We start from the raw sequence: 115343 nt of genomic DNA, 5'->3' as shown, positions 1-115343 counted from the left end.
ACTTCTGTGGTACATAGTCGTTCTTCAACCAAAGGAAGAATGCCTTGAACCATTCCTTGTCGAACTTCCTCAGAGTGATGTGAGGTCTGCGCTTGTTGGCAAGGAACTCGCTCATTAGGTATTTCAGATACTTTGATTGGTCAACAATAGCCTTGGAGTAGTCTGTGTTGTCGCTCATCCAGTCGATGTAAGTCTGGATCCAGTCCAAGACTTCTGGAGACTCGTCATTGGGGATTTCCTTCACAATCATCAAGTGACCTACCTCTGGGATGGTCTCTGGATGAAGAATACGCTCTGCCCTTATCTGGTGAGCACGTTGCAATGTTTCTTCGTTCCTTGCTTTGGTCTCTGCATCAACCTCCGGCAACAAATACAGGGAAAGAAATTCAAACTTGCGCTTGCCACCATCGTAGATGTCAAGATACAAGCTTATGTTGTCGTTGGCAAGTGCCTTTTGTCTGATAGTTATTGTCATGTCTCTATATATTTTCGTTGTCAATGATTTATGTGAACATACCGTCAATAAGGTTGATGGCTTCCTCCTTCTTCTTATCCACGATTTTAGCATAGATTTCCGTGGTCTGAATGTTGGAATGTCCCATCAGCTTGCTTGTGGTAAAAAGGTCAGCACCGAGCGTGAGCATCATCGTTCCGAACGTGTGCCGTGAGCAATGGAATGAGATATGCTTCTCTATCCCTGCCGCTTCCGCCCATTTGCGGAGAGCCCTGCCTATAACGGTCTGTGTGGTTGGAATGTCAAAGAAAGGAATATCATTACCTCTTTGCTTTGGCAACCACCGCTTTGCCTCTTCTGAGAGAGGTATTATAACTGGCTTCTCCGTCTTTTGCATTTCCATATCTATGTATTCGCCCTTTCCGTCAGCGGTCTTGAAGATGTGCATCGGAGCAAGACGGTACATGTCACTTAATCGCAATCCGGTAAAACAGGCGAAGATGAAAGCCTCCTTGACCTCTGGACGGTAACTGTCCGTAGCCATGAGGGTGCGAAGTTCCTCAATGGTCAGATACTCTTTCTTGCCATCCTTGGGTTGGATGCGCTCACGTGCATCAAGTTCCTTCATAGGGTTGTTGCGGATAATGCCTTGTCGCACAGCGTTGTTGAGTACGGTAGAGAACATTCCGAGGTATCGGCTTGCCGTATTCTCGCTGATAGGTCTTGGCTCGCCATACTTGATATGGGAGTTTGGGAAGTTACGCAAGAACTTCACATAACCACGGCAGAACTCCGCATTGACCTCTTCAAGCGAAATGAAGCCTTTGTTTGTCTCGTCAAGATACTTCTCTATGGTGTGCAGCATTTCCACACGACAATGGAGCGTTGACTTCTTGATGCCGACACCACCTTCACAATACTTCTTTATCCAAGTAGTGAGAAGCATCGAGCCTTGTTTTACTGTCTCCCAGTCCTGTATGCCATGACCTTGCAGGGCTTTGATACGCTCTGCCTTGATGCGTTCTGCAACCGCCATAGTCTGCTTATTCTGTTCCTTGCAGACAGGGTTGATTTCGGGGACGAGGTAGAGTTTGAGGTATTCATACTTCCTCACTCCCTTATAGTAGATGTCAAGATAGATACTCTTGTTGCCATCTGCGAGCGACTTTAACCGAATTTTAATCGGTTCTTTCAGCTTTACTTGTTTCTTTGGTCTTGCCATGATGTATGAAGTGTTATTTTGTTTTTGTATTCTGCTACATTGGAGGGTCTTTCTCCCTCTTGTTGAAAGTTCATGTCAGATATGGTTTCCAATGCTGACATTTGCTTTTCTTTCTCTTCCCTTACTTCGGAAAACTGATGTAAAGATAAGAAAACAAACCGAGAAACGAGAAACAAAACGGAAACAAGAAACAGTCTTTTATGTCTTTTTAAGAGTGAGTTCCGCAAACATCGGAAAATTCAAATTATCGCTTAAAGCATTGATACTTAGTGCATTTGCTTTCATTTGCTTTCTTGTCTTTTCAAACGCATTTCGGAGGACTAAGATATTCTTGACATCCTGCTCCTCATTGTTCATAGCGATGTAAACGCTGATGGCACCCACTACGGCTACTACACCTGCAATGGCATAACAGAGCTTGACCACAATAGGCACGTATTTGGCTATTTCCTCTGTCACTGTTGTCAGGGCAGTGGTTCCTGCAGTGTAGTCACCTGCCGAGTTTTGCGCCATGGCAATGCCACCGCCCACAAGGAGCATCAATGCCAATGTCTTCAAGCGTCCTGAAGAGAGAACGCTCTTGGCGGTCTTCTTCAAATAGTTGGTCGTTTTCTTAAACATTCTTTCTTGTTTTACTTGTTAATGATTTCTCTTCGCAGTTCATTCTCACCTTTATCCCCAGTCTTATTCCACGCTTTTGGCGTCTTTCCTTTCTGGCATACGGCTCGATGGTACTGCTTTCTCACTTTGATATATACTCTTCTGCAGTTGAGTCTTAAATCTGGTAGCCAAAGAATGCAGGGAACAGGATGGATGCTCCTATCATAAACAGACAGGCACCTATCAGAGTCACTATCGATTTGGTCACACCTTCTTCTCCTGTATTCATCTTGATGTATATCTGCAATGCAGAGATTATCACCATCACTGCAGCGACGGCGTATGTCAGATACAGCACATACAGCATCATCGTCACCACATAGTCGTGCATCCCTGTCAGTGCGTCAGCTCCCCAGCTATAGTCCACATTGCCACATTTGGCTGATGCAGACAGGGGGAGCAGCGCAAAGACAATGATTGCAACTACATTCTTTATGATATGGCTAAATTTCATCCTTGACTGGTATTGTTTTGATGTTTGGTTGTCCTGGCTTTGTCTCGCCTTGTTTCAATAGGCTCTCCGTGAAGTCGTCCTGCCATAGTCCGTCTATCCATATGGGAGAAGTGGACTCCATCTGCCCATCCATCTTTTCCTGCAACGACTCGGCTGTGTTCTTCGGCTTCTGTTGGTTGACATCATTTTCTTCGTCTTCATCAACATCATCTTCTCTGCCGGAAGAATCCGTTTCTGGAGAATAACCACTCATTCCGTTGTTCTCTGTTCCCATACCATAGCCCTCATCGTATGATGTGCCGTCTTGGAAACTTGTGTCGTATTGCTTGTCGGCAACGCTAAAGCCACCATCGCTTTCATTGACGGCTACTGCGGCTTCCTCTTCCGTTATGTTGCTGATGTCAAACACTTCCTCGTTGCTCTTGGCTTCTTCCTTCTTACCATACAGGTCTCTGGTTATCATCACCGCATAGTAGATGGCGTATGCAATGGTAAGGCTGATGGCGAATATCAAAAATGGACTCATATAATACTTTGTTTTATTGATGATTTATACTCTATGCAGTGGCAAAAGTGCCAGTTGCGAGTGCAAAGTAAAGAGTAAAATCCGACATAAAAGAATTTTGTAAAGTATGGCCATCAAAGTTTAAGATATATTCAAATTATAATTATATTTCATACTCTCAATCATACTTTAATCAGCTTTTTCTGTTAGTTTTCGCATGTTTGGGAAAAGGGCATAAAAAAAGCCCTCCGAATGGGAGAGCTTGATAAGGTATATCGTAATACCTTTATTTTTCCATGTATTGTTTCAGTTCCTGTGTGATATATGTCCAAACTTCTTGGAAGGTTAGTGGCTCCTTGAATTTGATTTTCTTCAAATAACTATTCCACATAATATTTCGTTTGGCATCTGTCGCAAAAGAATCCTCGAAAAGGCTATATTCCGTAGAGATGGCGGTGCCTCTATTCTCAAACGTGGCTGTGATGGCTTCTTGCAATGTGTTCAAGTCAATATTTCCTGCTTTTAGTATTCTGTACACATCAAAGAAGTCTTTCATGCGGCTGTTCTCTGTCGCATGGTCTATCATTGCCTGATACTTTTCTGCCACCACGGTTTCTAAAGAGTAAGCCAAGATGTCAACTTCTGGTAATGTGTCCAGCAACACCGGATAAGAAAGGTCAACGGGTGCAGGAGTTATGATGTCGCCAAAGCCTACATCCATGGAAATAACTTGGCTTGCCGTGTCAAGTCCTACCTTGACATGTACTCGCACACCATTATATTCTTTTTTGAGAGTGATTTCTTCTACGCTAATGCTGTCCTTTTCAAAGACAACTCCGTCTTCCAGACATTCTATGTCGCATAAATTTCTGAATGTTTCCTTGATATTGTCCAACTCACGGCTAATCTGTTGACCAAGGAAATCTATGTCCAATGTTGGTCTTGCTTTCAAATGCTCATGGGCATACAGTAATGCACCTCCTTTCAATATAAAGCGTTCTTTGTATGGACTTACCGACAGACGGTACAACAGACGCTCCTGAAAGTATCGTGTCAATATCGATTGGTAGAAGACATTCTCTTCTTTCGATATATTAAGCAGTTTCGCTCTTACCGAGCGAGCATAATTCTTCGTTGTCATATTTATTATTTTATAGTTCCATTTGTAGATATGTTCCCAATGTTTTGGCAACTCTCAGTTGTGAGGCATATTTCATCAGTTTGCTGACATTACGATCTCTGCGTTTCAGATATTCCTTTATAATCTCCGTACAGACATCTATGCCGATTTTGTTTCTATACTTTACTGCATCACAGACACATTTCTCCACGTCATATATCCTCACCTTGAAACCCTCAATCTCTGTATTCGTAATTCCAAGGTTAAAGGCGGTATCACTCCAATGGTATAGTGTAATTGGGGGATAATCTGGAAGGGTGATTTTTCGGCCTCTTTTTATTGCAAGACAATATTCTTGTGGTACCTGTGTAGTCAACTGATAATGTGACCAAGCGGAATACAGACACAACACACCACCAGGAACAACCTTTTCCACATCAAGCATTTGACTTGCCAAATGGTCATCGGTTGCATACACACCTCTTTTTATTCTGGTGAGTTCGCCATTCTTGGCGGCTTGCAATACTTTATAGTATGCAGCTCTTCCTGCCATATCTTTTGCAGAGATATAGCCTTCAGATTTTGGATTTGTCATACGCTTTTCCATAATTTGCATCTTTAATTCTGTACAAAGTTACTACATATTTTCAAAAGTGTAGTATGTTTGTACGGAAATCTACGCAAAAATCACGCAAAATATAATTTTCTACGGAGAATATTGACTTTCTCCGTAGAAAATTATCGTTTTATACATCCTCTTTATGCGGAATAATGGATTTTCTGCCGATAAGATAATCATTGACATCCTTGTATTCTGCATATCTTATGGATTCGTTGATTGCCCTGTTTTGATAACAGTCCATGATTGTATAAGCAGCCACCGTTCCTGCTTGGTCATTATCAAGATAACAATGGATAGTAGTGTAACACGCCAATCGTTCCATGCATTTCCCAAGGCTACTGATGGAGTTCAGTACAATATAATCACATGGCTCTTGTATGCAAATCACATTGTCGCCTCGCTTTTCCAAAGTCTTGTACGAAAGAAAGTCCATAAACCCCTCGAAGATGCAGCATCTGTCCTGCACTCCAACTTGCTGTGAATGTATCAAGGATATGTCTTTCTCGCCCAAACAACCTTTATAATATGGGTTACGCAGCTCATAACCATCCCTGTTATTTGGAAAGGCTATACCAAAATACCGCTTGCCCTTAAACGTGTACCAGATCTCCTTACAATAGCGTTTACCTATGTCCGCATCCACATGGCGTGAACGCAGATACGACATAAGCACAGGGTAGGACAATTCTTGGATATGTACCTTGTCCATCTTGTCTGTCTCTACTTGTGTCGGTATGGGAGGTTTTGCCTTTGTGGACTTTGGGTTGTTCATGTCCGCTGCTATATGCTGCAATGCAGCACCCACATCATCCGTATTGTAGAGAAGTTGGGCAAGAGCAATGATGTTGCCACCCTTGCCAAGAGCAAAGTCATACCATTGGTTTCGGCTGAAGTTCACCTTGAACGATGGCTTTGTCTCCGCATGCAATGGCGACAGATAATAAGATGTGGACTTGCTGCATCGTTTGGGCTGATGTCCCAATGCGCTCAGATAGTCCGTGAGTTTGATTTCCTTTGCTTGTTGTATGTTCATCTTTCTTTCTTTTTTTTGTTCATTCGTGCGCTTATTATATATACACCAGAGTGAATGAACGGTTTTGTGAAGTCATTTTGTCGTATGTCCATGTAGTTAAATATGATGCCCCTTCACAAAATCCGTCCGTTCTACTATTATATATACACCGAGGTGAATGAAGTGGTTTTTGAAGTGATTTTCGCTTCATCCTCACTTCTTCACCTCCTGCTCTTCAAGCAGCGGAAACGAAGGATAATCCTTCATTCTGCAATACTCGTTGTTGCCACACTTCGCCACCAGTTTGCTCTTCAATAGGAAGGTCAGCAACTTTGACATCACTGTTCTACCTCTGGCAAAACCAATAGTTGTATATCCTTTCGTCAATGCGTTTATCACATTCTCATAACCTGACACCACTTTCTTGCCAAAAGCCATTCCAAGTGCCTTGTCGTGCTGCTCATCGGTAATGTCGGCTATTGTCATCTTCGGCTGTCTGGCTGTGGTGGAGTCAACCACATAGTCCTTGGCAATCTCTGGAAGTCCCTCCTTGTTTATTTGGAACGCAAAGGGCGCAAAGTCCTTGTCTCGGATGTTGAGCGGTTTCACTTCACTCACATTCGCCATCGAATTGCTCTTGCTTATCACCAGTACCGTCTCAGCCTTGTTGCTGAGTTCCGTTCCTATGTGACCTCTTACATTGTCATCACCCTTGTTCAAGTGTAGGACACAATGTATATGCAGGTCATAGCGGCTTGACCACTGCATCAGTTTGTTGATGATATGGACAGACTCGCTCGGATTGTTGATGTCGAGCATCAAGTCCCTTATGCCGTCAATGATGACCAAGCCAAACCCCTTTTGTGTCTGCAAGGCATATTCTATCAGTCGCAGTCTGAGGTTGGGACTGTACTCTCGCAGTCCGAAGAACACAAGGTTCTCACTGTTCATGTTGTCGGGCAATCCTGCAAGCCGGAGGATGCGCTGCATCACGCTGTGACAGTGGAAACGGCTCTGCTCCGTATCAACGTAGAGTATCTTACGCTTGTCATCGGGTAGTTTTGCCGTATATTGCAGCACCTTTCCGTTAGCAAGCGAGGCAGCAACCAAAGCGGATACGTTGAACGTCTTTCGGCTCTTCGCCTTGCCTGTGGAGGCACTGAAGTTGCCAAGCGTGGCTATGGTCGAGTTGTCCACCCATATTATCTGTGGCGGTGTCTGGTAGGTCTCGTCCGCATGGATAAGCGATGCCTTCAGCAACTTTTCCAACAAATCAGCATTGTCCGCTGCGCCTTCAAAGAGGCTCATGTCGTTCATTTCTTCCATCGTCATCTGCTCTTCAAGGGTTTGTTCATCACATAGCGTATGGCATCCTGCTCATACACCTCTTTTGTTTTCACAGGGTGCTTCTTGATCCATTCCACCAGTTCTTCCTTGCTGAAATAGATGGTCTTGCCGTTTGGCTTGTAATGGGGAATGGCAAAGGTACGTGTCAGTTTGTAAAGCTGACTCTTTGAAGCGTCAAGGAATACGCTTGCCTCGTCAAGGGTGAGCACGTCTTTTCCTGCAAAGAGCCATTTCTCCAAGCACTTGATGCGGTTCAGCACATCCTCCACTGGTCCAAGCAGCTTGAATGCTTCTTCCATTTGTTGAATACGCTCGGCAAGTCTCATTGGTGTCATATCTGCCAGTTCTTGTTCTGTCAACTCGTGTTTATCCACGTCTATCGTTGGCGGTAGGATAGTGCCATCCTTTGGTGGATTGTTTGCCTGATTTGTTGTCTGTCCAATCATTGTCGTAATTTTATTTATCGTTACACATAACGAAGTCGCCCTCCATAACCAGGTTTCTGATTACGGAGGGCAAAGGTAAGGGCATTTCTGCCCAATCGGATGGAAGTGCGCTTGACTGTCAACCGACTATCAAGCCAACTGTCAAGGTTTTCATCTGTCAGATGGTATCCTTGCTGTCATTTTTACCGCAATCTGCTATTTCTTGCACTTTCTTGCGGATAGTCTCATAGATGCTGGCGTTGGTACTTTTGGCATCACTGGTTGCTGAGGACAGCTTGGTTGTTGTAAGTGGCTTGTCTGTTGATGAAGACAGGATGAGTTTATGCTTGGCAATGACCGATTGCCATTGCTTGCAAATCAAGTTCTTGCTGCAGAGCATGTCAAAGAAGAATGCCACACGTCTGTTGCTTCTCGCCTTTAGCTGCTTGCAGACTTGGCACGAGAAGAGTTTTCGCATATCCTCTTCCGACACATCGGTTGAGAACAAATGAACCTCATTGGCATGGCGCGCAATGAGGTTCAACTGAGTAGAATCAAAGTAACATTGAAAGTCCTGTTTCGGTTTGGTGTCTTGTGCTGTTTGTAATATTGACGGTGGTTTACCATGGAGATACTGACCGTTTGGAGGCGGCTCCGTGGTGTTGAACTTGTGATGAAGAGCCTTATAGTCATGATACTCGAAATCCACTTTGGTAAAGAATATAACTACTAAGTCCTCACGTTCTTCAAGAAACTCCTCCATGATGTAGAAGTTCTTCTTGTGCTCGTTCTTTCCTGCCGCATACTGGCAGTCCGTATAGGAATGGCTGTTGAGAAAGTCCTTTTTATAGCGGTGATACAGTTTACCGCATCCTATTACTTCCGTCTGATAGCACTCATGGGCTTCCTTGAAGAACAGCCACAATTTGTTGGTACCACAAATGCCACCTACACCGTTAGCGAAGGTGCATTCATTGCATTGGGGTAAAAAGAGAGAACGAGGAGTCGTCTCGTCCTTGGTTGTTTGATGTATTATTATGTTCCATTTTTATTCTTCGAACGCACTGTCCAATAGGGAAACAGCCTCGTCCTTTTTCTTATTGATGATTTTTGCGTAAATTTGTGTCGTACGCACCTCCGTATGACCGAGAAGTTTGCTTGTAGTGTATAGGTCTGCGCCCATGGTCAGCTCCATCGTGGCGAACGTGTGGCGGGAGACATGGTAGGTCACATGTTTGCTGATACCTGCCGCACGGCTCCATTCCGGGATGCAGTCGTAGTTCTTGCTTGGCAGTGTTGGAAACACCTTGTCCTCGTCACTCGCAGATCCACGCTCAGGCATCCAACGAAGGGCTTGCTTGTTGAGAGGAAGATAGAGAGGCTGCTTGGTCTTGTACTGTAATATCTCAACTCGTGTCTTGTCACCCTCGGTGATGATGTTTTTCCACTTCAAACTCTTCACGTCACTGATACGGAGTCCGCAGAAGCATGAAAACAGGAACGCCGCCTTGATATCCTCACGCTTGCAAGGGGTGTCAATCAGTCTCTTCACCTCGTCAACGGTCAGATACTCTCGCTTGGTACCGCCACCTTTCAGAACATCCATGCGAAGACGCAATACGGGATTGTCGTCCATTATCTCTTCCTCAATAGCCATGTTGAAGGCTGCTTTGAGGCATTTGAGATAGTTCATCACCGTGGACTTGGACGGATGGGTGTGCTTGTAGGTGATATAGTCGTTCAACAAGAACACCATGAAACCATTGCAGTATTCCTTGGTCATCTCTGCGAGTGTCACGTTTGGCGAGTGTTCTCTCACTGCATTCAGCACGCTGTTCACCCAGTTTCGGGCAGATTGTCTTCCTCGCTCCACTTGTGCGTCACGGAATATCTCCAACCAATCCACAAGTCGCATTTTGATTCTTGACTTGTCTTTGAGTCCTGCGATGCCGTTAGTGATGCTCATGATGCGTTGTGCTTTGATGGCATACACCGCTTGCATCGTCTGCTTGTTCTGCTCCTTGGCAGCTGCATCAACCTCTGGAATGAGATAGAGACGCAGATAGTCGTAGGTTCGGCGACCATTGACATTGATGGATAGATAGACCGACTTGTTGCCGTTGGCAAGTTCCTTGAAGCGGATTCTCACAGGCTCCTTGGTCTTGGAATTTCTCTTGCGCTCAGTCTCTGCAACGGTAATCTCTGTCTTCACTTTCTTGGTGGCAAGATACTCCTTGTATTTGTCCACGTTGGCATCGGGGTCTTCTCCATGCGGCTTGTAGCCTCTTCTGCCGACACGCTTCTCAAAGGTTCCGTCCTTCAATGCCTTCATGCGTTCCTTGGCCTTTTTCTCAGCTTCTTTCCAGATTTCCTTGTGTTTCTCCTCGCTGTCATCCTTACGAAGGTAAAGACCAACTGACTCATAGGCACGTTGTCCCTTACCATAATATATATCAAGGAAGAGAGAACGGTCTCCATTGCGCATCTTGCGACTACGGACTATCACAGAACTGGTGTATTCCTCAACTTTCTCCACTTGGTTCAGCTCGTCAGAAGAATCCGTGAAAGTCTCTCCATTGACAACCTCTCGCGTCTTGCGTTCTTTCAGACGCTCTGCGGTTTCCATGACCAAGGCATTATTCTGCTTGTCAGCCTCGGTAATCTCTGGATTGATATAGAGCTTCAGAAACTCGTACTTGCGCTCACCATTATAATATATGTCGAAGTAGAGCGACTTGCTGCCGTTGGCAAGGTTCTTGAAACGAAGAGTGACAGCTTCACGCTTGTTGGGTCTGCCTCTATGTTTTTTGATTGTTCCATCTATGGCTCTGTCCTCACCGTCATCGTCAATAAACTTCCATTGGTGTCCTTCTCTGCCAGAAACGGCTCCGACGAATTCGTTTACCTCACGTTCCTTTCCTTGGGTACTTTTGCCAGTTTTAGCAGTATTGCCATTCTCCTTCTTGCTTACTCGTGCAGTCTTCTTGCTTGTAGTAGTTGTAGAAGCCGGATGTTCCAAAGAAGCCTTCACTATTTCCAACTTTCCCGATAGGATTTCTTGCACTCGCTGGTTCTTGATAACTTCTGCCTTCTGCAAGGTCTCGGCATTGACAGCCTTAGCCTTGTCATCGTCCTCAGGAAGCAGATAAAGCTTCAAGAACTCATACGACCTCTTTCCACTTTTGTAAGTGTCGAGATAAATCGACTTTGTGCCATTCGCCAAATCCTTGTAGCGTATGCGCACAGGTTCATTGTTACTTCTCATGTTACTTTGTTATTTATTCTACTTATTGTCATTTTGCGAGATTTGTTACTCACGGTGCAAAGATACGAAAAATAATCGGATTTGTTACCCAAAACAAGAACCAATTACGAACCATTAACTATGATAAATTATAAAATCAAATGGTAAAGTAACATATAAATAACAAAAAATATATCATGTCAAACACCTGCTATATGCTGTATATATTAGCATTTACGCGCAATTTCTTATCATTTTGAATGTTGCATGATATTTGACGTTGTATTGGCGTTGCTCGTTTCGACTTGTCGGGCAATGCGAGAGCCTTTATAGCGTGGAACGAGTGACAGAACAGGCTCCGCGCTTTTTCGTATGTATTCAAAACATTAATCAGTCAAACAACACAGAGTGGAGCTGCTGTTCTAATGGAAATGGCATGAGATTAGAAAAGTGGTTTATATCAAACTTAGATGATTCTCAAAGAAAAATCATCGTTCAAAGTATAGACGAAGATATCATAGTACAAGGTGCTGCAGGTAGTGGAAAAACTAATCTTGCTATCCATCGTGCACTACAGGCAAAGAACAAAGGAAGTTACGCCATAGTTATTTTTACTGTGGCTTTGAAAAGAATGATAGCTTATGGAATGCAGGCTCTCGGTTTAGACAAAGAGCGCATTGCATACGAATGGGCTTGGACTCATCGTGGCTTTGACCTGACAGGAGATGTATTTTGGGAAAAAGGCAATAGGAATACCCTCTATCTGGTAAATGACTTAAATGTCAGAAAGTTTGAACGTACCGAAAAGGACAAAACGGCTTATGGAATAGATTTTGCAGATTGGGTGGATTACAAATTTTACTCAGCCTTTGGACGCAGGGTTAGTTGGTTTAAAGAAGTTCCATATCTATCAGGGTTTAGTGTGACTAATACTAATAAGTTCGAGTTGATTCCAAGTGGAACAATTTATAAGCAATCAGAAGATAAAATTGATTATCTTATTATAGATGAGGCTCAAGATTTTAACATCTCAGACTATCAAGGAAGGATAATACCTCATAAGGGGAAGAGTCTTTCTTTATTTGGAGATTCTGTACAACAAATGAATTTTAAAGGAAGTTCAATAGATGAGATTGCTAACACTTTAGTCTACAAACGTCTCTCTTTGGATTACAATTATCGTCTACCAAAGACAATTGCTAAAGTTGCTCAGCAAATTCAAGATGTCAAGGTGGACTTGTTGACAAATAACATGAAAGATGGTGGCAATAGCGACTATCCTAATTATCCAAAACCGATTGTCACGAAATACTCATCTAGAGAGAAAGAATTGGAAGGCATATTAAATCGAATAAAAATGGAAGATTTAGATGATGTCGCAATTCTTGTTCCTGACGAGAGTGATGTACGTGAAGTAAATGATTTTCTGAATCAAAGAGGAGTAAATACACAAGTTCATTATCGAACTGGAAATGTAGTTCCGTTTAGAACTGTCAACACATTGGACTTTTCAAACAATGACCTACCATGCATCCTGACATACTATGCAGCAAAAGGGTCTGAATTTGATAATGTCTTTGTGCCTTTTGCTAATGAGGCGAACACTTGTAAAAGAAATGCTTTTTATGTGGCATGCACTCGTTCTTCACGCAATCTGTATATCTCCTACACAGGAAAGCGAACATCCTTTTTGAAAGATGTTTCAAAGGAAAATATAGTTGAAATTGAAAATAATTAGACCTATGTTTTATTATATAAGTACAAACTCATGGAACTTACTGGAATCTTTCGTTTCAGAAAGTATATCACCATTCTCTTTCTACCAAGTCAGAGGATATGGGAATAATTTGAGCCGTTATTTAGATGGAACAAATGAAAGGGCTAATTATCTAATTTTGTCAACAAAGGAAATTAATGGTGATTATGTCTTGAGAGTCAATGATGAAATTCTAGACAAATCAAATATAGCTCCTGTCAAAAATAGTAAGACTCTATTTACATACAATAAGACAATCTACTACAAAAAGGGAGCTGTTGCTTTTCAGTTCTCTTCAAGAGATTTACTGGAATCTCTTGTTGCAGAATCGCAAATATTGTTTGAAGTAAAATGTATTGAAAAGTACAAGTCTGAATTTATCGTAAAGACGAGCAATGCGTTGCCTATATCCACAGGAAAAATAGCAAACGCCATATCTTTTCAACTTCAAGAATATGTTGCACAAGACTGTATTTATGACAGATTAAAGGGAATGATTGTTGCCTTTACTCGTGCAATGGCGTTTGCAAAAAATCCCCAAGAACAAAAACTAATGTGTATATTGCGTGATTTAAAAAATTCATTTGCTGGATTAAATACACAAGTTATGGTTTCTGAAATCGCTGTTTCAAATGAGAGTAAATATATTTCTCTAATCCAAACAGCTAAAGGGATATATAATGGTACTGTTAAGACAAGGACAAACTTGTTTGATATTCTTATGCAACATTTCTCTGAAATTGTCAAATTGGCAAAGGCTCGTGCAGAAGAAATATCTCAGAATAAACAAGCAAATAGTACAGTCAAAAGAGATTTCTTAATAACACAAAAGGATGCGCTAGAAAGCAAACTTTACAGCATGGAATGTCACGATGGTATTTCTGATTGGATAGAAGAACTTAATTCTATAAAAAAGAAAGAACGTGATAATGGTATCAAAATGGGGAAAAAACGTGAATATTTCAAAAAGGGAACTTGGGAATATGAGCGTAAGAAGTATCTCAAACAAGAAATCAAAAAATACGAAGATGAAAATTACGAATTTAAGTCCATAAAGCAGCAGATCGCAGATATAAAACAACAGATAACGAACATAGAATCAGGTTCATCTATGTATGATACGACTTTAGGAGCTTTGTTTGTCCGTGTTAGTGATATTATGAATGATCTTATCGGTAAAGCAAAAGTATCTGGTGAGGCAAACGGAAACATTGATTACTCTCGTTTCTCGCTAAAGAACTTAACTATAAGCATTGATGTACTGAATTCTGATGAAGAAAAAGTATTTCTTGATATCATAATGAATGAAGCTCTTATGTGCAAACAAAGAGGTTTGTCTGACGAAGTTGTATTGAACCTTATTGTTGAATCAGCCAACAAATATAAGTGCTTAGAATGCTCTAACACAGAAAAAGGTAAGCAAATACTTAGCACTCTTCGGGAATTTTGGTCATACAAGCACAACCAATGCTCATCATTTAGCATTCCCGTCAACTTGGTTGTATTGAAATCCTTGATGGCTTTCTTTATCAAACCTTTTGGTTTTGACCAAATTGACCGATATGCCCAAAATAGAGGCATTGATAGTAAAGAGTATGGATATATGCTCCGAGGGGCATTAATCGGTTATACAGCCTTTCCAAAGACTTTTACCGATGCACTTTATACCAACACGGATATATACATTCCTATGGATGAATATTTAACAGCGATACACAAGCAAGTCGAAACGCAACACCCCTGCGATTGACTTGTACACAACAAAAGGGGTTAAAAGAAATATTTATGGGAGTTTTAAAACTGTCTGTTATAGAAGAGCAGAACAAACAACTCAAAAATAGATTAAGAGTTGTTGGACAAAAAGGACATATTGTTCGCATTAGCAACTGTTATTGTCCTTGTGAGTGTTTCATCAGAGAAGGCGAAGTTACAATGTGCGACGATGTTGCCTCTGCTGGAAGTTGGAACATTGATTAAAGAATCACTAATTAAGGGAGAGCCATTGTTTAACACTTTGGCTTTCCTTATTTTATGCATATGGAAGCTATAGTATTTCAAACTCAAAACGAAAATTATTATTTGTATAGTCCTTTGAAAAAGGCAATATTGCCATTATCAAAGAATATGTACGATATAATTTCAAACGACAGAAATGAAGGAGACGAAACCTTTCGTCAGTTAAAGCAATATGGATATCTTGACAAATATACTTCATCATTTGATAGTTATATAACAGGGAATACTATACAAGGAGTATTGGTAAAACTATCACAAATCATATTTGAGACAACAACACTCTGTAATCTTAGATGCGAATATTGTTGCTATAGCGAAGGATATGATACATTTGATAGCCGAAGAGGTATGTTGGGGAATCTGAAATTTGAAACAGCCAAAGGCATAATTGATTATTTGGCAATTCTTTTTCAGAAAGAACCTCTATCAAATGCACCTAAAGAACCTTTTGCCATTAGTTTCTATGGAGGTGAGCCATTGATGAATTTCGCTGTAGTGCGCCAAATTGTAGAATATGCAGAACGTATAGAATTTCGCAACCGTTCATTGTTTTTTACAATGACAACAAATGCAATGCTTCTATCAAAATATGCAGATTTTTTGTCACGTCACAAATTCAAAATGCTAATTAGTCTTGATGGCAACAAGGAAAACGACTCTTATAGAGTAACTCCTAAAGGGAATCCTTCGTTTGACATCGTAATGATGAACTTGAAGTGTGTTGAGAATTTATATTCAGAATGGTTCGCAACATTTCGCTATAATGCGGTTTTCACAAATAAAAGTGATGTAAGGGAAATTGTTGATTGGTTTAAGATGCAATTTAACACAACGCCGAATTTTAGCCCCCTTCATGTTCCTACAGAGGATGCAAAAGATGGAAACAGAATTCTATCTATGCTTAAAACTTTTGAAATTCCAGAGGATATAGAGTTGGTTCCAAGTTTAATCACTCAAAATCCGCTCTTTAATCGAATTTTGGTTTTTACTACAAGGCTGTTGAACAATTCAGTTAACAAAGAGAGTGAGCTACTCGTAGATGAAAGTATAGAGAATAGCACCTTGCCAACTGGTACATGTATTCCATTTTCAAAACGACTTTTCGTAAGCTATAATGGGAAAATACATCCATGTGAAAAAGTCAATAGGGATTCACCGTTAGGATATATTGATAATAGTGGCTGTGTTCATATTGATTGCAATGAGGTAGCAAATGGATTTATGAAAAGAATCACAGAAGTTTCATCTTTATGCAAGAAATGCTACATGCAATTTTGTTGCACTAAATGTTCTTTTTGTTATAGCAATGGTAAATGTGATGAGTTTACTTCAAAAAGTAAATTCGCAAAACTATTGTCAGATGCTGTATCATACATAGAATCCCATCCTGACATAATAGAAGTGGTTGAAGAAAACATTATAATAAAATGAACAGACTGTACATAATTTTTCCACATTGCTATATCAAGGCAACATCAAAAGAATTGCTCATATATGATACAATAAAGTTTAGTAGCATATATATGAGGAATATTGTCGTCCCATATAAAGCCGTCAATACATTAAATCAGTTCGGTTATATAGATGATTGCGATGACAACAAGACTATTTTGCAAAAAATCGCCAACAACGGAGTCGGATATTTCATACAGCCAAACAAGTCAATGCCTTATTTCCCCAAACGAGGATTACAAATAATGACCTCCTTAAATAAAGAAAACAAAGCTTTAGGGCACAACTTGGCATCATATACAAATATGATGTTGAAATCTATCACTTTTTTACTTAATAATACATTGTCTATAAATCTCAATTCATTTGCTTACAAGCAATTAGAGTATCCAAACGTTAATCATACAGAGATTGACATAGACACAATATTACTGCAACTTATTTCTTTTGACCTGGAAAGAATTGTCTTGTCTGGAGAAATTTCATGTGATAAGTTGGAAAGAATTTTAAATCTTGCCCAAACAAGAAACATACTTGTTGTTTTTAGAGTCCATTACTTGGCTTATCCTATTCAACATATACAAGATATGTTACGCAAGTATAGAACAATAATGGTAGAATTGCTTATCGATTCAGCTACCCCCTTAGATATTATAAACCTAAGAGAAGAAAGGTTAATCCTAAAATATATTGTAACAAATAATTCTGATTTAGACAAGCTTACGGGTGCAAAAGAAAATATAGTATTATGCCCTATATTCTTGGATGAAAAGAATATTACCCTACAGCCACAAATGGTTATAACCAAAGACGAGGTTCTTAAAATCAATCAAAATCTAAAAGACTGTTATTTGAAAGATTACATAAATACATCATACTTTGGTCATATAACAATCAATTATGACGGGATGGTCTATTGTGTAAATCAGCAAATTGAGTCTTTACAAAATCGAGACCTTGCTTGTATTATTAATAATTGGGTTGGTTCACAAGACTGCTATTGGTATTTCACACGAAATAAGAAATTGGAATGTAAGGATTGTGCACTTCAGGTTCTATGCCCTTCCATTTCAATTTATGAGCAACTAAAAATATACAAATGTCCTTGTAGGGTTTAGACTTCACTTTATTATACATGAAGCCTTGTTTTAGCAAAAAACGAGGCTTCATGTATTGTTTAGTCCAAATTCTCAGACGTAATATCTATCGTGTTTTTGGTATATAACTTATCCATACAAACAGAATCCTTTATCTTGATTGAGATTTCTTCTTTTCTTTATAGAATATACCCAATCCTAATTTTTGTGTTCCGTCCCAATTCGTAAGTTGGTCGGCGCAGCCATTGGAGCCACCAAGCGAAACGTATGTATCTGCACTACATGACATATGGTCAACAAAAGCGAGAAAGTTGTCAATGGCTTTATCTGTGAATTGAACTTCATTCGTGGCGAAGAGTTTTGTCCAACTGGTGACACATTCTTGCTTGAAGTCTGTAAAACCTTTCCACGACATACCAGATAAGAAACTTTTTGCTGCCGAATCTATACAGGCTTTAGAGTCCAATCCAATATTATGCTTTACAGCAGATGCCATAATGCCATAGTATATGGAAGCCGATTCTTTCTCGTTGAAGTTGACTCTATCTGTTTTTGCAAAGGATGATAAAGCTTCATGTCCCTCATGGATGAACTTGTCAAGCACTCCTATGTATCGATTTTGCCGAGCCATGCTTTCACGTTTGGCTTCGGCTTCTTGCCGAGCCTTTTCTTTTGCTTCTTTCTCCTTACGTGCTTCCACTCGTCTCCATGCGTCTGTCATTTCAGGCTCTTGCCAAATGGCATTCCAACGAGCCTTCAAATCATTGTACATTTCCATAAGTGTAGTATTATAACTTTTGGCACTGGCGAGTTCTTCCTTCGCACAGACAAGTTGAGTAATCACTCGCTCCACAGCCTTCTCGTCAAGTTGAGAGATGCGTTGTTTGACTTTGTTGTTTTCTGTCTTTAGCGCATCATTCTCGGCACGAAGCAACTTGTTCTCCTCTATCTGCTTATTGAGATTCTGCATATAGTAAGTGTATGTCTTGTTGACAGACTTGCGTACATCTTCATTCTGCTTGTCACGTTCTGCATTAATGGCTGCTACAAGAGCCTTGATTGCAGCGTAGATATTAGCCACACGCTCCTCACGCCATGTCTTTTGTCCTATAAGCGTAGGAATCGGAATGGCAAGTTCTTTCTTTACGGCATTCATCGCTTCTTGAACTGGAGCCTTGATGTTGAGTAAAGGAATGGTCAGTTCCTTCTTGTCGATTGTGGCGAGCACTGCATATTTCTCCACTTTGTCAAGAGCGACTTTCGCCTGACGTTCCGCTTCAAGCACCACCTTGTTCTTATGCTTGCGTCCTCGCTTCTCTTCCTCTGAAAGTTCATCATAGGAGAAGCCTCTTGCCAAGCCATACTTATGCCCTACCTTGTTGTAATAGTCAGTATGCAGTTGGGAAAGGTATTGTGATTTGTCCTTTGCTCGCTCTCCCCACACTTTGGCATAAGAGACCCTTTCAACAACCCCCTTTGCCGCTTCCGATTTTGTGTAGTTGTCACGTTCTTCTTTTGGAAGTGCTCTCCATTCCTTGGTAGAGAGAATCTTTTCTGGATTATCCTTGTGAATGTACTTGCTTCCGATGCGCCCACGTTTCCTTACTTGTTCAACAGGCACGGTCTGCACATGGGCATGGATGCTTGTCTCGTCACAATGCACATCAAAGCCGATGACATTCTCTTCTCCCCATTTCTCACATGCAAAGCGGTATGTGTCCAATGCCCAGTCATAAATGCCTTTTTGCAATACAACCTTGCTGTGGTCAGCATTTGGATCTGACGTATTGAGTTTCTTTTCACCAAAGGCAAGCCTGTTAAGCACATCATGGTCACCACTGAAGATGATGCCGACAGTGCAGTTCGGACTGTTCCTTGAAACTTGGTCGGGACGCTTGGCATCCATATACGGCTTGAAGCCAAGTTCATCAAGTCTCTGCTGCAAGCGTTCATGCAACGGCACTGACTGGAAACCAAGAGGCACTATCTTTCCACCCTTGACTATCTCAAAGTTGAGTCTCTTGCGTGAGTAGTTATAATGGTTGTTCTTGTCTATGTCTGCGTTTTTTAGTTGGTAACGCTTCTCGTCCCAACCTCTGCGTTCCGCCTCGTTGCCCACTTGGGACGAGAACGATTTCTTGTCTGTGCCTACATGAATGGCGGCACGTGGTATGTTTCTTTCCATAAGAATTTCATTTGAGTTTGTAACATTGTTATAGTATGACTGGTGACAGGTCTCGGGCGGAGCCTGAGCATAATAGAAGGACTTTTTAAGTGAACAGCGTTAGCAAGTGAATCTAAAAGTCCCTATTATGTTTAGGACTTTTGTGAAAGTCCGTCACGCAAGCGTGCTCGCAGATCCCTACCCACTCTGCTATGACTCTTCCACCAACACCAACCCAAGGCTGTCTATTAGATGTTGGAGTGGTGGATGTTGCTTTATCAGCCTTTGTAGCGCCATCTGCGGTGTTTCCGCCATCAGTAGGAAGTCTGCAATGTCAAGACCTTTGGTCTTTTGTTCATCGGTGGCATTGTTTTCCAAGATGTTGCTTATGACAACCCTTTTGCAAACAGATTGCAGCAATGGAATTTTTGATTTCCATTTGTCCGTTGCTCCAAGGTCAGGGAATAGAATGATGTCCCGACCTCCCAATACCTTGACAGCGATTTGGTTGAGACAGCCATGCATACCTCCAGTTGCCAGCCAGATGAAATTGGGGATGAAATGGGATGCGATTATGGCGGTTTTTTCACTCTCGACAATAGCGACCGACATTGTGGGATGCTGTGCCAGCAAATGCTCACCAAAGAAACATTGGCACAAGTTGAAATCTGGAAGATGAAGAAAAGCATGCGCCCATCCAACATAAGAACGTGGCTCTTTCACACGATGTCCGTCTTTGGGATTATATAGCATGACCTTGCCAGTCCTCACCTTATCATCCTTGTCAATTTGCCAATAAATGGTTGAGCCTCCCCACTTATAGGATGTTCCGACATGATACATCTTCATCAGCCTTTCTGTCTCTTGTTCACCAAAGACCTTGGAAAGGTACTGGTATAACGGATTGATTCCGTAATGAGACAAGGAACGCTCCATAATAGCGTTGGCGATATAGGAAATAGGCTTTTCTACGACTTTCGGTTGGATATTCCTTCTTGTCGGATATGGCAATTTGTCTTTAGATAGAAAGTCTGGATGCTCACGGAAATAGTTTTTAGGAGTATAGTGATACCCACAACTATGCTCATGGTCGCATTTGCCTACATTGTCAGGGAAGAACACTTCCCCCTCATCATCTATGTATCTTGTGAAACAACGCTTGCGCTCACAATTCGGGCATGTGTAACGATTGCCCAATCTGTATTTCTCCAAGTGAAATCTATACTCGTTCATCATCGTAACTGAAATGAATTATTGGTGAATTTCAGCTTTCAGTTCTTTCATGTTTTCAGTTACGCACTTGTCAACTGAAAAACTGAAACAAATGAATACTGAAAACAGGTCGGTTTATGTTTCAGTTGCCTGTCCTGTTTCGAACTTTACTTTTTCGTAAAATCCTTTCTTTGACTTTGTGATTAGTCCAGACTTCATAAGCTCCTTTATATAGTTCATCACAGTACGGTCTGTAACATGCAGATTCTCCATTCCTGTTTTTATGGCTGTTTTTGTGTCAAAACAGTCTTCCAACAGATACAGCAACTCCTTGGACATAGAATCACAGGTGTCTTCAGCAACAAAGGCTCGGCAGCGTTGATAGCAATTCTCACAGTATTCATTGAGTCGTAATGCTCCTTCTATGGAATCCACATCTATACTTTGCAGATGGCTCTCGCCACAGGCGTATCTTAGAGCTTGGAGCAATAAGGCAATGCGTGCGACGTGGGTATTGTGCTTCATCACCCTCGTTTCAACATCTTCATCGTCCTCTATGGCATTGATGGCATCCACATTTCTGTTCCACCAACCAAAGAAAAGGGAATGTGCGTCCTTGTCCATATAAAGGATATTTGGACAACATTCATTTGTGTCATTACACCTTGCATAGTCAAGTCCAAAGATTTTCCCGATGATGTCAGCCCATTTTCTTGAAGCCTCGCTCTGGCGCACATGGCTGTCTTCCTCATCCAGCCAGTGTGGAACTTTCTTGGATTTGGGATATACAACCAGAATACGGTCAAGAAAACCTGTATCCATGAATTTGGAAGCCATCAGTTCCTTCATTCGTTTGGTCTGTGTTGTACCGATGATGTTGACACATGGCTCTTCTACACGTTGTGGGCGGTCATTCTTGACACGTGTGTTCTCCAAGTGGCATCCGCTCCATATGGAAAGTAGGCGTTCAAGCATGGGATTTTTCCCATACCTGTCAGTATTGGCAAGCAGTCCGAGAATTTCATCATAGTTGATGGCTATGCCACGCAAGTTGTTGTAATGCTCCAATACCAGAGCCTCCAATGTAAAGTCATCCAATGTGACCCTTTTCAGAATAGGCTTCTTCATTTCCTTGCTTCCGCTTTCCTTTGTTGCACATGCAGCCTCATATAGGTCAAGTTCATAGCAAAACTTGTCAAACAGCTTTCGTTCATACTCCCGAATTGGCTTGTATGCAAGCTGTAATGGTGGAGTTTTGCCCATGCCAGGTCTGCCAACCAATATGATATAAAGGGCGGCATTCGTGTCCCAATCCTGCTTAACGTGAATACGATAGGTATTGCCAAGAGCCGCTGATGCTGCCGACAGCATGGACATGGCGACATAATCCACCTTGAAATTGCCGTGCACCACCATGTCTATGATGATGGACTGCATTTTTTGTGGAAATACCTCAAGAGGGAAGCCTGAGTCCGCTAAAGACTCGGCTTCCATGTTGATTTTGTTACAGAGTTCAAGCGCATCCATGACATTACCAGTTTAAGGGTTTCGGCTTGCGCTTGTTTCCTGCAAGAATGGCTGCGTTCTCCTCCTCTGCCGTGAGAGGTACAGGATTCTTGCGGTTAGTCTCCAGCCACTTGTCAAGTTCATCTTGATAAAGGCAGTAACGCTTGCCCGGCTTGGTGGCAGGAATGCTGCCGTTACCAAGTTTCATGTAGAGAGTTGCCATCGGCATTTTCAGGTATGCCGATGCTTCCTCCACACTCATAGGTATGTGCGTGTTCGCCTTGTGTGGCTTGTTCTGTGATTGCAGACCGATGATCATCTGCTTCATGCCCACCACTTCATCCCGAAGCTGGGCAACGACCATTGGAAGGTCGTTGAAAGTTAATTCCTTTGTCATATACAAGTTGTTCTAAAAAACTGGGACAAAGGAACAGAATGATGCTTCCGTTACTGAGGTTCGTGACAGTCATTTGTCATTCACGAAGGAATAACTCTAACAATGGGGATTATTCGGGATTTACCTCCGTCACATTATGGAAATCATATCTACCATTGTCTGGCTCATCAATAGGAATGACATCATTGGAGCATGGTGCTTTCAGGTTCTTCAATGTGCTGTAGTCCAAACCTTCAAACGGTTTGGGAAACAAAGCCTTGATAAAGGCTATTCGCATTGCCATTGTGTAATCACGTTTACCCAAACGTTCTGCGATATTCCACACGAAGTGCCTTAAAGGGATATTCTCAACCGTCTCCTTGAAACGGTTTATTGCTGTCGGGGTATATTTGGTGTCGTTGCTCCATTCCTTGACAGCCTCAATTACCTTGTACAAATCTTACTCATAAAGAAAACGTGACATTGTACGATGCACATAGTCAAGTACGGCTCTCGTTCGCTTTTCCTTTTCCTCCTGCGCTTCTTTTTCTTGTACCTCTACACACTTGGCATAGTCTTCATGGCTGTATTTTACTGGCTCTGTTTGTGGTAAGGTATGCATTGGCTGTTCTGTTACCGACTCTGCTTCTACCACGTTTTTCTTTGTCTTGCCGTTGCTACCAATAGTCATCAATTCATAGGGACAATTCACCATGGAAATGAATATCGCCCAAAGTAGGATGTTGCTTCCAACAAAGATGATTGACTCGACAAACAGACTTTGGTGAAAGTCATTGCCTACATACATCGCCACGACAAGAGAGATGGCGAGAATTGCTGTACCAACAAAAGCGTAGATGGTACAATCTGAAGTTGTCTTGTTTTCTATCATTATCGTATTCGTTTTATTGTTATTCGTTCAAAAACTTCCACAAAGTTAGACGCAGAAGCATGTAAAAACCGCATTTACGTTCTCTGGCACTCTTACTTTTACGCTTTATTAGCGTTCTAATATGATATCATACTCTGAATAATACTTTAAACTGCTCGTTAGTGCCAGTTGCTGCTTATTACTGGCTACAAAGGTAAGGGCAAAGAAAAGGGAAATTTGCAGTTCCTCTTCAATATCAGCAGAAATTGGAATGAATTTGTCGGATTGGTTCTATTCACGACTACAAATAGAACCAACAAAATGAGAAAAGGACTATTGGAACACTATCATTCCAACAGTCCTTTTCTGCGTGTTATTGTCAAATGGTTACTTCTTCAAGGTGATACAGCCAACCGAAGCACGTTTCTGTGCATCGGAAATCTTGGCATACACCTCTGTTGTTGCCACATTCTTGTGACCGAGATAACGCTGCACAACCGCAATACTTGTTCCTGCGTCCAACTGGAGACAGGCAAAGCTGTGGCGTGAGCAATGATAGGAGATATGCTTGGTAATCCCTGCATCTTTCAGCCAGTTCTTCAATGGTGCCTGCGTCATGGAGTCTTTGAAATCGGGGAACACCTTGCCTCGTTTATCCGGTGAATAGCCTATAAGTTCCAAGGCTTCCTCACTGATTGGGTTATGCACGATGTCTTTTGTCTTCTGCATTCGTGTGGTGACATACATCACACCATCGCTGCCGTATGGCTGTATCTCCTCCCAAGTGAGTTTCTTGATGTCGCTCTTTCTCAATGCCGTAAGACAAGAGAACAGGAAGGCTCGCTTCAAGGCAGGAGCAGAGCATGGTGTGGATGCCAAGCGGATAACCTCGTCTTGTGAAAGATGCTCCTTGTCAGTCGGGATTGTCTCGATACGCTCCAAGAAACCGTTCGGGTTCTCCTTTATCTTGCGGTCACGATAGGCAGTGTGGATTGAAGCACGGAAAGTTGACCAGTAGTTGGCAGCTGAGTTGATATGTAGTTTTCTGTTCTTATGCAGTCCCTGTGGTGCTGTCAGCAGATACTCACGAAACCTGTTGCACAAGTCCACGTTTATCTCACCGAAGGTACACTTGCCTTGCGTGAATGTACGAAAGTGCATATAGACGTGCTGCCACTTGGAGTTCTTCTTGTCCGCCAGTTTCTTGAAGTAGGCAAGGAAATCTCCCTTCATTTTCTCCTTGTCGAAGAAGTCGTAACGCTCGTTGACGATAGCCTCGAAGCGACGGCAGCGTATCGCCTCGGCTCTTGCCGTAAGGTTGAGGTTGTACTTCTGTTCCATCTGGTTCTTCGGTTTGGCATAGATGTAGATGCCAAGTGACTCATGGCGGATGACTTTCATCGTGCTCTCGTCACGATAGCCTGGATAATAGTCAAGATAATAGGACAGCATGTGTCCGTCCTTGATTTTGCGTGTACGCAATGATACGGTCTTGCAAATGTTGCTCATAACTGATATGTATTATTGATGATTATTCGTGGTGAAGTGTATCTTCACGGCTACAAAATAACTGAATGATACTTCCGTGACTCCAATTATTTGTAGTCATTGATGGATAATGCTGAAATCATTTGAAATCACAGTCCTTTTGCTGCTCTTTCCGCCATTGCTCGCTCCACATCCGTCTTCAAAAGCAGGTTCTTTACACCCACTTTTACCTTGCTGATATGATGCACTCTTACAATATGGCAGATGTTGGCACTTGTCAGACCATACAATTGCTGCACTTGTTCAGTGGTATAATAGTTGTCATCGCTCATGAGGTCAGTCCTGCGCAATTCTTCAAGATGTTCCTTGGAATAATAGGTACGACCATACTCACGTTTGGTCGGTATCTTATGACGATAGGCGTATGCCCGAAGTGCTGACTTGCTCATGCTAAAGGCTTCCTCTACATCATCAGCGGTCACCCAGTCCGTGATGCTGTTGATGTCAACGGCAGTACCGAAGAACTCATCAATATGCCGTTTGCTGTAATAGTTCTTGCCAGCGATACGGCACATCGGTATCTGGTTGCGCTTGGCAGAGGTGTAGAGCCAAGACTTCTTGACCTTATAAAGGGACATCACTTCCTCACCAGAATAATAGTCAAGCACCTCATTCTCCTCTTTCCCTTTTGTTTGATTCTGTTTTTGTGTTGGCTTTTCTGTTTTTGCCTTCTTACGGGGTTTGCTCTTGCTGGCAGGAATCACACGCTTGTAGGGATTACCCTCAAACATCTTCTCTATATCAGTCTTTCTGACGAATGCCATTCGGCTGCTCAATCTTGATGCCTTCAACTTGCCGTTAGCCACAAGTTTGTAGATATACTGTCGGGTGCATCCCATCAGAATGGCAGCTTTGGAGAAGGTAAGATACTCCTGATGTTGCAGATCCATGATTGGCTCAATACCGTTAATCAAGTCCTGCTGTCTTTTCTTCCTTAGACGTTTTGCCTCTGCCTGACATTCCTCGGAACAGTATTTCTGCATACCGCTTCTTGGCACGAATTTCTTGCCACAAAATTCACATTTTCTTGTCGGTCTCATACTCTTTGATATTGCTATGTTCTACATACTTTGAGTATTCCACCTATGGAATAAACGGAAGTGAACCATTGACAACCTTTGTCAACCCTGTGCACGATATAACGCTTTTTTCCTATCAGCTTCAAATCTGTCCTTCATCGTAACCACTCGTAAACCCTTGTCAACTACGTTCACGATATGACAAAATAAAAGCTCCGCAAATTCTCCACGGTAGAAATACGCTGCAAAAATATGTGGAAAATCGGGAACTGCCAAAAAGCACTCAGAAAGTGTTAAAAATCAAAGAGTATTGAAAATCAATGCTTTATGGTTGGTTAGTCATAGTAAGTTATGGTTAGTTATAAGGCTCTAAATACAACCGGAGAACACCTCTGAACCAATGCTTGTAACACTCTCTGGCATTACCACCTCGGTCAGATTATTACAACCGTAAAATGCGCCAGATTCTATTGTTTCAAGACCGTTGGGCAGATTAAGTTCGGTAATTCCCTCACATCTGCACAAAGCCGAACTGCCTATCGACTTCAGCTGAGGTCCAAACGATACCTTGCGCAACTTTTGGCAAGAATAAAACGCACCATTCGGTACATCAGTAATAAGCGGTAGCGATATCTCACCATTCCACATTTTGCACTCATAAAACGCCTTGTCACCAAGGGTGGTGAGTGAGTTAGGGAGGTTCATGCTCTCTATCGCCTTACAACCATAGAACGCGTTGTTGCCAATGGTGGTGAGGCCCTCTGGCAAACGGAGTGCCTTCAGGTTGTAGCAGCCATTAAAAGCATACTCTTCTATCATCTTGAGGTCGCTCGGAAGGTTATTTACTGCTTCCAGCTTGATACACTTCTCAAACGTATATTTGTCAATCTTTTCAAGCGAGGTGCCAGGAGCAAAGTTTACTTCTTTCACATAAGCTTCGCGGAACGCGCTGGAACCCATCTCCTTAAGCGATTTAGGCAGGTTATAGATTTGCGTATTGCTGTTCAAAAATGCACTATGCTCAATACTGGTGATGCCCTCAGAAAGGGTGAGCGACTTAAAACCAGAAACTCGGAAGATAGAATTGGGCAACATGTCCCAGAGGTGAGGTACAGTGTAGTCGCAGTCGAGGCTTCTACAATTATAAAAGACGCTATGACCTATGCTCTTAAGGTTGGGGGTCTTCATCTCGCCCTCATATTTCCATGCTTCACATCCGCTGAAGGCACTATTGCCAATGGTTTCAATAGACAACGGCATATTCATGGTTGTAAGATAGGCACAATTGTCAAAAGCACTAACACCAATAGAGGTGACATTGTCTGACATCTGCACCGTCTGCAGTCGCCTACAATTATAAAAAGCTTCCCTTGGTATCTCTGTGAGGCTGTTTGGCAGCACTACGTTTACCAGTTTGCTATTTTTAAAACACCTTTCTCCTAACGAGTTGAACCCTTCAGGAAGGGTTAATGTTTCAAGGCCCGCATACTCAAAAGCGGCATCACCTATCTTCTTCATTGTCGAAGGCCAAACGATGGTTTTCAATGCCGAACAGCTTGAAAACCACAGAGATGGAATTTCGGCACACCCCTCTAAAAAGGTTACCTTTTCTAATGCGGTGCAATTGATAAAACCATCCCACAAAAGCGTCTTAGGCAATGTTGCTTCTTTTATCGTTTTGCAGTTTTTCAGATAAATGTTTGCAATCGTATTGGCACCTAAATACTCAATGCTTTCAATAGGCGAATTGCGTTCATAAGAAATAAACGTTTTTGTGAGTCCTGAGTGAAAAATCACCTTTTTCGTTTTTTCCTTAAGGATAATGCTCACCTCCCTTATTGCATACGACTTTTTATCGTTTTCATAAACAAGTCTGGTTGGAAACTCAAGTACTTCAGGAAAATCGTCATTAGCTGAAGTAGCGCAACCCACTTCCCAATAATAAGTCTTGGCGCTCGCATCGTAGCGAAGATATTTAGTGGTTAAATATTTGTCGGGCACTACTGTAGCATGAACACTTAATGCCACAAACAAAAGAACACAAAGAATGGCTAATGCCTTCACTGGTTTGCACCCAGGCAAAGGGTGTAAACGGGAAATGTTGATAGATGGTTGTTTCATAATAGAGTTTAACTAATTGGTTTATAATTTCGTTAAATAACGTTATTCTAATTCGTCGAACTCACGTTATTTTAGTAACACAGGCATGCTTATCGTCAAGACAAGCAGCACCATGAGCCATCTGCAAACCTTGCAGAAAGGAGGAGTAGACTTCTGTTTCGTCACAGGCCGAAGTGACGGGATTCGTGCCTGCACAGCACCGCTATGCGACCGAAGGACTGATGTAAAATTCTTCATATTGTTTCGGTTTTTATTGGTTTATATTGTGATGGAAAATCTCTGTCAGTATCAGGCTGAAACACACAGGTGTCTTCGGTTGCAAATTTACTAAAAAATCACTAAACGTATATAACACTAAAAAGGCTTTGAATAGCACAAAAGAGGCTTTCTGTATAGTACAAAACGTGCATAGGGTGTCGCATTCCCCATGAATGAGGCAATGCGACACCCTATGTGTTGATGTAAACTGAATTTCAGAAAATGATGAACGGCTTACTTGTTGAAAGCATAGTAGAAGCCATCGTTCATTGCCATGCGGAGCTGGTACAAGCCATTCTCGTCGGCAGTGACATTCATCTTTGCGCCACTTGGCAGACAGGCCTGGATGCTGCCGTCCTCATTGAAGCTGAACAGCTCGTGGATGTCGCCGTCCTTGCTGTAAGACCAGCTCTTGTTCTTCTTGTTGAATACGAAGTAAGACTTCTCGCCGTCGGGGTCGGTTATCTCGTAACCATTCTTCAAAGTCTTGACAGCATACATGCGACCGTCCTTGCCCATCACGTCCTTGGTGGTTCCCACCTGTCCGATCACCTTCTCGCCTGTCCAGAACTCGATGGAGTTGAGCACGAAGAGGTCGGCTACAGAGCATACAGCATAGGCTGGAGAGATGAGGATAAAGATAAGCTCATTGACAAACTTGTTGTCTGTAGCTCGCTTGTTCCAGCTGAGAACTGAGTTGGTAAGGCCGAAAGAGCCGATGCATGAACTGAGAGTCAAGGCACCCACTGTGACTGCGATGACTGATTTGGTGAATGTTTTCTTCATCTTGTTAAAAAATTAATGTATGTTGATAATTGATTATAGTGTTTCCGGTTCTTGAAAAACCCTAAAACTTGAAATGCCGTTTCAGCCAGCGGCTCATCATCTCGTAGGCACTCTCTTCCTCCTGATGCTGAGGCTCGGCAAAGGTGAGATGCTCGCCAGAGGCATCACCATGCTGGTCGGGGAAGATAATCATCAGATTGGTGCCGGAGAAGAAACGGGTCAACTCTTCGGGCAGACGCTCAAGGGCAGCCTTGTGAGAGACGGTTCCCTTGCGGGCTGTTACCACCACAAACATGTGGTCGGGAGCTATCTGCGAGGCTATCTGGGGCATCTCGTTCCAATGGGTCATGAGCGTATAGTCGGAACGGACCTCGGGATAGCGGTTCTTGATAAACTCGTTGATGAGCGAAAGAGCCTCCATACGGCCATGGAATTGTATGCGGCAGTCGAGGTTGCGTGCCATGCGCGACAGACGTTCTACCCAGCGGTAGAAGCCTGGCTCAAACTCTGCTCTCGAAGGAACAGCCACCTGTATGCGGCGTATGGTGTTGAGCGGCTGGCGGATGCGTGCCATGATGATCTGGCGGCTGAGTCCATTGAACAGACTCTGATGGAACTCGCCCCAGAACTTAGGTGAGCGCTCCGGATGCATGTGCATGCCGATGATGATCTCGGAACACTGAAACTCGTTGAAGGCGTGCTTGATGCCATTGGCGATGTTGGCAGCTATTCTGACCTGGGTCTGCGTGAGCACATCGGTGGCTGCTGCTATCTGGCTGCAATGTTCGAGCAGTCGCTTGCCTTGCTCCTGGTTGTAGCGCATGTCTTTGTCCTCATACACCACATTGAGACAAACCAAACCGCGGTTCAGCTTCTGGTTTCTCACCAAGAAGGCGAGGCTCATCAGGTTGTCGGCATATTCGGGATAGCGCACGGGGATGAGTATCTTCTCGTCGTTGGCGCTCTTCTCGTCTTCAGCCTCCGGCAGCTCCTTGTCTCTTAGTACTATCATGCGCGAAGACCAGTCGGTAAGCAGCGAGGAGATGATACAGGTGCACAGTATCATGATCACCACACCGTTGAGCATGTCGTCGTCGACAAGATAGGTGTTTTTGCCTATAAGAATGTTCATTCCCACCATCACCATGGCGATACTGCCGGCAGCATGGGCTGAGGTAAGACCGAACATCATGTGACCCGAAGACAGGGGCAGGCGGAAGCCAAAGCAGGCAGCATAGGCGGCAATGGCCTTGCCCAGGGTGCCAAAGAACACGATGCACAGCACCACCCAGAGAATATGACCGCCCTGGAAGAGCAGTCCCACATTGATCAGCATGCCCACTCCTATCAGGAAGTAGGGAATGAAGAGGGCGTTGCCGATAAACTCGAGCCGGTTCATCAGTGGCGACACATGAGGTATATACCTATTTAATATAAGGCCCGCAAAAAAGGCACCAAAGACTCCCTCGATGCCTACCATCTGCGAGAGGGCGGCACTCATGAAGAGCATGGCCATGACAAAGATAAACTGCATCACGGCATCGCTGTATCGGCGAAGAAACCATCGGGTGAGACGGGGTATGAGGAATATCATCACACTGCAATAGGCGGCAAACTTGGCTGCAAAGAGTACCCAGAAGAGTACGCCGTCGTGTTCGGTGAACGAAGCCACCAGACCCGCCAGCATCACTAAGGCGATGAGCAGGGAGATCATGCTCGACCCCACACTCAGCGTGACGCTCGGCTTCTGTTGCAGTCCGTAACGCGACACGATGGGGTAGGCGATGAGCGTATTCGAGGCCATGATACAGCTCAGCAGGAATGAGGCTTTGGTGGAATAGTCCAAGAGTGTGACGCTCATCCAATAGGTGAGTCCGAAAGGAATAAAGCACGTCAGCAGACCATAAGTGAGCAGTCTCGACTTCGTCTTCTTCATACCCTCCATGTCCATCTCGAGGGCAGCCAGAAACATGATGTAGTACAGACCAACCTTGCCAAACAACTCAAAGGAAGAGTCGCGCTCCAGGATGTTGAGCCCGTATTTGCCTATGAGCACTCCTGCCAATACCATACCGATGATGTGTGGAATGCGGAGCTTACCCATGATGATAGGCGCAAAGAGGATGATGATCATCACGACGAAGAAGATCAGCGTAGGGTCGGTTATCGGGAAATATTGTGCAATGTTCAGCATAGGCATTCTGTTTTTCGGGAGAGTTCTCAAGCATCAGCTGCATCACTCTTCCTATAATATGGGTGCAAAAATAATAATAAATCTTGAAAAAGCAAAGTCTTTTGCCTCCTTATCAATTATATGTGCAAAGATTTTTGTAAATTTGCACCCGGAAAGTAAACTTAAGATAGAAAGATAAGCCCTCTGCCTGCTGATGTTTCATCGTAAATATGAGTAGCGGCGATGGATGAATGAATGATATTTTATGCAAAATAATGCAGAAATGTTAGCAAAAGTAATAAAAATGCAACAAAAAGCAATAATTTATGGGAATTTTTGCTTGATATTATAGAAAAAGTCTTACCTTTGCAGCGGATTTGAGAGGATAAGCGTTAGAAGACAACCAAAGATGAGAAATCATCATGCTGGAAAGGAGCATTCTTTTCTTTTCCAAAAGATTCACTTTAAACAACTTTTAAAAAGATTCGATTATGAAAGTAGCAATTGTTGGTGCAAGCGGTGCAGTAGGTCAGGAATTCCTGCGTATCCTTGCTGAGAGAAATTTCCCAATGGATGATTTGGTGTTGTTTGGTTCTGAGCGTTCGGCTGGACGAAAATACAACTATAAGGGAAAGGACTATGAGGTGAAACTCTTGCAGCATAACGATGATTTTAAAGATGTCGATATCGCATTCACATCTGCTGGCGGTGGAACTTCTGAGGAGTTTGCCGATACTATCACCAAGTATGGTGCTGTGATGATTGACAACTCAAGCGCTTTCCGTATGTGCGACGATGTGCCATTGGTAGTACCAGAGGTAAACGCCGAGGATGCGCTCAACCGTCCACGCAACATCATCGCCAATCCTAACTGCACCACCATCATGATGGTAGTGGTATTGAAGCCTATCGACGACCTGAGCCATATCAAGAAGATTCATATTTCTTCTTACCAGAGTGCTTCGGGTGCTGGTGCTGCAGCCATGGCTGAGCTTGAGCAGCAGTATAAGGACATCATCGAGACTGGCAAGACAGACCATATCAACAAGTTCCCACATCAGTTGGCATACAATGTCATTCCCCAGATAGACAAGATGACTCCTAACGACTATACCAAGGAGGAGATGAAGATGTACAACGAGACTCGTAAAATCATGCACTCTGATGTTCGCACCAGTGCCACTTGTGTACGTGTTTCCTCACTTCGTTCTCACTCAGAGAGCGTATGGTTCGAGACTGAGAAGCCATTGGCTGTAGAGGACATCCGTAAGGCTTTGGAGGCTGCTCCTGGCGTAACCGTAAAGGACGATGCACAGAACTACGTTTACCCTATGCCTTTGGAGAGTGCTGGTAAGGACGATGTCTATGTAGGCCGTATCCGTAAGGATCTCGCCGATGACAACAGCAATACATTGTGGCTCACAGGCGACCAGATTCGCAAGGGCGCAGCGCTCAATGCCGTTCAGATCGCTGAGTATTTGATCAAAGTAGGAAATATAAAATAATTATCCTAAAATTTTTGATATATGAATTGTAAAATAAAAGTTTTGGGGTTGGCCCTTTGTTTGATGTTGGGACATCTTGCAACTTATGGGCAAGTTTTTAAATCTGGTTTTGAAATACAGAAAAATTCAGATGGACAATTATGTATAACAAAAACTGTATACGAGACAACTCCGTCTTATAATAATAGTAAGCTACGTTTGGTTAGACGTTTTTGGACGGATGGGCAATATAATCTTGTTCACGATGTTGTCTATGATATAGATTTTGTGGGAAATGCTTATGATGCAAATAAAACTTTATTTACAATTCGTATGTTGAAAGATACGAGATTTATCAAGGATAATAAGTACGATATAGGTATAGCTGATTGGTTTTATCTTATAGCTCAAGGAATGTTGGGCGGTAAAGACTATCCTAATGCAACAATTAAGCATGCGCTCTTTTTGGATAAAGATTTTATAAAAAAAACAAAAATAGAATGTTATTCTATAGAAGGTGTTTATGCAAAATTATGTTTTGAGAATATTTATGCCGATCAATCTTTTGTGGTCGTTAAAACTGATGAGTTAATGAAATTTGCGAAAATACTAAATGAAGCAAATTTGTTTAACAAGGCCATTTTTCAAAAAGAACTTAAAGATAAACTAAAAAAATAATCTTTAAGGAATTTGTAATTGAATACATGAAAGAAAGATTCAAACTCTTGCTTCGGGATATGAACCGGGGCATTTATGAGAAAAAAACAGAAATATCGCTCTCGCTCCTTGCCGCTCTGGCAGGCGAGAGCGTTATTCTTTTAGGTCCACCGGGTGTGGCCAAGAGTATGGTGGCGCGACAGCTGAAGTGTGCCTTCCGTGGAGCACGCAATTTCGAGTATCTCATGTCGCGCTTCTCTACGCCCGATGAGATCTTCGGTCCTGTGAGCATACAGAAACTGAAGACCTCCGATACCTATGAGCGTGCTGTGGAAGGCTATCTTCCTACAGCCGATGTCGTGTTCCTCGATGAGATATGGAAGGCGGGTCCTGCCATACAGAACACCCTGCTCACGGTCATCAACGAGAAACTGTTCCGCAACGGCATACGCGAAATAGAGTTGCCGCTGAAACTCCTCGTGGCTGCCAGCAATGAGTTGCCAGCCAAGGGCGAGGGACTGGAGGCGCTGTGGGACCGCTTCGTCATCCGCATAGAGAGCCGTCCCATCCGGCAGGAGAAGAACTTCCGAGAGATGCTGTTGGAGGTGAAGAGTGATGAACGAAGCGTGAAGAAACAAGGTTCGGCGGCCGAAGGGAAAGCCAATTCAAATGCGATTACTTCCGAGGAGTATGCGGAATGGTCGAAGGCCATCGATCGTATAGGAGTGAAGGAGGAGGTACTCGATGCCATTTCTGCTATCCGCAAATCCCTGAGAGCCGTGAATGTGGATGAGGCTGCTGAGCGCCGTCATGTGTATGTGAGCGACCGTCGTTGGAAGAACATCATGCGCCTGCTTCGTACCTCTGCCTTTATGCAGGATCGGGCGGAAGTGGCGGTATGCGATCTTCTTCCCATCTACCATTGCCTGTGGCAGGAGCCGGAGGAGAGGGATGCCATCCGTGCGCTCGTCATCAAAGCACTCTTTGCTCCTCATGCCGACAAGTTGGTAGAGATGAAGAATGCCCTTGCCGAGGACATCAAATATCATCGCATCCGCCGCAGTCCTGATGAGGGCAGGGATTACGAGGGCGAGATAGAGAGTCTCTCAGATGCCCTGACTTCCCTGGAACGCCAGTTAGGCGACAACCTCTTCGTTTCTTCCGACGACAAGACCGAACTCTCTGCCTATCTTCGCGATTTCTACAGAGAGCTGGCCTTTACCCGTCAGGACACGATGAAACTGTATGCGGAGTAGCGCATCCGCGTGATACTTATTTCTCCACCAGTACGTCCTTTTCTTCATAACTGTCGAAGCCGATGCTCATGTCGGCACCGTGCTCCCGGAAGATGGAGATAAGGTGTTGCTGCATGTCGGGGTCAATGGCTATCTCGCCATTCTTCGCCTTATAAAACCTGCGCCTGGCATAAGGCGTACGGGAATAGAAATAATGGGTTCTTCCCGCCGGGATGGTACTGTAGATGCGCTGGAATCCCCTTGCCCATACTTGCTTTTCTGACACAAGATGATAGGGGCACTTCTCGCCCTCACACTGCAGGTGCTTCACATTGAGCACCTCAAAGGTATCGGCACAGGTAAGTGCCTTGACATACTGCGCATAACGGGCGCAAGTGTTGCTGCGTGTGCAGGATGCCATGGGGCAAACTACACTCAATGAAATTTTCTTCATATTTTCTTTTTTTTAAAAGTTACTGAAGTTTTGCAAGTTCTGAAGTTATAGAAGTTAAAGAAGTTATCACTCCCTTCGGTCGTTAGAAGTTATAGCCAACAGCCTTTTTGGTTGAAGATCTGTCTGTAAAGCATATGGCTTTAACTTCTCTAACTTCCTTAACTCCTTTAACTTCCTGATATGCGAAAGTTGAGTAATTCATAGAATGGTAAGGCTTATACAGGGATGCTGGAACTCGGTGATAGGATGCTGGAACTCGGAGATAGCTTTTTATCTTACCAGAGCACATTTGTGCCCTTAGTCAGGGCACAAAAGTGCTTTAGGCAGACAAAATATTAAGTCTAAGTTCCAGTGATCAGGAAAGCTGTCATACCAATTTCTCAGATAGCAGGAATACCAGAATTTTGAAATCCGATACGATGTTTTGCCTTCATCCTTCATGTATTCGCCCGGAATGCCGATAAACACAGGGGGTGAGGGAGAAGGGTGAATTCGAGTAATTTGCCTCGTAACATCCTGTTCTATAGTTGCTTATGTGTAAGCAATGAAGGATGAAGGGTTTTTACCACATCGCAGTACTATTTTTTTTAGACAATGCAAAGATACAAAGCGGAAGCCCTCTTTTGCAAGTTTTCCCTGCCATATAGAAACACATCAGGGAAAAACAGGGAAAAAATAATGGGCAGCAGGGAAAACAGCAGGGAAAAATAAAAATTCCTGATACATTCATTGGTATTCTCATTCTTTTTCTTTAACTTTGCGTCACTTTCATTTTCATTCAAATTCTGCAAGTAAATACCTGCACAAAACAGGTAACGGCAGACGACTCATATAACAATGACAGAAAAAGAAGAACAACAATCTCAGTTCAGCTATGAAGTTTTCGACCGACAACTGAACACCTTTTATATGATGTGTCAGGTTTTCATTCAAGGCTGGGAAGACTACAGCACCCAGGAGATGAACTGTGACATACGCTCTCTGTGCACCAAGGCTTCAAGGCTCTGCTATATGGCAGACCAGGATCTCGCCTTGCAGCACAACGACCTGACACACCAGCGCAAGTTCATCAATCAGTCCCATCTCGGTACTATCAGCCAGATAGTCATCAATGAGATGAGCCCTTTCTTAAAAAAAGTAATAGACAGATATAAGACCACCAAAAATCTGGAAGGTCATAAGAGCGGCATGTTTTCAGCTCAGATGAGCATGCTGTTCCCAAAACTGCACGAACTGCTCATAGAGGATGGCATGGCGGAAGACTCCATTGCCAATTTAGGAGCCGACATCAATATTGTGGAAAGAGCTTTCCTCAAGAAGATCAAGTGTGCTAAATATCCTGGAGTGAGATCCGAAGAAAGATTCTGGACCATCTTCCAGCTATATGGCTACTCATGCTATCTGGTGTATCATTTCCGACAGGTAAACGATGTCTGCGGAAGATATAATACAGACGAGGAGGCTGGGCGACTCACCGAAATGGCAGTACAGAAATATTCTACAGACCCGGGAGGCAAGAAAGACATCGACCTGTATTTCTCTACTCTGGAATACAATAACGACCATAAGACGCTCAACATTGATCAGATGCGCAGCGAACAGCGAAAACTGCAAAACGAAGTTCCGGAAAGTCTGCTCCTGCCGTTCCTGCACCATGTAAACGATGCCTACGAGATGGGAAAGGAAGTAAACCAGCAGACATTTACTGCAGAAGAATACATCAGTCTGCTCTCTGCTACTGCAAAATGGCAACTTCTGGAACAGCAGATTTTCGAATGTCAGCATCCGAATGAAATAAAGCCGCAGTACGACAATGAGGTTTTCGTAACGGTACACAACGGCAGACCGGTGAAAATGGACGAATTGCGCAAAACGATTTCCCTGATGGTGAAGCTGGTAAACAAGAAGAACCAGTGGTTTTGCGTATGGAGTGTGCTGAGGCATCACAATCTTTTGGCCAACTATTCGCATGAGGCTTTTGCCCGCCAGATGATGAGCAGCTACTGGTTTGGCGACATCGAAGGCTACAAGCGTTTCTCAGGCGACACCTTGCGAGAATACAAACGTTACTTCTCCGACTACGACTACATGCAATGGGACAATGATGCTTTCCTGGAGCAGAAGCAGCTGTTCGGTATGACCAAATGGTCGAACTCGCTATGCCAGAAGTTTCAGTCGCTATGTCAGAAGATGGAGCAAGCCATCGTCGGCTGGAGCTACCTCTGATCTCTTATTGACAGACTTTCGCATGTACGGAAGTTGAGTGAAAATATAAAAACATTATCATATAATGAACAACGAACATCAAACGTATCCTGCGGACAATGAGCAGAACGACATCATCATTTATCGCTCTAAAGACGGTAAGGTAAATGTCGCTCTGATGACCCGTGAAGGCAAGGTTTGGCTTAACCAAATGCAAATCGCCAAACTTTTTGGGACCTCTAAGCAAAGTATTAGTCATAATATAGCTGGAGTCCTGAAAGACAATGAGTTAGATAAAGATGCAGTTGTCAAATATTATTTGACAACTGCATCGGATGGACGCAACTATAAGGTGCTTTATTATTCTTTGGAGATGATTCTCGCTATAGGCTATCGTGTTCGTGGTGTTCGTGGCGTTCAGTTCCGTCAATGGGCAACGCAGCATCTCTCAGAGTATCTTGTAAAAGGATTTACAATGGATGACGAGCGGTTGAAAAATCCTGACGGCCGCCCAGACTATTTCGATGAGTTGCTGCAACGTATCCGCGATATCAGAGCTTCGGAAAAGCGATTTTATCAAAAGTTGCGTGACTTGTTTAAGTTGAGCAGTGACTATGAGGCAAGAGAAAAAGCTACCCAGATGTTCTTTGCCGAGGCACAGAACAAGTTGCTTTATGCGGTAACTGGCAATACTGCGGCAGAGATTGTGATGCGACGTGCTGACGAGACTTTGCCCAATATGGGACTTATGACATGGAAGGGAAGTGTTGTAAGAAAAGGTGATGTCATTATTGCCAAGAATTACTTGGTGAAAGATGAGATAGACAAACTCAATCGTCTTGTTATGCTCTTCTTGGAGTCTGCAGAACTTCGTGTGAAAGAGCGCAAAGACCTTACTTTAGATTATTGGAGAAGCAATGTGGATGCTTTGCTTACTTTCCAGGGACAAGCTGTATTAAAAGGCAATGGTCAAGTGTCCAATGGTGAAATGGAGGCGTACGCCAAGGAAGTTTATTGCCGTTTTGATGAAAGGCGTAAAAAAATGGATGCCCAGAATGCTGATGAGGAGGACTTGCGCTTCTTGGAGAATCTGGAGAATGAAATAAAAAATAAGAAATAGGAGTCTATGGATTTATCTCGCCATCTCATTCTTTTGAATGGTCAGCTGAAGACAATGCAAATCGACATAATCAAGAAAAAAATGTCGAATGGCTATCTTGTGCGCTTTAAGAATAATCCTAAAAGTTATAATTATAGTTGTAATAATGTGGTATGGCTTAGTAATCCAAGGTGGATAGACCCTTTGTTTGCCAAGGTTTTTGTGTCGGGTAAGGAGGAAAAAGAAGTAAGGGAAATATGGGAGTTTATGTCTGGCAGTCTTATTTATTGGCGGATTGTTTTCAAGAATGGATATGTTATAGAAGGCTGTCAAGAAAAAATATCTATTGTAACATCATGTTTGACGGAGGAAAAAGCCATAGATGTTTTTACTTACCTAAAAAATGTTGCAGCCATCAATCCGCTTGGCAAGGAAGAGGAGAAAAATGGAATCTTGTCGCAGATATACGAAAGTATAAATTTTGTGGATTCCGGTAGTGCTGCTTCTTGCTATCTCAATCCCGAAACGCATCCTTTGCTTCAACTTAACCATGGTGATCTGATTTATCCCTTTGGTTGTAATGTCAGTCAAAAGAAAGCAGTGAAGAATGCTTTTGAATCTCAGATGAGTGTTGTTCAAGGTCCTCCAGGAACGGGAAAAACACAAACCATCTTGAATATTATTGCAAATATTGTGTGCCAAGGCAAAACGGTACTGGTGGTTTCTAATAATAATTCTGCAACTGCAAATATACAAGAAAAGTTGGAAAAATATGGCCTTTCCTTTATCGTTGCACCGCTTGGAAGCAAGGCAAACAAAGAAGCTTTCATAGAGCATCAATCTGTAGTGCCTGATGAATGTGCAACTTGGAGTATCGGCATGACGGACAAAATGCACATGCGGAAACAACTACATGCAGTCTTGGACCAACTTGACAGAGTGTATGTCTTGCAGAATGAAAAGGCTAAATTATTGCAAGAGCAACAGGCTGTCATTCTGGAATGGAAACACTTTTGTATGATTACAGGAGTGGTTGAACAACAATCTTTTAAGCGTTTTCCTTCCTCCCGTATAATCAAACTATGGTTGGATTATCAAGAAATGGTTAAAGAAGAAAGTTCCATGCCAAAATCTTGGTTTGTGAAATTTAAAGAACGCCTAAAAAAATGGAGGTTAAAATGGATTTGCAAGCATCGTTTAGATATTATCGGAATTTTTGAAGATATGTCTAAGACAGCTTTACATATCAAGGAGTTTCATACATTGTACTATCTTAATCGAAAGGAAGAAATTGCATGTCGCATTATTGAGATAGAACGTGAGTTGGAGCAATATGATTCTAAGGTTATGACGGAAAAGATGGTTGAGTTGTCAATGGGTTTGTTCAAGGCATCCTTGTGTGAGAGATATCATAAGCAGGTGCGTCCTGTATTCACCGATACAATTGACTTGAAGAGGAATAGAGAGAAGTTTGCCAAGCAATACCCTGTTGTTCTCAGCACGACATTCTCAGCACGTTCTTGTATGATAGCCGATAAACTATTTGACTATGTTATTATGGATGAGGCTTCACAGGTGTCGATAGATACAGGCGCCTTGGCTTTGACTTGTGCATACAATGCCGTTGTTGTGGGAGATGTTTTACAACTTCCCAATGTGATAACAGATGAGGATAAGACGAAACTGGAAGCTATTATGAGTCAATATCATATTGCGGAAGGCTATGATTGTGGAAAGAATAGCTTCTTGCAATCGGTATTGGATGTGATGAAGGGCGTACCAGAAACCTTGCTTCGTGAACATTACCGCTGTCATCCTCGAATCATCAACTTCTGTAACCAAAAGTTTTATGGTGGAAAATTGTTGATTATGACAGAGGATAAAGAAGAAGATAATGTGCTTTGCGCAATCCGAACAGTAAAAGGCAATCATGCCATCAATCAGTATAATCAACGAGAAATAGATGTTGTAAGGGATGAGGTGCTGCCTATTTTGAAAAAGTATGATAGTATCGGAATTATTACTCCATACAATAATCAAGTGAATGCTTTCAAAAAGCAGTTGGAGGGTGTGGAGGTTGCTACGATACATAAGTATCAAGGACGTGAGAAAGATGCCATTATTATGAGTGTGGTTGACAACCAAATTACACCATTTGCAGATGATGCCAATATGCTGAATGTGGCAGTGTCAAGAGCAAAGAAAAAATTCTGTTTGGTAGTAACAGGAAATGAACAGGAACAACATGGTAATGTGATGGACTTAATCGACTATATAGCTTACAACAACTGTATGGTAACGGAAAGTAAGTTGGCTTCCATTTTTGATTACCTCTATGAGCAATATACAGAGCAACGCATGGCATTTCTTGCTAATCACCCACAAGTCTCTGAATATGTATCAGAAACCTTGACTTATAGCTTGTTGCAAGAGACGCTGGCAAGTGATAGGCGATTCTGTAATTTGAAAGTTCTTTGTCATATCCCATTAAGGCAAGTGGTTAAAGAAACATCATTTATGACTATTGAGGAACGGAAATTTGCTTCCAACTATAGTACGCATCTCGATTTTCTTATTATCAATGCCGTGAGTAAGCAATCTGTCTTGGCGATAGAAACTGACGGCTATTCATATCATAATGAGAAATCAGAACAGTATCAGCGAGATTTGATGAAAAATCATATTCTGTCTACTTATGGCTTGCCTCTGTTGAGACTTTCTACTAAGGGAAGTAATGAGAAGGAAAAAGTGTTGGATAAATTGAATGAGATTGTCGTGAAGACGAAGTCATGAAAAACGAGGATGTACCAAGGCAATTGTTCTTTGGTGCATCCTTAAATGAACTTCTTCTTAATTTTTGTTTTATAAATCTTCTAAGCCTCGATTTTGATGCTTCTCATTGTTGATGGCATCGTAATAGTCAATGTGCAAGTTATAGTTAAACGGATAGCTAAGGAATGTTTCATCCATGGCAATAAAAAGGTCAATATTTCCCTTGAAACCATTTACAGATAGAGGCAGACTCGTTAAGTCCATATTTGGGTTCAATTCATTTCCTTCGACAAGTATAGAAAATGATTCTTTCCCAGTTTGTTCACCATAATGACTATATGTCATACCATACTTTTGTAGAAGCATGTTTTTGATTTGATTGTATTTTTGGTCAACAATACTTTCTGATATGTTGGCAATTAAGGTTTTGACGCGATAGACTATCTTTGTACTCTCGTCATAATAGACAAAAATTGATACTTTGTTGTCAATGAAATGTCCTTTAAAAGCACGACATCCCACTCCTAAAGAATTACTAGTTAATTTATCATGGACACATCCTTTGGCTATCAACTTTGCTTGAAACTGCGTGATGGTTCCATTAATAGGAATTCCCATGTAATTTAGGTGCTTTGTTGTATTTTGTGCCAAACCCACAGTAGAGATAATGGCGAAAAGCCAAAGCATAATTAATTTCTTCATAAATAATTGTCTTTTAAGATTAATAAATTAGCGTGCGACTATTCTTTGTATTGTCTTTTCTATGGTTACTACCAAGTTACCATACATTCATCAAGTAGAGAGTTGTTAAAACTCCGTAAGGATACTGCAAAGATAGGGATTTTTTTGTGAACATAAATTATTTAATGCCATAAATTTCATATTTTCCTTGATTTTTGTGATTACCTGCCTTTTGTACATCATTAACGATAGGCGTCAACCTCTTGCAAAGTTATGCTATCGTTAATGATGTACAAATCATAGCTTTTAATGGTACTTTTGCTGTTGGATTGAAAGAATTGTCACGGAGGTGGTGGCGTTTTGGAATAAAAGAATTATCTTTGCAACATATTAAGATAAGAAGATATGAATGAACAAAAGAAATTGACTCCCGAATTGGAGAAGCGTGTGCAGCAGGCGGTGGAGAATTTCATGCAGGGGTATGGCTGTTGCCAATCGGTAGTGGCTGCTTTTGCCGACCTGTATGGTCTTGATGAAAAGATGGCGAAGCGCATCGGTGCTGGCTTCGGAGGTGGAGTAGGAAGGATGCGGATGATGTGCGGTGCCGTGTCGGGAATAGTTGTCCTTGTAGGACTTGATTGCGGACAGACCGAAGGCGATGACCGCGAAGGAAAGTCGGCATGCTATAAGGTGGTGCAGCAACTGCTCGCCCAGTCGAAAGAGCAGAATGGCAGCATCATCTGTGCCGAGATCTTAGGACTGAAAGGCCATGAGAAAGCCCAGTCGAGCTATGTCGCCTCTGCCCGTACAGCCGAATACTATAAGTCGCGCCCATGCGCTGCCAAAGTGGAGAGTGCAGCCAGAATCTTTGCCGAATACTTGATGGCGAAAGAGTAAAAAATGAACTACCAAACGAATAAGGACTTTGCCGAGGCCCAGTATTACCTCAAGATGCTGGACGACTTCTGTAAGACAGGTCGGGTGATCATGCCCGAACTGCCGGCACAGGTCATGCCCTGGAATACGAAGGAAGATCCGCTGAAAGACTATCTCGTTCATCTCTTCAACCTGAAGATAACCATCGCAACAGGTGAGGAGGTGCAGAAGTTCATGCGCCAGGTGGTGAACAGTAAGATCAAGGCAAAGGTGTTCTACGACTGCGTGGGCAAGTTTGTGGTGGAGTGTGTGCATCACATCCGTTTTCAGCGCCAGCGTGCCTGGACTGCCTATCATCGTGCCGAAGATGTGCTGTCCTGGACCAGCTTCAGGCGTATGGACAGGCAGGTGTGGCATCCCTTGCTCAATCAGTTGGAGCAGGATTATGGTGCCGACGGTTTCGACAAGCCTTTCTTCGTGCGGCTGTTTCAAGGCGAGGGCGCTTCGAAGAGCGAGAACTGGGAACGCCTGGTGAGAGACTGGAAAGACTGTATCGAAAGGCAGACTCTTGGCAAACTGAAGAACTTCATCGCCATCAGACAGAACAATTTCGAGAGCGGACTCATCAAGATGATGGATCAGGTGACCCGAAACATCAAGGCCAAGGGAATACCCGAGAGCAGAGCCGTACAGGCTTGGGAACTGATGTCGGGCGGATGGACCGAGACAGAGTTTGAACGCAGGCTGAACCAGATGAAGATACAGGACCGCTATCCCGAAATCAAGGAGATAGTGGCAAAGATGGGTCGTGTGGCAGACGCCAATGGCAAGGACCGGCTCACTATAGCCTCGGGCGTAGACATGAAGATGGAGCATTCGGCAGGCAGCGACATTGAGGGCATCACCGTGGGCGACGACCTCAACTCCTTGCTGCCTCTCGAACTTGCACAGTATAGCGATGAGGACATGGAAGGACTCTTTATCTATAAGTATCGTACGCGCAGGCTGCAGACTTTCCGCTATAAGAGCGAGATGGCAAAGCCTTCACGCAAGTTGGGCTTCACCCATGCCTCGCGCAAGGGTCCCATGATTGTGTGTCTCGACACTTCGGCAAGTATGTATGGCACCCCTGAGCGAGTAGCCTCCACACTAATCTCCCTGCTCGAAGAGACTGCCGAGGACCTGGAACGTGACTGTTATCTCATAGACTTTTCGGTCAATATCCATGCCGTCGACCTGATGGAGAAACGCCGGCTCAACCGCATGCGCAAGTTGGGTTTGCAGATACCTCAGTCTTCGGATGAGTCTGATGCTGAGAAGCCGCAGCGCCAGTCAGGCGCTTCTCATCTTCCCTTCATCGGTGGTGGCACGAATGCACGCAAGATGATGGACGAGATGTTCTCTCTGCTCGATAACGACGGCTTGCGTTATGTCAATGCCGACGTGCTGTGGATCACTGACTTTATGATTCCGGAGCCTCCTTGTTTGCTGATCGATAAGTTCAAGGAATACCGCGACACGGGCACCCGCTTCTATGGCATCTGTATCGTACACGAGCAAGACAAGGCCGAGAATAATTCCTGGGAGCCTTACTTCCATCACATCTATACCATCACCTATCGACCCGTGAGGAGGTATTAGACGATTCTGTATTGGTAATTGAACTTTCTCAAGTTCAGAAGTCATAGAAGTGATTACTCCCTTCGGTCGTTAGAGGTTATAGCCAACAGCACAAAGGAAATGGGGAAGGGGCAAGTCCACTAAAGCATATGGCTTTAACTTCTCTAACTTCTTTAACTTCCCCATTTGCGAAAGTTGAGTAAGATGTTTCTTTTATTTCTTTTTCAGCATCATCATACGCGACTTTTCCTTTGCCAGAGCCTGCATGTCCACGGCAACATCGTCTTCGTCAACGATTTCCACGCCTGTCATCGTCTCTATCACATCTTCCATGGAAACCACGCCACGAAGGCAGCCGTATTCATCAATGATGATGGAGATGTGCTCTCGTTTTTCCAGCATCTTTTCCCATATCTGATACAAGGATTCGTCCTCCTTGAAAGAGAGAATCGGGCGTACCAGTTCGGATAATTTGGTTTGGAACTTGTCGTCCGAAACCTCCTTGAGCACCATGTCTTTCAGAACATATCCTACGATATAGTCCTTATTGTTGTCATAAACGGGGATGCGGGAGAATTTCCACTCTTTCTGCTCGTAAAACTCCTTGATGGTCTGATTGATGTTAGCCGATTCCACTACGATGGATGGTGTCATAACCTCTTTGGCTTTTACTCCAGCCAGACGGATGCAGCTTTTGATAATCTTGCTTTCTGATTCACGGAAGATACCTTCTGTGGTACCTACATCCACCATGGCAGAAACTTCTTCGCGACTCATGGAAGCCTGATGGTTCTTCGGTGTAAATACCTTTGTGATAAGCTCAGAGAGCAGTACCAGAGGATAGGTGATGAAAATGAGCACCCTGATGATCTTGGTAGATGTCATCGCCAGAGAGCGCCAATAGGAGGCACCAATCGTTTTCGGGATGATTTCTGAAAGCACCAGAATCAACAGAGTAAGAATGGCAGAAATGATTCCGAAGTATTCTTCACCAAAGAGTTTCATAGATTCAGCACCTACACCGGCAGAACCGATGGTGTGGGCGATGGTGTTGAGCGAAAGAATGGCACCTACCGGGCGATCTACGTTGTTCTTATACTGTTTCATCAACGAGGCAGTCTTGTTGCCTTGATTCTCCTTCATCGAGATAAACGACATCGGAGTAGATAATAGCACCGCCTCCAGGACGGAGCATAAAAAGGATAGTGACAGCGCACCTAAAAAATATAATATGATTAAACCCATGTAAATTTCAATTCGTTAATAATATGTTATCTGTAATGAGATAGATATTATTTTCGAATGTTGCAATGAAGGATATAATGGGCTACATTACATCTGTGATGTTTATTCAATATGGATATTGATGCAAATGACATTGTTGTTATGTTTCAATCTGTTGCAAAAATAAGCAGAAAAACATGATTTCAATACAATCTTTTCGTAAATTATATAGTTTTAATATGTTTTTAGTAAAAGTATGTTAGTATCTTAGTTTTATCAATGTCCCCATAGGGCACACAAACCGGCAGTAAGGGCGTGTGATCACAAAGGATAATGCGATGAACAGAAGGGCTGTCGCAATGACAATCCATGAGGCAGAACGGAAGATGAATGCCGAAAAAGGCTCATAGTCAGTCCATTCGCTCCATACTCCTCCCCATATACATATCATCAACAGTGCCCATATCAGTTTGCGCACCTTGTCAAGCCGCTTGATTGCCAAGGGACTCATTCTTATCTTGTATTTCATCCCTCTGCCTGCTATCTGCTGCAGTGAGCCGTATGGACAGACGTGGGTACAATAGTGCGACTTCTTGCCAAAGAGCGGATAAATGAAAGCCGTTATCAGCATGACTGTCGCAATGATGTTGCCCGAAATCTCCATGCCATGGGCTGCGAAACCCAGCAGGGAAGAATAAGAAAGGCAGGTTCCGCACCAGAATCCAAGCACAATGACATTCAGTATCAGTTGACAGAAATGATACCTTCTGTTCTTGACAAAAAGCGGTAGGATGGCAGCCATCAGCACCACGCATATACCTGTGATGTTTCTTAGGGAGAACAGAGAAGAGCCGCTGTTATCAGAAGAAACCCAACTGCTGTTGCCTTTTCCCGATTCCTCGGTCTGCAGGTTGTTCTTGGCATACAGAAGTCCCCGTTGCATGTTTCCTATAATGGCTTTGGATGAGAATGTGGCTCCTGTTACGGCGTCCACCTTCATGTTCATCGCCTCGTCTATCGTTCTGCCTTTCCATTTTTCAAACAGGGCAGAGGCATTGTCAAAGAATTCCTTTGTCTCGTCGTTCTTTAGCGCCACAATGTTCTCTACGACACCATTCTTGATGACGATGTTGAGTGGCACCTTTCCTCCATATCCTGTAATGTCTGATGCCAGCGCAGAAGTGTTGATGACGGCAGTTCCGTTTCCGAGTATGCGCAGGGTGTCATTGTTTGCAACCTGTGGCTTCTGCTCCGATCGGAAAGAGTGTCCCAACAGTTCGCCATGCTTTACGATAGCCAGCGAAGAAACAATGACCAGACAGATGAAAAGACTTAATAACTGTTTTGTTCTGAAAAATGATTTCATGTCTCAGTCAGTTTTCCTATTTTCCTTTTTTATGTATTAGATAATACGAGATGCCCCGCTTTACGTTTTCCTTTACAGCATTGCTGGAGTAGGTGGCACCTGTGACACCATCGATTTGGGCAGTATGCGCCTTTTTTACTTTCATGCCGTTCCATTTGTTGAGCAGACCCTGTTTTACCTTGTTGAAGAATTTGGGAGTCTCCTGATTGGCAAGTGCTTTGATTTCTACAATTTTCCCTTTCTTGATGTAGATAGCAAGTGGTGTGTTGCCGCGAAATCCCTTGATGTCTTTCCCCAGCGTTGTGGTATTGACGATGTAGGTTCCGTCTGCCTTCTTGGTCATGACCTCAGAGTGGGAACTTTTGGCTGTTGCTATTATACTGCTGACCATTCCTATGCACAGTATTGCCGCAAAAATGAATATTCTTTTCTTCATAATTGTTTTTTTTGTTATATAACTTTCGCTGAGTTCTCCACCCGGCGAGAGTTGAGTTTTATCCTAATTTTATTGTGTGCAAAATTACACAATAATTCTGTAATAAGCAATGCTGGTATTCAAAAATCATTATTTTTAGGTATTGCTTTACATATCCTCCATCGACAATCCTTGGTATCCGATAGTGAATTTCTTTCTCTTCCTTTCTGTCCCACCAGGAAGCTATCTCCTTTCTGGGCAGTATGCATATTGTATTTCATCTTCAATTTCATCTACCCTCTTCATTTTTCCTCCTCCTATGTCAGCTTTTGTCGTAACAGGATTGTATTTTTGCCGCAGAATTGACAATAACTCTATATAATTAAGGTATGAATGCAGAAAGAAGGAGGGAGTGGAGTCCCTGAAATGTGAAATATAAGAGGAATCCATAAGATTTCTTGTTAAAAATTTGGTGGCTCATCAGATTTTTAATACATTTGCCATTGGTTAGTGACAGGGCAGGTGAAAGTCCTCGCTTGAAGTTGCTATGATGCAGAGAAACAAGATAATCTTGTGGACACGAGCAAACTATTCAGTTCTGTAGGTTGAAATCTGGTAAATTGAAACGTAGAAAGAACGCGAATTTGTTTGAGCGAGTCTGCGCCATCATATGGTGTGGATTCCTCTTTCGCATTTTCTTTTCTACGGGTTTTACCAGAGCCTAACTTACAAGGAAGTGAAGAAAGTAGGGGTTCGCACCATCTTTTTTCACTTATGAACCATTATGAACTTGTTTGGTTCCCAGATATTTCCTACCTTTGCAACTTGATACACTTGCATTTGGGCAATTTGAAAGCAGCTTTCATTGCGCTCGTTTGCATGAACCATATACGATAACTTAAAAACTGAATGCTTATGAGTAAGGTATTCCAAGTAAAGCCTAAGCGCATCAAGCGCTCTAACGGTACAGTTCTCACTCCCGAAATGGTAGTGACAGTAACAACCATGCAGCACACCGCCACCCCTTTTTATAATGGAGCCAAGGAGGTGCAAGAGGCCTACATGCGCCTCTATGCTTTCGACTATAAGAAAGCATGCTGCAACCAGAATGATTTTGAATTTAAAAAATTGGACTAAATATATAATATATGGAGTTGACAAGTTTAGAAAAAACATATTATGACGAGTTTTCCAAATCTTTTGGAAAATATGGAAATGGTATTCCGAGTGAAGAATGGGATCGCTTGAGTAAAGTTCGAAAAGGCTTGGATATCACATTAAAGCGCTCAAAAGAAATAATAGAGGCAGTACAAAACCATGTACGTATAACAGAAAGCGAGTCTGCGAATGATGTTAATATGTTATCAATCTTTAAGCGTGGAGTGATGTCATTGCTTCGCCATCATAATAACAATGACTGTTTGATATTGAATATTTCTGATTCAGATAAGAGTGCTATTAGAAATAATTTTGGATTAGGATTAGATGAGCAAATTCTTTGGGTACGTGATACTTCTTTTTGGAGTAACAAGAATCAGGGACTTGTAATAACTGATAAGCAAATAATCTTTATACATGACAATGATACCCCAAATGATAAAACTTATATTGAATTTAATGATATTCATCATGTAGAATATCGTGAAATGTCTCTGTTTGTTTGGAATTATCAAGAGGAATATGTACAATTTTATTTAGGCTTATTCTTCAAGGACTCTACTGAATCGAATGAACTCATTGAGGATGCAAAACAATTGGCTAAAGTTCTAACGGAAATGGCAAAATCTGTTGGACATGTTGAGACAGAAACGGTTTTTGATCACATGTCTAATTTGCTAAATGAGGAAAATTATGATGAAGTTATAGATTGTGCAAAGCAAGTAGTTTCTGATAGTGGCTATGATAATGATTCTAAATGTGTAGCTTACATGTTCCTTTCTGAGGCTTTGTCCAAAAAGGGAGCATTGGATTCACACAAGGGAATGAACTCTTACATGCGAGATGCAATAGAAGCATGCGACCTAGCTCTGGAACTTTGCGAGGATGAAGATCCTTACAGATACACTATATTCAAACAGAAAGGAGATATAGAACAGGTGGCTGATGATGTGCGTTCTGCTCGTAATTGCTTTATAGCAGCTATGGATTCTGAGGATTTTGACCTTAAAAAGAATGCAAAAAATTCGTATGAGTTGTTGACGCGAGAGATAAGCAGCGATAAAAGCTCGTTTTTGAATGATGATTATAATAAACGTAAGTTCTTGTTTACAGTAAGCAATGACAAGCAGATTCCAGGTTGCTATGACAAGGAGGATAATGTGCAATGGATTTTCTCTCTTGGGCTGATTCCTGACTATATTAATTTTCCAGTAGGTCATCCGCAGCCTAATACGCTTTATATTGGACATCCATTGAAGCCAGGAGTTTATATTCCTTTTGAAAACGCAACAGAGCAGTTGTTCATGGAAAAGGTACGTGAGTTATGTTATCTAGCTCAATGCTTAGGAGCTGTTGAAATCAAGTTCAAGAGAATTAAAGGCCTTGATGTTTCCAACTCTGAGTCTTCATGTTTAGAACGCTCTGGAGAAGCAGGACGCAAATTCTTAAATGTAGGAGGTAGCCTCGGTGTTTCTGGTTCAGAAAGCAACACCTATTCGTCTAAAGATGGTGTGGAACTTGTTCAGCGCTATTCTCCTATTAAAAAACCGTTTTGTCCAGAAGGAATGGTTTGGTATGATTCAGATCCTACATGGCAGACATTGGTGAAACAGAGATTAAATGGTAATATATTGTCTTATGTTGAACATGTTTCTTCTACTGAAACAACAACTGTTTCATCCAATCAATTAATGTCCTTAAAAGGTTCTTTTGAATATCTCTTTGCTAAGGCAAGTGGGTCTTATGATGCTAAAACGGATAAGACTTTTAGCAAGACAGAAGAAATAGAATGGGAGATTGATATGAAATTCAAGCCTTTGCAGGATTTTGACAATGCTTATTTCACTAATAGTCAAGCTACCGATTCAATTGACCAAAGTCTGAATTCTGAATTGTCAGAGGACGAGATTGCATATAAGGAAGAAGTAGAGTTCTGTTTGGAAGATGCCTCTGAAATAGATGCTCTTTCTCGTAAATTCTTGGAACGTAAACGTCAGAAACTCGGATTGTCAGAGACGAGAGCGCAAGAGATTGAGGACATGGTAAAGGCTTCTTTGGTATCTTTTACCGATGAAGAAAAAGAGTACATGGAAGCTCTTGATGATGTTATTGAAGATGGAGTAATTCCTGATAATGTCCGTAGATTATTGGAGCGTGAAAGAAAATCATTGGGAATCTCTGAGGAACGCGCCAAAGAATTGGAAGAAATAAAATGTAAAGCATAATTCTGATAACTCAATTAGTTGTGATAAGATTTTCACAACTAATTGGGTTTCATATAATAAAATAGACTATGAGTAAAAATTTAAAGCGAGAAACTCTGTTGGAGTCGCAAGCTGAACTCGAACAGGAAAACGAGGAAACAGAAGAGGGATGTCTCTATTCTGCGGCAGTTGAGATATTGCAGGAAAAGACATTTGAGACTCTTGATAATGAAGGATTAGATGAAGCTCTTAGTGAGTTGGACAAATTCTATACGCAGTATGAGGTCGTGAAAGGCTTTCAATACAATTCATTAAAGGCAAGTCTTATATTGAAAGGCTTGAATGCGATGAATAGTATTGGGGAGTTAAGTTCGATTGATGCAAACGCAGCGCAAGCTGATATAACCGAGCTCATTTCCCTGATAGAGAATGAAGAGGATGTTGATGCTGATTATCTTTCCTCTTTACTTGAAACTTACAAGGATGAACTTGAACAACTGAAAGCAAAATTCGCATTTGTACATGATTTCAATGAAGTGGATGAGAAGATACAAGAGTTACGTACACCAGAGAAGATTATTACCGACTCGAAGGTGAATGATGCAAAGAAAGCTTTGGCTCTTTGGGATGATTTCTATAAGAGAAATGAAAGGGACATAGATGATGCTTATTTTGAAAAAGCTGCAAGCATCTACAATGCTTTTTTCTATGCTTTGACCATCCATAAGAATGAGTTGGAAAGTCTTTCCGAGTCTCAGCTCTCTCATTACTCCTATGCTGCCAAGAGTTGTATCGCAAATGCAATTAAGTATTGTGAGCATGAGGATAGTAAGGATGAATGGCTTGCTTTGCAAGAACGTATTAGTGAGCAGGTTGAGGAGTTAAAGAAATTGCATGAGGAAAAATAAATGTATAACTTAAAATAGAATTTAAAATAGAAAAGAAAACAAAAACAAAAGTTTGTAATGGCATCAAAGAGGGTGTACATTTCGTAGGTGCTGTAGCTGGCGCAATAGTTGCTGTTGCAGGTGCTGCAAGTGCTTTAAAAGGTAGAAAAAAATAATCTTTAAATTTTATAATTATGGATATTGAATATTATGTAGAAGCCTCTCAGGCTAAAGAACAGAAAATTGTTGCATGGGGTTGTTTTGCTAGATGCTATTTCAATTGGGCAACAATTTCAAAAGGTAGTGCTGCTGCTTGAAAGATGTAGTAGTTGTAAAATTAAGGATAGGCGAGTTTGTCTCGTCTATCTTAAAACTTATATTCTTATGGAGCAAGAAGTTAAAACTGTTGTAAGAAAAAGTATCCCTCTAGACAAAATATTTGCTTTACCTTCAAAAATGGTAAATATCAGGTATGCTAATAAGATATTAGTGGTTTCACCAGAAACTGCGAATTGGATTGTTTTACAAAATGAAGAACAATTGTCATTCCTTAATCTTTTGCATAATAACCAGCTAGGTGAAGCTTTACAGCATTTTTCTGGGTCTCATCAAAATGCTCAAGCTGTAGTTACTCAAATTATCGCAAGAAAATTTGAAAATAAAAAAGTACATTTTAAGCATGAATCAGGAACAATGCAGTTTTATCTAACAAATGGATGTAATATGCGTTGTCCTCATTGCTATATGTTTGCTGGTATTAAGAAAAACAATGAACTTTCTACCGATGAGGTTTGTTTAGTTTTAGAGAAGTTTTACAATTCTGGTGGTAAGGTTATTGTTTTTTCTGGTGGTGAAATAGCTTTGAGGAAAGATTTGTTGCAAATTATAGAGCATTCATACAATTTAGGAATTAAAAATGAGATACTAACAAATGGTACACTTTGGACAGAAGAGACTATAAGCAAAATAGCTCCAATGCTTTCGCGTGTTCAGATTAGTATTGATGGATATTCGGAAGAGACGAATTCGAAAGTCCGAGGAAAAGGTAATTTTTCTAAGGCCCTTCAAACTGTAGAGTCTTTTTTGAAATATCATGTATATACAGAAATATCTGTAACTCCGTATCTTGATAAGAACTTGGAAGTTGATTATCCTAAATATGTTGAGTTTGCTAAGAACTTATATCAAAAATATGGAGATATAAATTTTCTAGTAAAGTTTACCTTTGATATTTTGGAAGGGAGGAACATTGTTGTTACTAATGAACAGAAAAAAAAATATCAAGCTATTGTAACTGAAATTTATGATGGCATTTATGGAGATTTTATGGATAAGCCTTTTATAAATTTCCATAAGAATGGTGGATTGGAAGACAATTGTGATTATGGAAATTTAGCAATTTCTGCTGATGGAAATGTCGTATTATGTCCAATTTTACAACAAATGAAATCTATAGGAAATGTTCGGAGCGATGATTTTACATCAATATTAACTGTGGCAAAAAAAGCCCGTGAACTAGCCAATGTCAATAATTTGATGCCTTGTAAAGAATGTGAACTTAAGTATATTTGTGGAGGTGACTGCCGAGTCAAGTATTTCGACGGCTTTAAAGAATGTAATTTAAAAATGATGGAGAATGCCAATAGGAAATGTAGTCTAGGAAATAAAGAATATTTTTATGATATGATGATACGTTTGAATGAAAAAATGTTTCAATAAGTTCGATCATTTGATGAAACAGTAGCTTAAGGAAAGTATTTTTTACTTCTATATAATTAATAACTAATAAAAATCAAACATCATGGTAACAGTCAGAACCAAACAAGAGTTAGAGGTGGCATTAAAGAATAAAGCAACTTCAATACGAATAGAAGGTCCGTATGCTAAGGAATTTGCAAATACTATTCGTTCAAGAAAAAGGAAAGCAAAATCTGCTAAGAAGATAGCAATGGGGGTAGGGGCTTTAGCCTTGATAGGTGGTATAGCTGCCGCTCCATTTACTGGTGGAGTTTCTTTAGCAGGAAGTGTTGCGGGGGCAACAGCAATGGGACTTACTGTAGGTACAATAACCATAAGTACAGCAGAATTGGCAATGATTCTTGGTTTTGCGGCTTATGCAATCAACAAGAAATATAAAATAAAGATTGGTAAAGAGGATGAGTATATAGAAATGACTCCTCCGAATTAAAAATCAAAACTTATTTTTTTCGAGCCTCTGCCACCATTTGACATATCTATATAGTTATTTCGCAGCCGAAATCAAATGTATAACTATATAAGGTAATGTAACAATGGCAAAGAACATCAGGAAAAGAGTATGTAGGTTGGCTGCGGTATTGAGTGCCGGGCTGGTAGTATTATTTGGCTATTGGTTATTCTTGAACCCTCATGGCTATTGGCAAAAGAAGGAGGAGGCTTTGAAGAATGAATATATGGATAGGAGGATGCTTTGGCGGAAGTCGGAGAAAATGACCATGCAACAGATGTTGTCGGACATGACGCTAATGGCTAAGGGGGATTCGGTTCTGGTTTGTTGGCTAACTGGTCTCTCGCTTCCCGTTTATCGTGACTTCATTCATGGTACTGCACAACCTACAAGGAATGCTTGGGCTGAGACGAGATATTGGTATATGTCTTCTCTCGCTAAAGGCAGAGAATGGATGGAGGAACGTGCCAAGACGAGGATTCACAAGAGCCTGATCTTTGTGGAAACGAGTAGATTTCAGGTGCAGAAGGATTCCTTGAAGGATTATCGTAAAGAGAAACTTACTCCAACTGAGATTAGAAACAACAAGATGTATCTAAAAGATAATTGTCTGTATAGATGAAATCATAGCATAAATAAAGTGTAACGAAAAATGAATAAAATTATAGGGTTTCTTGTAATGGTTTTCATGTTCCTACCCTGGCGACCAATCGTTGCAATAGTGGCAGCAGTATTGTTTGTCAACATCAATGGTACGGAATTGTATGGATGGCAAGCTGGTTTGGCGCATGGATTGTTCTTCCTGCCTAATCTGGTGAGGCATCTCTTTGACGGCGATGTCCTTTTCAAGGCTACCAATTGTACTACAGGTTATCATGTTGCCTGGTGGATAGCTACAGTCGGTTCGTGCATCGGTTGGCTCGTTGATGCAACCTTCTCTTTTATGAAGGCATCGGCATTTGTAGGTAGTGATAAAGAATAAATAAATATAAATACGATGAACAGTATGGCTGATAATCAAAAAGTATATCAGGCAATCAAGACGATTGCTGATGAACTCTGCAAGGAGAACAAGACGTATCTTCGTGCAGATTTGGCTTTTGAACTGAAGAAGTATGGTATAGCTTCCGATTCCTCGGAAGTGAGTAAGCTGGTATTTGATGCTTACAGATATTTCCATGATAATGGCAATATCGCCATTGCTTTTGTTTCCAATAATTCACGTACAACCCTTGTGGCTGAGTACAAGTTGAATGACAGTCTGGAGCAGGGCAACAAGGAGGAGGCTTTGAAGATAGCCGAGACGGAACTGGCGTTGTCTTCATCTGCTTTGGAGCAGTTGAAAGAGCAGGTGGAGCAGAACCTAAACTTAGTTCTTGTTAAGGGAACGTCGAAGATGGCTGATATTGTCATGGGGACGAATGGCGTGAAAGATGTAAGAAGCAAGGCGTCTACCATGTTTGATAAATATACCAAGATGGTGGAGGCTTATCACTATGCTGAGGATAGTGTTCGTGGAAACATCGAAGATTTTACTTCCTTGCGTAGTGATATCGGGACTGTTTATCGTGACTATGCCCTGAAACTGATCGATATTTATGGCGACTCCATCAAGATGGTTTCTCCTGATCTGTTCGACTTCAAGCGAATAGAGTGGCTGGATGTGGACGAGATGCTTAAGTATGTGGAGCTGGAATATAACAAGCTCACGGAAAAATGTGCAGCTCTGATTGGTGAGATTTCTAAAAGCTTCCGCACTTCTTTGCAGGGTTCCCTGCAGGCTTATAAGTCTTTGTCGAACGGCAACAAGTCCTTGGGCTTGGCGATGGCAGGACTGACGATGCTCGAACACTACATGGGAGCAAGTGAACGCGCTAATCGTTTGAAGTCTGATTTATCAGTTTTCCAAACCAGCGTGAAGCATGATGCCACTCGCATCAAGGCTGATATGGGACGATTGTTGGTAATCTGCAAAACGCTCAATGATGTGGTAATCCCGAAGGCGAATGTGTTCTTGCGTTATGGAGAAAAACTGTTGGCTTCAGACTTGAAGGCGACGCTTGATGCTTTGTATGCGGATGAGACGATTCGTCCATTGGAGGAGCAACGAAAATGTCTGCTTCAGCAGATGAAGGAGCTGGACATGGAAATGAATGATCATCTCCAGAACATCGATGTCTACACCTCGCTGATTAATGACATCACCGCCACTTTGGAGTCAAAGCAGGGAAATTATATGGACGCCAAGGCGAAGAAGCCTTCCAAACCTTTCTTCCTCGTCAACTGGATCACCTTTGGTATGGCCAACAAGAACTACTATCGTGACTTCGCTGAATGGAATGCGGTATGCTTCCCTCTTGTGAGAGAATATGAGAGCTATCAGGTAGATTTGAAGTTGGATAAGGAGGAATTGGAATCGCATCGTGAGGAACAAACCCGTATCAAAAATGAGTATGCCAAACTCTCCAGTGAACTGGATAAGGTTTCTAAGGAAATCAGAAGCAAGATAGTTTGCTCTGATGACTTGAAGCTGAAGATGCTGAAACATCTCCGTGATATGGTTGCCATGCTGAAACTCGGACGTGAAATCATGGAGAGCAAGATTGATGAGAAGTTGGTGCATGCGGTCGATATTCCCGATTATCGGGAGGCAGCCAAGCTTCCTGCTGATGTGGAGCAAAACCTTTCTCTGTTTACAGGAATGTTGGCAGACAATCTTCATGCCGACAAGAATATGGCTAAGAATCTGCTCGATGGAGTGGAAGCATACACGAAAGACCATAAGAAGATAGAGGGCAAGACCGCACAACAGAACAAACCTGCTGAGTATAGCGAGGAAGACTTGGCGATGACGACAGAAGCTATGGAGCAATCTTTGCAAAAAGGCATCGTTCTGTTTGATAGTTTCGCTAAGCTCAAAGCGCAGCAACTCAACGGAAAGCTGGCTTCTGCTGCTTACGATAAGGAGTTGAAGAAACATGCAGATGATTTTAAGCGTGAGATGGCTAAGATAGACAACAAGAGTGCTTATCTTCGTGAGGTGTTCAAGCGTATCAATCTGGCTGGTAGTGAGGAGGAACGTAAGCAAGCTATGGAGTTGATGAGCGACTTGAGCGGTTACTCTCTGTCGGAACAGGAGTTCAATGAATTTATAAATGGTAAGAAACAAATAGAATTATAAGGCGTATGGAAAGTTCAAGAAGACAGCAAGCCCAGGCTGATTTGGGCATGGATTTCGCTAAGGAAGACCAAAAGCGAGAGGCGGCTCTTGCCAAAGAACAGGCGAGAGCTGATAAAAAAGCAGCAAAGCGTGAGAAGATGATGAACATGCCATCTTATCGTCTGATGGTAGGTACGGCGAAGTATATGGACAAGTGGTTCTTGGATCCTATCCTTGGCTTCATCCTTCCTGTCGGTATTGGTGATGCATTGTCGAGCGTGTTTGCGTTCCCATTTATCTATTACAGTCTTTGCGTGGTTAAGTCGATTCCGCTGACTTTGGCTGTCATCTATAATATCTTGATGGATGTGCTGATAGGTGCCATACCTTTCTATATTGGTGACGTGCTGGATGTATTCAAGCGTTCGTATGTAGAGAACTTGAAGCTGATTACAGGCTATATCGAGGATGATAAGGAGATTGTCAATAAGGTGAACAAGAAGGCATTCTGGACGGCTGTGTTCATTGTCGTGCTTTGCTGGTTGATTTATGTGGTGATTTCTTGGGCCATCAGATTGGGAGCCATGGCTTATGATTGGATAGTTTCATTATTTTAAAATGAGTTACTTATGTTGAGAGGTGTCAAAACATTTGTCTGCAAAGACTGCGGACATAGATTTAAGGCATTGGATATGGAGTGGAATGCTACTGCTGCTTCTTATCCTGTGAAATGTCCTAAGTGCGGTAGTATGAATACAAAATAAAAATTTAGACAATGGAAGATGTAAATGATTTAAAGGAGAGGTTTTTGAAAGTTCAAAAACTATTTAACTCCAAGAAAAAGAACAAGATTAAGTTGGCTCTTGAGATACTTGATGGAATGTATAAAGAATATTCAGCAATAAACTGGATTGAGAATGTCGTTTCTACTAAAGCAGAAGACGAGAAGCAGCAAATGTTGCACTATGCTTATAAAGAAGCTTATGCTTTTCAGCTAATAGACCATTATAATCTATTATTGACTGTGGTAGGCAATGAAGCTTTAAAATCGGATGAACCTTCAAAATACAAAGCAGACTTAGATGAAGCGTATTCGCATGTAGAGTTTATCTTGGAAGAAATGGAGGCGTTGGAAAAAGCTGCTCCAAATGAGAAACTGAAGAAAAGATTACAGTTGGATCGTAGTCAGTGTAATGAATTCTATTCTATAGCTATTAAAATGATAAAATATCAAGACAACTTTTTAAATATGCCTCGGCTCACCCCAGATGAATAGCAACATTTTCTTTCAACCCTTCGTTGGCAAGGATTATTCCAACGGGGGGATATTTGGCAAGCGAATCATGATATTGGGCGAGAGCCATTATTGTGATGAGAGTTGTACGGATTGTGGCGACTGCCAGCTACATCGGGAGTGTATGAACTTTACGCAGCAGGTGCTTGATGATTATCTCAATGAGAACAAGGAACGGCAGAACTGGATGCGGACTTTCTTGAAGTTTGAGCGTTCGTTAGTGGGAGAGGAGACCAATCAAGCGATGAGACTGAAGATTTGGAACTCGGTCATCTTCTTCAACTATCTGCAAGCAGCGATGGGTGGCCCTCGCGAGGCTGGCGCAGCTGAGCAATATCACCAGGCTGGCAAGGCATTCTTTGAGGTCATCGAAAAGTATCAGCCTGAGTATGTCATCGTATGGGGCAAGAGGCTTTGGAATAATTTGCCTGGCGGTCACTGGCGCCAAGAGCAAGTTTCTGATGTTCACTGGGTGGATTGCAATGACATGGAAGTGGAAGGCACTTGGGTGCCTAATGGCTTCTACATGATGCCTGGTGGCAAGCATGTAAAGGCCCTTGTGGTGAATCATCCTTCCGTAGGCTATTCCTGGGATTATTGGTACAAGGTGATACAAAGATTTTTGAGATAATTTTCTCGCTTGCGCCACGATTTGACACACCTGACCTGTAATTTTGCATAAGATAAGCTGCACTCGGCAATTTGAAAGCAAGCTTTCATTGCGCTCGTTTGCATTATCTTTGCCGTCGTAAACATTAAAAACAAGGAATTATGGCACAGATTACAATCAATATCCAGACTTTGGACTGGACAATGGGGGAGACCGTAGGCTTGCACTTGATGCTGAAGAAAGGCAGCAAGGCAAGAATCGCTTGGGGCGATGGAAAGGTACAGGTCGTGACAGGTAAACAGAAACCTGCTTCCGAAAAGTTGGCTTGGGTGGAGGCAGGTCATTCCTATCCTGAGAAGGGCGTGTACTACACCATTACCATCTGTTCGGAAGAGGAGGATGCCATTATCGGATTTGATGGATGTGGCATGTTCGAGGTGAAAACCTTTGATGTGATTCTCACGGAATGTCCTAACTTGCGTATCTTGGGCTATTCTGGGTATGGCGAGGAGAAACTCGACGTGAGCAAGAATCCTTTGCTGGAGTTCATCGACTTCCACGAGATAAGAAACGAGAAGTTGGATTTCTCTGCCAATCCACTCTTGGAGGAGTTGCATATCGAGGGTGCCAAGGACTTGGTATCTTTAAACTTGAGCAAGAATGACAAGTTGCGTCGCTTGGACATCTTCATGTGCCACAATCTTCAGCATCTCGCCCTGAGCAATCAGTCGCAACTGAATGAGGTGGATTTCGCTCTCACTCATCTCCGTCCCAAGGACTTGGAGTATTTGGAGAAGACGTTGAAGCGAAACTCTCCCTACAAGATACGGGGAGGAAGCTTTGGCGACGATAAGATAATAGAAGTTAGTAATGGTGAAATCGTAGGTGAAGATGAAGGAAAATTGGATTCAACTTATCGATACAATTGAGAAAGATCCGTTTGAAACGGAGGCTTTCTTCACTTTGATGGATTATGTGGGCGAAGCGTCGGATGATGACAAGCGCAGAGTTGTACAAGAAGTAGAGCGTCGCATCAAGATGATTGCCCGTTATGATGCGGATAAGAGTTTCCTTTTCCGTAAGTTTAGCGAACAGGAGCGGGAGGTGCTTGATTCCCTTTGGAGTACTCGGGTAAAGATTCTCAATGTGATGATGTTAAATCCTACAGAGGAAGAAATCGAGCGTTTGGGACATCAGAACGATAAACTTCATGAACTGTCGAAGGATGCCTTTGCGCAAGGTCGCAACCTCTGGAAGTCTTTGTTGCACTCACCGAGCTTGATGGCAAACGAGGATTATTATGATGTGGAGGAGCACGTTGATTTCAGTTGGAATGATGAGGATTCCGTCCTCAAGATGGATAATGATGACTATTATGGCTCAGACTTCGAGTATATGCTCCATTTTCATTGCAATTTTAGGGATAGTGGGCGGTATTCGTATGAACCTTTGGTGGCTGATGATGGGACCAACTGGAATTTGGATTATCTCGACAATCAGGCTTTCGACAAGTTTTGCATCTGCCATCTCCTTCACTCGCTCCATAGTCATGAGCATTACTCTTTGCCCGACATCCTCCGTATGGATGATTTTTGGACGGATGTCAGCTTGAGATATGAGCGAGAGGTGTATCAATGGAAAAAAGGAAACGTAATCTTTAAAGAGGAAGTAAATGGAAAAGGAATGGATGAAACTGATAGATGATGTAGAGAACGACCGTAGCTATAGTTCGGAGCCTCACTTCAAATTTATAGACTTTATAAGAGAAAAGTCTACGATAGAGGATAAGCGTGCCATCGTGCAAGAGGTGGAACGTCGTATCAAGAAGGTGGTGAATCGGGAAGAGAACAATCCTGACTATTTCTTCAGAAACTTCAGTGAGTCGGAGCGAGAGCTCTTGGACGACTTGCTTGGGCTTCGTGAGGTGACGCTCGACGAGATGATGCTTCATCCTACTGCTGCCGAGGTGGAACGATTGAGCAAGTTGAACGACAAACTCTACAAGCTCACCTTAGAGTGTTTTGAGCAGTGCCGTAACCTTTGGCTTACGCTCTACCGTTCGCCATACAAGGTGGACGACCGTTTCTGCTACGACTTGGACAGTACGCTTCGATTCGAGTATGCTGACAAAGACTCGGTCTTGCATCTGGAGAATGATGACTATTACGGTTCCGACTTCGACTATATGATTCATCTGACAGATGAGTTGCTCAGTACAGGACATTGCAAGATGGATACCATCGTGAATGGTGCGTCTGCCAACTTTTTCGGCAACGAAGAGGATACGTTGAGAGAGTTGACTGATACGCTCGACGATGGCACGTCGTGGGCGGAAAGCTATCTGCACAACAAGGCGTACGACCATTTGTGTATCTGTTATGCGATGCATGCCTTGCATACTCATGAGCCTTGGTGCCTGCCAGATATTCTTCGTATGGATGACTTCACGGTGAGAGTGGAACTGAAATACGACCGCAATATATCCGAACAGCGAGATATTCGTTATGCTGATGATGGAAATGAAACCGACCCTCATTGGCCTGAGGATGTGCCTTGCTTGGGTAGAACACAAAAAGGCTGAGACCTTGACATAATAAAACAAGAAGTTTAACGTCATATATAAAAAATAGAAGATTATGAAGTTAGCAGAAGCATTGAGCATCAGAGCCGACTTGCAGAAGAGAGTGGGTCAACTGAAAGAACGTATCAAGGAAAGCGCCAAAGTGCAGGAGGGCGATGAACCCTGCGATAACGTGGAGGAACTGTACAAGGAACTGGATGACGTACTCGTCCAGTTGGAAGACTTGATTTATCGCATCAACATCACCAACGTTCAGATAGTTCAGGACGGAGACTCCTTGACTCGATTGATAGCCAAGAGAGACGTCTTGTCGATGCGTGTCAAGGCATTGAAAGAGGTGGTGAACTACGTAGCAGCCAACGATACACGCTTTGGCAGAAACGAACTGAAATATGTTAGAACCATAGATATAAAGGTTCTTCGTAAGGAGGCTGATACCTATGCCAAGCAGTATCGGGAACTCGACCTGAAAATTCAGAGTTTGAACTGGACTGTAGACTTGGTGGATTTGCAAGACTTGCCCCGATAATGGAGCGAGGATTGAATTTTTCATTGAGTAGATTAAAACTTTCGGAGAAAAGATAGAGGCAGCAAGAGGCTGACATCAGGCAATAGGTCTGTGTTAGCATTATTAAAAATTCATGTGTTTCATGCAAAGAGACGAGTTTGTTCACAGTTCATTTCAAGCATCGGGCACAAGTGTATCGCGCATTGGTATATGACAAAAGTCAGAAACGCCAGCATTTAGCATTACCATTTTGTTGGCTATCTTTTCTCCTTTTCTTTTTAGGCATTTCTTATAAATATTCATTAGATGTTTAGAGATTATGGACAATCGTGTAAAATTCTATAGTTGGCTGATAGGCCTCTTGGATCGTAAGCATCTTACCTTTGAGGAGATTGCTAATGAGTGGCGTGATGCCAACGCTAATCAGGATGAGGATGAGCTGGACAAACGTACCTTTCATCGTTATCGTGAAAATATCCAGTCGCAGTTTGGCATTACTGTGGAATGCAACAAGAGCGACGGCTATCGGTATTATCTGAAGCGTGATCCGATCGCTAATGATGATGTGACGGAATGGATGCTGAGTTCCCTGCGGTTGGCTTCGTTAGGTGATATGCTGAAGTATCACAATAAGGTGATGCTCGATACACCGCCATACAACACGGAATATCTGGATGATATTCTTGCAGCGATAGATAAGCAATATCTGCTGAAGTTTAAGTATGTTTCGGGTTTCGGAGCAGAGAGTGATATCGTGCTGCAACCGGCTTTCGTGAGATACTACAAGCAGAGATGGTATGTTGTGGGAGTGAAGAAACAACGTTCGGCGTCCGAAGGGAAAGCCAATTCAAGTGCAGAGGAAGATGTGAGAAAACTCGTTCGCTGTCTTCCTTTCGACCGCATCAGTTTCCTGAAGCTTATTTGCGAGAAGCATCCGTTGTCGGCAAAGATGAAGAAGTTCCTGACTCCAGAGAATTATTATGAAGATTGCTTTGGCATCTATCGGATGGAAGATGTGCCCGTGGAGAAGATCCGCATCCGTGCCTTCTATCCTGAATACAACTACATCGAGGAGGTTCCGCTGCACGAGAGTCAGCAGAAAGTAAAGGAGTCGAAAGACGGAATGTATCGGGAATATACCCTCACCGTTCGCCCCAGCCGTGATTTCCTTCAGGAACTGTTGTGGCATGGCAGAAATATCATCGTACTGAAGCCTGAGAGCTTGAGGCAGGAGATGATTGGTATCTTAAAGGATATGACGAAAAGTTATGAGACGGGCGAATGCCTGAATGGGGAGGAATAAAAGAATCCTCAGATAGGGAATACACTGTGTGCCCAATCTGAGAAATTCCTGTTATTTATATTCCTTCCGTTAGGAACTTGCGAAGATGCAGGTGCGTGATTCCGTCATTATCATTTTTGGTGAGCAGAGGAGTCATGGAGATAACGTACTTCGGATAGTTGTCTTTGATGGAACGGAGATTGCCAAACTCCCGTTCTCTGGTTGCATCGTCGGCTATGATGTAGGAAGCTTGCACGTAGATGCGTTCGCCGCCTGGTTTGGTACATACAAAGTCGATTTCTCCAGCTTGCAGTTGTCCTACATATACTTGATAGCCCAAGCGTATGAGGTTCTGATAGATGATATTCTCTATCACTTTCTCAATGTCTCCTTCACGTGTTCCCCCGGCAATGGCATTTCTAATGCCGTTGTCTTCAAAATAAAACTTATCGTTGGTTTCAAAGATACGTTTGCCGTGGATGTCATAGCGGTTCACCTTGTGTAGGATATAGGCTTCACAAAGGAAGGATATGTAATTGATGATAGCTGCCGAAGCAATGGATTCTCCTTGAGATTTCATATATTTGGAGATGCTGTTGGCTGAGATGAGTTTACCTGTGTTATCTGCCAGAAAACGCACCAGGTTCTCTAAGAATGGCACGTTTCTAATTTGGTTGCGCATAATGACATCCTTAAGTAAGACGGTATGGTAAATATCCATTTGATATTCACGTGCATCATCCTCTTCCAGTCCTATCTTTGCCAGACCAGGCAGGCCACCATACTGAATGTACAAAGCAAGTGCTTCGTCATTATCTGATAGTTGATGAAATTCCAAAAACTCGTTATAGCTCAGCGATTGGATATGGATTTCCTTATATCTGCCACCGATAAGAGTGCTCAGTTCATTGCTCAGCATGCGAGCATTGCTACCTGTGATGATAATGTCGGTGTTGGGTTCTGTGCGATAACTTCGAATGGATCGTTCAAATTCCTTGATGTCTTGTATCTCATCGATAAGGATATAGTTATGTTTATCAGATAAAAAATGCTCTCCGATATAGTCGTTGAGATCCTGATAGGTCTGAATGCAGTCAAACTCTCTTTTCTCCTTATCTATAAAGATGATATTGTTGCAGTCATCTGCCTTCTTGCGGTCACGAATCATTTTCATCATGCAGCTTTTTCCTACACGACGTTGACCTACTAATACGATGATGATCTCCTTTCCAAGATACTTTTCTATCTTGTCGATATATGATTGACGAATAATAGTTGCCATATTTTTATTACTTATAAATGAAATTTTCTGCAAATATACGAAAAGTTTTACTTATAAGTGATAAAACATATCTATTTTTGGTTTTTATAACTTATAGATGGTGTTATTTCAATGATATTCAATGCTTGTTGTAACCCTTGGCTACGAGTTTATCCTTGGCGCGCTCCACAGCCTGAGCCTGGAACTTCTCAACGTCCTTTTTTAGGGCATCGTGCTCGTCGATGTATTTTCTGATATTAGCATTCTTGCACAATAAAATGTAGAATTTTGAGTTATTATGAAAAAAGTTTTTTGAAGAAATAATGTTGCTTATGAAAAGAATGAAGAAAATGCTGTTGGTTGCTGCTTTGGCGGCAACCACACTTTCTGTTCATGCTGAACAGAAGAAGGGACCGGCTTGGTTGAGTGATGCACTTTTCTATCAGATTTATCCATCTTCCTATATGGATACTGATGGCAACGGTATTGGCGATCTGCCCGGTATCACTTCCAAGTTGGATTACATCAAGTCTCTGGGGGTGAACGCCCTCTGGCTCAATCCAATCTTTGAGTCGGGATGGTTTGATGGTGGCTATGATGTCATCGATTTCTACAAGGTGGATCCTCGATTCGGTACCAATACCGATTTGGTTACTTTGGTCAATGAGGCCCATAAGCGTGGCATCAAGGTTTGTCTCGACCTGGTGGCAGGACATTCCAGCACCAAGTGTTCCTGGTTTAAGGAGTCTTCCGAGAAAGATCCTAACCAGCGTTACAGCGACTATTATATCTGGATGAATGATATCCCTGAGAGTGAGAAGAAAGAAATAGAAGCCCGTCATCAGGAAGCAAGTCCGGAGTCTAGTACCCGAGGAAGATATGTGGAGGCTAATGCTCCTCGTGCCAAGTATTATGAGAAGAATTTCTTCGAGTGCCAGCCTGCCTTGAACTATGGTTTTGCTCATCCAGATCCAAATCATCCTTGGGAGCAGGGCGTAGATGCTCCAGGACCACAGGCTGTCCGCAGGGAGATACGTAACATTATGGCTTTTTGGTTTGATAAGGGTGTGGATGGTTTCCGTGTAGATATGGCGTCATCGCTTGTCAAGAACGACCCCGACAAGACGGAGGTTTCCAAGCTTTGGAAGGAGATGCGTGCCTGGAAGGATAAGTATTATCCAGAGACCGTCTTGATTTCTGAGTGGGCTAATCCGCAGCAAGCCATTCCTGCCGGCTTCAACATCGATTTCTACATCCATTTCGGTCTCAAGGGCTATGCCTCTCTGTTCTTCGACCGCAAGACTCCATGGGGCAAGTGGGAGCAGAGTTACCAGAACTGCTATTTCGACAAGCAGGGCAGGGGTTCGCTCAAGGAGTTTAGCGAGAACTATACCAAGGCATTCAATGCCACCAAGAATCTCGGCTACATCGCTGTTCCATCTGCCAACCACGATTACCAGCGTCCTAACATCGGTACCCGCAATACGCCAGACCAGTTGAAGGTGGCGATGACCTTCTTCCTCACCATGCCTGGTATTCCGTTTATCTATTATGGTGATGAGATTGGTATGAAGTATCAGATGAATCTCCCTAACAAGGAGGGTAGCAATGAGCGTTCTGGTACCCGCACTCCGATGCAGTGGACCAAGGGCAAGAATGCCGGCTTCTCTACGAGTGCACCTGATAAGCTCTACTTCCCTGTAGATACGGAAAACGGAAAGTTGACCGTTGAGGCTCAGCAGGGTGATCAGAAATCTCTGTTGTCATATACCCGTAAGCTGACCGCTTTGCGTCATTCAGCCAAGGCTCTTGACAATGAGGGTGATTGGAAACTCCTGAACCAGAAGGGACAGGAATATCCGATGGTATATGAGCGCACTTTGGGTGAGGAGAAGTATGTTGTTGTCGTGAATCCTGGTGCCAAGGCAGCCTCTCTCAATATCAGCTCCGTTGGTGGTAAGGCAGTTTCTGTTCTTTCCACAGGAAAGGTTGTGTATAAATCAGGAAAAAAGACTGATGTGATTAAAGCTTCTGGCATAAGTGCCGCCATATTCAAGGTGGAAAGATAGAACTTTTATAAAAACAGAAATGCGTCCGTATTGTGCGGGCGCATTTTTGTTTTACGGTCACGAATCATCTTCATCATGCAGCTTTTACTACACGTCGTTAACCTATTAATACGATGATAGTCTCCTTGCCAAGATACCTTTCTATCAATCTTCCTTCAGATACCAGTCCTTGATGTATCCGGAATAATGCTTGGCAAACTCCTCGGCTTGTCCGGGAGCGCAGGTCTTCACCTTCTTGGCAGGAATACCCGCCCAAATCTCATGTGCAGGAACCTTGGTGCCATGGGTAACTACTGCACCTGCAGCAATAATAGCCCCTTCTCCAATGTCAGCCTTGTCAAGTACAGTGGCATTCATTCCGATGAGTGCGCCTTTTCTGACTATGGCTCCGTGGACGATGGCACCATGTCCCACAGATACATCATCCTCCAGGATGCAAGGCATCGTACCGGTTTGATGAATGCAGGCGCAATCCTGCACATTCACTCTGTTTCCACATCTGATGGCATCCACGTCAGAGCGTAATACCGCACTATACCAGATGCTGCAGTCATCACCAAGGGTACAGTCGCCGGTCAGCACTGCGTTCTCAGCGATAAAACAATTCTTTCCCCAACGGGGAGTCTTTCCTTCTACTGTCTTTATAATAGCCATATTAAAAATGTATATGTTTTGCAATTTTATGAGCAAATCTGCTGGAATATATAGTGCTGCCTCAAACTATTTCATATACTTTTTCAACCACAAGTCGAAGAACTTGTCATATACCACGTAGGCATCATCCTGCTGGGTGATGAAATCTTTTTCCAACAATCCCTTCAAGGCAGAGTTGACAGAACTTGGTGATAGGAGATGGTATTTCTTGGCAAAGGCTCCGCTCTTTACGCTTCTGGCTTCGCCCTCTGCAGAGATGGCAATGAAGACATTGCGCTGCTTTTCCGGCATCTGGCGTAGAAGGGTCTCGTAGGTGTCTGATGCCATGTTGAGATTGTAGTTGATGGCGTCATCTACCATATCCAGAGTGCAGGTACCCTGCTCGGGAGTCTTGAGGAAGAGAACATTCATTACTCGCTGGATGTATGAAGTGACACCACCGAAACGGGCGAAGAGTTCTCCGATAATGGCTGCATCGAGATGTTTGTTGCGTTCCTCGAACTTGGCTGTGGCAAACTCCTTGTATTTTTCCACATCCAGCGGCTTCAGGTTCATCAGCGTTACGCTCTGATAGAAAGGGCGGGCAGGGGATGTGAACATTTCTGCCATCAGATGACGGTGAGAGCCCGAGAAGATGAAGTGGGCATTGGTGCATCGCTGGATGTAGGTACGGAGCAATGCCTCTATGCGATTGTCGGCATAGTTGGTGATTTGCTGAAACTCGTCGATAGCAACAAGGCATGGTTTATCGGCTTGGTTGAGATAAGCGAATATCTCATCAAGCGTAATTTCGGGATTTACTATGTTGCCGATGCCTATTCCCCAAACTGGAGCCCCGTTGATATCGAAAGAGATTTCTGAACGGAGAGAAGAGAGCGCTATCAGGAATTTCTCCCAAGCGCTTCTGCCTTTAGGGCGAAGTTCATCAATAATGGCTTTGCCGAACATATTGACCAGATCGCTGACGGAATTGGTTGAATAGATGTCTATGATAAAAGTATAATAATCTTTTTGGATGACTGGCTGGGCAAAGCAATGGTGAATCAGCTCTGTCTTTCCGATGCGTCGAGGGGAAATCAGAGCCATGTTATTCTCATTGGTCAGCATCTCTGTGATGTGCTGGGTTTCTTCCACACGGTCGCAGAAGTATTCCGGACCGGCGTAACCGTTTGTGACAAAAGGATTCTTCATTACCATATCTATACCTTATTATATATTTTACAGTATGGCTGCAACTTTGCGAATCTGCTTAAGTTTTTCTACCAAAGCATTATCTTTTCGAGCAGTATGCATATTGTATTTCATCTGCAATTTTAGGAGAGAATCTGCAGGAATATCTAATGCAGCCTCAAACATCAGAGCAGAAGTTGTGGTAACGGGACGTTTGCCATTCAGTATCTCGTTGAGTACGGAATATCCCATACCAATACTTTCCGCAAATTTTCTTTGCGAAATGCCACGTTCTTCTAATTCTTCTTTCAAAATCTCACCAGGGTGAGTTGGGTAAAAACCAAAACCTAAGTTTGACATAATGCTGTTTTTTATTTATAATGGTTTGATAATTCTAATATATTACATATCGTGATTTGTTTTTCGTTGCCAACAACTTCAGAATGAAACTCTATTCTATATTGGTCATTGACTCTAACAGATTCACGATCTTTCTTATCACCCACAAGAACTTCGTAATGTAAAGCTTTGTAGCGATAAAAATCAGCTGTACTGTTCAAGGATGCCATAAGGTCAATAACTCGAACGTACTTCTTTATGATTTGAGGTTGGAAGCGATACTTTTTGTTATGCGCTTTACCCTCATAATATAATTCTCGGAGATAATCCTCTTCAAATATTATTTCCATAATTATATATGTTTTATTGATTGCAAAGATAATACTTTATAATTAGTGTTCGCTATTTTTGCGAATATTTTATGGATTTTTATCTTTTATGTGAGATGATAAAACGCAGCAATTGTCATTTTTTTTCTCAAATGCTCCAACATTGTTGCTGATTGCTGTTTTTTTGCCATTCTTTATATTTGGCAAGTAGATTTTGGAGTGTTGTGTAAAGTGTTGGCGAATTAGCAATCTTAACTAATCCATCTTAAAAAAAAGACAAAGTAGCACATTATATATTTTGCTACTTTGTCTTTATACCTTATATTATATGTAATATTACAACTGAGCCAGCTCTACAACCTTATCTACTGCAGCGCTCAAGCCGTCCTTGTTCTTACCGCCAGCCTGTGCATAGTGAGGCTGACCGCCACCGCCGCCCTGAATCAATTTGGCAGCTTCGCGAATCATCTTACCAGCGTTCAAACCGTGATCCTTCACCATGTCATCGCTGAACATCACGCTGAGCATAGGCTTGTCGTTATATACTGAACCTACCACACAAATCATGTTCTCTGGCAATGCCTCGCGAACCTTGAATACCAAATCCTTGGCAGCTGCTGGCTCCATAGGCAATACGGCTGTGACAACCTTCACACCGTTCACCTCCTTGGCATTCTCTACGAGCTTATCCTTGGCACGCTCCACAGCCTGAGCCTGGAACTTCTCAACGTCCTTCTTCAGGGCATCGTGCTCGTCGATGTACTTTCTGATGACACCCTCAAGATCCTTGGCATTGTTGAACAATCCCTTCAGAGCTACGATGGTATCCTGCAAACCGTAGATGGCCTCCTCGCAAGCCTTGCCTGTCAAAGCCTCGATACGGCGGATGCCAGCTGCTACGCTGCTCTCAGAGATAATCTTGAAGAAACCGATCTTACCGGTGCTCTTGGCATGAATACCACCACAGAACTCAGCAGAAGGACCGAAGCGAACCACACGAACCTTGTCGCCATACTTCTCGCCGAAGAGGGCGATGGCACCCAGTTCCTTAGCCTCCTCGATAGGAGTGTCGCGGTGCTCGTCCAGAGGATAGTCGGCACGTATCATCTCGTTCACCTTGCGCTCTACCTGGCGAAGCTCCTCATCAGTTACCTTCTGGAAGTGAGAGAAGTCGAAACGCAAGGTGTCTTTGTCTACATAAGAACCCTTCTGCTCTACGTGGTCGCCCAGTACCTGCTTCAGACAGTAGTCGAGCAGGTGGGTGGCTGTATGGTTGGCAGCACTGCCCTCACGGCTGTCGATATCAACACAAGCCATGAAGTCGGCTGTCAGGTTCTTTGGCAGTTTCTTCACGATGTGGATGCTCTGGTTGTTCTCGCGCTTGGTGTCGATAATCTCGATGGTCTCGTCCTCGCTGACGAGTACACCCTTGTCGCCAACCTGTCCACCCATCTCACCATAGAATGGAGTGTTGTCGAGTACCAATTCGTAGAAGCTGTTCTTCTTCTGTGTCACCTTGCGGTAGCGCAGGATGTGGCACTCATATTCTGTATAGTCGTAACCCACGAAGTTCTGGTCGCCTTCCTTCAGTACTTCCCAGTCGCCGTTCTCCACGGCAGCGGCATTGCGGGCACGCTCCTTCTGCTTCTTCATCTCCTCGTCGAAACCGGCTGCGTCTACGGTGTAACCATTCTCACGGCAGATAAGCTCTGTCAGGTCAAGAGGGAAACCGTAGGTATCGAAGAGACGGAAAGCGCTCACGCCGTCGAGCTGAGTCTCGCCATGAGCCTTGAGCTCGTCCATATCGCCATTGAGGAGGTTGATACCCTTCTCCAGTGTGCGGAGGAATGAATCCTCTTCCTCTTTCATCACGCGGGTGATGAGCTCCTGCTGAGCTGGCAACTCTGGGAAGGCAGCACCCATCTGCTCTACCAATACATTGACGAGCTTGTACATGAATGCCTGTTTCTGGCCGAGGAAGGTGTAAGCGTAACGTACGGCACGGCGCAAGATGCGGCGGATGACGTAACCAGCCTTGGCGTTGCTTGGCAACTGACCGTCGGCGATAGAGAAGGCTACGGCACGCAGGTGGTCGGCGCAGACACGCATGGCGATGTCGATCTTCTCCTGCTCATCCTTACCCTCGCCATTCTCACCGGTAGGAGTAGTGAAACCATACTTCTTGCCAGAGATAGCCTCGATTTCCTTGATGATTGGCTGGAAGATATCTGTATCATAGTTAGAGTGCTTGTCCTGCAACATGCGAACCAGGCGCTCGAAGCCCATACCGGTATCGATGACGTGCATTGGGAGAGGTTCGAGAGAACCGTCTGCCTTGCGGTTGTACTGCATGAACACGATGTTCCAGATCTCGATCACCTGTGGGTTGTCCTTGTTTACCAACTCACGGCCTGGCACCTGAGCCTTCTCCTCTGGAGTACGAGAGTCAACATGGATTTCTGAGCAAGGACCGCAAGGACCCGTATCGCCCATCTCCCAGAAGTTGTCGTGCTTGTTGCCGTTGATGATGTGGTCGGCAGGTACGTGCTTTGCCCAGAAACCTGCAGCCTCGTTGTCGCGCTCCAGACCTTCCTCCTTGCAGCCCTCGAACACGGTAACGTAGAGGTCCTCAGGGTTGAGCTTCAGTATTTCAGTGAGGTATTCCCATGCCATATCGATGGCACCCTCCTTAAAGTAGTCGCCGAAGCTCCAGTTACCGAGCATCTCGAACATGGTGTGGTGATAAGTATCATGACCTACTTCTTCGAGGTCGTTGTGCTTACCGCTAACACGGAGACATTTCTGAGTATCAACACGACGTACATCCTTACCTGGGTCCTTTGTACCGAGGATGATGTCTTTCCACTGGTTCATACCAGCATTTGTAAACATCAGCGTAGGGTCATCCTTGATAACCATAGGTGCTGATGGAACAATTTTGTGGCCTTTGCCTTCGAAGAATTTCTTGAAGGATTCGCGCACTTCATTAGCTGTCATCATATCTATTTTGTATTAATCTTTATTTTTTTCCGAAATTCTTTGCAAAGATAAGAAGAATTGCTTAAATTTGCAAATCAATTAATCATTGTTTGATAAAAAGTTGCAAATTATGGCTCTGAAAACAGATAAAAACGTCAAATTGTACTACTCCATTAAGGAAGTGGCCGAGGAAGTGGGTGTCAACGAGTCTACGCTGAGGTACTGGGAGAAAGAGTTTCCTTTCCTCAAACCCAAGGTCACATCCAACAAGGTTCGTCAGTATACCGAGAAGGACATAGAGCAGGTAAAGGTCATCTATTCGCTCATCAAGGTGAAGGGCCTCAAGATTGCTGCTGCCCGCAAGTATCTGTCACAGAACAGGACTGGCGCTGAGAAATCTTCAGATGTTCTGGAGACGCTCATCAGTGTGCGCGATGAGCTGAAAGAGCTGAAAAAACATCTCGATGCCTTGGTGTAGGGCTTTTACTTCTGAACCCGGCTAAAATTCAACAAATAAAAATATGGTAATAGATTTTGAAAAAATTGCTGAGGCTCATCTCGAGGGCTTCAAGGGAGGAAAAGGAAAGTTGGACACTCGAAACTTCGTGGACGACAAGGTGAAGATCATGTATTCTACACTTCGTCCGGGAGCTACCACAGGACTGCATACCCATGAGGGCAACTGCGAGGTGGTGTTTGTGATAAGCGGAACGGCTACATTCCACTATGATGACAGTGTGGAGGAGGTACGTGCCGGACAGGTACACTACTGCCCCATGAACCATGCCCACTATATGGAGAACCTCACCGACCACGACTTGGTGTATCTTGCCATTGTGCCAGAACATCATTAATCGACCCCCAAAAATGGCAAAAAGAGAATACGTAGAAGCCAACAAGCGTTGGTTAGAAGAGAAGGCTCGCGAGGAAGGCGTACAGGCCTTGCCCCGTGGCATCTATTATAAAGTGCTGAAAGCAGGCAATCCTGATGGTGTCAAACCAGGCCGAAGAAGCATCGTTACGGCACACTATACGGGATGGACCATCAACGGCAAGAAGTTTGATTCCAGCCGTGGTGGAGCTCCTGTAGCATTTCGCCTGTGCGAACTGATAGAAGGATGGATTGTCGCCATGCAACAGATGACGGTAGGCGCCAAGTGGGAAATCTATATACCTGCAGAGATGGGGTATGGCAAGTTCTCACAGCCAGGCATCCCCGGTGGCTCTACCCTTATTTTCGAGATAGAGCTGTTGGGTGTAGCCTGACGTTTGTCTTTTCTTACTTCTTGGTCAGCACATAGTGCTTGGCCATGGCGCCTTCTGGCTCGTTACCGATGGAGTCGGTCATGATGAGACTATGAGCATCTCTTACCTTATAGTAAGAAGTTTCTCCACTCGAAGGACGGATGATTTCTATCACACCGTGCGACAGGAGTTTGTAGATTCCGCTTGCCTCGTCGTGTCCGTCTTTACGGTCAATGTAGTCGGCAGAATACTGGTAGGTGCTGTCTGCATTGAGGGTCAGCACGGTCTTGATGCCAGGACAGTCGGCAGCAGGAAGTGTTCCCTCGTAAGTACCTGCAATAGAGTCGAGTACAAAGTCGTTTGAATCAAGCGAATCTTTTTCTGCATAGCTGAGGCTGTCTTGATCGGTCTCAGGAGCGTTGGTCTTCTTGCTGTTGCAAGATCCAACAGATAGAGCAGCGATAACGGCTGCTGTCAATACCAATTTCTTTTTCATACTTTACTGCTTTTTAATTTAACTTCTCTAACTTCCCCATTTGCAATAGTTGAGTTAGTATAATCACGCAGCAAATATACATGATTATTTTCTTATATGCAAGTTTTTCACCCTACATTTTTGGGAAGTTGGGGAGTTTTTGGGAATGTTGGAGATTTTTTGGGGATGTTGAAGATTTTTTGGGGATGTTGGGGAGTTTTTTTGACCTGTATGGTAGGGTGTGCTGTTTAATTTCATATCCACAAAGGCATTTGTCTTAACTCCCTTAACTCCCTTAACTCCCTTAACTTCTTTAACTCCTCAAACTCCCTTAACTCCTCCAAAAAAATCTCCCTTATTTCCTCTTCTTTTGCGTGTTAGGCAGGAATCCGGCAATGATGCCGAGCAGAGGCAGGAAGGCGCTTACCTGGAAGATGAACTCGATGCTGGTCTTGTCTGCTAACCATCCGAAGAAGGCGGAGCCCAAACCTCCTAAACCAAACATCAGTCCGAAGAAGATGCCGGCAATGAGACCCACCTTGTCGGGCATCAGGTCAGTGGCGTACACCACGATAGACGAGAAAGCCGAGGCAATGATCAATCCCGAAAGGAAGGTGCAGACGAGAGTCCAGAACAGGTTGGCGAAGGGCATGATGAGGGCGAAGGGCGCCGCGCCGAGGATAGAGAACCAGATGACGTACTTGCGCCCAAACTTATCACCCAACATGCCTCCAGCCACAGTACCAATGGCAAAGGCGGCAAGAAAGACGAACAGACACAACTGAGAAGCCTGTACTGAGATGCCAAACTTATCGATCAGGAAGAAGGTGAAGTAGCTCGTGATGCAGGAGGTATAGAAATACTTCGAGAAGATGAGCAGCACGAGGATGAGCAGTGCCCCATATTTTGCCCGCTTCGAGATGTCGTTGTTCAGGGTGACGTTTTTCTGCGGATGCGTCACCACATACACCAACCGGGCCTTGTACCATGCCCCTAATCTGATCATGATAAGGGCGGCGAGCAAGGCGGCAAGGGCAAACCACGAGATGGCGTGCTGTCCGAAAGGCAGGATGATGAGGGCTGCAAGGAGAGGACCTATCGCCGAGCCACCGTTGCCACCTACCTGGAAGATGGACTGTGCCAGACTCTTCCTACCTCCCGATGCCAACTGGGCTACTCGTGATGCAGTGGGGTGGAACACGGATGAGCCTAAACCCACGATGCTCACAGAGAGGAGAATCAGCAGATAATTTTCAGAGAAGGCCAGCATCAGCAGACCGATGAGTGTGAAACACATACCCACGGAGAGGGCATAGGGACGTGGATGCTTGTCGGCATACAGTCCGGTAAAGGGTTGCAGAATCGATGACGCCATCTGAAACATCAGGGTGATGATTCCGATTTGTGCGAACGAGAAGTCGAACTTATCCTTGATGATGGGGTAGATGGAGGGGATGATCGACTGAATCATATCATTCAGAAAGTGGGAAATGCCACAAATGATAAGTATCGAATATACCGTCCCCTCCATCTTTGTGGGGTTTCCTTTTATTTTACTACCTATTGATTTTATATTCATTTCTATATTGGTTTTGAGAACCATTTGACCGCTTTACTTCCAGAACAGTTGGTCGATAAACTCATATCGCTTCTCCATCTGGGCATCGGTCTTTACCACCGTGTTCTCGTCGATCTGTAGCACAGGAGCGATGGCTTTACCGTTGGTGGAAGGCCATTCAGGCAGACCCAGTCCGTTGGGGTTGCCAGTCTTCACAAAGTTGATGTAGTACTGGCTGAAGATGTCGCTTATCATGTAGTCGGCAGGTTGCCAGTCGTAAACACGGTTGGTCGGCAGAGTGCCCATGGCATACTCGATATCGGCAGAGTGTACGGCACCCTTGTCCTGTGGGGCAGGAGCCTCACCCTCCTTGGCGTCTATCACACCACCAGCCAGGGCAGCCACCTTTCCCTTGATGGCCATGGCAGGACGGGGATGACAATAGCGATAACGGTAAACGGGCTGTCCGCTTGTCAGCTTGTGCATGTTGCCCCACTTCCATGTGGAATAGTCGAGGAAGATGTCAGAAGCCAAGTTCACACCCGGTTGCTCCAGCACATCCTTGTCGGCAGTGATGCCGTAAAGACGGAACAACTCATCTATGTTCTTTTCGCCGAAAGTAGCTTTGGCACCAGCCTTCAGGTTCTCCACCGTAGGCTGTTTGCCCATCAGTACAGCCCATGGTGTCATCTCCTGGTTGTTGCCGCCCACGAGCAGAGGCACCTTGGTCTGGTTGCCTTTGGCGAAAGTCTCTTCTGGTTGCTCTACGAAGAAATATCCGTCGATGTTGTACACGGGGCGCGACTTGACGGAAGCCAACTTCAGCAACTCTTCAGCAGGAAGGTTGCGAAGCATGTCGATGTCAGCCTTAGGGGTTTTCTTCTTGCTTGCCTTTCCCTTTGTCTTATCGGTCTTACCGACCATCTGTGCAGCTATATTCTGTGCCATTTCCACACCCTTCTGCTCAGCTTCCTTCAGGGTAAGCACCTTTTTGAATCCCATGACCGAGCCGCTGGAACCCATGGCCTGTGCAAAGAGACCCTGGCAGAGAGGCGAAGCCATCAGGGCACTTACCGACATCGAACCGGCCGATTCGCCAACGATTGTGATGCGGTTGGGGTCGCCTCCGAAGGCCTCGATATTGTCTTTCACCCATTTTATGGCAGCCACCTGGTCCATGAAACCATAGTTGCCCGATCCTTTATAGGTGGTTTCCTTGGAGAGTTGTGGATGCGCGAAGAAACCGAAGATACCCTCGCGATAGTTGGCGGTGATAGAGATGATGCCCTTTCTCGCCATCGCGTCGCCAGCATATCGAGCCTCGCTTCCGCTTCCTGCCATCAGTCCTCCGCCATTGAAATAGATCAATACGGGCAGATGCTCTTTCATCGTCTTGGCAGGAGTCCATATATTAAGGTATAGACAGTCTTCGCTGTTCACCTTGGTTCCGAAGTTCATATCGCCGAAGAGTGGTTCCTGCATCGGATTAGGTCCATACTCTTTAGCCTCGCGCACACCGTCCCAGTGCTTTGCTGGCTGCGGAGCCTTCCATCTGAGGTTGCCCACAGGAGGAGCAGCAAACGGAACACCTTTAAACACCTTGATGCCCGAGAGGTCTTTTCCTTCGAGGATACCCTCGGCCGTCTTTACCTGGGTTTGCGCCATCGTTCCCATCATGGGGAGCAGAAAAGCGAGAGATAAAAATAGTTTCTTCATATAGTTGTTTGGTTTGAAAAATCATTTCACTGCCTCTACCTCGTAGCCAGCCTGCTTGAGGAGGTTGAGCACACCCTTTTCGCCTGGCAGATGACCGGCACCTACGGCAAAGAAGGTTGGTTTGTCGCTCATGATGGCAGGCATTTTTGCCACCCAGTCAGCATTGCGGTTGTCGAACATGATGGCATACTCCTCTTTCGTGTCGTCGCAGCTGTCGTTGCGCTTCTCGCTGATCACCTCTTCTATCTGCTTCATGTTCTGAGCGAAGTAGGCGTCGCTGAGGCGTTGCGTTACCATGTTGTAATATTCCGTGTTGTCGACGAGGCACATCAGGAGTTGCTTCTGGCGCTCGAGAGGAATACTCTTGAAGAGCACCTCTATCTGCTTGTCAACCGTCTCAAGACCGATGACAGGCTCGTGGTTGCGCTTGGCAAACTTCTGGAAGTAGTCGTCGAACGACTGTGTAGGGTCAAAGCCACGGGCATGCTTGAGCGACATGAGCAGGGTGAGCTGTGTGTTGAGAGCCTGCGGTGTGATGTTGCCAAACTTAGCCTCCACGATAGGGTTGCTCATATCGGCACTTGTCAGGTCCTTGAGCAATTTGTTGAGTCGTGTGTACTCTTCTTCGGTAAGCAGGCTCTTGAGTGTCTTGCCGTGAGGGAGCAGCATGGCAACTGCCATTTTCTGTACACTCTCTGGTTTCTTCATATCTTCCATGTCGAGCTCTCCGCATACCTGTTCGGTATTGGTGAGAGCGTCAGGGATACCCTCTATGGCATTGACGAAACTGACGGGTGCCAGATGATAAGTTCCTACGATGTAGGATGGTGACTTAAGGTCTTTGCCCGAAATCTTATACAAGAGTTGGGCGTTGGCGCTTGTAAACATTGATACAAGAGCCAGTGAGATAATCATTAACTTTTTCATTTTCTCTGATTTTTTATCCTTATATTTTTATTCTTCCATCAACTTGCGATAGCGACCCTTCTTGATCTCAGTATCGCCAAGACGGCGAGCCTTGTTGATCTCGTACTCCGAGTAGCTTCCCTCGAAGAAGAAGACCTCACCATTACCCTCGAAGGCAAGGATGTGAGTACAGATACGGTCGAGGAACCAACGGTCGTGACTGATGACAACCGCACATCCCGCAAAGGCCTCCAGACCTTCCTCCAAGGCGCGCAGCGTATTCACGTCGATATCGTTGGTAGGCTCATCGAGAAGCAATACGTTGCCTTCCTGCTTCAGCGCCAAGGCCAACTGCAGGCGGTTGCGCTCACCACCCGAAAGCACACTGCAGAGCTTGCTCTGATCGGTTCCCGAGAAGTTGAATCGCGAGATATAGGCTCGTGCGTTCACATCACGTCCGCCAAGACGCAAGGTCTCGTTGCCCTGCGAGATGACTTCGTAAACCGTCTTCTGAGGATCGATGTCCTTGTGCTGCTGGTCCACATAGGCAAGCTTCACGGTCTCACCCACCTCGAAGTTGCCGCCGTCGGCCTGCTCCAGTCCCATGATGAGGCGGAAGAGGGTAGTCTTTCCGGCTCCGTTAGGACCGATGACACCCACGATGCCGTTAGGAGGAAGCATGAAGTTGAGGTCATTGAAGAGCACCTTCTCTCCGAAAGCCTTCTTTACGTGCTGAGCCTCGATCACCTTGTTGCCTAAGCGAGGACCGTTAGGGATGAAGATCTCCAGTTTCTCCTCGCGTTCCTTCTGCTCCTGGTTGAGCATCTGCTCATAGGAGTTCAGACGGGCCTTACCCTTAGCCTGTCGGGCCTTAGGTGCCATGCGTACCCATTCCAACTCGCGCTCCAACGTCTTGCGGCGCTTAGAGGCAGTTTTCTCTTCCTGTATCATTCGCTTGGTCTTTTGGTCGAGCCAAGACGAGTAGTTGCCCTTCCATGGGATTCCCTCGCCACGGTCGAGTTCCAATATCCACTCGCTCACATCGTCGAGGAAGTATCGGTCGTGAGTGACGGCGATGACTGTTCCCTCATATTGCTGCAGGTGCTGCTCCAACCAGTCGATACTCTCAGCATCCAAGTGGTTGGTAGGCTCATCGAGCAGGAGGACATCAGGCTTCTGCAGCAGCAGACGGCAGAGAGCCACACGACGGCGCTCACCACCCGAGAGGTTGGTTACGGGCCAGTCGCCGGGAGGGCAGTGCAGTGCATCCATCGCACGCTCCAGCTTAGAGTCGATGTTCCAGGCGTCGGTAGCATCAATGATGTCCTGCACCTCGGCCTGTCGCTGCATCAGCTTGTCCATCTTGTCGGGATCGCCATAGTATTCCTCGAGTCCGAATTTATTGTTAATATCTTCGTATTCAGCGAGTGCATCGTATATTTTCTGCACACCCTCCATCACGTTCTCCTTCACGGTCTTGTTCTCGTCGAGCGGAGGATCCTGAGGCAAGTAGCCCACAGAGTAGCCTGGGCTCCAAACCACCTCACCTTGGGTAGGTTGCTCAAGTCCTGCGATGATTTTCATCAACGTAGATTTACCGGCACCATTCAAACCGATGATACCGATCTTTGCTCCGTAGAAGAACGATAGGTAGATGTTCTTCAGAATTTGTTTCTGATTTTGTGGGATAATCTTGGATACTCCCACCATAGAGAAGATAATCTTCTTGTCGTCAACTGTTGCCATGTTTATTATATAATGTATTAATCTTTTCTGTCTGCTTGCAAAAATACAAATAAAAAGTCAATTTTCGCAAGAAAGTAACGTTGAAATGGCAAATAAAGAGAAAAAATGTGCTTGTCGGGTAAAAAAGTGGCAGATGGAAGTTGTTTTCCCGTAATTTTTGTTTATATTTGGCAGCAAATTACAAACAAAAAAATACAATTATGGATGCAACTTATATGGAATTGGTGGTAAGGCTGACGTTGGCTATGGTCTTGGGCGGAGCGATAGGTATAGAGCGTGAGTATCGTGCCAAGGAGGCAGGCTTTCGCACCCATTTCCTGGTAGCCTTGGGAAGTGCCCTCTTCTGTGTGGTGTCGCAATATGGTTTTGGTGTCGACCTGAAAGACTCTTCCCGTGTCGCAGCCCAGGTGGTGTCGGGCATCGGCTTCTTAGGTGCAGGAACCATCATCTTCCAGAAGAATGTGGTGAGAGGACTCACCACCGCTGCCGGCTTATGGGTGACAGCAGCCATAGGTCTGGCTTGCGGAACGGGCATGTTTGTCGCCGCCGTCATCACGACCGCGATGGTGCTCCTGGGACTTGAGGTGCTCAACTATCTGATACCACAGTTGGGAACCACCACAATCGAGTTGTCCTTTTCGGCTCCCTCGATAGATAGTGTGAAGCAGCTCATCAAGAGTCTGAAACAAGACAATGTAGAGGTCCATTCTTATGAGTTGAAAGACCGTCGCACGTCCAAGGGCGAGTTTTTGGAGGTGAGCATGGAACTGAAGGCGAAACGCGGTTTCCATACCCTTTGTATGCTCGACTATATGAATGATTTCTCTGATGTCACGATTTCCACGATGGAGTAGGGTCGTGAGGGGGAACAATTATTTACACTTTCTCATGATTTCTCCAGCCTTTTCCTTATCGCTGTCAAAACTGAACAGTTTATAGATGTCGGTCGCATTCTGAGGATCAACGATGTGGGGCGCCATCATGGAGAGCGCTTTCAGCCGTTCGTCGTCAAAGGTGAAAATCTTCATCAGTCTGACAGCCTGTGAGCAGGAGTAGTAGCATCCTAAGCTGGCGACCTCTATCAGGTCGAACTTGTTGTCATCGAACGATGCCTTCTTCACTTTATTATATAGTATGGAGAAGCTTTGGTTGCTGAGACTGTAGCCATAGCGTGTTCCCTCTTCGGGACAGAATGCCGGACCGAGAGTTGGTGGGGTAGGACGTTCCGGACAAACCGTAACCGTTGGTTTGCGGTTGTTGTCATCGTCAATTCTTGTACTGTAGTTGATCACTTTCTCGTTTCTGTCTTTAGCCGAAGCCGAGAGGCATAAGGCAAAGAGCATCAGGCTGGTGGCGATAATTGCCATTACTTCATTTCTCTTCATTGTCTTTACTGTTTTTGAAGGTTGGTGTTTATTACACTTCTCTAACTTCCCTTTTTTTGAAAGTAGAGCTCTTATCTTTTATAGAGTCAGTGCAAAGTTACTCCTTTCCATTGTTTAAACATGGGGATAATTCCCTAATAGTAAAAGGAAAATCCCTACAAAGTACCAAAACTGTACTTCGATGTTTCGTTTTTTTTACTTATCTTCTTGCATAGAAGCAAAAAAAAACTTACCTTTACCGCCACTTAGGGCGACATAACTATGTGTTGAGTCAATCGGCAAATAAATAAGTGTCTCTAAGGTCTTGGAAAACGGATGATTTTTTGTCTTGTAGCATAGTGAACTATGGTTCAAGATAATACTAAAAAACGAAAACTATGCGATTACCTGAATATATAATAAAGATGTTACGGAAAAAGTCGGGGAATGATTTGTATTTGCCGTCTGACTGTGAATTCCTCTCGCTTGATATAGAGAGTAATTTAGGAATCCATATTGGTGCTACAACTCTAAAGCGCCTTTTAGGATTTGCAAATGATGAGCGTACTCCTCATGCCAGCACCCTTGAAGTGTTGGCAAAATATCTTGGGTATGCTCATTGGGAAGATGCTGTAAATCAAGAGGAAAAATATAGTTCGGGTTTTGATACTCCTGAGGACGAAATACGTGCGGCTAATCTGACTGTAGGTGATCGGGTAGATATAACTTATTCGCCTGACCGGCATGTAGTTTTTGAGTATGTGGGAGATGATTATTTTGTTGTGGTAGAGCGAGAGGGAAACAAATTGGAACTTGGTGATCGTTTGCAAATCCAGAATTTTATCCTGCATCATCCTTTTTATGCAAGGAATGTTTATCGGGGAGATGAATGTCTGGGTCCCTATTCTGCTGCCGTTGTCTCAGGAATAGATACGTTAAAGCTGATAGAGAAATGATGGATTATTCTTGTTTTTCTGATAAACATCAGTCTTGTTTGGCGGAACCCTTGCCCGTTTCAGGCTTTATATGTGAGGCTTACCGTGTAAAGATATACGGCAAACTTCATTTCTTGAAAAAACTGAAAAAAGAGCACGAGGACAATATCCTTTTTCGGGAGGCCTTACGGAAAGAATTTGAAATAGGTTTTCGATTAGAGCATCCCAATATTGTAAGGTATGTCTCTTTTCATAATGATGAAATCTTAATGGAGTATGTAGATGGAGAGGACTTGTTGGCTTTCTTGAAAAATCATCCTACATACTTTGAAGATGCAGAACATTTCGATAAGTTTGTTGGTCAATTATTAAGTGCTTTGCAATATCTTCATGACAATCAGGTCCTTCATCTCGATTTGAAACCAGAGAACATCATGTTGACTCGCATTGGTTATGATGTAAAGGTGGTAGATTTGGGCTGCTGTTATTCCGATACTTTTGTTGATTCTACTGGATATACTACGCAGTATGCTGCACCAGAACAGCTTGCTGGTAGGAAGGTGGATGTTAGAACAGATATTTATGCTGTAGGCAAATTATTGGAATTGTTGCCACATCCTCCTGTATATAATAAGGTGATAAAAAGGTGTTTGAATAAAAATCCTCAAGACCGTTATCCGAGCATTGCAGATTTAAAGGCAGCTTTGGCAACAAAGAAGATAGTAAGAAAAAATATGATGTGGGTTGCATCTATAACCGTTGTGGTATTTTCCTTTCTATTGCTTTCTTTCGTGTTCAAGTTCTCTTCAGTGCCGAATCCGGCAATAAAAAACGCGTCAGTTCAGGAGGAGGCTGATACAATTAAACATCTCATCCAGAATCCGCAGAAATCAAAGAATCCAACTGCAAATCCCATTGTTGTACAGAATTCTCGTCCGGCAGTTTCGACTGTCCGGCAGAATGCAAAAAGTCAAAATTGGCAAAAGGAGATGGATGCCTCATTGGATAAAGCTTATAGACAGACAATAAGTTCTTTTTGCGATTCCATTTTTCCTTCACCGACGGTAGGTTTGGCTTGGAAGGCCAAGAGTACAGAATTTCATCATCAGGTTATAAAGATAACCTCAGACTTTCATGCAAAGTATCCCGAAGTGGAGGAATCATTGCTCTTTGCTTATGCAGAGAATAATTTTCAGAGTGTAGTAGGATATGTGTTTGGTAAGATGCAGGATAATGGTAAAAAGGCGAATCCTTAAAGCGAAAAAATGGAAATGGAAGAAATGGTCGGAGTTCCTTTCTTCCATTTTCATTTTTATTTTGTACCTTTGCCCTCGATGAAAAAAACTATATAGCCCACGTCGTATAAGCTATGGGACTTATTTTGGAATAAAATTAAAAAAAAGTTTCAGAAAAGTTTGGTAGTGTGGATAGTTTTCTATATATTTGCGGTATGTTAAACAATTAAATTGTAGAATATGACATAAACAAATAAAGACATATAGGAAAATGAAGCGTTAGCTTTTTGTTCTTGCTTTCTGAAAATCGCCAAATTTAGAAGAAGCCACAAGAGTAAAAGTTATACGCTCACGTCTGCAATACGGCGTGGGCTTTTACTCGTATTATGTGGCTTATGGTGTTTGGCGATACCTCAGGAGGCGTAGACGAAGTGAATGGTCCACGCCTTTTTCTGTCTATACCTTTTTGACCTTATGACCTAACAATCGTTTACTATAGTAGGTTCTGTGAATAATTATGTTAAACAATTAAATTCGTAAATTATGAAAATCGGAAAATTAGTATCTGGCATTTTATCAATGATTTCGTTTTTTATGACCACATTTTGGTCATGTGCTTTAGGTTTTGCAAACGCAATTAGAAATACAAGCTTTAAGCTGAAAAAATCCCAAAGAATTCTGGATTTTCGTATGGCTTTTACTTTCTGTGTCGTCTTTTTGGCAGTAGATGGTGTTTATGCTTTGAACGAAATGTCCAATGGCTCTTCTTTAAATAAAATAGCAGAGACTGTAAAAGGTTGCAATATGATAGGAGACTTCCATGAGGGGCGTGCCTGGTTTTGTAAAAACGAAAAGTATGGCTTCATAGATAAAATGGGTAATGTGATAGTACCTGCAAAATATGACCAAGTAGCCGATTTTAAGGAAGAAAGAGCTTGGGTGGCTTATAGAAATGATGAGGGGCGGTTGAAGTGTGGTTACATTGATTTAGATGGGAAAGAAGTTGTTCCCATTAAATATCAAGTACCTTTTGGTGAAGGAGAAACGCCGACAGATTTCTCGGAAGGTTTGGCTGCTTTGCCATTGCGTACAGATGAGTATGACTCACCAGTATATGGCTATATTGACAAGATGGGTAACGAGGTTATTCCTGCAAAGTTTAGCATAGCTGGTGAATTTAAGAATGGTATTGCCTTAGTTGATTTGGAAAATTATATTGATAAAACCGGCAAAGTACTGACTGGTAATGAACTTGAATTCCAAGACAAAATAGTTATATTTTCACAAGACGAAAAGATGGGATTAAAGCATTTGAATGGCAAGGTTGTTGTACCATGCAATTATGATGTCATACAGAATTTCTCAGATGGAATGGCTGCCGTATGCAAAGGACACCTGTGGGGATATGTAGATCCTTTAGGAACCTTTGTCATACCATGCTCATATCATTCGAGTAGTTATTACGATAATGGAGTTATGGATGATTGGGGAGAGTATGGAGCTCCTGATGAGGCGAATGATTTCCATGAGGGACTTGTTATGGTGATGAGAAATAGAATGGCAGGTTTTTTAAATAAACAGGGGGAAACCGCAATTCCTTTTATTTATAAAAGAGCTAAAGACTTTTCTGAAGGGTTAGCTGCTGTTAAAACTGCCTGGAAATGGGGCTTTGTTGATAAAGAGGGCAATAATGTAATTCCTTGCCAATATGATACTGTTGCTTCCTTTAAAGAAGGATTGGTGGCTGCAGTCAAAAATGGAAAATGTGGATATATAAATGCAAATGGGCAGGAAGTTGTTCCCTTTATTTTTGACAAACCTGCAGAATTTGAACCGTTACATGATTTTTGTGAAGGACTTGCTGTCATTAAAAAAAATGGTGTTTATGGCTACGTAGATAAAGAAGGCAAAAGTACATTTGACGTTGCAGCAAATAAAACTCAACAAAATTCTACTAAAAATGGTGTGATTGCTGACTATGATGAAGGAACGATATACCAAGGTGTATATGTTTTTGATGCCGTTCTTACTGATGCGCTTTTAAACAAGTCAAACGCTACGTTTACCATTACGATTAATGGAAACAATGTTTCCGTGCCCGATAATGTTCAAACAATGAGAGGATATATTTATAGATATGACTTAAATATTAGTGTTGGCTATGAACATCCTAATGGTATTCATTATGTCTCTTTGCAAATAAAACCTAATGACAGAGAAGGAACAGAATGGGTCGGTTCTTACCAAGTTCCTGGAACTTGTTACGATGTTGTTTTGAAATTGAGAGAATGCAAGCAGCAAGGTAGTGTGTTTGAGGTTACAAAAGAGGGGAAAACTGAAGAACTCTAAGATATTTTGATAATAGTTTTGTTGTTTGTACAATAAATCACTTAATTTTAAAAAACATGAAAAAAGTTTTGTATGTTTTCGTTGCTATCATAGGTATGTTGGCAATAACATCTTGCGTGGACAGACAGCAGTGTGTTGGTAATTGGGTAAGCGATAGTGTTACCGATGAAGGTTTCACAGGAAAATTTTATCTTGATTTGCGTGAAAACGGAACTGCTACTTTGAACATAAAAGGAAGTGGAGCAGTAGAGGAAGAAGGGATGAACATCAAGGTAGGTGTTAGCGCTAAGATAAATGGAAAATGGGATGTATCAATGGGATTTATGGATTTGGAGCTTGATCCTGATAAGGTGAAGTGTTCTATAGATAATATAAGCACGGGTAATAAAAGTATTGACGCCTTGATCCAATTGTTTTTGAACGATCCTGAAGCCAAGAAACAAATGGTGGAAGAATTTAAAAGAGAGTTGAATGTTAATGATTTCAATGGTTCTCTTGAAGTCGAATTTGATGGTGACAATGTTATGAAACTGACAGGAAATGATGGAGTGGTACTGACGTTTCATAAAGTATAAAAAATAGAATGCTTTTCTGAAAAAATGGAAATGGAAGAAATGGTCGGAAACCTTTCTTCTGTTTCCATTTTAATTTTGTACCTTTGCCCTCAATGAAAAAAAATATATAGCCCACGTCGTATAAGCTATAGGACTTATTTTGGAATAAAATTAAAAAAAAGTTTCAGAAAAGTTTGGTAGTGTGGATGGTTTTCTATATATTTGCGGTATGTTAAACAATTAAATTGTAAAATATGACATAAACAAATAAAGACATATAGGAAAATGAAGCGTTAGCTTTTTGTTCTTGCTTCCTGAAAATCGCCAAATTTAAAAGAAGCCACAAAGAGTAAAGGTTAGACGCTCACGCCTGCAATACGGCGTGGGCTTTTACTCGTATTATGTGGCTTATGGTGTTTGGCGATACCTCAGGAGGCGTAGACGAAGTAAATGGTCCACGCCTTTTTCTGTCTATACTTTTCGACCTTTAGGACCTTAATAGTTTTATTATAATTTAAGTGTATATGTTTTACAAAAATCAAATTGAAAAAATAATGTCTGAGGCGGGGTTTTCTGATTCAGATCGTGCATTGTTTGGGCGAGTAGTTGAAATCTACGTATTTAATGGTAAAGGTGAGAAAGCTTTAGGTGATGAAAGATTGAAAGTTTTGCTATCAAAAATAGAAAAGCAGGGCCTTTATGAGGAATTGAAGAATTTGCTCAGTCGTAAAATTGATACTTCTCCAAAGGATCCTATTACGGGAGAGGAGGTTTCTTTGGTTCATTAAATACTATTTGTAATAAATACCCAGAGAGGTCTAATATTCAACTTTATATTATAAGTGTTATAGAATATTATTTCTGAAAAAGCGAAGCTTTTATTATATAATGCTTCTATGAAATAGTTCGTTAATCATTAATTAAAAAAAGTAGTGTAAAAATATGGCATTTTGTAAAAATTGTGGAAACAAGTTGGAAGATGGAACTAAGTTCTGTCCTAAGTGTGGAAATCCTACAGGTGGTTCATGGTCAAATGAAAATGTTAATGATACAGTCTGGAATATAGCATTTACTGCCCCTATTGACGAGAAAATTAAGTTAGAAATAATAAAAGTTCTGATGAATGATCTTGGAATGGATAAAAGCTATGCAGAAGAGCGTGTTAAATTTGCCCCTTGTATTGTGGCAGAAGGTTTAAAACATGATGTCGTGGAAACCATCGCTCATAAGTTGCAAGCATTGGGAGTTTCTGTCAGCATTAATAGTTATGCTGTAACAAATATGTCTAATTCACAATCTGTAAACCAAGAACAAGCTGTGAATCAATTTGAGCCAGATACCGAAAAATCAGGCAAGTTAGGCTGTTGGTCAAAAATTCTTTATGCTATTGGGGTACTTATTTTTCTTGGATACTTAGCTGAAAAATGTGGAGGCGATGATACAAACGTGGATGAGGGAAATGCTTCACAAGCTACTGAGCAAGTTGTGAGTGACGAAGGTCAAGAGGAGACGGATAAGGTTGCCAAGGCTGGATATGATGATGGCTATAATTGTGCATTTACTAATTCGGAGGATATGGAGTATCATGAAGGAGAAAATGAAGAGTCTGTGAGAACCTCCTATTATATTAAGGGCTTTAACACAAAGAATGATAAATACTATAAAATTTATCGTGAAAATTTTTGGAAGGGATATAAAGATGGTGTAAAAGCTCGATGAGATCATTTGAAAAAGTGAATTTACTTTAAATGTAGCAATAGCCTTGGTTAGTTATTTCCTGCTCTTGGCGTTAGCTAACTTTGGCTATAGCTACGTACTATAGTTGTTCAAATAACTTTAGTACACAGCTATAGCCATAAAATACCTTAAAGTGAGACTATTCGTTTTTTGAATATGTCGAATTGCTTGGCTTTTGGACTTTTTGAACATAGCTTATTTTTTTCAAGAACACTTTTTTTATCGGACTCGTATATGAATTATATTTTAAAATTTGAAGGAAATACAATAAATTATTTGGATCATGACATTCTTGTCTTATTAAATGCAATTAGTAATGTTGACAAGCAGTATTTATCATATGCCGAATATAATGCAAATGCAGAAGATAGAAAAGATCAGATAGATCAACTGGAACGTGTTTTTGCATATGAACTTTATTATCAATGGTCTTTGCTTAAAGATGACAACATGGTTCTAAATGGTGAAATTGGGAAAATATTGAATGATAAGTATTGGTATCCTGATATGGTACTACATGGCGGACAAGGTGACCCTGAAAATAATAGGGTTGTAGTCGAAATAAAGCGTGAATGCATGGTCAAAGGGAATTATAAAGTAATTCTTGAAGATTTCAAAAAACTATCAAGTTTTTTGAAATCTGAAGAAAAGAGTTCGCAAGACGACTGTAAATTTAGAAATTACAAAAATGCAGTTTTTATTCTATTAAAAGGGAAAAATGAGAAAATTTCCGATATGTTAAAAGCGAAAAAAGTTTCGCAAGACGAAATTAATGGTAATATTATCTGTTTAACGTATAATGGAGAAGAAATAGAAATTTCGAGATTATCTTATTTGATGTAATATTATCGTTGTCCATTGTTTTGCAGGGATTATCTGCAATTTCGTAGGATATTTGCTGCTTTTTCCTTGTCACTATCGAAGGTGAATATGCGGTAGATATCTGTTGCATTCTGCAAATCTACTATGCGGGGAGCCATCATGCTGAGGACTTTCGTCTTGCTATCGTCAAAAGAGAAAATCTTCATGATGCGAACGACCTGGGCACAGGAATAATAGCATCCGAGACTTGCTACTTCAATCAAGTCGAACTTGTTGTCATCAAAGCTTGCCTTCTTCACCTTATTATATAGTTTGGAGAAGGAAGCATCATCGAGACAATAGCCGTAATCCATTCTGCCATCTGGATCACATCTTCCATCGTAGATGGGTGGGGTAGGGTGTTGTGGCTGCTGTACATTCGATGTTTGGCTGTTTGGTTCTATGATTCTTGTATCGTACTGCACAACCTTTCCGTTTCTGTCGAAGAATACCGTGATGTACTTGGAATCTCCAAACAGATTATTATATTTAGCATATTCCCATTTGTCCCCATACATGTCGAAACTGGTGAGTTTCGGTTCTCCCAAGATGGCAATCACTTCTTGTTTGGTCATTCCGCGCTCTACGTTTCTCTTTCCTTTAGCCGATGCTGACATACATACGGCAAACATCAATATTGTTGTGGCAATCAGTGCCATCAGTTCATTTCTTTTCATAATCGTTACTGTTTTTGAAGGTTGCTAATCATTTACTGAAACATTCTTGTTGTTTTGTTTCGCTTGCAAAAGTATGCTTTTCTTGTGAGATGGTGTGGAATAAATCCCTAAACTTGAAAGGAAAATCCCTATCGTGTGGGATTCATACACTTGGGAGTTGCTAAATCCTTCGGGGGATGCCTTGTTCCTTCAGAATTTGCGGGTTTCAACAAAAATAATAAATCAGAAAAGTCCATGAACAGGAGTGAATGCTCATGGACTTTATTCCTTAAATGAATGGTATCATGTAAAAAGGAAGCAACAATGTGTTGCCGTCTTTTTGTAAATCCTTGGTGTAAATCAAATAGCGTTGCGCAACAATCTTCGAGTATTTCTCGTAGAAGTTATCAAGTGAGACATGGGTTTTGTAGCCAGAAGATTTTACTTCAATTGGATACAGTTTGGTGCCGTTCGAGATAAGGAAGTCAATTTCGTAGTAATGCTTTTCGTCTTTTTTCCATGTGTGGTAAAAAAGTCTGTTTCCAGAGGCGGTAAGCATTTGTGCTGCAAGATTCTCATATATGTATCCTAAGTTAGCTGCAAGTTTGTCACTTAGCAGCTTAGAATAGATAATATTTTCAGTGAAAGATTTGTCCCAGAAAGCTAAGGTTACAAACAAACCAGTATCTGCAACAAACATCTTGAATTTTTCGAAATTGGTGCTCAGTGGCATTCCTACATTGGGGTCATCAACGTGGTAAGCCATATTGGTAATCTTGCTATCTTCCAATGTCTTGAGAAGTTCCAGCATTTTCTCCTCATTTGTTTCTCCTATTATTGATGATGGAACATAACGTGAAGCGTTACGCGAAAGGGCTGCTGGTATGGATAGAAACATTTTAGATGCACGTCCAGAAGTGTCTATCTTTAGCAAATCATCTTCATAGAGCTTAATGATTTTACGTTTAGTCTCATCTACCTTGCTCAGATTATTGGTTTCAATATAGGTGTTGATGGCTTGTGGCATACCTCCAACCAACATATAGAGGCGTAAGTTTCTTATTGCTTCTCGATGAGCTGCTCCCAAAGGGAGTTTCTTCTCCCAGAACTTGGCGAGAATGTTGATGGATGTTTGGTCACCTATAGCCCATCTGAATTCCTCGTAATCCAAAGGGTGCATTTCTATTCTGTCTTCTTCGCTTGGAATGGTAATGTCTTTGGTGTTCTTTTTCACGCTAATCAGTGAACCTGTCTCAATATAGTCGTAACGACCATCTTGTACAAGGTATTTGATGGCTTGGCGAGCAAGTGGGCATTGCTGCACTTCATCGAAAACAATGACTGAATTTCGGTCAACCAGTTCTACGTGATAAGTTTGCTGTAATTTGAGGAATAACAAGTCCATGTCCATCAAGTCTTCAAAAAGATCTTTTACTTCTTTTCTTGCTTTATTGAAGTCGATGATGATACATGATTGATATTCCTTTCGAGCAAATTCTTCCACGACAGTTGATTTCCCTACACGTCGAGCTCCTTCTATCAAGAGTGCTGTTTTCCCTAGATTCTCTTCTTTCCATTTGAGAATCTTATCGTATATTTTGCGTCTGAAAATTCTTTGTACCATATTATTTTTTCTTTATTCTGCTGCAAAGATACGGAAAATATCTGAAAATGAACAAGATAAGTGAAGAAAATCCGATTCCCCCGAAATTTTTTATCGCGAAATATCCGATTCCCCCGAAATTTTTTATTGCGAAATATCCGATTCCCCCGAAATTTGATGTGCGTTGGGAGGTGTCTTTAATAAGAAAAGTCCGTAGGAATTTGTTTCCCCACGGACTTTCTTATTATATTGTTATTGAAGCTTCTGCCTTGACGTTCTGGATAATAGCTATAAATCAAGTAACCATTTCCATACAGGTATCACTTCTATTTTCTTGTCTTTTACAATAATCTCTTCTTCCAACTCGTAAGTTAGGATTATGAGACGCTTGCAATCCAATACCTTGGACAGTTTGATAAGGGCAGTAGATTCTCTTTCCCAAGTTTCTGTAGATTTTTTGGGATTGTAGCTTACTTGTATAGCCATTGCTGCATCAGGTATATAAAAGTCTACTTCTATATTTTTATTATAAAAGAAAACTTGTTCGTCTAACCCATATCTTCGTAATAGTTCCATTGCAACCATATTCTCTAATAATGATGTGTCTATATCCATGGCAAGGATACTGATAATACCGTTATCTACAAAATAGTATTTAGGGTTGGTCTCACGTTGTGTGAGATTGTCTGCGATATTCTTGATAGGATAAATTAAGAAAGCATCTTTAGAATATTCAATATAATTGATGAGAGTTGGTTTGCTGAGTTTAGCACCAGTAGATGCTATTATATTGGTGAGTCGTGTGAAAGAAATTGGTTGCTTCACGCTCTCTGCTAATTTTCGGAAAAGTATGCGAAGTGAGAACTGGTTCTCTATTTTGTTGCGAGAGGCTATGTCGCCGAGGTAAATCTTTTGATATACACTATTGATATAATCTCTTTTAGATGCCAGTTTTGCACCTTCAGGAAAACCTCCAAAATGAAAATAGCTTTCAAAATATCTTTGTACTTTTGCTCTTCCTGATGTGGTCGCGATGGTATCTGTGTCATACGAAATCTCATTGGCATTCAGAAATTCTGAGAAACTATATGGCATAATGTGTTTAGTGATATAGCGACCTCCCAAGGTCGTTGCCACATCACTGCTAAGCATTTTAGCGTTGCTGCCTGTTATATAGACTTTGTACTTGTTGTCAGCTAAACGTCGTGCAAATTTATCCCAACCATCTATGTTTTGTATTTCATCAAGAAATAGAATTGGACGTTTGTCAGACATCATACCATGAACCTCAAGGATGAGGTTTAGTTCTTGCGCAGTCATGCCCATCAATCGCTCATCCTCAAAATTGAGATAGAGCATAGAGTTCCAACTGATACCTTGTTTCAGATATTGTTGAATTTGCTGATAAAGCATGAATGATTTGCCGGCTCGTCTTACGCCTATCAAGACATAGTTGGCAAACTCTTCCATTTGGATGTCTCTTGGGACAATATGCTGTAATTCTATCTCTTTTCTATTTTCCAAGAGTATTTCTCTGATAACTTCTTTTTGTATCATAATCTCTTTTTGTTTAGTTGATTTTGCAAAAATACGATTATTTTGTTAAATCGACAAAACAAAATGGCGTTTTTTACATAAAAAGATGGAAGTAGTAAAAAATAAGAGCTAAATATACCTAATTCAAGTTTCGTAAGTTCAGAAGTTAAAGGAGTTAAAGGAGTTATCGCTCCCTACGGTCGCTGAGGAGTTAAGACAACAGTCTTTTTGGCGTAGTTATTAAGCTGCAAGACATACGTCTTAACTCCTTTAACTTCCCCCCAAAAGCTACAAAATCTCCCCCTTTGTTATTTCAGAAAAGCAGCGATTTTGTTCATGGGGATGCCGAAGTTGAAGTTGTCAGTACCCCTCAGCTTCGCAAAGTTGACGGCAACTAATCGTCCCTTGCTGTCAATGACGGGACTGCCGCTTGAGCCTTGCATGGTAGGGATGCTGTATAACACCCTGTCTCCGTCTGGCAACTGGGTTACCTTTCCGCTTGTCATTTGAACTTGGATGCCTTGTTTGGTAGTAGCCAGGGTAGGACCGGCATTGTAGCCAATCATATAAAGTTGTTGGTCTATATGAAGAATCTTGTCATTGTGAGAGGAGAACATATTTTTCACCTTATCGATGACGTTTTCGTCTATCGTTCCGTCGGTTCTGAACACGTGAGCCTCGTCAGGAGTCTTCTTGTTCTTTAGTTGGATGGTGGCTAAGTCAGTATTTTCTTTGTCAGAAACTTTTATCACCACACAAGGGTTTTTGTCCAAGAAGTCTCTGTCGGAATTGACAAAGGTGTTGTCGTAGGCGATTCCGATTTCGCAAACCGCTGTAATGCTTAGTTCATCCAATGAAACGTGGTCGTCCATGGATTCCCTTACGCTGTTCAGTGTGTTGAACTGCTCTTCCAGTTCGCTTTGTTGCGAGGCAATTTCCTGCAGTCTTTCCGTATTCTCGTATGCATTACCATAGAAATCGTAAGAATAGCAATCACTCTTTTGACTCTCTAAGTTTTGGTATTCTTGCGATAAGGCACTCATCTGTGCGGCGTAGTATGCCTTGATGGAAGCCACCATGTTGTTGTAACTTTCTTTTACTGCCGTTTTGTCGATAGAGGGTTGGGCTACATGGCGGTTTGTCATGATAGTTCCTTGCTTGTCTATGAAGAAGCCGGTTCCCGTTAAGATTTGTCGTTTGTTTTTGATGTCAGCATATTCGAAAGCCAGGTTTTCGAGATTGCCCTCCTGGTCGATCCCGGTGAAGTATATGCTGTTGCCATTAGGTAATTTCATGACATAATAGTACTCGTTCAAAATCAGGACAACACCTGTTTTTGATTCGTCAAATAAGTCTTGGGCTGTTTTCTCGTTGCAACTTACTAATGATAATAGCAAGAGAATAAATGCGGTAATTTTCTTCATTGATCAAAGTCTTTTGTTTTTGTTGCAAAAGTAACTCTTTTTTTATTATTTTCCAAACGTTTTATGCAGATTTTGAAAAAGTTATCTTTATGGGGAGTTAAAGAAGTTAAGGGAACTGAAGTTTCGCAAGTTTTGTCCCACACGCCCTGAAGGGGCAGAAGCTCTTAGCCCAGGGCATCGCCCTGGGTATAATGCCAATGTGCAAGGCGCCCTGTAAGGGCAAAAGCTTTACATATCGCAAAGAATTTTCATTTTTTATTAGGTGTTTTTTAAAGCTTTTGCCCTTACAGGGCGCCAGGCTAACGCCCACAAACCCAGGGCGTTGCCCTGGGCTAAGAGTTTCTGCCCCTTCAGGGCGTGCTGCGTATTACAAACCGTACAGGTCGATAAAATTCCCTCTTATCTCCTCCTATACCAGCGATTTGAATCATTTTTAACTCAAGCTCTTCCGCAAGGCGGGTTCATCCCCGCACAAAAAAACGCAGCTCTGCTGCTGGCGTAGACCTCTGATGGTCCGCCAACCATAGAATGAAATGGTTACGAGCGACGAGGAGGAGCGGTTTCCTCTTCTTCCCTGAGGGGAGAAGACCGAGATGAGAGGTGGACCCTCCCTTAAGGGTAAGGGAGGACTGGTGGGTTTTCGAAAGACCCTTCTTTAATGGTAAAGAAGGACGGGTTGATTTTAGAAAAAACTTAAGGTTCAAGGGAAGTACTGGTGGGTTTTCGAAAAACCTCCTTAGCATTAAGAGAGGTTTTTCGAAAGCCCCATTTCAAGCCCTATTTTCTAAAAAATAAAGCATATTTTTTGATCGTCAGCAAAAAATATCAAAATCTGATACGTAATCCAACATAATTTAGTATTTTTGCAATAAAATCAAAAGCGAATATGACGCAGGATTGCTTGAATTCAACTTCTACAACCGACGTAAGCAAACGCTTACCAAAGGGCATTCACGTTACTGGGGCTGATGACAAATCGGATCCAGGTATAGAAGGAACGCCCTGGGGTTACCTGTTCATTCACAACAAGACAGCCCAGGCTTTTGAGAATGAGATGAAAGACTATAACGAGAAAAATCCCAATTCAGCCGTACCTTGTTTCATTCACCGCACTTTGAGGTACAGACAAAAGAACGAGAAAGGTGGAGTAAAGAAAGAATTACAGCCATCCATCAGTGGACTCGTATTCTTGCAGGGCAAAACAAAAGTCCTCCAAGCATTCCTAAAGAATTATTATCCGCAATACCACTTGGTGAAAGACCGATGCAAGGGAGTTCCTGCCTCCATCAAGGACAAGGTTATGCAACCATTCATGACAGTATTGAAGGATAATCCAGAAAGAGTAACGTTTCTGAGAGACCCATTCGAGAAGTTTGCCAAAGACCATGTAAAGCTGCGTGTACTCACCGGCATTTTTGCAGGATGCGAAGGCTATATCGTCCGCATAGACCGCGACCGCCAACTCGTCTTCGACTTTGGAGGTTATGCTGTTGCCATCCGTGGCGTCCACAAAGAGGACTTCGAGGTCGTCGAGAAGTAAAAAAGTACCAATAAGATACAGAACTTTCGCATGTGGCTTAAGTCAATTAGTGTCAAATATTTAAGGTTTTTCTTGGTGGTTACGAAAGTAAGTTGTAAATTTGCAGGCAAGGATTAGAATAAAGGAGAATGTATTATGTTGACAAATAATGTATCTCAAGATAGGACCATTCCTTATTGGGATGAAATCAAGAAATTAAGCATTGAGGATAAATATTCCTTGATAGCTAAAATTGAGTCCTCTTTAGGCGATGTTGATATGAGTGAGTCGACTAATTCGATTCATGGGATACCACGTGAGGTGATGATTGCGGCTGCAGAACATGCTCTGAAGGAAAATAGAGCAGGTCGCTGCATTCTAAATTCGCAAGTTGAGTCTTATATTAAAGCAAAAAGAGGGTGGAAGTAGTTTGGTCAGACTTGGCTTTGACGCAATTAGATGAAGTCATTGACTATGTGGAAGAACATTTTAGAGGAATATGATAAATAGGTCTAATGTCAGAAAAATGGTAGAAAAACACCGAATTTAATAATGGAATTGGACTTTCGCAAGTTCAGAAGTTATAGACAGATTAATATGAAGCAAAAACTCTTCAAAAATTTGGTAGTTTCACAGAAAACCCTTATCTTTGCTACGAATTAAATATGAAGTTATGGCACGGTTAACATTACAGGTAGATAGCCCATCTTTGTTGGAGCAATTAAAGAATGTCCTCTCTCTTATGAGAGGCGTTAAAATAGTTTCTGACTCCCCTGTTTCAAGGAGTGCTGCTTTGGAAGATGTTCCAAACGCAGAAACTTTGGCAGCAATGAAAGAGGCAGAGAGTGGTCATGATGCAGGAGTAGTTCGAGTAGATAGCTTAGAAAGTTTCATGGCATCAATGGAGGAATAGAGTTTATGAAAGAAATTCGAAAGACCTCGCAGTTCAAGAAAGATTATAAGCGTTTTAAGAATGATAAAGAATTTGTAGAAACGCTTATGGAGATAGTTAAGCTTTTGGCAGAAGGCAATCAGATACCGGAAGAATATAATCCTCATCCTTTGAAAGGTAACTGGAAGAACTATATGGAATGCCATATAGAGAATGATACACTTTTGATTTGGTTTGATAAGAACAATAACGCAATAGTATTAGTTCGTTTAGGTTCGCATTCTGAGTTATTTGGTAAAGGACGTAAGCGCTGATGTCATTCATTAAATGCCAATGAAGGTCATAAGATTTCTGCCATAACCCTGATGGGAACCTGTCCAAAGTCGAATAAAAAGTATTATCATCACCGCATCCAGCATTGTGTCCCTGCGTTCCCATCAACAGCAATCCCCATGTCCCTGCAGTCGCATCAGCAGCACCCCCCATGTCCCTGCGGTTTATCCCGCACAAAAAACCGCAGCTCTGCTGCTGGCGTAGACCTCTGATGGTCCGCCAACCATAGAATGAAATGGTTACGAGCGACGTTTCTGTCCCCTACAAGGGGAACCGAAGGGGTCGTAAAGACTATTGAGAGGAGCGGTTTCCTCTTTTCCCCTGAGGGGAGAAGACCGAGATGAGAGGTGGAGCCTTCTTTAATGGTAAAGAAGGACGGGTTGATTTTAGAAAAAAACTTAAGGTTAAGGGAGGACTGGTGGGTTTTCGAAAAACCTCTCTTAATGCTAAGGTAGTTTTTCGAAAGCCTTTTTCAAGGCCGATTTACAAAAAAATAAAGCATATTTTTTGATCGTCAGCAAAAAATATCAAAATCAGATACGTAATCCCACATAATTTAGTATTTTTGCAATAAAATCAAAAGCGAATATGACGCAGGATTGACTATGTCTCAATGTGTGTTCCGCAGGATCAAGAAAACGGCAAAGGACAAATTGATAGACTTACTAGCTCATAGATGGCAGCTGGCTACTGTTACAGCTTGGGCATGAAGCAAAAACTCCTCCCCAAATTTGGTTGTTTCACAGAAAACCCTTATATTTGCAGTCAAAAAAGGAGATACAATTATGGATACAGCTACATATACATTAGATGTCCCTACAACCGATATTTCTCTTTTCAAATCATTGATTAAGAAATTCGGGTGGGTTGCCAAAAAGCAAAAAGCCCCTAAGACTTGTAGATTAGACAAGGCATTAGAAGCAGCAAAGAATGAAAAACTCTTTGCGACTAATGATTTGGATGAATTAATGAAGAGTCTTGCGGAATGATGAAATATACTGTTAAGTATTCAACTTTGTTTAAAAAGTCATTTAAAAAATGCATGAAACGAGGTTGCTCTGTGGATAAATTTCGTAAAGTCATTTCTATTTTGTCAGAAACAGGAACTTTACCACCAGAATATAAACCACATCTTTTAAAGTCAAACTATAAAGGATGTATGGAATGTCATATTACTTCCGATTGGCTTTTAGTTTGGAAACAAAATGATAAAGAATTGATTCTGATTTTAACCGATACAGGTACACATAGTGACATTTTTGGTTGGTAGCTCACTAACATGAGTTATCTGAGTAAAATGTTATAGTAAGGTGCGTATATCACCATTACTCACCCGACTGATGGAGGGGGAGCAAGACTTCATGTCCCTAATTCCATGTAATTTACTCTTCGGTGAATACATAGAGGACAATACTGGTATGTCTAACTCATTGATTGAATAAAGAATTTTAGGAGAAGCGTGATGCTGCAATGAAAAGATTCATGGCATCAAAGGAAAGAAAAAGAAAGCGTATGGCAGAGTTAGAGCAGATGTTCCGTCAGGATTATTTAGCTCGTACAGGAGAAGAGCCAAAGTTTGTAAATGTTTGGTGACATGAAACAGCTTTCTTTGAAAATGATTAAATCCCTACGGCTCCACCTTCAAGCATCTATTCGTGTCCCTGCGTTCCCATCAGAAGTTCTTCCGCAAGGCGGGTTCATCCCCGCACAAAAAACCGCAGCTCCGCTGCTGGCGTAGACCTCTGCTGGTCCGCCAACCATAGAATGAAATGGTTCCGAGCGACGTTTCTGTCCCCTACAAGGGGAACCGAAGGGGTCGTAAAGACTATTGAGAGGAGCGGTTTCCTCTTCTTCCCTGAGGGGAGAAGACCGAGATGAGAGGTGGACCCTCCCTTAAGGTTAAGGGAGGACTGGTGGGTTTTCGAAAGAGCCTTCTTTAATGGGAAAAAGCGGTGCAAATGAGCGCAATGAAAGTTCACTTTCAAATTGCCGAGTGCAGCCCGCTTTATCAAAAAAAGAAGGAGAATTGCAGAAAGATTCAGTTTGGGCAAAATTTGCCTACACTGCCTCAGACGGCAAAACATATCAGGTTGATTATTATAATTTAGATGTTATAATATCTGTTGGTAATGGCGTAACGAGTCTCATGATCGTTGGCTCATTATAGATGATAGTCTCTATCATTGTGGTCATTCATTAAATGCCAATGGTGGTCACAAGATTTCCGCCATAGCCCTGATGGGAACCTCTCCAGAGTCGATCCTGTCCAAAGTCGAATAAAAAGTATTTTCATTACCTATCAAGGCTGTCCCTAAGCAGCAAGCAACCCCTTAGCAAATCCTTGAGTGAAGGCGGGTTCATCCCCGCACAAAAAACCGCAGCTCCGCTGCTGGCGTAGACCTCTGATGGTCCGCCAACCTTATAGCGTAGCGGTTTGAGCACCGAGTAGGGCGGTTTCCTCTTCTTCCCTGAGGGGAGAAGACCGAGATGAGAGGTGGACCCTCCCTTAAGGGTAAGGGAGGACTGGTGGGTTTTCGAAAAGACTCTTAAGGCTAAGGGAGTACTTGTGGTTTTTCGAAGGTTCAAGAAATTACTTTTACTTTTTCGAAGTTCAAGAAAGTACTTGTAGGCTTTCGAAAAACCTCTCTTAATGCTAAGGAGGTTTTTCGAAAGCCTTTTTTAAGCCCTATTTCCTAAAAAGATACCATATTTTTAAATTATAAATAGAAAAAAGATAAAATCTTATACGTAATCCAACATAAATTAGTATTTTTGCAATAAAATCACACTTTTCATAAAAAAAGTGCGACGAAAGTAAAAGTTATGTGCATAGGCTGCGTGCCAAATAAAAACTCAATTAAACAATTCAGATGATGCACATTATGAAAAAACCGACAAAGCTACGACAACCATCGGGTATGGTTGCAGCAAAAGACATAAAGTAGAAAGCGAATATGACGCAGGATTGCTTGAATTCACTTTCTACAGCCGACGTAAACACACGTTTACCAAAGGGCATCCACGTTACTGGGGCTGATGACAAATCGGATCCAGCTATAGAAGGAATGCCCTGGGGTTAGCATTTTAAAATCGACAAGAAAACTATACTTGACTTATTATATTCAAAGACATACCGATAACAGTTAAAGGTGAGAAGGATAAGTCTTATCAAGCAACATCTGTAACCTCTTAATGGGAAGAACAGGGCGAAATGTAGTACAGAGTGATTTTAATAAGCTTGACAGACTTGATGCCAAAATATAAATATTCTAAAAGGATACCCTTAAAAATTCATTATTGCATAAATATATTATATTTGCAGTGGTTATGGATAAGAATGAAATTTCACTAAGAATAATTGGCAAGAATGGGGATGAACCCCTTTCTCCTGCCAACTTTGACATCGGGCAGATACGATTTTTGCTCGATGAGGTGGAGAATTTGTTATATCCAGACAGAAAAAAGCGTAAAGATCGCCCTACAATTTCTTATGAATTGAAGGAAGGTTCAGTACTGAATGTGTTCAAAACTTCCATGCAAAGTGTTCTCTTAGTGTCGTCTATGCTTGGAGTTATTGAGCAGGAGAATGGCTATATTGATAAGCTGGAAGTGGCTAGTGCACAAGCGATAGAAAATCTTCAGTCTTTTGCCTTGCGCCATAACTATGACATAGAAATAGGCACTTCTGACAAACCACAACGCATCTTTAAGATTACTCCAACTACTCATTATGTCCGCCGTGAGAATATCTTGGTGGATATTGAGTGCTATTATTATGGTACATTGACCGATGCAGGTGGAAAGGACAAAGCTAACATTCATTTAGATACAAAGGATGCAGGCTCCTTGACAATACGAACAGACAAGGAATATTTAGCTGGCTATCAGGGAAATCCACTCTATAAAAAATTTGGTGTACGAGTTCGGGCTAAGAAGAATATTCTTACAGGCGATATAGATAAGTCAACTTTGGTCTTGGTGGAATTGATGGACTATCACCCCAAGTTCGATGAGGATTATCTACAGGGCTTGATTCGTAAGGCTACTCCAAAGTGGAAAGATGTGAATGCTGACGAATGGTTGACTAATATAAGAGGAGGGCTTGCCTGATGGAACAGAATTGCGTACTGTTGGACACCAGTTTCTTCATTCGCTTGTTGAATGAAGAAGACCCTTTGCATGAAAATGCTTTTGGGTATTTCAGATATTTCTTGGAGCATGATTTCGTGATAAAGATCAGCACCATTCAATTTTAATCATGCTCAACGAGCAGGAAAGATGATAGCAGAGGTTTATGCTGAGAAGAAAAAGCGCGGTGCAACCATTGCTCCAAGAGCCGTAGTACCTAATGATACCAAGATGTTTGCGCAAGCTGATGTGGAACCTGACATCAACTTTTATGGTACAGCGGATGTCGAATGCAAGAAGGTGTATGATATGATAAAGACTTCGGAAGGCAAATTGTCTTTTGACTTTATTGATATAACAATTCCTTATACAACCTTCTTTGGATTACTTGATTTTAAGGAGTAAATACTGATATGTTTTCTGTCATAGAAAGCTGTAATATGAATAAGTAATCTCCTGGATGGTATATCAAGGAGCTGGTTAGTCGTCTTACATCTAAAGCAAGCATTAAGTTAGATAAAGTGGTGTTTTAGCCTTGTTTTATACAAAAAATAAATGTTAAATTCAGTGATTTCTTATTTTTAACTTCTTCTGAACCGCCTTTAAATAAAGGCGGTTCAGAGGGTGTATGGAAATATAGATGGTTACAATACTCTGTATTCCCTGTAAACACTGGAGATGGAGTTGTATTATCATAGGGGTTGGATGCTTACAAAAGATACAAAATTACTTTTTTCAAAAAACTGATAGGTGTAACTACTTGTTATATAGTGGGGACGCTATATTGGTGTTTTTAGAATACATACATTATGGCGAAGCGTAAAGTAAACATAACCAATAACAGTATATCAAATACCGTAACCAAAGATATAAACAAGGCTATTTGTGAGTATCTATGGAATGGATTTGATGCTAATGCTTCACAACTGAGTATAAAATATACAAAGAATGCCTTCAATATAACTTCTCTTGAAATTCTAGATAATGGAGAAGGTATTGATAGGTCTTCATTGCAGGAAACTTTTGGCTGTTTCCAAGATTCTCAAAAGTTACATACTTATCAGTGGAGTTCACAGGTCAAAGGTAAGAAAGGAAAAGGTAGATATTCGTTCAACTGTTTTGCTTCGAAAGCTGATTGGGTGACAGTATATAAAGATAAAGAAAGTCATTATATTCGGCATAAAATCACAATTAAAAAAGGTGATAATCAAAACTATGATGACAATGAGCAAGAAACAAAACCTTCTTCTGTAAAGAAGACTGGGACGACTGTGTCTTTCTCTGATATAAATCTGCCATCCGATTTCTTTGATAGTGAAGTGTTTCTTGATTATTTGAAGAAAGAATTTGCTGTTTTCTTGTTTTTGAACAAGGCTCAGTTTAAGGAAATATTAATTAATGGAGAAAAACTTGATTATGAAGATGTTATTGAAGATTCTGATAATAAAGTAATTCAGATAGAAGGTGACAGAACCACTTTTTATTTTAATGTAACTTACATCCGTTGGAAAGAAAAGATGAAAGAGAACTACAGCATGTATTTTTTGGACTCTTCTCAGACGGAGAAATTCGAAAGAACTACAACCTTTAATAATAAGGATACAAAATTTCATCATAGTCTTTATATCTCATCTGATTATTTTAATCATTTTGTAGATGACGCAACTGGTGAGAAAAACTTGTTCGGTACTGATAATACATCTCCTAAAGACAAGGTATTTAAGACGTTAGTTAAGAAATTAAAGTGTTTTCTTGAGGAAAAGCAAAAGAAATATGTTGCCGAAGTTGCGAGTAAGAAATTGCTTGAAAAATATCAGTCTAAAGGTATTATTAGACAACCGCAGAATGATTATGACAAAATACTCGTCGAAGACTTAAAGAAGACAATTTCAGCCATGTATGAGGTGCAGCCTAAGATTTTCACAAACCTTCAAGATGATCAGGCAAAAACGTTAGTCGGAGTAGTCGAGCTACTTTTACAAACGGATAAACGTGAAGATTTGATTAGCATTATGGAAAGTGTGGTTAAATTGTCTGATGATGAACGGCACAATTTAGCTTCTGTATTGAAAACTACGGATCTCGCTCGTATTACAGATACAATTCGGCTCATACAGAATCGTATTCGTACCATATCAGCTTTAAAAGTAGCAGTAAAACCTGAGAATGGTATGAACGAGGTAGATGATTTACAGAAGTTAGTAGAGCAGTCATTTTGGATTTTTGGTGAGGAGTACAATATTGTCACACAAGCAGAACCTGATTTCAACCAGGCCCTAATGGAGTACTTAGACAAATTATATGATACAGTCCCTGGTATAAGCAAAAGCAATTATAGTAAAGATAAGATTGAGCATCCTGATGTAAATAAAGAGATGGATATATTTGCTTTTCGCCAGAATATTCAGAGCTCAACAATAGATAATATTGTAGTTGAGCTTAAACATCCAACAGTCAAACTGGGTGAAAAAGAACTTAGTCAAGTAAAAACTTATATGAATGTTATTATGAGGGATTCACGCTTTAATGCTTCTAATATGAGATGGAAGTTTTTCCTTGTAGGTAATGACTTTGATTCTTCTAATTATTTACACAATGAAATGCGAAATGCTATAAATTGGGGCAAAAAGAATTTAGTTTGTCACGTAGACAATAATGGAATCCAATATGAAATCTTTGTGATAAAATGGAGTGAACTCTTTGCTGATTTTGAAATTCGTCATAATTTCTTGTTGAAAAAATTAGAAATGAAACGAGATGAGTTATCTGTAGCTTCTGTTCATGGCAAGACTGAGATTCATTCTATAGTAGCAGAGGCAAATACTTCTGATACGCAATGATATTATAAAATAAACATAATTTTGACGAGGTATGAATTTTACAGAAAGAATGGAATAGAAGTTCCCGAACCCAAAATAGTTGTAAGAAATGATGCGTCAGCAGATTTTCGTTTATATCTTCTTCTGTTGATGCTCCGTTATGCAGGTTTGAAAAAAGTTCATACCTGTGTGTGCTTTGTAACCAAAGAAACTGAAGATAGAAATAACTGGGCAGAAAATGACTTTATGAAAAGTGAAGTGCAATCTATTCTTGAAAACTCTCCATGGTATAGAATTTATGATATCATCGAATCTTTTTATCAGCAAATAAATGATAAGATTGGATTTTTAGTAAGTATTCACCCCTGCGGGTTCATCCCCGCTAAAACAACCCTGTCGAGGGCTCTGATGCCCCGCCAACCTTATAGCGAAGCGGTTAAGAGCGACGTTTCTGTCCCCTACAAGGGGAACCGAAAGGGTCGTAAAGACTATTGAAAGGAGCGGTAACATCCCTTGTCCTTTTGGAAATGGCGAGGGCTCGGGAGTGAGTTTTGGTCCCCTCTTCGAGAGGGGACAGGGGGCGAAAAAATAAATATTATCTTTATGATAACGACAAGAATAGAACCACCATTACTGACCGGATTATTTGATACGGTCGTAACAGTAGATACAAAAGCAAACGGGTGAAATATCCAACGATAGCAAGTACTTTCGGACAAAAACGGGCTTGTAAAATGATGTGTAATCTGTAAGCATCCCATCTAATTTTGGTGGTTTGAATGAAAAAAATACTGGTATGCCAAACTCATTGATAAATAGTTAGGACGCTGTATTGGTGATATATTGTTATGATGGGCGAGGGTAGTTATAGAAAACATTGAAATAATGTGAAAAGTTTTGGAAGATACGAAGAAATATCCTATCTTTGTGAAATAAAAGCAACCAGCTATGTGTAAAATCTCAGAAGCAACAAAAGATAAGCTCGGCAACACCTTGATTTATATGGCAGAACGAGTGGCAGACCTTAGTAAGACCAAGGCCTTGAAATTGCTGTATTTAATGGAAGAGCGAATGGTCCTGAAATATCATGTTCCTTTTCTTGGCATACCTTATGAAGTATGGCAGGCAGGACCCGTAGCCAAGGATGTTTTCATAGACTTGTCGGATGGACCTTATCTATTGAAAGACTATATTAAGACAGATTTGGTTTGTTCCGCAACTTATCTTGTAGCCGTCAAACCATTCTGTGATGATGAGTTTTCAGAATGTGAGATTGCGATGATGGATGACATACTGAATAAGTATGGCAAGATGACAGCTGCGGATTTGGTTAATGAAACCCATAAAAAAGGCACGCTGTGGTATCAGGAGGCAAGTCAAAATGGATTATTGGAAGCATTTCAAAATCATGAATGCAACAACTCTGACTTGAAGATAGATTTCACGAAAGCGATGACACCATGTGCAGCCGAGTATTATCAGGAAAGTCTTGATGTTCATCAGACAGCCAATCTTTTAAACATTAATGCCCATGTTTGAGAAAGGTAATCTTTTGCTGTTTCGGCCATTTGTTTTCAAAAATGGAGCTATGCCCAAGGATAAGTTTTTCTTGGTACTGGAGAATGTTGATGGCAATTTGTTGTTGGCAAGCCTCCCCACTTCAAAGGATCATGTGCCATCAGATGTGGAAGTAAAGCATGGCTGCTTGGACTTGGCTGAGCGTTTTGTGAATGTCTTTGTCTTTCTGTCTGGTGAGGAGATTCTTTGTAGAGCAAATGGTGAACGTTTTTCTTTCTCGAAGAATACTTTCGTATATGGGGCGAACCTGGATATGTATAACATTTCTCAGTTTGAATTACAAGAACGGTTATCTCAGACAAATATTGAGTTAATAGGAAGTCTTGATGCTGCCTTGTTCGAAGAACTCAAGAATTGTCTATCCAATAGCAAGATGGTAAAGAATAAATACCGCAAGATTCTAAAATAGATGGGTAAAAACTATATAGTCATGTTACTATGTTGAAAAATCCGATGAGTTGAAGGAGTGCGCTTAGTCAATCTTTCACCCTAAAAGATAAAGCAAATGAGCGTAATGAAAGCTGGCTTTCTAATTGCCGAGTGCAGCTTATCTTCTGCAAAACGATAATAAAATAACTTTTTTCAAAAACAGATACGTGTAACTACTTGTAAAATAGTGGGGACGCTGTAATGGTGATATACTTTGCATGATGTGAAAACAATATATGTATGGGGATTTTCCTTTTCAAAAGTAGATTAACCATATATACGGAAAATAATATCTTCAAACGATAATCCTCAGGCAATTCAATGGTATGTGAGCATATTTTCTGAGGCGGATAAAACCAAGGCTTTGAATACGCTTTTGCCGTTAAGTATACCTGTTGATAATATACATTTTAAGCCGATGTCAGATTTCTTGATAAACCCCAATCTCAACATTAAGAATTAATGTTATGCTTACAAAAGAAAATGTAAAACAACTAGTCCGAGGATTTCTGCATGAAGCATGTGGATATTTAGGGATAGATGATTCTCAGATAGGCATTATTTATATGCCAATGCCAGTTCAGATGATGGTGGCGCTACTTAAAGAAGCAGATGATATCGTCATTGATACAAACTTGCTTGCAAAAGTAGTGGAGCAGAATACATATACAATCTTGCGCAACGATATATATCGTACTGCAAGAGAGATATATCAGCGCAGAAAGCATCAAGCAGAAGGAACTCAGGAAGATATGAAAGCTGATGAAATCGATTCTTATGCTTTTGCTTATGCCCTAAGTTTCTTAAATGGGCTGAGTTTGATTATACCTCATCGGTTTGTAGATGATTGGTGTCCAAGAATTCTTTATATTCTCAACAATGAGTTTCATGAGAATTGTGTTTTACATTCTTCTCCTGATCGACAGTTCAAGGGCGAATTTATCTATCGTGCTAAGAAAATCAAAGAAGTACGTCAAGCAGAATTAAAGTTGCATACAGCAACAAAACCGATTATTGTATCTCCTGACATATCCAACAACGAGAAAGGTTCAGAAACACATCCGTTCGACAATGTATTGGAAGCATGCCGATTTATAAAAGAAGAAGAGCGTAAGGCATTTGAGAAGGATTATTACATGAGCAATATATTGGCTAAAAGGCAATTTAATTATTGTGCGGATGTAAATATTTACAACATAAAATGGGCTGATGGTAAATCTTCTTACTGTCACCCTGAACTGCCTTCAGATGCCTTTATTGTAAATCAGTTAATGAGTGGCAAATTTTCCATAAAGCCCAATCTTTATGGACGTAAATTCCTGTTTCGTGGACAAAGTAAGTATTATGACGTCTGTACTCCTGGGCTTTTCCGCAATCCTAAGCAGAGCTATTTTTTAAAGGAACTCATTCAATATGATGAACTTCGAGCAGTCTTGGCAACACATCCACTTGTGCAATTGTTTGAACAAGGTATTGATTTGTGGCATGACATATTTCGTTTTGAGGTAAACTATGGCGGATTGGCTCAGCATTATTACAACAAGACCAGCTTTCTCGACTTGACATCAGACATAGATACCGCTATGTTTTTTGCTGTAACTGACTATCATTTCGATGAATACACACCTCATACAGACACAAGCAGTCTTGGAGTGATGTATTATTATGAATTGGCAGAACCGGGCGCATTTTCACTTCAAAAACAGCAGCATTTGTCAACTATAGGCAAACAACCGTTTATGAGAAGTGGAAATCAACATGGTTTCTTGCTTAATATGGAGAAAGGAGCAAACTTCAATGAGTTTTCTCAGGTTCATAAAGTCTTCTTCAGACATAATCCTTTGATTTCTAAGAAGATATTTGATGAATCAAAGAATGGTGTAAACTACTTTCCATCGGACATATTACAAGTACAATGGAAGCGTTTTTTGAAACAATTTGAAGAAAATCCTACAGTTTCTCTTGAAGCTGTCAAATTTAATGTCAAAGATAATGCTGCCCACTACGAGACGATAAAAAATATCAGCCGTAAGTTAGAAAAGATGTACGGAATAAAGGTAGATAAAAATAGAATACCTGCCTTTGATGCTGATCTTATGGATAAGTATTATGAAGACATGAAAAACGGATGGTGGCAAGATGTCTTCTGTAAGGACATTTATTTTGTTTCAGCGGATGGTATAGTATACAAAGATATGTTAATGCAAGTACCCAATGACACTCGCTATGCACGCTTTTTTACACGATAAATTTATTCAACTCGATGGAAATCTCTTAATCCCACTAAACACTGGGCTAAGAAGTGCTGCTATAGGGGTTGGATGCTTACATCACATTGATTTTTAAACAATTCAATATGTTGGTACATGCAAAAGTGCCTATACAAAGGGTTATGCCTTAAATTGAGTGCTAACCTGAGTCTGAGATAAAATGGATATTGGGGCATCACCAACCAATCTTTCATCTTTAAAATTGAGATTAGACATGGCAAAGTATTATGTTGAAGTCATATTTATGAATAGAAGACCAAATTGCGCAATAGGCATACGCAATTCATCCTATTTTAGAAGTAATGGACGACAAGATACCTTTACTTTTAGAAATAATGGTTTTACAATTGAGGCAGAGAGAAGTTGCAGCTATTCTGATGGTAGCATATTGAATAGTAGTCAAAACTCATTGAATGGACAAATATTGAAAGGCTTACTTGTTTATTATGCGCTTGCGTCAGATTTTCCTAAGTTGAAGAATATTTCTATTCTGAGAAAGCGTCAGCGAAGATTTGGAGATTTTGTTTATACTGAGACTTTAGAGTTTCAACAGCCGCTTACTCCAGGAATTGTACGAAATTTACATTTGTCACAAGCTGATGTTAATGAAATCCTTGAAGAAACAGATAAAGGTATTGCTGTAAGGACCGCTTTAAGTTACTGGCTTAAAGGTGTTAATTCACAAGATAGATATTTTAAGTTTGATAGATATTGGAAAGCATTTGACCGTCTTTTGTTGCATCAAGGAAATACAACACGAGAATGTGATGGAATTCAAGCAATGAAAGCTTTGATACGAGGAAATGCAGGATTGTTTGTGAAATCTACAGCAATGACAAATACTGCTTCAGATGGTTACATCCGTAAGTTTAGCTGGAACAAATTACTATATAAATGCAGTAAAAGATATACAAAACCTAAAGATATTTGTAGGCGTGCAACTGAATATTCTGATAGTCGTGCAATAAGGTTGTTTCAGAGTTTAGTATATGGACCAAAAGTACAAACTGCATTGAGTAGTGCGGGGCTTTGGACAGATGTAGTAAATCATTTTACTGCTAATACTGCTACTATATGTGACATAGATATAGTTTTGTTATTGTCGCTTTCTTATACATATTATCTTCGTTGTAAACTGTTTCATGGCGAAGTTCCCGATAGTACGTTTAAATTGAAACCTACTGATGAAGATTGGGAAATTGAGGAATTGGGCAAATTACTAGAAATAGTAGTGTTTGAGCTATTAGAGCATAATCATATATTTAGATAACAGGGCAATTTATGATTATACAGTTTAAAATATCAAATATCAAGGGCTTTGGTGAATTATGACAAAAGAACAAGTTTTAGCGCTGCAACGTGCTGACTTTGCCGTAGCAAAGTTCATAGAAGAGATATTAGGATCTGGGCATATAAAGGAATATACCTTTGATGAAACCAGAGACTCTGCTTTAGAATGTGCTAAGCAAAATATTGGGGCTTCATCTCTTACAGAACGAGAGAAATATGTGGCAAAAGAGAGTGTAGATAAAGCTGTACATGAAATTGCCAAGATATTTAAGAAAGGGATGATAGAATCAGGAAGATTAATAAAAACAAAATGAATGGTAATGATTAAGGCGGTCCCATCCCGCACAATCTGGCGCAGACCTCTGATGGTCCGTCAACCTTATAGCGCAGCGGTTCTGAGCACCGAGTAGGGCGGTTGGTACATCCCCTGTACCCTGAGGGGAAAGGGGCTTGGGGAAAGCGGTGGACCCTCCCTTAAGGGTAAGGGAGGACTGGTGGGTTTTCGAAGATCTCTTAAGGCTAAGGGAGTACTTGTGGGTTTTCGAAAAGTCTCTTAAGTTCAAGGAAGTACTTGTAGGCTTCCTATAAAAAATAGCATATTTTTAAATTATAAATAGAAAAAAGATAAAATCTTATACGTAATCCAACATAAATTAGTATTTTTGCAATAAAATCACACTTTTCATAAAAAAAGTGCGACGAAAGTAAAAGTCATGTGCATAGGCTACGTGCCAAATAAAAACCCATAAATACAATTCAGATGATGCACATTATGAAAAAAGCGACCAAGCTACGACAACCATCGGGTATGGTTGCTGCAAAAGACATAAAGTAGAAAGCGAATATGACGCAGGATTGCTTGAATTCACCTTCTACAGCCGACGTAAGCTACCGCTTACCAAAGGGCATCCACGTTACTGGGGCTGATGACAAATCGGATCCAGCTATAGAAGGAATGCCCTGGAGCCATCTGCTCATTGGCGGTGTTAACACCTACGTCGTCCGCAAGATGCGTAAGACTCAGTACAAACTTCAGAAGCTATACTTGGTCGCCACCTATTGCGATGAGGAAAAACAGGAATGGCACATGCTTATGCCAGACGAATTGCGTGAGTCTTTGTCAAGCAACTTTAAGTTCTATCTTGACTTGGCGGAGAAAGGCCAGAAAGGACCTACAGCCAAGCAACTCCGCATGATGGCAGCTATGAAGAGAATAATGGGACAATGCTCTGTAACCACCAAGCCTGCTCGAGTTGTCTCTTGATTGTTGAAAAGAAAAAATCTAAACTTTACTCAAAAATACTGGTATGTCTAACTCATTGATAAATAGTTAGGATGCTGTATTAGTGATATACCATATAGGTGATATACAAAGAAAACTAAAGATGCGTGAATTTTATTTCGAAGATCAGAACAAGAAAGTTGCATATAGGGGAGTGTTACCCCATGATGATGTAAACTGCCGTCCTTTAGATTATTTTAAATATGGTTGTGCTTTATTTCTATCAAACAAATATAGAAAGCAGATGGAAATGAAAGGTATTAACTTCTATTCTGATGATTTGATAAATAAAGTGGCAATCCAGAATATCGACAAGCAGATTTCTGAAATGTTAGGAAACTCTAATCGGAACGATAATCTTTTAAAACTACTTTCTAATGATGGACTTTCTTACAAAGAACAGAATAGGCTTCTGAAAGGAATGGTTTTAACTTCAAAAGAATTATTATGGTTAAATAAGGATGCTCAAGATTTAAATTATATGCTGGATGTTTTTCAAGAAGAAAAATATCCAGAGAAGTTTAATTTCAAAAACACACCCGTTTGTTTTTATCAGCAAAACGATAATTCGGTAGAAACTATAGGAAAAACAGATATGACAGATGGGGAAATGAGGGCTTTGTTAGAACAGCGAAAGGTTGTGCAAGCACGTGTGTTCCATAAAGGAGAACATTGGCATTGTTTTTATTATACTTTTAAAGGACTTGCAGGCTTAGAACCTGGTATTTTGGGTAAAATACCTCATTATCACTATATTTCTGATAAATCAGGTATAACAAGAGTGAAATTAGAGCAATGTATAAAAGAGTGCAATATGCCAACTTCGAAAGTTCATATTGTTCTGGATAGGGCATTATAATTTTGATGTAGGCTTAATTTGATGAAGCTTAGAGGTTATGTAAAAGTCTATAAACGCAACATATATAACATTAATGAAGTGTTTGTTATGAATAAATCTCGCGATTTTATTACTGCCAAAATCAAGAGTCCTTTTTGGCGTGCTTTATTTGCTCCATTTGAAGCGTTCCGTTTTCATAAACTAGAGTTATTCATTTGGTTTGCTTTTGTTTTAGTGGCCAGTTTGCTGGGTGTAATTATCAATTTGATAAAAAGAGTTGGTTTTGATGGATGGAATATTTGTGTAGCTTTAGGTCCAGACTCTGCTGCTGGGAGTTTCTATACATTTTCTATGGTTATGTTTTCTTCATTAATTTATCCTTTGTTTTCAAGGTTCATAAGTGGTGATAAACCAGAATATAGAAGAATACATATTGCGTATATAACGGTCCTTATATTTGTAATGCTCTTTTGTGGCGTTTATTATTCGTTTTCAACACTTGATCAACCAATGGTTGATTACTCGAAATTGCACAAGTCCGATATGGAGTTTGATTGTCCACAATTCTTTTTCTTTATATTAGCTCTGGTATTTTCTGCTTATTCTTTTGGACTTACACTTATTGGGCAACATGAAGATGTCTTACATTTGTCGGATGATTATTTAGTCAAGGAGAATAAACAGGTAAAAGAACTAGAACAACAATCAGCTTCATCTAGTAGTACCGCTACAACTGCTGGGGGAATTAAAATAAAAATTTGATTTTATGAATAATGTTTTCAAATACATAGAGGTTCAACAGCCGATAGGCACATTTTATTTATGTAGCATACCAGCACCTTTTTTATTGAAGGTAGTGAAATCTACGTCAAGAAATGAAGATCCCAATGCCGTACAACGTGAAAAGTCACCAGATCGGATCAAAGACATAGGAGCGTATTGTTCTGATCCTGATGCAGTGTTCCCTACACCAATAGTAATCAGTGTGAAAAGCAAGGATGTCACTCTTGATGAAGATAAACATATCTTAGTAATACCAGAAGACAGAGGTTTCATTGGAAATGTTATTGATGGGCAACATCGTTTGTGGGGTATTGAGCGTTCTGAACATCCTGAGGACTTTTCTTTGCCAGTTGTACTGATGTTTGACTTGACTGTTGCAGAGGAAGCATATATCTTTTCTACCATTAATAGCAACCAGCGAAAGGTTGATCCAAGCTTAATCTATGATCTGTTTGATGTTTCAACGAACAGAAGCCCTCAAAAAACAGCTCATGAGATAGCTCGGGTGATGAATTCGTCTACGTCTTCCCCTTTTTATAATAGATTAAAAATGCTTGGTAAGAAAGCATCTGGTCAAGATAAAGCGAGTTTGTCACAAGGCACGTTTGCAAAAAGTATTTTGATGCTTATTTCGAAAAAACCAGATGAAGATGCACGATTACTTAAACAAGGCAAAGAGTTGGTAGATGATGATAAAATGCCATTGCGTTATTTCTTTACCCAAGAAAAAGATGACCTGCTAGTTCGTGTTTTATCCAATTGTTTTAATGCTCTGAAAGAAGTATTTCCTAATGAATGGAAGTCTCCTATAGATAATATTTTATGGAAGACTACTGGCTTTAGGGCTGTTATATATGCATTGCCTTTTATCTGTAGAAAAGGTATTCGAGAAAAAGTTTTAACAAAAGATTTTTTTATAAGGTGCTTTACTGCTTTTAAAAATGAACTTAAAAAAAGAAATTTAACTTTGACCAGTTCTTCCTTCCCTGGTGGTGGAGAGCAAAATCAGAAAACATTGGCAAATTTGATTATTCAAAGTGTAGCAAATTTAGATTTGTCAGACTATGAATGTCATTTGGAACGTGTTCCTAATATTCAAGCATTTGCAAGTTCTATAGATGCAGATAAATATGAATTGTTTGATATAGCTCAAGCACTTGATAAAGGTACAGTCGCTTATGATACAATAGTTGTAAAAACAATAGAGGATGGTATAGAACTTATCCATAGTTTTTCTGATACTTCAATATACGTGAAGGAAAGCCAGCGCGAACCATATCTTAAGTTTATAGAAAATCATTATATGAATGGTGTTGATTATAATTCTTGGATTGGTTTTGAACAGGCATTATAGTTTGTATACCAATAAGTATTCAACTCATTTCAATGCTAACAACGTGAAGAAACAATGAAGCAATTTTGTGCTTGTAGTTCTCTCCTCATTCACTAAAGGCCATAAATTCTTCAGTTTAACATTACCTAGACATATTGATAAGGAATTGGATTTTAATCTGGAGTTTAGCCAATTTACCAAAATTGATAATTGAAGGAAAATATGAAAGTTATTTTCAAACAAGGCGATATTGTAAAGTTAAGCCAACGCTGCTTTGACAATTTAAGCAAAGGACTCTTTTTCCCTCAAAACTTATTTGAGATAAAAAGTATAGATTATAATGAGGCTATTGTTTTCTTGGAAAGTATTAGTCAGTCTATTTCTATAGAAGATATTCTTCCAGTAACGATAGATGGTAAAGAAGATCGAGATATTTATTATGACCCAATTGTGGCAGCTGGTTTTGTATCAGAAGATGGTCCTATTCCTGCAGTTTCCAGAGACTCTTCTGAATACTACATGGATTCTCTTAAAAAATCCTATGACGAGAATGGGGTAGCTTATTATGATGTCATACAAAACATGGGCATTCATTATGTCCATGAAATACAAAATCAAATACCACATCTACAAAATGATTTGAAGATACATTATCATATAAGAGAATATGTCAATAAGTCAAATGTTTTAGGAAGATTGGGTCAATTAGAACAAATTGTAACAGCAAAGGTATTCCAAAAAAGAATTTCAGATGGTTCATTTACAGAAGGAAAAACATTCATATATATCAAGAAAGAAATTGAAGAGAAGAATATCGTAGCGTCACTTGCTGACGCGGAAAGATACGATTATGTAGTTATTTGCTCTCGGAAAGACATGGCAAACTATTATGCCTTTTTCATCAATTCTGCGATAGGAAGGTTGTCATTGTTGTCTGAATTTAAATCTCGCCATCTTAAAGGAAAAACCAATATGTCACAAGTCAAGCGGTTGCCTGTTTTTTATCTGGAGGAATATGCTTCCGTGTGCTTGGTATTACAAGCTTTAATGGAACTCATACTTTCGTATGGCAAACACACCGAAAGTTTGAGAAAAGATGTGTTACCTACTATTTTCAATTTCTTTTCTTCTATAAGAGATTCTATGGTATTAGAAATGGTTTTGCCGAAACTGTTTAAGAAATCCGATGTGTCGATATTAAAGACTTGGAAAGAGGAAGTTGATCGTTTGGCAGTAGCGATTCCAGATGACTCGAATGGTAAAAAAGATTTGTTTGAGTTGATTTCACCATTATTTGAAGATTTAATGTCACCAGGCAATGAGTTGATGGAAAATATGAATCGTTTGCGCTTGTACATGAAAGAATTCATGGATTTTGCAAATAAAAAAATGGCAGCAGAACTATGAGTTGGAAAATATAACTCGCTCTAAATTGGACTTTGATTGAAAATCAAGAAGTTGGGCGTTTGCCTATATTATATAGGTAACAATATGGAAACGAGCGGACTTCTGCTCGTTTCTGTATTTTGCAATATGCAAAGAACGCCTCAATTCGGGGGCAAAGATACGACAATTTTCTAAATATCCAATGGATTACAAGGAGATTTTAACAAAAAAAAATACTTTGACAAGATAAATAGTTTAGACACAATTTGTTTGCAAAGTAGAACTATTACAAACACTATCTTTTTATCACCTTCAATAATAGATGTGTTTCACAAAGGACAAACATTGTACATAGCTCCTAAAC

Annotated in this window: 108 protein-coding genes (1 of these 108 running past the window's edge); 62 read left to right on the top strand and 46 right to left on the bottom strand. The window is 41.7% G+C overall.

From position 1 onward, the window contains the following. From P3T48_RS03645 to P3T48_RS03590, 12 genes are all read right to left on the bottom strand, one after another. Positions 1–475 carry the start of a site-specific integrase gene (locus P3T48_RS03645; protein WP_276505687.1) on the bottom strand. It extends 794 nt beyond the left edge of the window, so the window shows 475 of its 1269 coding nt (coding positions 1–475); it begins with the start codon at positions 473–475; the stop codon falls past the left edge of the window. A 28-nt stretch (positions 476–503) separates the two neighbouring features. Next, complete coding sequence (locus P3T48_RS03640; RefSeq protein ID WP_276505686.1) at positions 504–1676, bottom strand: site-specific integrase; 1173 nt, start codon at positions 1674–1676, stop codon at positions 504–506. A 198-nt stretch (positions 1677–1874) separates the two neighbouring features. Continuing rightward, entirely contained in the window at positions 1875–2297 is a 423-nt protein-coding gene (locus P3T48_RS03635; RefSeq protein ID WP_276505685.1) for a DUF4134 family protein, read from the bottom strand. A gap of 154 nt (positions 2298–2451) precedes the next feature. Continuing rightward, positions 2452–2790 carry a DUF4134 domain-containing protein gene (locus P3T48_RS03630; RefSeq protein WP_276505684.1) on the bottom strand — a complete coding sequence of 113 codons (339 nt, stop codon included), beginning with the start codon at positions 2788–2790 and terminating at the stop codon, positions 2452–2454. After that, positions 2780–3316, bottom strand: a complete 537-nt coding sequence (locus P3T48_RS03625; protein ID WP_276505683.1) for a hypothetical protein — start codon at positions 3314–3316, stop codon at positions 2780–2782. The genes P3T48_RS03630 and P3T48_RS03625 overlap by 11 nt, the downstream gene beginning before the upstream one ends. A gap of 265 nt (positions 3317–3581) precedes the next feature. Next, positions 3582–4436 (bottom strand): nucleotidyl transferase AbiEii/AbiGii toxin family protein, encoded by an 855-nt coding sequence (locus P3T48_RS03620; protein ID WP_010537135.1) that lies wholly within the window; start codon positions 4434–4436, stop codon positions 3582–3584. Between the two features lie 10 nt (positions 4437–4446). Further along, positions 4447–5031 (bottom strand): type IV toxin-antitoxin system AbiEi family antitoxin domain-containing protein, encoded by a 585-nt coding sequence (locus P3T48_RS03615; protein WP_010537134.1) that lies wholly within the window; start codon positions 5029–5031, stop codon positions 4447–4449. A 130-nt stretch (positions 5032–5161) separates the two neighbouring features. Then, positions 5162–6070, bottom strand: a complete 909-nt coding sequence (locus P3T48_RS03610; protein ID WP_276505682.1) for a DUF8464 domain-containing protein — start codon at positions 6068–6070, stop codon at positions 5162–5164. A gap of 192 nt (positions 6071–6262) precedes the next feature. Further along, on the bottom strand, positions 6263–7381 hold the full coding sequence (locus P3T48_RS03605; protein WP_443217163.1) for an AAA family ATPase: 1119 nt from the start codon (positions 7379–7381) through the stop codon (positions 6263–6265). Further along, positions 7378–7842, bottom strand: a complete 465-nt coding sequence (locus P3T48_RS03600) for a helix-turn-helix domain-containing protein (protein ID WP_010537131.1) — start codon at positions 7840–7842, stop codon at positions 7378–7380. The genes P3T48_RS03605 and P3T48_RS03600 overlap by 4 nt, the downstream gene beginning before the upstream one ends. Before the next feature lie 157 nt (positions 7843–7999). Further along, the gene (locus P3T48_RS03595) at positions 8000–8746 is read right to left on the bottom strand and encodes a hypothetical protein (RefSeq protein ID WP_276505681.1); all 747 of its coding nucleotides are present in this window, start codon (positions 8744–8746) and stop codon (positions 8000–8002) included. A 123-nt stretch (positions 8747–8869) separates the two neighbouring features. Next, positions 8870–11086: a site-specific integrase gene (locus tag P3T48_RS03590; RefSeq protein WP_443217162.1), complete on the bottom strand. Its 2217-nt coding sequence runs from the start codon at positions 11084–11086 to the stop codon at positions 8870–8872. 415 nt (positions 11087–11501) lie between these two features. On the opposite strand from P3T48_RS03590, the gene P3T48_RS03575 reads away from it, so the two are divergent. The 4 genes from P3T48_RS03575 (at position 11502) to P3T48_RS03560 (ending at position 17407) form a co-directional block, all read left to right on the top strand. After that, positions 11502–12803 (top strand): ATP-binding domain-containing protein, encoded by a 1302-nt coding sequence (locus P3T48_RS03575; RefSeq protein ID WP_181986398.1) that lies wholly within the window; start codon positions 11502–11504, stop codon positions 12801–12803. Positions 12804–12807: 4 nt separating this feature from the next. Continuing rightward, positions 12808–14571 (top strand): lantibiotic ABC transporter, encoded by a 1764-nt coding sequence (locus P3T48_RS03570; RefSeq protein ID WP_276505680.1) that lies wholly within the window; start codon positions 12808–12810, stop codon positions 14569–14571. Positions 14572–14858: 287 nt separating this feature from the next. After that, positions 14859–16268, top strand: a complete 1410-nt coding sequence (locus P3T48_RS03565; protein WP_276505679.1) for a radical SAM peptide maturase — start codon at positions 14859–14861, stop codon at positions 16266–16268. Next, entirely contained in the window at positions 16265–17407 is a 1143-nt protein-coding gene (locus P3T48_RS03560; protein WP_276505678.1) for a hypothetical protein, read from the top strand. Before P3T48_RS03565 ends, P3T48_RS03560 begins: the two co-directional genes overlap by 4 nt. A gap of 130 nt (positions 17408–17537) precedes the next feature. On the opposite strand, the gene mobV is transcribed toward P3T48_RS03560, so the two are convergent. From mobV to P3T48_RS03500, 12 genes are all read right to left on the bottom strand, one after another. Beyond that, positions 17538–19571, bottom strand: coding sequence for a MobV family relaxase (mobV, locus tag P3T48_RS03555; protein WP_276505677.1), 2034 nt, complete (start codon positions 19569–19571; stop codon positions 17538–17540). Between the two features lie 189 nt (positions 19572–19760). Next, entirely contained in the window at positions 19761–20783 is a 1023-nt protein-coding gene (locus tag P3T48_RS03550; protein ID WP_276505676.1) for a DUF6371 domain-containing protein, read from the bottom strand. 114 nt (positions 20784–20897) lie between these two features. Next, positions 20898–22289, bottom strand: a complete 1392-nt coding sequence (locus P3T48_RS03545; RefSeq protein WP_276505675.1) for a DUF3987 domain-containing protein — start codon at positions 22287–22289, stop codon at positions 20898–20900. Positions 22290–22293: 4 nt separating this feature from the next. After that, a complete protein-coding gene (locus P3T48_RS03540; RefSeq protein ID WP_044074742.1) occupies positions 22294–22665 on the bottom strand; it encodes a helix-turn-helix domain-containing protein in 372 nt (123 codons plus the stop codon). A gap of 109 nt (positions 22666–22774) precedes the next feature. Next, complete coding sequence (locus P3T48_RS03535) at positions 22775–23101, bottom strand: hypothetical protein (RefSeq protein ID WP_276505674.1); 327 nt, start codon at positions 23099–23101, stop codon at positions 22775–22777. Between the two features lie 3 nt (positions 23102–23104). Next, positions 23105–23536 (bottom strand): hypothetical protein, encoded by a 432-nt coding sequence (locus P3T48_RS03530; protein ID WP_276505673.1) that lies wholly within the window; start codon positions 23534–23536, stop codon positions 23105–23107. A gap of 366 nt (positions 23537–23902) precedes the next feature. Continuing rightward, complete coding sequence (locus P3T48_RS03525; RefSeq protein WP_195530203.1) at positions 23903–25024, bottom strand: site-specific integrase; 1122 nt, start codon at positions 25022–25024, stop codon at positions 23903–23905. Between the two features lie 128 nt (positions 25025–25152). Continuing rightward, positions 25153–26103, bottom strand: coding sequence for a MerR family transcriptional regulator (locus P3T48_RS03520; RefSeq protein WP_276505672.1), 951 nt, complete (start codon positions 26101–26103; stop codon positions 25153–25155). Positions 26104–26451: 348 nt separating this feature from the next. Continuing rightward, positions 26452–28203: a leucine-rich repeat domain-containing protein gene (locus P3T48_RS03515; protein WP_276505671.1), complete on the bottom strand. Its 1752-nt coding sequence runs from the start codon at positions 28201–28203 to the stop codon at positions 26452–26454. A 66-nt stretch (positions 28204–28269) separates the two neighbouring features. Then, on the bottom strand, positions 28270–28440 hold the full coding sequence (locus P3T48_RS03510) for a hypothetical protein (RefSeq protein WP_276505670.1): 171 nt from the start codon (positions 28438–28440) through the stop codon (positions 28270–28272). A 255-nt stretch (positions 28441–28695) separates the two neighbouring features. After that, on the bottom strand, positions 28696–29247 hold the full coding sequence (locus tag P3T48_RS03505; RefSeq protein WP_276505669.1) for a DUF3332 domain-containing protein: 552 nt from the start codon (positions 29245–29247) through the stop codon (positions 28696–28698). A 61-nt stretch (positions 29248–29308) separates the two neighbouring features. Then, a complete protein-coding gene (locus P3T48_RS03500; RefSeq protein WP_276505758.1) occupies positions 29309–31441 on the bottom strand; it encodes a cation:proton antiporter in 2133 nt (710 codons plus the stop codon). A 470-nt stretch (positions 31442–31911) separates the two neighbouring features. Between P3T48_RS03500 and P3T48_RS03495 the strand changes: the two genes are divergently transcribed. Genes P3T48_RS03495 through P3T48_RS03485 form a run of 3 tightly spaced genes read left to right on the top strand, consistent with a single transcriptional unit; the run spans position 31912 to position 34817 of the window. After that, positions 31912–32925, top strand: a complete 1014-nt coding sequence (locus P3T48_RS03495) for an aspartate-semialdehyde dehydrogenase (protein WP_276505668.1) — start codon at positions 31912–31914, stop codon at positions 32923–32925. A 21-nt stretch (positions 32926–32946) separates the two neighbouring features. Then, entirely contained in the window at positions 32947–33582 is a 636-nt protein-coding gene (locus P3T48_RS03490; protein WP_276505667.1) for a hypothetical protein, read from the top strand. Between the two features lie 26 nt (positions 33583–33608). Next, positions 33609–34817: an AAA family ATPase gene (locus P3T48_RS03485; protein ID WP_276505666.1), complete on the top strand. Its 1209-nt coding sequence runs from the start codon at positions 33609–33611 to the stop codon at positions 34815–34817. Between the two features lie 16 nt (positions 34818–34833). Here P3T48_RS03485 and P3T48_RS03480 read toward each other — a convergent pair whose 3' ends face one another. Next, complete coding sequence (locus P3T48_RS03480) at positions 34834–35250, bottom strand: DUF6078 family protein (RefSeq protein WP_158463513.1); 417 nt, start codon at positions 35248–35250, stop codon at positions 34834–34836. A gap of 837 nt (positions 35251–36087) precedes the next feature. Here P3T48_RS03480 and P3T48_RS03475 point away from each other — a divergent pair. The 3 genes from P3T48_RS03475 to P3T48_RS03465 all read left to right on the top strand — a co-directional run bounded on the left by P3T48_RS03475 (position 36088) and on the right by P3T48_RS03465 (position 41347). Beyond that, positions 36088–37476, top strand: coding sequence for a hypothetical protein (locus P3T48_RS03475; protein WP_276505665.1), 1389 nt, complete (start codon positions 36088–36090; stop codon positions 37474–37476). A gap of 64 nt (positions 37477–37540) precedes the next feature. Beyond that, on the top strand, positions 37541–38575 hold the full coding sequence (locus P3T48_RS03470) for a virulence RhuM family protein (RefSeq protein WP_276505664.1): 1035 nt from the start codon (positions 37541–37543) through the stop codon (positions 38573–38575). Positions 38576–38581: 6 nt separating this feature from the next. Continuing rightward, positions 38582–41347: an AAA domain-containing protein gene (locus tag P3T48_RS03465; protein WP_276505663.1), complete on the top strand. Its 2766-nt coding sequence runs from the start codon at positions 38582–38584 to the stop codon at positions 41345–41347. Between the two features lie 69 nt (positions 41348–41416). On the opposite strand, the gene P3T48_RS03460 is transcribed toward P3T48_RS03465, so the two are convergent. Beyond that, complete coding sequence (locus P3T48_RS03460; protein ID WP_276505662.1) at positions 41417–42028, bottom strand: hypothetical protein; 612 nt, start codon at positions 42026–42028, stop codon at positions 41417–41419. Between the two features lie 414 nt (positions 42029–42442). Between P3T48_RS03460 and P3T48_RS03455 the strand changes: the two genes are divergently transcribed. Together P3T48_RS03455 and P3T48_RS03450 are read left to right on the top strand one after the other, a co-directional pair. Next, positions 42443–42904, top strand: a complete 462-nt coding sequence (locus P3T48_RS03455) for a C-GCAxxG-C-C family protein (protein ID WP_276505757.1) — start codon at positions 42443–42445, stop codon at positions 42902–42904. A gap of 3 nt (positions 42905–42907) precedes the next feature. Beyond that, complete coding sequence (locus tag P3T48_RS03450; RefSeq protein ID WP_276505661.1) at positions 42908–44524, top strand: vWA domain-containing protein; 1617 nt, start codon at positions 42908–42910, stop codon at positions 44522–44524. 192 nt (positions 44525–44716) lie between these two features. On the opposite strand, the gene P3T48_RS03445 is transcribed toward P3T48_RS03450, so the two are convergent. The 3 genes from P3T48_RS03445 to P3T48_RS03435 form a co-directional block, all read right to left on the bottom strand. Continuing rightward, on the bottom strand, positions 44717–45748 hold the full coding sequence (locus P3T48_RS03445) for a CNNM domain-containing protein (RefSeq protein ID WP_276505660.1): 1032 nt from the start codon (positions 45746–45748) through the stop codon (positions 44717–44719). Between the two features lie 238 nt (positions 45749–45986). Then, positions 45987–47093 (bottom strand): FMN-binding protein, encoded by a 1107-nt coding sequence (locus tag P3T48_RS03440; protein ID WP_276505659.1) that lies wholly within the window; start codon positions 47091–47093, stop codon positions 45987–45989. 16 nt (positions 47094–47109) lie between these two features. Then, a complete protein-coding gene (locus P3T48_RS03435) occupies positions 47110–47529 on the bottom strand; it encodes an FMN-binding protein (RefSeq protein ID WP_276505658.1) in 420 nt (139 codons plus the stop codon). Between the two features lie 894 nt (positions 47530–48423). Here P3T48_RS03435 and P3T48_RS03430 point away from each other — a divergent pair. The 16 genes from P3T48_RS03430 to P3T48_RS03355 all read left to right on the top strand — a co-directional run bounded on the left by P3T48_RS03430 (position 48424) and on the right by P3T48_RS03355 (position 63419). Next, entirely contained in the window at positions 48424–48645 is a 222-nt protein-coding gene (locus tag P3T48_RS03430) for a DUF6140 family protein (protein WP_276505657.1), read from the top strand. A gap of 11 nt (positions 48646–48656) precedes the next feature. After that, positions 48657–50891 carry a hypothetical protein gene (locus P3T48_RS03425; protein WP_276505656.1) on the top strand — a complete coding sequence of 745 codons (2235 nt, stop codon included), beginning with the start codon at positions 48657–48659 and terminating at the stop codon, positions 50889–50891. Between the two features lie 68 nt (positions 50892–50959). Beyond that, positions 50960–51778, top strand: coding sequence for a hypothetical protein (locus P3T48_RS03420; RefSeq protein WP_276505655.1), 819 nt, complete (start codon positions 50960–50962; stop codon positions 51776–51778). A gap of 363 nt (positions 51779–52141) precedes the next feature. Then, the gene (locus tag P3T48_RS03415) at positions 52142–53476 is read left to right on the top strand and encodes a radical SAM/SPASM domain-containing protein (protein ID WP_276505654.1); all 1335 of its coding nucleotides are present in this window, start codon (positions 52142–52144) and stop codon (positions 53474–53476) included. Positions 53477–53558: 82 nt separating this feature from the next. Further along, on the top strand, positions 53559–53945 hold the full coding sequence (locus tag P3T48_RS03410) for a PM1101 family membrane protein (protein ID WP_276505653.1): 387 nt from the start codon (positions 53559–53561) through the stop codon (positions 53943–53945). A 103-nt stretch (positions 53946–54048) separates the two neighbouring features. Further along, a complete protein-coding gene (locus tag P3T48_RS03405; protein WP_276505652.1) occupies positions 54049–54585 on the top strand; it encodes a hypothetical protein in 537 nt (178 codons plus the stop codon). A 30-nt stretch (positions 54586–54615) separates the two neighbouring features. Continuing rightward, complete coding sequence (locus P3T48_RS03400; protein WP_154482242.1) at positions 54616–54945, top strand: hypothetical protein; 330 nt, start codon at positions 54616–54618, stop codon at positions 54943–54945. A 24-nt stretch (positions 54946–54969) separates the two neighbouring features. Next, the gene (locus P3T48_RS03395) at positions 54970–57144 is read left to right on the top strand and encodes a hypothetical protein (protein ID WP_276505651.1); all 2175 of its coding nucleotides are present in this window, start codon (positions 54970–54972) and stop codon (positions 57142–57144) included. Positions 57145–57149: 5 nt separating this feature from the next. After that, a complete protein-coding gene (locus P3T48_RS03390; RefSeq protein ID WP_276505650.1) occupies positions 57150–57740 on the top strand; it encodes a DUF4112 domain-containing protein in 591 nt (196 codons plus the stop codon). Between the two features lie 158 nt (positions 57741–57898). After that, complete coding sequence (locus P3T48_RS03385) at positions 57899–58399, top strand: hypothetical protein (protein WP_276505649.1); 501 nt, start codon at positions 57899–57901, stop codon at positions 58397–58399. Then, the gene (locus tag P3T48_RS03380; protein ID WP_276505648.1) at positions 58392–59048 is read left to right on the top strand and encodes a hypothetical protein; all 657 of its coding nucleotides are present in this window, start codon (positions 58392–58394) and stop codon (positions 59046–59048) included. Before P3T48_RS03385 ends, P3T48_RS03380 begins: the two co-directional genes overlap by 8 nt. Positions 59049–59188: 140 nt before the next feature. Next, positions 59189–59956, top strand: a complete 768-nt coding sequence (locus P3T48_RS03375) for a hypothetical protein (protein WP_276505647.1) — start codon at positions 59189–59191, stop codon at positions 59954–59956. Then, a complete protein-coding gene (locus P3T48_RS03370; RefSeq protein WP_276505646.1) occupies positions 59919–60731 on the top strand; it encodes a hypothetical protein in 813 nt (270 codons plus the stop codon). The genes P3T48_RS03375 and P3T48_RS03370 overlap by 38 nt, the downstream gene beginning before the upstream one ends. After that, positions 60700–61608: a hypothetical protein gene (locus tag P3T48_RS03365; protein ID WP_276505645.1), complete on the top strand. Its 909-nt coding sequence runs from the start codon at positions 60700–60702 to the stop codon at positions 61606–61608. The genes P3T48_RS03370 and P3T48_RS03365 overlap by 32 nt, the downstream gene beginning before the upstream one ends. Positions 61609–61663: 55 nt before the next feature. Further along, positions 61664–62137 (top strand): DIP1984 family protein, encoded by a 474-nt coding sequence (locus tag P3T48_RS03360; RefSeq protein ID WP_276505644.1) that lies wholly within the window; start codon positions 61664–61666, stop codon positions 62135–62137. 298 nt (positions 62138–62435) lie between these two features. Further along, positions 62436–63419, top strand: coding sequence for a helix-turn-helix transcriptional regulator (locus P3T48_RS03355; RefSeq protein ID WP_276505643.1), 984 nt, complete (start codon positions 62436–62438; stop codon positions 63417–63419). 55 nt (positions 63420–63474) lie between these two features. Here the strand turns inward: P3T48_RS03355 and P3T48_RS03350 are convergent, their stop codons facing one another. Both P3T48_RS03350 and P3T48_RS03345 read right to left on the bottom strand, forming a co-directional pair. Then, a complete protein-coding gene (locus tag P3T48_RS03350; protein ID WP_276505642.1) occupies positions 63475–64680 on the bottom strand; it encodes an ATP-binding protein in 1206 nt (401 codons plus the stop codon). A gap of 118 nt (positions 64681–64798) precedes the next feature. Then, positions 64799–64933 (bottom strand): hypothetical protein, encoded by a 135-nt coding sequence (locus tag P3T48_RS03345; protein ID WP_276505641.1) that lies wholly within the window; start codon positions 64931–64933, stop codon positions 64799–64801. Between the two features lie 67 nt (positions 64934–65000). On the opposite strand from P3T48_RS03345, the gene P3T48_RS03340 reads away from it, so the two are divergent. Continuing rightward, positions 65001–66728, top strand: a complete 1728-nt coding sequence (locus P3T48_RS03340; protein ID WP_276505756.1) for an alpha-amylase family glycosyl hydrolase — start codon at positions 65001–65003, stop codon at positions 66726–66728. A gap of 144 nt (positions 66729–66872) precedes the next feature. Here the strand turns inward: P3T48_RS03340 and P3T48_RS03335 are convergent, their stop codons facing one another. The 5 genes from P3T48_RS03335 to alaS all read right to left on the bottom strand — a co-directional run bounded on the left by P3T48_RS03335 (position 66873) and on the right by alaS (position 72220). Beyond that, positions 66873–67382, bottom strand: a complete 510-nt coding sequence (locus P3T48_RS03335) for a gamma carbonic anhydrase family protein (RefSeq protein WP_276505640.1) — start codon at positions 67380–67382, stop codon at positions 66873–66875. Between the two features lie 66 nt (positions 67383–67448). Continuing rightward, positions 67449–68573, bottom strand: a complete 1125-nt coding sequence (locus tag P3T48_RS03330; RefSeq protein ID WP_276505755.1) for an AAA family ATPase — start codon at positions 68571–68573, stop codon at positions 67449–67451. A gap of 27 nt (positions 68574–68600) precedes the next feature. Then, positions 68601–68912 (bottom strand): HigA family addiction module antitoxin, encoded by a 312-nt coding sequence (locus tag P3T48_RS03325; RefSeq protein WP_158463540.1) that lies wholly within the window; start codon positions 68910–68912, stop codon positions 68601–68603. Between the two features lie 11 nt (positions 68913–68923). Next, a complete protein-coding gene (locus tag P3T48_RS03320; protein ID WP_158463541.1) occupies positions 68924–69241 on the bottom strand; it encodes a type II toxin-antitoxin system RelE/ParE family toxin in 318 nt (105 codons plus the stop codon). 315 nt (positions 69242–69556) lie between these two features. Further along, positions 69557–72220, bottom strand: coding sequence for an alanine--tRNA ligase (gene alaS / locus P3T48_RS03315; protein ID WP_276505639.1), 2664 nt, complete (start codon positions 72218–72220; stop codon positions 69557–69559). 109 nt (positions 72221–72329) lie between these two features. Between alaS and P3T48_RS03310 the strand changes: the two genes are divergently transcribed. From P3T48_RS03310 to bamJ, 3 genes are read left to right on the top strand one after another with little or no spacing between them, the layout of a single operon-like run. Then, positions 72330–72677, top strand: a complete 348-nt coding sequence (locus P3T48_RS03310; RefSeq protein ID WP_158463544.1) for a MerR family transcriptional regulator — start codon at positions 72330–72332, stop codon at positions 72675–72677. 43 nt (positions 72678–72720) lie between these two features. Then, complete coding sequence (locus P3T48_RS03305; RefSeq protein ID WP_022251276.1) at positions 72721–73053, top strand: cupin domain-containing protein; 333 nt, start codon at positions 72721–72723, stop codon at positions 73051–73053. Between the two features lie 13 nt (positions 73054–73066). Continuing rightward, the gene (gene bamJ / locus P3T48_RS03300) at positions 73067–73465 is read left to right on the top strand and encodes a BamJ family beta-barrel-assembly machinery protein (protein WP_276505638.1); all 399 of its coding nucleotides are present in this window, start codon (positions 73067–73069) and stop codon (positions 73463–73465) included. Positions 73466–73478: 13 nt separating this feature from the next. Here the strand turns inward: bamJ and P3T48_RS03295 are convergent, their stop codons facing one another. The 5 genes from P3T48_RS03295 to ettA all read right to left on the bottom strand — a co-directional run bounded on the left by P3T48_RS03295 (position 73479) and on the right by ettA (position 79845). Further along, complete coding sequence (locus P3T48_RS03295) at positions 73479–73940, bottom strand: copper resistance protein NlpE (RefSeq protein ID WP_276505637.1); 462 nt, start codon at positions 73938–73940, stop codon at positions 73479–73481. 334 nt (positions 73941–74274) lie between these two features. Next, complete coding sequence (locus P3T48_RS03290; RefSeq protein ID WP_276505636.1) at positions 74275–75498, bottom strand: MFS transporter; 1224 nt, start codon at positions 75496–75498, stop codon at positions 74275–74277. A gap of 33 nt (positions 75499–75531) precedes the next feature. Further along, positions 75532–77193 carry a carboxylesterase/lipase family protein gene (locus P3T48_RS03285; RefSeq protein ID WP_276505635.1) on the bottom strand — a complete coding sequence of 554 codons (1662 nt, stop codon included), beginning with the start codon at positions 77191–77193 and terminating at the stop codon, positions 75532–75534. A gap of 21 nt (positions 77194–77214) precedes the next feature. Next, complete coding sequence (locus P3T48_RS03280; protein WP_276505634.1) at positions 77215–78120, bottom strand: TraB/GumN family protein; 906 nt, start codon at positions 78118–78120, stop codon at positions 77215–77217. A gap of 27 nt (positions 78121–78147) precedes the next feature. Then, a complete protein-coding gene (ettA, locus tag P3T48_RS03275) occupies positions 78148–79845 on the bottom strand; it encodes an energy-dependent translational throttle protein EttA (protein ID WP_158463550.1) in 1698 nt (565 codons plus the stop codon). A gap of 200 nt (positions 79846–80045) precedes the next feature. Between ettA and P3T48_RS03270 the strand changes: the two genes are divergently transcribed. Beyond that, positions 80046–80699, top strand: coding sequence for an MgtC/SapB family protein (locus P3T48_RS03270; protein ID WP_276505633.1), 654 nt, complete (start codon positions 80046–80048; stop codon positions 80697–80699). 18 nt (positions 80700–80717) lie between these two features. Here P3T48_RS03270 and P3T48_RS03265 read toward each other — a convergent pair whose 3' ends face one another. Continuing rightward, complete coding sequence (locus P3T48_RS03265) at positions 80718–81230, bottom strand: proline and serine-rich protein 1 family protein (RefSeq protein ID WP_217758340.1); 513 nt, start codon at positions 81228–81230, stop codon at positions 80718–80720. Between the two features lie 404 nt (positions 81231–81634). On the opposite strand from P3T48_RS03265, the gene P3T48_RS03260 reads away from it, so the two are divergent. The 7 genes from P3T48_RS03260 (at position 81635) to P3T48_RS03230 (ending at position 88862) form a co-directional block, all read left to right on the top strand. After that, entirely contained in the window at positions 81635–82165 is a 531-nt protein-coding gene (locus P3T48_RS03260; RefSeq protein ID WP_276505632.1) for a hypothetical protein, read from the top strand. Beyond that, on the top strand, positions 82162–83400 hold the full coding sequence (locus tag P3T48_RS03255) for a protein kinase domain-containing protein (RefSeq protein ID WP_276505631.1): 1239 nt from the start codon (positions 82162–82164) through the stop codon (positions 83398–83400). Before P3T48_RS03260 ends, P3T48_RS03255 begins: the two co-directional genes overlap by 4 nt. Before the next feature lie 522 nt (positions 83401–83922). Next, on the top strand, positions 83923–85728 hold the full coding sequence (locus P3T48_RS03250) for a WG repeat-containing protein (protein WP_276505630.1): 1806 nt from the start codon (positions 83923–83925) through the stop codon (positions 85726–85728). A gap of 56 nt (positions 85729–85784) precedes the next feature. Continuing rightward, positions 85785–86303, top strand: coding sequence for a hypothetical protein (locus P3T48_RS03245; protein ID WP_276505629.1), 519 nt, complete (start codon positions 85785–85787; stop codon positions 86301–86303). 503 nt (positions 86304–86806) lie between these two features. Beyond that, complete coding sequence (locus P3T48_RS03240) at positions 86807–87070, top strand: hypothetical protein (protein WP_276505628.1); 264 nt, start codon at positions 86807–86809, stop codon at positions 87068–87070. 154 nt (positions 87071–87224) lie between these two features. Continuing rightward, positions 87225–88001 (top strand): zinc-ribbon domain-containing protein, encoded by a 777-nt coding sequence (locus P3T48_RS03235; RefSeq protein WP_276505627.1) that lies wholly within the window; start codon positions 87225–87227, stop codon positions 87999–88001. 252 nt (positions 88002–88253) lie between these two features. Continuing rightward, positions 88254–88862 carry a hypothetical protein gene (locus P3T48_RS03230; protein WP_276505626.1) on the top strand — a complete coding sequence of 203 codons (609 nt, stop codon included), beginning with the start codon at positions 88254–88256 and terminating at the stop codon, positions 88860–88862. Between the two features lie 29 nt (positions 88863–88891). Here P3T48_RS03230 and P3T48_RS03225 read toward each other — a convergent pair whose 3' ends face one another. The 4 genes from P3T48_RS03225 to P3T48_RS03210 all read right to left on the bottom strand — a co-directional run bounded on the left by P3T48_RS03225 (position 88892) and on the right by P3T48_RS03210 (position 94099). After that, positions 88892–89557 carry a DUF4476 domain-containing protein gene (locus tag P3T48_RS03225; protein WP_276505625.1) on the bottom strand — a complete coding sequence of 222 codons (666 nt, stop codon included), beginning with the start codon at positions 89555–89557 and terminating at the stop codon, positions 88892–88894. 268 nt (positions 89558–89825) lie between these two features. Next, positions 89826–91160 carry an ATP-binding protein gene (locus tag P3T48_RS03220; RefSeq protein WP_276505624.1) on the bottom strand — a complete coding sequence of 445 codons (1335 nt, stop codon included), beginning with the start codon at positions 91158–91160 and terminating at the stop codon, positions 89826–89828. A 267-nt stretch (positions 91161–91427) separates the two neighbouring features. Further along, the gene (locus P3T48_RS03215) at positions 91428–92696 is read right to left on the bottom strand and encodes an ATP-binding protein (protein ID WP_276505623.1); all 1269 of its coding nucleotides are present in this window, start codon (positions 92694–92696) and stop codon (positions 91428–91430) included. A gap of 287 nt (positions 92697–92983) precedes the next feature. Further along, positions 92984–94099 carry a S1 family peptidase gene (locus P3T48_RS03210; RefSeq protein WP_276505622.1) on the bottom strand — a complete coding sequence of 372 codons (1116 nt, stop codon included), beginning with the start codon at positions 94097–94099 and terminating at the stop codon, positions 92984–92986. Positions 94100–94985: 886 nt separating this feature from the next. Here P3T48_RS03210 and P3T48_RS03205 point away from each other — a divergent pair. The 22 genes from P3T48_RS03205 to P3T48_RS03100 all read left to right on the top strand — a co-directional run bounded on the left by P3T48_RS03205 (position 94986) and on the right by P3T48_RS03100 (position 115000). Further along, a complete protein-coding gene (locus P3T48_RS03205) occupies positions 94986–95639 on the top strand; it encodes a hypothetical protein (protein ID WP_276505621.1) in 654 nt (217 codons plus the stop codon). A 135-nt stretch (positions 95640–95774) separates the two neighbouring features. Further along, entirely contained in the window at positions 95775–96047 is a 273-nt protein-coding gene (locus P3T48_RS03200) for a hypothetical protein (RefSeq protein WP_276505620.1), read from the top strand. 244 nt (positions 96048–96291) lie between these two features. After that, the gene (locus P3T48_RS03195; RefSeq protein ID WP_217758955.1) at positions 96292–96531 is read left to right on the top strand and encodes a hypothetical protein; all 240 of its coding nucleotides are present in this window, start codon (positions 96292–96294) and stop codon (positions 96529–96531) included. 5 nt (positions 96532–96536) lie between these two features. Further along, the gene (locus P3T48_RS03190) at positions 96537–96824 is read left to right on the top strand and encodes a type II toxin-antitoxin system YafQ family toxin (RefSeq protein WP_217758956.1); all 288 of its coding nucleotides are present in this window, start codon (positions 96537–96539) and stop codon (positions 96822–96824) included. Between the two features lie 804 nt (positions 96825–97628). Next, positions 97629–97832: a hypothetical protein gene (locus P3T48_RS03185; protein ID WP_276505619.1), complete on the top strand. Its 204-nt coding sequence runs from the start codon at positions 97629–97631 to the stop codon at positions 97830–97832. Beyond that, positions 97832–98113, top strand: coding sequence for a type II toxin-antitoxin system YafQ family toxin (locus P3T48_RS03180; protein WP_276505754.1), 282 nt, complete (start codon positions 97832–97834; stop codon positions 98111–98113). The genes P3T48_RS03185 and P3T48_RS03180 overlap by 1 nt, the downstream gene beginning before the upstream one ends. Before the next feature lie 669 nt (positions 98114–98782). Further along, a complete protein-coding gene (locus tag P3T48_RS14365) occupies positions 98783–99010 on the top strand; it encodes a virulence RhuM family protein (RefSeq protein ID WP_443217161.1) in 228 nt (75 codons plus the stop codon). A 787-nt stretch (positions 99011–99797) separates the two neighbouring features. Continuing rightward, positions 99798–99923: a hypothetical protein gene (locus tag P3T48_RS03170; RefSeq protein WP_276505618.1), complete on the top strand. Its 126-nt coding sequence runs from the start codon at positions 99798–99800 to the stop codon at positions 99921–99923. Positions 99924–100170: 247 nt separating this feature from the next. Further along, on the top strand, positions 100171–100953 hold the full coding sequence (locus P3T48_RS03165; protein ID WP_276505617.1) for a hypothetical protein: 783 nt from the start codon (positions 100171–100173) through the stop codon (positions 100951–100953). 168 nt (positions 100954–101121) lie between these two features. After that, a complete protein-coding gene (locus tag P3T48_RS03160; protein WP_276505616.1) occupies positions 101122–101376 on the top strand; it encodes a hypothetical protein in 255 nt (84 codons plus the stop codon). A gap of 404 nt (positions 101377–101780) precedes the next feature. Next, on the top strand, positions 101781–103811 hold the full coding sequence (locus P3T48_RS03155) for an ATP-binding protein (protein ID WP_276505615.1): 2031 nt from the start codon (positions 101781–101783) through the stop codon (positions 103809–103811). 21 nt (positions 103812–103832) lie between these two features. Continuing rightward, positions 103833–104285, top strand: a complete 453-nt coding sequence (locus P3T48_RS03150) for a hypothetical protein (protein ID WP_276505614.1) — start codon at positions 103833–103835, stop codon at positions 104283–104285. Between the two features lie 453 nt (positions 104286–104738). Further along, positions 104739–105329 (top strand): Panacea domain-containing protein, encoded by a 591-nt coding sequence (locus tag P3T48_RS03145; RefSeq protein ID WP_276505613.1) that lies wholly within the window; start codon positions 104739–104741, stop codon positions 105327–105329. Then, the gene (locus tag P3T48_RS03140) at positions 105322–105777 is read left to right on the top strand and encodes a hypothetical protein (protein ID WP_276505612.1); all 456 of its coding nucleotides are present in this window, start codon (positions 105322–105324) and stop codon (positions 105775–105777) included. The genes P3T48_RS03145 and P3T48_RS03140 overlap by 8 nt, the downstream gene beginning before the upstream one ends. A 487-nt stretch (positions 105778–106264) precedes the next feature. Next, positions 106265–108046, top strand: a complete 1782-nt coding sequence (locus tag P3T48_RS03135; protein ID WP_276505611.1) for an FRG domain-containing protein — start codon at positions 106265–106267, stop codon at positions 108044–108046. A 235-nt stretch (positions 108047–108281) separates the two neighbouring features. Then, a complete protein-coding gene (locus P3T48_RS03130) occupies positions 108282–109337 on the top strand; it encodes a hypothetical protein (RefSeq protein WP_276505610.1) in 1056 nt (351 codons plus the stop codon). Between the two features lie 58 nt (positions 109338–109395). Next, positions 109396–109671, top strand: a complete 276-nt coding sequence (locus P3T48_RS03125) for a hypothetical protein (RefSeq protein ID WP_276505609.1) — start codon at positions 109396–109398, stop codon at positions 109669–109671. 530 nt (positions 109672–110201) lie between these two features. After that, a complete protein-coding gene (locus P3T48_RS03120) occupies positions 110202–110621 on the top strand; it encodes a hypothetical protein (protein WP_276505608.1) in 420 nt (139 codons plus the stop codon). 121 nt (positions 110622–110742) lie between these two features. Next, the gene (locus tag P3T48_RS03115) at positions 110743–111498 is read left to right on the top strand and encodes a hypothetical protein (RefSeq protein ID WP_276505607.1); all 756 of its coding nucleotides are present in this window, start codon (positions 110743–110745) and stop codon (positions 111496–111498) included. A gap of 87 nt (positions 111499–111585) precedes the next feature. After that, on the top strand, positions 111586–112239 hold the full coding sequence (locus P3T48_RS03110; RefSeq protein ID WP_276505606.1) for a hypothetical protein: 654 nt from the start codon (positions 111586–111588) through the stop codon (positions 112237–112239). Positions 112240–112243: 4 nt separating this feature from the next. Then, positions 112244–113614, top strand: a complete 1371-nt coding sequence (locus tag P3T48_RS03105; protein WP_276505605.1) for a DGQHR domain-containing protein — start codon at positions 112244–112246, stop codon at positions 113612–113614. 201 nt (positions 113615–113815) lie between these two features. Continuing rightward, on the top strand, positions 113816–115000 hold the full coding sequence (locus tag P3T48_RS03100) for a hypothetical protein (RefSeq protein WP_276505604.1): 1185 nt from the start codon (positions 113816–113818) through the stop codon (positions 114998–115000). Positions 115001–115343 lie beyond the last annotated feature (343 nt).

It is taken from the genome of Segatella intestinalis (genome assembly GCF_029348455.1).
In the GTDB taxonomy this organism is placed as follows: Bacteria; Bacteroidota; Bacteroidia; order Bacteroidales; family Bacteroidaceae; genus Prevotella.
Note: the sequence above shows the minus strand (reverse complement) of the source record. Positions and strands in the feature narration are given on the sequence as shown.

What these genes read in the sequence shown, in the direction of transcription:
- P3T48_RS03170 (WP_276505618.1), top strand. Translation starts at nt 99,798, where the DNA reads ATGACGCAGGATTGCTTGAATTCACTTTCTACAGCCGACGTAAACACA.
- P3T48_RS03355 (WP_276505643.1), top strand. Translation starts at nt 62,436, where the DNA reads ATGGACAATCGTGTAAAATTCTATAGTTGGCTGATAGGCCTCTTGGAT.
- P3T48_RS03550 (WP_276505676.1), bottom strand. Translation starts at nt 20,783, where the DNA reads ATGAACGAGTATAGATTTCACTTGGAGAAATACAGATTGGGCAATCGT.
- P3T48_RS03400 (WP_154482242.1), top strand. Translation starts at nt 54,616, where the DNA reads ATGAATAAAATTATAGGGTTTCTTGTAATGGTTTTCATGTTCCTACCC.
- P3T48_RS03220 (WP_276505624.1), bottom strand. Translation starts at nt 91,160, where the DNA reads ATGGTACAAAGAATTTTCAGACGCAAAATATACGATAAGATTCTCAAA.
- P3T48_RS03485 (WP_276505666.1), top strand. Translation starts at nt 33,609, where the DNA reads ATGAAAGAAAGATTCAAACTCTTGCTTCGGGATATGAACCGGGGCATT.
- P3T48_RS03545 (WP_276505675.1), bottom strand. Translation starts at nt 22,289, where the DNA reads ATGGATGCGCTTGAACTCTGTAACAAAATCAACATGGAAGCCGAGTCT.
- P3T48_RS03385 (WP_276505649.1), top strand. Translation starts at nt 57,899, where the DNA reads ATGGAAGATGTAAATGATTTAAAGGAGAGGTTTTTGAAAGTTCAAAAA.
- P3T48_RS03360 (WP_276505644.1), top strand. Translation starts at nt 61,664, where the DNA reads ATGAAGTTAGCAGAAGCATTGAGCATCAGAGCCGACTTGCAGAAGAGA.
- P3T48_RS03420 (WP_276505655.1), top strand. Translation starts at nt 50,960, where the DNA reads ATGAGTAAAAATTTAAAGCGAGAAACTCTGTTGGAGTCGCAAGCTGAA.
- P3T48_RS03235 (WP_276505627.1), top strand. Translation starts at nt 87,225, where the DNA reads ATGGCATTTTGTAAAAATTGTGGAAACAAGTTGGAAGATGGAACTAAG.
- P3T48_RS03465 (WP_276505663.1), top strand. Translation starts at nt 38,582, where the DNA reads ATGGATTTATCTCGCCATCTCATTCTTTTGAATGGTCAGCTGAAGACA.
- P3T48_RS03500 (WP_276505758.1), bottom strand. Translation starts at nt 31,441, where the DNA reads ATGCTGAACATTGCACAATATTTCCCGATAACCGACCCTACGCTGATC.
- P3T48_RS03445 (WP_276505660.1), bottom strand. Translation starts at nt 45,748, where the DNA reads ATGGGTTTAATCATATTATATTTTTTAGGTGCGCTGTCACTATCCTTT.
- P3T48_RS03375 (WP_276505647.1), top strand. Translation starts at nt 59,189, where the DNA reads ATGGCACAGATTACAATCAATATCCAGACTTTGGACTGGACAATGGGG.
- P3T48_RS03110 (WP_276505606.1), top strand. Translation starts at nt 111,586, where the DNA reads ATGAATAAATCTCGCGATTTTATTACTGCCAAAATCAAGAGTCCTTTT.
- P3T48_RS03505 (WP_276505669.1), bottom strand. Translation starts at nt 29,247, where the DNA reads ATGAAGAAAACATTCACCAAATCAGTCATCGCAGTCACAGTGGGTGCC.
- P3T48_RS03255 (WP_276505631.1), top strand. Translation starts at nt 82,162, where the DNA reads ATGATGGATTATTCTTGTTTTTCTGATAAACATCAGTCTTGTTTGGCG.
- P3T48_RS03115 (WP_276505607.1), top strand. Translation starts at nt 110,743, where the DNA reads ATGCGTGAATTTTATTTCGAAGATCAGAACAAGAAAGTTGCATATAGG.
- P3T48_RS03620 (WP_010537135.1), bottom strand. Translation starts at nt 4,436, where the DNA reads ATGACAACGAAGAATTATGCTCGCTCGGTAAGAGCGAAACTGCTTAAT.
- P3T48_RS03610 (WP_276505682.1), bottom strand. Translation starts at nt 6,070, where the DNA reads ATGAACATACAACAAGCAAAGGAAATCAAACTCACGGACTATCTGAGC.
- P3T48_RS03410 (WP_276505653.1), top strand. Translation starts at nt 53,559, where the DNA reads ATGGTAACAGTCAGAACCAAACAAGAGTTAGAGGTGGCATTAAAGAAT.
- P3T48_RS03380 (WP_276505648.1), top strand. Translation starts at nt 58,392, where the DNA reads ATGAATAGCAACATTTTCTTTCAACCCTTCGTTGGCAAGGATTATTCC.
- P3T48_RS03390 (WP_276505650.1), top strand. Translation starts at nt 57,150, where the DNA reads ATGGAAAGTTCAAGAAGACAGCAAGCCCAGGCTGATTTGGGCATGGAT.
- P3T48_RS03395 (WP_276505651.1), top strand. Translation starts at nt 54,970, where the DNA reads ATGGCTGATAATCAAAAAGTATATCAGGCAATCAAGACGATTGCTGAT.
- P3T48_RS03460 (WP_276505662.1), bottom strand. Translation starts at nt 42,028, where the DNA reads ATGAAGAAATTAATTATGCTTTGGCTTTTCGCCATTATCTCTACTGTG.
- P3T48_RS03310 (WP_158463544.1), top strand. Translation starts at nt 72,330, where the DNA reads ATGGCTCTGAAAACAGATAAAAACGTCAAATTGTACTACTCCATTAAG.
- P3T48_RS03100 (WP_276505604.1), top strand. Translation starts at nt 113,816, where the DNA reads ATGAAAGTTATTTTCAAACAAGGCGATATTGTAAAGTTAAGCCAACGC.
- P3T48_RS03200 (WP_276505620.1), top strand. Translation starts at nt 95,775, where the DNA reads ATGTTGACAAATAATGTATCTCAAGATAGGACCATTCCTTATTGGGAT.
- P3T48_RS03160 (WP_276505616.1), top strand. Translation starts at nt 101,122, where the DNA reads ATGATAGCAGAGGTTTATGCTGAGAAGAAAAAGCGCGGTGCAACCATT.
- P3T48_RS03510 (WP_276505670.1), bottom strand. Translation starts at nt 28,440, where the DNA reads ATGAAGAATTTTACATCAGTCCTTCGGTCGCATAGCGGTGCTGTGCAG.
- P3T48_RS03480 (WP_158463513.1), bottom strand. Translation starts at nt 35,250, where the DNA reads ATGAAGAAAATTTCATTGAGTGTAGTTTGCCCCATGGCATCCTGCACA.
- P3T48_RS03350 (WP_276505642.1), bottom strand. Translation starts at nt 64,680, where the DNA reads ATGGCAACTATTATTCGTCAATCATATATCGACAAGATAGAAAAGTAT.
- P3T48_RS03320 (WP_158463541.1), bottom strand. Translation starts at nt 69,241, where the DNA reads ATGGAAATAATATTTGAAGAGGATTATCTCCGAGAATTATATTATGAG.
- P3T48_RS03305 (WP_022251276.1), top strand. Translation starts at nt 72,721, where the DNA reads ATGGTAATAGATTTTGAAAAAATTGCTGAGGCTCATCTCGAGGGCTTC.
- P3T48_RS03515 (WP_276505671.1), bottom strand. Translation starts at nt 28,203, where the DNA reads ATGAAACAACCATCTATCAACATTTCCCGTTTACACCCTTTGCCTGGG.
- P3T48_RS03540 (WP_044074742.1), bottom strand. Translation starts at nt 22,665, where the DNA reads ATGACAAAGGAATTAACTTTCAACGACCTTCCAATGGTCGTTGCCCAG.
- P3T48_RS03105 (WP_276505605.1), top strand. Translation starts at nt 112,244, where the DNA reads ATGAATAATGTTTTCAAATACATAGAGGTTCAACAGCCGATAGGCACA.
- P3T48_RS03525 (WP_195530203.1), bottom strand. Translation starts at nt 25,024, where the DNA reads ATGAGCAACATTTGCAAGACCGTATCATTGCGTACACGCAAAATCAAG.
- P3T48_RS03415 (WP_276505654.1), top strand. Translation starts at nt 52,142, where the DNA reads ATGGAGCAAGAAGTTAAAACTGTTGTAAGAAAAAGTATCCCTCTAGAC.
- bamJ (WP_276505638.1), top strand. Translation starts at nt 73,067, where the DNA reads ATGGCAAAAAGAGAATACGTAGAAGCCAACAAGCGTTGGTTAGAAGAG.
- P3T48_RS03330 (WP_276505755.1), bottom strand. Translation starts at nt 68,573, where the DNA reads ATGAAGAATCCTTTTGTCACAAACGGTTACGCCGGTCCGGAATACTTC.
- ettA (WP_158463550.1), bottom strand. Translation starts at nt 79,845, where the DNA reads ATGGCAACAGTTGACGACAAGAAGATTATCTTCTCTATGGTGGGAGTA.
- P3T48_RS03530 (WP_276505673.1), bottom strand. Translation starts at nt 23,536, where the DNA reads ATGATAGAAAACAAGACAACTTCAGATTGTACCATCTACGCTTTTGTT.
- P3T48_RS03240 (WP_276505628.1), top strand. Translation starts at nt 86,807, where the DNA reads ATGTTTTACAAAAATCAAATTGAAAAAATAATGTCTGAGGCGGGGTTT.
- P3T48_RS03250 (WP_276505630.1), top strand. Translation starts at nt 83,923, where the DNA reads ATGAAAATCGGAAAATTAGTATCTGGCATTTTATCAATGATTTCGTTT.
- P3T48_RS03120 (WP_276505608.1), top strand. Translation starts at nt 110,202, where the DNA reads ATGACGCAGGATTGCTTGAATTCACCTTCTACAGCCGACGTAAGCTAC.
- P3T48_RS03245 (WP_276505629.1), top strand. Translation starts at nt 85,785, where the DNA reads ATGAAAAAAGTTTTGTATGTTTTCGTTGCTATCATAGGTATGTTGGCA.
- P3T48_RS03340 (WP_276505756.1), top strand. Translation starts at nt 65,001, where the DNA reads ATGAAGAAAATGCTGTTGGTTGCTGCTTTGGCGGCAACCACACTTTCT.
- P3T48_RS03370 (WP_276505646.1), top strand. Translation starts at nt 59,919, where the DNA reads ATGAAGGAAAATTGGATTCAACTTATCGATACAATTGAGAAAGATCCG.
- P3T48_RS03590 (WP_443217162.1), bottom strand. Translation starts at nt 11,086, where the DNA reads ATGAGAAGTAACAATGAACCTGTGCGCATACGCTACAAGGATTTGGCG.
- P3T48_RS03290 (WP_276505636.1), bottom strand. Translation starts at nt 75,498, where the DNA reads ATGAATATAAAATCAATAGGTAGTAAAATAAAAGGAAACCCCACAAAG.
- P3T48_RS03615 (WP_010537134.1), bottom strand. Translation starts at nt 5,031, where the DNA reads ATGCAAATTATGGAAAAGCGTATGACAAATCCAAAATCTGAAGGCTAT.
- P3T48_RS03470 (WP_276505664.1), top strand. Translation starts at nt 37,541, where the DNA reads ATGAACAACGAACATCAAACGTATCCTGCGGACAATGAGCAGAACGAC.
- P3T48_RS03180 (WP_276505754.1), top strand. Translation starts at nt 97,832, where the DNA reads ATGAAATATACTGTTAAGTATTCAACTTTGTTTAAAAAGTCATTTAAA.
- P3T48_RS03125 (WP_276505609.1), top strand. Translation starts at nt 109,396, where the DNA reads ATGACAAAAGAACAAGTTTTAGCGCTGCAACGTGCTGACTTTGCCGTA.
- P3T48_RS03435 (WP_276505658.1), bottom strand. Translation starts at nt 47,529, where the DNA reads ATGAAGAAAAGAATATTCATTTTTGCGGCAATACTGTGCATAGGAATG.
- P3T48_RS03475 (WP_276505665.1), top strand. Translation starts at nt 36,088, where the DNA reads ATGACAGAAAAAGAAGAACAACAATCTCAGTTCAGCTATGAAGTTTTC.
- P3T48_RS03490 (WP_276505667.1), top strand. Translation starts at nt 32,947, where the DNA reads ATGAATTGTAAAATAAAAGTTTTGGGGTTGGCCCTTTGTTTGATGTTG.
- P3T48_RS03605 (WP_443217163.1), bottom strand. Translation starts at nt 7,381, where the DNA reads ATGACGATGGAAGAAATGAACGACATGAGCCTCTTTGAAGGCGCAGCG.
- P3T48_RS03135 (WP_276505611.1), top strand. Translation starts at nt 106,265, where the DNA reads ATGCTTACAAAAGAAAATGTAAAACAACTAGTCCGAGGATTTCTGCAT.
- P3T48_RS03130 (WP_276505610.1), top strand. Translation starts at nt 108,282, where the DNA reads ATGGCAAAGTATTATGTTGAAGTCATATTTATGAATAGAAGACCAAAT.
- P3T48_RS03230 (WP_276505626.1), top strand. Translation starts at nt 88,254, where the DNA reads ATGAATTATATTTTAAAATTTGAAGGAAATACAATAAATTATTTGGAT.
- P3T48_RS14365 (WP_443217161.1), top strand. Translation starts at nt 98,783, where the DNA reads ATGGGAAAAAGCGGTGCAAATGAGCGCAATGAAAGTTCACTTTCAAAT.
- P3T48_RS03225 (WP_276505625.1), bottom strand. Translation starts at nt 89,557, where the DNA reads ATGAAAAGAAATGAACTGATGGCACTGATTGCCACAACAATATTGATG.
- P3T48_RS03405 (WP_276505652.1), top strand. Translation starts at nt 54,049, where the DNA reads ATGGCAAAGAACATCAGGAAAAGAGTATGTAGGTTGGCTGCGGTATTG.
- P3T48_RS03325 (WP_158463540.1), bottom strand. Translation starts at nt 68,912, where the DNA reads ATGTCAAACTTAGGTTTTGGTTTTTACCCAACTCACCCTGGTGAGATT.
- P3T48_RS03560 (WP_276505678.1), top strand. Translation starts at nt 16,265, where the DNA reads ATGAACAGACTGTACATAATTTTTCCACATTGCTATATCAAGGCAACA.
- mobV (WP_276505677.1), bottom strand. Translation starts at nt 19,571, where the DNA reads ATGGAAAGAAACATACCACGTGCCGCCATTCATGTAGGCACAGACAAG.
- P3T48_RS03570 (WP_276505680.1), top strand. Translation starts at nt 12,808, where the DNA reads ATGTTTTATTATATAAGTACAAACTCATGGAACTTACTGGAATCTTTC.
- P3T48_RS03270 (WP_276505633.1), top strand. Translation starts at nt 80,046, where the DNA reads ATGGATGCAACTTATATGGAATTGGTGGTAAGGCTGACGTTGGCTATG.
- P3T48_RS03640 (WP_276505686.1), bottom strand. Translation starts at nt 1,676, where the DNA reads ATGGCAAGACCAAAGAAACAAGTAAAGCTGAAAGAACCGATTAAAATT.
- P3T48_RS03520 (WP_276505672.1), bottom strand. Translation starts at nt 26,103, where the DNA reads ATGAGACCGACAAGAAAATGTGAATTTTGTGGCAAGAAATTCGTGCCA.
- P3T48_RS03165 (WP_276505617.1), top strand. Translation starts at nt 100,171, where the DNA reads ATGGATAAGAATGAAATTTCACTAAGAATAATTGGCAAGAATGGGGAT.
- P3T48_RS03295 (WP_276505637.1), bottom strand. Translation starts at nt 73,940, where the DNA reads ATGAAAAAGAAATTGGTATTGACAGCAGCCGTTATCGCTGCTCTATCT.
- P3T48_RS03265 (WP_217758340.1), bottom strand. Translation starts at nt 81,230, where the DNA reads ATGAAGAGAAATGAAGTAATGGCAATTATCGCCACCAGCCTGATGCTC.
- P3T48_RS03190 (WP_217758956.1), top strand. Translation starts at nt 96,537, where the DNA reads ATGAAAGAAATTCGAAAGACCTCGCAGTTCAAGAAAGATTATAAGCGT.
- P3T48_RS03365 (WP_276505645.1), top strand. Translation starts at nt 60,700, where the DNA reads ATGGAAAAGGAATGGATGAAACTGATAGATGATGTAGAGAACGACCGT.
- P3T48_RS03625 (WP_276505683.1), bottom strand. Translation starts at nt 3,316, where the DNA reads ATGAGTCCATTTTTGATATTCGCCATCAGCCTTACCATTGCATACGCC.
- P3T48_RS03195 (WP_217758955.1), top strand. Translation starts at nt 96,292, where the DNA reads ATGGCACGGTTAACATTACAGGTAGATAGCCCATCTTTGTTGGAGCAA.
- P3T48_RS03575 (WP_181986398.1), top strand. Translation starts at nt 11,502, where the DNA reads ATGAGATTAGAAAAGTGGTTTATATCAAACTTAGATGATTCTCAAAGA.
- P3T48_RS03155 (WP_276505615.1), top strand. Translation starts at nt 101,781, where the DNA reads ATGGCGAAGCGTAAAGTAAACATAACCAATAACAGTATATCAAATACC.
- P3T48_RS03565 (WP_276505679.1), top strand. Translation starts at nt 14,859, where the DNA reads ATGGAAGCTATAGTATTTCAAACTCAAAACGAAAATTATTATTTGTAT.
- P3T48_RS03600 (WP_010537131.1), bottom strand. Translation starts at nt 7,842, where the DNA reads ATGATTGGACAGACAACAAATCAGGCAAACAATCCACCAAAGGATGGC.
- P3T48_RS03215 (WP_276505623.1), bottom strand. Translation starts at nt 92,696, where the DNA reads ATGATACAAAAAGAAGTTATCAGAGAAATACTCTTGGAAAATAGAAAA.
- P3T48_RS03635 (WP_276505685.1), bottom strand. Translation starts at nt 2,297, where the DNA reads ATGTTTAAGAAAACGACCAACTATTTGAAGAAGACCGCCAAGAGCGTT.
- P3T48_RS03210 (WP_276505622.1), bottom strand. Translation starts at nt 94,099, where the DNA reads ATGAAGAAAATTACCGCATTTATTCTCTTGCTATTATCATTAGTAAGT.
- P3T48_RS03280 (WP_276505634.1), bottom strand. Translation starts at nt 78,120, where the DNA reads ATGAAAAAGTTAATGATTATCTCACTGGCTCTTGTATCAATGTTTACA.
- P3T48_RS03205 (WP_276505621.1), top strand. Translation starts at nt 94,986, where the DNA reads ATGACGCAGGATTGCTTGAATTCAACTTCTACAACCGACGTAAGCAAA.
- P3T48_RS03140 (WP_276505612.1), top strand. Translation starts at nt 105,322, where the DNA reads ATGTTTGAGAAAGGTAATCTTTTGCTGTTTCGGCCATTTGTTTTCAAA.
- P3T48_RS03425 (WP_276505656.1), top strand. Translation starts at nt 48,657, where the DNA reads ATGGAGTTGACAAGTTTAGAAAAAACATATTATGACGAGTTTTCCAAA.
- P3T48_RS03335 (WP_276505640.1), bottom strand. Translation starts at nt 67,382, where the DNA reads ATGGCTATTATAAAGACAGTAGAAGGAAAGACTCCCCGTTGGGGAAAG.
- P3T48_RS03450 (WP_276505661.1), top strand. Translation starts at nt 42,908, where the DNA reads ATGAACTACCAAACGAATAAGGACTTTGCCGAGGCCCAGTATTACCTC.
- P3T48_RS03630 (WP_276505684.1), bottom strand. Translation starts at nt 2,790, where the DNA reads ATGAAATTTAGCCATATCATAAAGAATGTAGTTGCAATCATTGTCTTT.
- P3T48_RS03440 (WP_276505659.1), bottom strand. Translation starts at nt 47,093, where the DNA reads ATGAAATCATTTTTCAGAACAAAACAGTTATTAAGTCTTTTCATCTGT.
- P3T48_RS03495 (WP_276505668.1), top strand. Translation starts at nt 31,912, where the DNA reads ATGAAAGTAGCAATTGTTGGTGCAAGCGGTGCAGTAGGTCAGGAATTC.
- P3T48_RS03145 (WP_276505613.1), top strand. Translation starts at nt 104,739, where the DNA reads ATGTGTAAAATCTCAGAAGCAACAAAAGATAAGCTCGGCAACACCTTG.
- alaS (WP_276505639.1), bottom strand. Translation starts at nt 72,220, where the DNA reads ATGATGACAGCTAATGAAGTGCGCGAATCCTTCAAGAAATTCTTCGAA.
- P3T48_RS03430 (WP_276505657.1), top strand. Translation starts at nt 48,424, where the DNA reads ATGAGTAAGGTATTCCAAGTAAAGCCTAAGCGCATCAAGCGCTCTAAC.
- P3T48_RS03185 (WP_276505619.1), top strand. Translation starts at nt 97,629, where the DNA reads ATGGATACAGCTACATATACATTAGATGTCCCTACAACCGATATTTCT.
- P3T48_RS03285 (WP_276505635.1), bottom strand. Translation starts at nt 77,193, where the DNA reads ATGAAGAAACTATTTTTATCTCTCGCTTTTCTGCTCCCCATGATGGGA.
- P3T48_RS03260 (WP_276505632.1), top strand. Translation starts at nt 81,635, where the DNA reads ATGTTACGGAAAAAGTCGGGGAATGATTTGTATTTGCCGTCTGACTGT.